Annotated in this window: 128 protein-coding genes and 1 other RNA gene (2 of these 129 running past the window's edge); 19 read left to right on the top strand and 110 right to left on the bottom strand. The window is 34.5% G+C overall.

Annotated elements, in window-relative coordinates:
- A protein-coding gene (locus tag ACXYMZ_RS04420) for a DUF3307 domain-containing protein (RefSeq protein ID WP_458947147.1) crosses the window boundary here: on the bottom strand, positions 1–290 show its start. It extends 559 nt beyond the left edge of the window; 290 of the gene's 849 nt are visible here — the first part of the coding sequence; the start codon lies at positions 288–290; the stop codon falls past the left edge of the window.
- Positions 287–1063, bottom strand: coding sequence for a hypothetical protein (locus tag ACXYMZ_RS04415; protein ID WP_458947146.1), 777 nt, complete (start codon positions 1061–1063; stop codon positions 287–289). The genes ACXYMZ_RS04420 and ACXYMZ_RS04415 overlap by 4 nt, the downstream gene beginning before the upstream one ends.
- Before the next feature lie 248 nt (positions 1064–1311).
- Here ACXYMZ_RS04415 and ACXYMZ_RS04410 point away from each other — a divergent pair, with 248 nt between their 5' ends.
- The 10 genes from ACXYMZ_RS04410 (at position 1312) to ACXYMZ_RS04365 (ending at position 12908) form a co-directional block, all read left to right on the top strand.
- The gene (locus ACXYMZ_RS04410; RefSeq protein ID WP_458947145.1) at positions 1312–1479 is read left to right on the top strand and encodes a hypothetical protein; all 168 of its coding nucleotides are present in this window, start codon (positions 1312–1314) and stop codon (positions 1477–1479) included.
- A 618-nt stretch (positions 1480–2097) separates the two neighbouring features.
- Complete coding sequence (locus ACXYMZ_RS04405) at positions 2098–2748, top strand: TnsA endonuclease N-terminal domain-containing protein (protein ID WP_458947144.1); 651 nt, start codon at positions 2098–2100, stop codon at positions 2746–2748.
- On the top strand, positions 2735–4639 hold the full coding sequence (locus ACXYMZ_RS04400) for a hypothetical protein (protein WP_458947142.1): 1905 nt from the start codon (positions 2735–2737) through the stop codon (positions 4637–4639). Before ACXYMZ_RS04405 ends, ACXYMZ_RS04400 begins: the two co-directional genes overlap by 14 nt.
- A gap of 16 nt (positions 4640–4655) precedes the next feature.
- Entirely contained in the window at positions 4656–5657 is a 1002-nt protein-coding gene (locus tag ACXYMZ_RS04395; RefSeq protein ID WP_458947141.1) for an AAA family ATPase, read from the top strand.
- 14 nt (positions 5658–5671) lie between these two features.
- Positions 5672–7117 (top strand): TniQ family protein, encoded by a 1446-nt coding sequence (locus tag ACXYMZ_RS04390; protein ID WP_458947140.1) that lies wholly within the window; start codon positions 5672–5674, stop codon positions 7115–7117.
- A gap of 212 nt (positions 7118–7329) precedes the next feature.
- On the top strand, positions 7330–7893 hold the full coding sequence (locus ACXYMZ_RS04385) for a recombinase family protein (protein ID WP_458947139.1): 564 nt from the start codon (positions 7330–7332) through the stop codon (positions 7891–7893).
- A gap of 655 nt (positions 7894–8548) precedes the next feature.
- Complete coding sequence (locus ACXYMZ_RS04380; protein WP_458947138.1) at positions 8549–10117, top strand: spore germination protein; 1569 nt, start codon at positions 8549–8551, stop codon at positions 10115–10117.
- Positions 10114–11298: a Ger(x)C family spore germination protein gene (locus tag ACXYMZ_RS04375; protein ID WP_458947137.1), complete on the top strand. Its 1185-nt coding sequence runs from the start codon at positions 10114–10116 to the stop codon at positions 11296–11298. The genes ACXYMZ_RS04380 and ACXYMZ_RS04375 overlap by 4 nt, the downstream gene beginning before the upstream one ends.
- 12 nt (positions 11299–11310) lie before the next feature.
- Positions 11311–12378, top strand: coding sequence for a GerAB/ArcD/ProY family transporter (locus tag ACXYMZ_RS04370; RefSeq protein WP_458947136.1), 1068 nt, complete (start codon positions 11311–11313; stop codon positions 12376–12378).
- Between the two features lie 305 nt (positions 12379–12683).
- Entirely contained in the window at positions 12684–12908 is a 225-nt protein-coding gene (locus ACXYMZ_RS04365) for a hypothetical protein (RefSeq protein ID WP_458947135.1), read from the top strand.
- 473 nt (positions 12909–13381) lie between these two features.
- On the opposite strand, the gene ACXYMZ_RS04360 is transcribed toward ACXYMZ_RS04365, so the two are convergent.
- Both ACXYMZ_RS04360 and ACXYMZ_RS04355 read right to left on the bottom strand, forming a co-directional pair.
- On the bottom strand, positions 13382–13852 hold the full coding sequence (locus ACXYMZ_RS04360) for an SRPBCC family protein (RefSeq protein WP_458947134.1): 471 nt from the start codon (positions 13850–13852) through the stop codon (positions 13382–13384).
- Positions 13853–13950: 98 nt separating this feature from the next.
- Positions 13951–14190 carry an indolepyruvate ferredoxin oxidoreductase subunit alpha gene (locus tag ACXYMZ_RS04355; protein WP_458947133.1) on the bottom strand — a complete coding sequence of 80 codons (240 nt, stop codon included), beginning with the start codon at positions 14188–14190 and terminating at the stop codon, positions 13951–13953.
- Positions 14191–14357: 167 nt separating this feature from the next.
- Between ACXYMZ_RS04355 and ACXYMZ_RS04350 the strand changes: the two genes are divergently transcribed.
- Positions 14358–15095, top strand: coding sequence for a YqcI/YcgG family protein (locus ACXYMZ_RS04350; protein ID WP_458947132.1), 738 nt, complete (start codon positions 14358–14360; stop codon positions 15093–15095).
- A gap of 64 nt (positions 15096–15159) precedes the next feature.
- Here the strand turns inward: ACXYMZ_RS04350 and ACXYMZ_RS04345 are convergent, their stop codons facing one another.
- The 9 genes from ACXYMZ_RS04345 to ACXYMZ_RS04305 form a co-directional block, all read right to left on the bottom strand.
- Positions 15160–15366: a DUF6501 family protein gene (locus ACXYMZ_RS04345; protein ID WP_458947131.1), complete on the bottom strand. Its 207-nt coding sequence runs from the start codon at positions 15364–15366 to the stop codon at positions 15160–15162.
- A gap of 41 nt (positions 15367–15407) precedes the next feature.
- Complete coding sequence (gene msrA / locus ACXYMZ_RS04340; RefSeq protein ID WP_458947130.1) at positions 15408–16370, bottom strand: peptide-methionine (S)-S-oxide reductase MsrA; 963 nt, start codon at positions 16368–16370, stop codon at positions 15408–15410.
- An 84-nt stretch (positions 16371–16454) separates the two neighbouring features.
- Positions 16455–16868 carry a VrrA/YqfQ family protein gene (gene vrrA / locus ACXYMZ_RS04335; protein WP_458947129.1) on the bottom strand — a complete coding sequence of 138 codons (414 nt, stop codon included), beginning with the start codon at positions 16866–16868 and terminating at the stop codon, positions 16455–16457.
- Between the two features lie 258 nt (positions 16869–17126).
- The gene (locus ACXYMZ_RS04330) at positions 17127–17339 is read right to left on the bottom strand and encodes a YozE family protein (RefSeq protein WP_458947128.1); all 213 of its coding nucleotides are present in this window, start codon (positions 17337–17339) and stop codon (positions 17127–17129) included.
- A gap of 36 nt (positions 17340–17375) precedes the next feature.
- Positions 17376–18134 carry a twin-arginine translocase subunit TatC gene (tatC, locus tag ACXYMZ_RS04325; RefSeq protein ID WP_458947127.1) on the bottom strand — a complete coding sequence of 253 codons (759 nt, stop codon included), beginning with the start codon at positions 18132–18134 and terminating at the stop codon, positions 17376–17378.
- Positions 18135–18316: 182 nt separating this feature from the next.
- Positions 18317–18487 (bottom strand): twin-arginine translocase TatA/TatE family subunit, encoded by a 171-nt coding sequence (gene tatA, locus ACXYMZ_RS04320; protein WP_458947126.1) that lies wholly within the window; start codon positions 18485–18487, stop codon positions 18317–18319.
- A 15-nt stretch (positions 18488–18502) separates the two neighbouring features.
- The gene (tatA, locus tag ACXYMZ_RS04315) at positions 18503–18706 is read right to left on the bottom strand and encodes a twin-arginine translocase TatA/TatE family subunit (RefSeq protein ID WP_458947125.1); all 204 of its coding nucleotides are present in this window, start codon (positions 18704–18706) and stop codon (positions 18503–18505) included.
- An 83-nt stretch (positions 18707–18789) separates the two neighbouring features.
- Complete coding sequence (locus ACXYMZ_RS04310) at positions 18790–19290, bottom strand: dihydrofolate reductase (RefSeq protein WP_458947124.1); 501 nt, start codon at positions 19288–19290, stop codon at positions 18790–18792.
- A gap of 12 nt (positions 19291–19302) precedes the next feature.
- Positions 19303–20259, bottom strand: a complete 957-nt coding sequence (locus ACXYMZ_RS04305) for a thymidylate synthase (protein ID WP_458947123.1) — start codon at positions 20257–20259, stop codon at positions 19303–19305.
- Positions 20260–20617: 358 nt separating this feature from the next.
- Here ACXYMZ_RS04305 and ACXYMZ_RS04300 point away from each other — a divergent pair, with 358 nt between their 5' ends.
- The 3 genes from ACXYMZ_RS04300 (at position 20618) to ACXYMZ_RS04290 (ending at position 22987) form a co-directional block, all read left to right on the top strand.
- Positions 20618–20761, top strand: a complete 144-nt coding sequence (locus ACXYMZ_RS04300; RefSeq protein ID WP_458947122.1) for a cytochrome c oxidase subunit 2A — start codon at positions 20618–20620, stop codon at positions 20759–20761.
- 22 nt (positions 20762–20783) lie between these two features.
- Positions 20784–21287 (top strand): cupredoxin domain-containing protein, encoded by a 504-nt coding sequence (locus tag ACXYMZ_RS04295; protein WP_458947121.1) that lies wholly within the window; start codon positions 20784–20786, stop codon positions 21285–21287.
- 89 nt (positions 21288–21376) lie between these two features.
- Positions 21377–22987, top strand: a complete 1611-nt coding sequence (locus tag ACXYMZ_RS04290; RefSeq protein WP_458947491.1) for a b(o/a)3-type cytochrome-c oxidase subunit 1 — start codon at positions 21377–21379, stop codon at positions 22985–22987.
- 175 nt (positions 22988–23162) lie between these two features.
- Here ACXYMZ_RS04290 and ACXYMZ_RS04285 read toward each other — a convergent pair whose 3' ends face one another.
- The 9 genes from ACXYMZ_RS04285 to ACXYMZ_RS04245 form a co-directional block, all read right to left on the bottom strand.
- Positions 23163–23906: a hypothetical protein gene (locus ACXYMZ_RS04285; RefSeq protein WP_458947120.1), complete on the bottom strand. Its 744-nt coding sequence runs from the start codon at positions 23904–23906 to the stop codon at positions 23163–23165.
- The gene (locus tag ACXYMZ_RS04280) at positions 23896–24396 is read right to left on the bottom strand and encodes an RNA polymerase sigma factor (protein WP_458947119.1); all 501 of its coding nucleotides are present in this window, start codon (positions 24394–24396) and stop codon (positions 23896–23898) included. The genes ACXYMZ_RS04285 and ACXYMZ_RS04280 overlap by 11 nt, the downstream gene beginning before the upstream one ends.
- A gap of 160 nt (positions 24397–24556) precedes the next feature.
- On the bottom strand, positions 24557–25009 hold the full coding sequence (locus ACXYMZ_RS04275; RefSeq protein ID WP_458947118.1) for a GNAT family N-acetyltransferase: 453 nt from the start codon (positions 25007–25009) through the stop codon (positions 24557–24559).
- A 34-nt stretch (positions 25010–25043) separates the two neighbouring features.
- A complete protein-coding gene (locus ACXYMZ_RS04270; RefSeq protein WP_458947117.1) occupies positions 25044–25787 on the bottom strand; it encodes an amidohydrolase family protein in 744 nt (247 codons plus the stop codon).
- A gap of 396 nt (positions 25788–26183) precedes the next feature.
- Positions 26184–27314 carry a THUMP domain-containing class I SAM-dependent RNA methyltransferase gene (locus ACXYMZ_RS04265; protein ID WP_458947116.1) on the bottom strand — a complete coding sequence of 377 codons (1131 nt, stop codon included), beginning with the start codon at positions 27312–27314 and terminating at the stop codon, positions 26184–26186.
- Positions 27315–27515: 201 nt separating this feature from the next.
- Positions 27516–27897, bottom strand: an RNA gene (gene rnpB, locus ACXYMZ_RS04260) — RNase P RNA component class B.
- A 58-nt stretch (positions 27898–27955) separates the two neighbouring features.
- Positions 27956–28270: a cell division regulator GpsB gene (gpsB, locus tag ACXYMZ_RS04255; RefSeq protein ID WP_458947115.1), complete on the bottom strand. Its 315-nt coding sequence runs from the start codon at positions 28268–28270 to the stop codon at positions 27956–27958.
- Positions 28271–28754: 484 nt separating this feature from the next.
- Entirely contained in the window at positions 28755–29111 is a 357-nt protein-coding gene (locus tag ACXYMZ_RS04250; protein WP_458947114.1) for a DUF1798 family protein, read from the bottom strand.
- 83 nt (positions 29112–29194) lie between these two features.
- Entirely contained in the window at positions 29195–29407 is a 213-nt protein-coding gene (locus ACXYMZ_RS04245) for a hypothetical protein (protein WP_458947113.1), read from the bottom strand.
- 331 nt (positions 29408–29738) lie between these two features.
- On the opposite strand from ACXYMZ_RS04245, the gene recU reads away from it, so the two are divergent.
- Positions 29739–30329 (top strand): Holliday junction resolvase RecU, encoded by a 591-nt coding sequence (recU, locus tag ACXYMZ_RS04240; protein WP_458947112.1) that lies wholly within the window; start codon positions 29739–29741, stop codon positions 30327–30329.
- Positions 30330–30360: 31 nt separating this feature from the next.
- On the top strand, positions 30361–33054 hold the full coding sequence (locus ACXYMZ_RS04235; RefSeq protein WP_458947111.1) for a transglycosylase domain-containing protein: 2694 nt from the start codon (positions 30361–30363) through the stop codon (positions 33052–33054).
- A gap of 112 nt (positions 33055–33166) precedes the next feature.
- Here the strand turns inward: ACXYMZ_RS04235 and nth are convergent, their stop codons facing one another.
- The 15 genes from nth to ACXYMZ_RS04160 all read right to left on the bottom strand — a co-directional run bounded on the left by nth (position 33167) and on the right by ACXYMZ_RS04160 (position 47844).
- Positions 33167–33826: an endonuclease III gene (gene nth / locus ACXYMZ_RS04230; protein ID WP_458947110.1), complete on the bottom strand. Its 660-nt coding sequence runs from the start codon at positions 33824–33826 to the stop codon at positions 33167–33169.
- 4 nt (positions 33827–33830) lie between these two features.
- Positions 33831–34514, bottom strand: coding sequence for a DnaD domain-containing protein (locus ACXYMZ_RS04225; protein ID WP_458947109.1), 684 nt, complete (start codon positions 34512–34514; stop codon positions 33831–33833).
- A gap of 101 nt (positions 34515–34615) precedes the next feature.
- The gene (asnS, locus tag ACXYMZ_RS04220; RefSeq protein WP_458947108.1) at positions 34616–35923 is read right to left on the bottom strand and encodes an asparagine--tRNA ligase; all 1308 of its coding nucleotides are present in this window, start codon (positions 35921–35923) and stop codon (positions 34616–34618) included.
- 12 nt (positions 35924–35935) lie between these two features.
- Positions 35936–37114 carry a pyridoxal phosphate-dependent aminotransferase gene (locus ACXYMZ_RS04215; RefSeq protein WP_458947107.1) on the bottom strand — a complete coding sequence of 393 codons (1179 nt, stop codon included), beginning with the start codon at positions 37112–37114 and terminating at the stop codon, positions 35936–35938.
- 12 nt (positions 37115–37126) lie between these two features.
- Positions 37127–37642, bottom strand: a complete 516-nt coding sequence (locus ACXYMZ_RS04210) for a cell wall elongation regulator TseB-like domain-containing protein (RefSeq protein ID WP_458947106.1) — start codon at positions 37640–37642, stop codon at positions 37127–37129.
- A gap of 224 nt (positions 37643–37866) precedes the next feature.
- Positions 37867–40677: an ATP-dependent DNA helicase DinG gene (gene dinG / locus ACXYMZ_RS04205; protein WP_458947105.1), complete on the bottom strand. Its 2811-nt coding sequence runs from the start codon at positions 40675–40677 to the stop codon at positions 37867–37869.
- Between the two features lie 167 nt (positions 40678–40844).
- Positions 40845–41228, bottom strand: a complete 384-nt coding sequence (panD, locus tag ACXYMZ_RS04200) for an aspartate 1-decarboxylase (RefSeq protein ID WP_458947104.1) — start codon at positions 41226–41228, stop codon at positions 40845–40847.
- Positions 41229–41239: 11 nt separating this feature from the next.
- Positions 41240–42112: a pantoate--beta-alanine ligase gene (panC, locus tag ACXYMZ_RS04195; protein ID WP_458947103.1), complete on the bottom strand. Its 873-nt coding sequence runs from the start codon at positions 42110–42112 to the stop codon at positions 41240–41242.
- Between the two features lie 12 nt (positions 42113–42124).
- A complete protein-coding gene (gene panB / locus ACXYMZ_RS04190; RefSeq protein WP_458947102.1) occupies positions 42125–42952 on the bottom strand; it encodes a 3-methyl-2-oxobutanoate hydroxymethyltransferase in 828 nt (275 codons plus the stop codon).
- Positions 42953–42964: 12 nt separating this feature from the next.
- Positions 42965–43945, bottom strand: a complete 981-nt coding sequence (locus tag ACXYMZ_RS04185; protein ID WP_458947101.1) for a biotin--[acetyl-CoA-carboxylase] ligase — start codon at positions 43943–43945, stop codon at positions 42965–42967.
- Positions 43918–45120, bottom strand: a complete 1203-nt coding sequence (locus ACXYMZ_RS04180; protein WP_458947100.1) for a CCA tRNA nucleotidyltransferase — start codon at positions 45118–45120, stop codon at positions 43918–43920. The genes ACXYMZ_RS04185 and ACXYMZ_RS04180 overlap by 28 nt, the downstream gene beginning before the upstream one ends.
- An 18-nt stretch (positions 45121–45138) precedes the next feature.
- Entirely contained in the window at positions 45139–46257 is a 1119-nt protein-coding gene (gene bshA / locus ACXYMZ_RS04175; protein ID WP_458947099.1) for an N-acetyl-alpha-D-glucosaminyl L-malate synthase BshA, read from the bottom strand.
- A complete protein-coding gene (gene mgsA, locus ACXYMZ_RS04170; RefSeq protein ID WP_458947490.1) occupies positions 46254–46670 on the bottom strand; it encodes a methylglyoxal synthase in 417 nt (138 codons plus the stop codon). The genes bshA and mgsA overlap by 4 nt, the downstream gene beginning before the upstream one ends.
- An 18-nt stretch (positions 46671–46688) precedes the next feature.
- The gene (gene dapB / locus ACXYMZ_RS04165; protein WP_458947098.1) at positions 46689–47483 is read right to left on the bottom strand and encodes a 4-hydroxy-tetrahydrodipicolinate reductase; all 795 of its coding nucleotides are present in this window, start codon (positions 47481–47483) and stop codon (positions 46689–46691) included.
- Between the two features lie 25 nt (positions 47484–47508).
- The gene (locus ACXYMZ_RS04160; RefSeq protein WP_458947097.1) at positions 47509–47844 is read right to left on the bottom strand and encodes a nucleotide pyrophosphohydrolase; all 336 of its coding nucleotides are present in this window, start codon (positions 47842–47844) and stop codon (positions 47509–47511) included.
- Between the two features lie 230 nt (positions 47845–48074).
- Here ACXYMZ_RS04160 and ACXYMZ_RS04155 point away from each other — a divergent pair, with 230 nt between their 5' ends.
- The gene (locus ACXYMZ_RS04155; RefSeq protein WP_458947096.1) at positions 48075–48941 is read left to right on the top strand and encodes a YitT family protein; all 867 of its coding nucleotides are present in this window, start codon (positions 48075–48077) and stop codon (positions 48939–48941) included.
- A 50-nt stretch (positions 48942–48991) separates the two neighbouring features.
- On the opposite strand, the gene ACXYMZ_RS04150 is transcribed toward ACXYMZ_RS04155, so the two are convergent.
- The 34 genes from ACXYMZ_RS04150 to prsW all read right to left on the bottom strand — a co-directional run bounded on the left by ACXYMZ_RS04150 (position 48992) and on the right by prsW (position 78552).
- Positions 48992–49663 (bottom strand): zinc metallopeptidase, encoded by a 672-nt coding sequence (locus ACXYMZ_RS04150; RefSeq protein WP_458947095.1) that lies wholly within the window; start codon positions 49661–49663, stop codon positions 48992–48994.
- A gap of 52 nt (positions 49664–49715) precedes the next feature.
- Positions 49716–49952: a sporulation protein YpjB gene (locus tag ACXYMZ_RS04145; RefSeq protein ID WP_458947094.1), complete on the bottom strand. Its 237-nt coding sequence runs from the start codon at positions 49950–49952 to the stop codon at positions 49716–49718.
- A 55-nt stretch (positions 49953–50007) separates the two neighbouring features.
- Positions 50008–50589, bottom strand: a complete 582-nt coding sequence (gene lhaT, locus ACXYMZ_RS04140) for a lipoprotein heptaprenylglyceryl N-acetyltransferase LhaT (protein ID WP_458947093.1) — start codon at positions 50587–50589, stop codon at positions 50008–50010.
- Between the two features lie 99 nt (positions 50590–50688).
- Positions 50689–51468: a menaquinol-cytochrome c reductase cytochrome b/c subunit gene (locus ACXYMZ_RS04135; RefSeq protein WP_458947092.1), complete on the bottom strand. Its 780-nt coding sequence runs from the start codon at positions 51466–51468 to the stop codon at positions 50689–50691.
- Positions 51469–51486: 18 nt separating this feature from the next.
- A complete protein-coding gene (qcrB, locus tag ACXYMZ_RS04130) occupies positions 51487–52161 on the bottom strand; it encodes a menaquinol-cytochrome c reductase cytochrome b subunit (protein ID WP_458947091.1) in 675 nt (224 codons plus the stop codon).
- A gap of 17 nt (positions 52162–52178) precedes the next feature.
- Positions 52179–52682 carry a QcrA and Rieske domain-containing protein gene (locus ACXYMZ_RS04125; RefSeq protein ID WP_458947090.1) on the bottom strand — a complete coding sequence of 168 codons (504 nt, stop codon included), beginning with the start codon at positions 52680–52682 and terminating at the stop codon, positions 52179–52181.
- Positions 52683–52901: 219 nt separating this feature from the next.
- The gene (locus ACXYMZ_RS04120; protein ID WP_458947089.1) at positions 52902–53354 is read right to left on the bottom strand and encodes a YpiF family protein; all 453 of its coding nucleotides are present in this window, start codon (positions 53352–53354) and stop codon (positions 52902–52904) included.
- Between the two features lie 93 nt (positions 53355–53447).
- Positions 53448–54014: a ReoY family proteolytic degradation factor gene (locus ACXYMZ_RS04115; RefSeq protein WP_458947088.1), complete on the bottom strand. Its 567-nt coding sequence runs from the start codon at positions 54012–54014 to the stop codon at positions 53448–53450.
- Complete coding sequence (locus ACXYMZ_RS04110) at positions 54014–55288, bottom strand: tetratricopeptide repeat protein (protein ID WP_458947087.1); 1275 nt, start codon at positions 55286–55288, stop codon at positions 54014–54016. The genes ACXYMZ_RS04115 and ACXYMZ_RS04110 overlap by 1 nt, the downstream gene beginning before the upstream one ends.
- Before the next feature lie 239 nt (positions 55289–55527).
- Positions 55528–56829 carry a 3-phosphoshikimate 1-carboxyvinyltransferase gene (aroA, locus tag ACXYMZ_RS04105; protein WP_458947086.1) on the bottom strand — a complete coding sequence of 434 codons (1302 nt, stop codon included), beginning with the start codon at positions 56827–56829 and terminating at the stop codon, positions 55528–55530.
- A gap of 14 nt (positions 56830–56843) precedes the next feature.
- Positions 56844–57947, bottom strand: a complete 1104-nt coding sequence (locus ACXYMZ_RS04100) for a prephenate dehydrogenase (protein ID WP_458947085.1) — start codon at positions 57945–57947, stop codon at positions 56844–56846.
- Positions 57948–57951: 4 nt separating this feature from the next.
- Positions 57952–59046 (bottom strand): histidinol-phosphate transaminase, encoded by a 1095-nt coding sequence (gene hisC / locus ACXYMZ_RS04095; RefSeq protein ID WP_458947084.1) that lies wholly within the window; start codon positions 59044–59046, stop codon positions 57952–57954.
- Positions 59047–59424: a chorismate mutase gene (gene aroH, locus ACXYMZ_RS04090; protein WP_458947489.1), complete on the bottom strand. Its 378-nt coding sequence runs from the start codon at positions 59422–59424 to the stop codon at positions 59047–59049.
- Complete coding sequence (aroB, locus tag ACXYMZ_RS04085; RefSeq protein WP_458947083.1) at positions 59424–60497, bottom strand: 3-dehydroquinate synthase; 1074 nt, start codon at positions 60495–60497, stop codon at positions 59424–59426. The genes aroH and aroB overlap by 1 nt, the downstream gene beginning before the upstream one ends.
- Positions 60497–61666 carry a chorismate synthase gene (aroC, locus tag ACXYMZ_RS04080; protein WP_458947082.1) on the bottom strand — a complete coding sequence of 390 codons (1170 nt, stop codon included), beginning with the start codon at positions 61664–61666 and terminating at the stop codon, positions 60497–60499. Before aroC ends, aroB begins: the two co-directional genes overlap by 1 nt.
- A 119-nt stretch (positions 61667–61785) precedes the next feature.
- Complete coding sequence (locus ACXYMZ_RS04075; RefSeq protein WP_458947081.1) at positions 61786–62559, bottom strand: CheR family methyltransferase; 774 nt, start codon at positions 62557–62559, stop codon at positions 61786–61788.
- 76 nt (positions 62560–62635) lie between these two features.
- Positions 62636–63082 (bottom strand): nucleoside-diphosphate kinase, encoded by a 447-nt coding sequence (gene ndk / locus ACXYMZ_RS04070; RefSeq protein WP_458947080.1) that lies wholly within the window; start codon positions 63080–63082, stop codon positions 62636–62638.
- Between the two features lie 86 nt (positions 63083–63168).
- Positions 63169–64140 (bottom strand): heptaprenyl diphosphate synthase component II, encoded by a 972-nt coding sequence (hepT, locus tag ACXYMZ_RS04065; RefSeq protein WP_458947079.1) that lies wholly within the window; start codon positions 64138–64140, stop codon positions 63169–63171.
- Positions 64141–64183: 43 nt separating this feature from the next.
- Positions 64184–64897, bottom strand: a complete 714-nt coding sequence (locus ACXYMZ_RS04060) for a demethylmenaquinone methyltransferase (RefSeq protein WP_458947078.1) — start codon at positions 64895–64897, stop codon at positions 64184–64186.
- A 3-nt stretch (positions 64898–64900) separates the two neighbouring features.
- Positions 64901–65671: a heptaprenyl diphosphate synthase component 1 gene (locus tag ACXYMZ_RS04055; protein WP_458947077.1), complete on the bottom strand. Its 771-nt coding sequence runs from the start codon at positions 65669–65671 to the stop codon at positions 64901–64903.
- A gap of 122 nt (positions 65672–65793) precedes the next feature.
- A complete protein-coding gene (mtrB, locus tag ACXYMZ_RS04050; protein WP_458947076.1) occupies positions 65794–66018 on the bottom strand; it encodes a trp RNA-binding attenuation protein MtrB in 225 nt (74 codons plus the stop codon).
- Positions 66019–66142: 124 nt separating this feature from the next.
- The gene (locus tag ACXYMZ_RS04045) at positions 66143–66415 is read right to left on the bottom strand and encodes an HU family DNA-binding protein (RefSeq protein ID WP_458947075.1); all 273 of its coding nucleotides are present in this window, start codon (positions 66413–66415) and stop codon (positions 66143–66145) included.
- A gap of 383 nt (positions 66416–66798) precedes the next feature.
- Positions 66799–68277 carry a stage IV sporulation protein A gene (spoIVA, locus tag ACXYMZ_RS04040; protein WP_458947074.1) on the bottom strand — a complete coding sequence of 493 codons (1479 nt, stop codon included), beginning with the start codon at positions 68275–68277 and terminating at the stop codon, positions 66799–66801.
- A 229-nt stretch (positions 68278–68506) separates the two neighbouring features.
- Positions 68507–69229 carry a hypothetical protein gene (locus tag ACXYMZ_RS04035; protein WP_458947073.1) on the bottom strand — a complete coding sequence of 241 codons (723 nt, stop codon included), beginning with the start codon at positions 69227–69229 and terminating at the stop codon, positions 68507–68509.
- 13 nt (positions 69230–69242) lie between these two features.
- Positions 69243–69443 (bottom strand): DUF2768 domain-containing protein, encoded by a 201-nt coding sequence (locus ACXYMZ_RS04030; protein ID WP_458947072.1) that lies wholly within the window; start codon positions 69441–69443, stop codon positions 69243–69245.
- 237 nt (positions 69444–69680) lie between these two features.
- Positions 69681–69938: a stage VI sporulation protein F gene (locus ACXYMZ_RS04025; protein ID WP_458947071.1), complete on the bottom strand. Its 258-nt coding sequence runs from the start codon at positions 69936–69938 to the stop codon at positions 69681–69683.
- A 348-nt stretch (positions 69939–70286) separates the two neighbouring features.
- Positions 70287–71321 (bottom strand): NAD(P)H-dependent glycerol-3-phosphate dehydrogenase, encoded by a 1035-nt coding sequence (locus tag ACXYMZ_RS04020; protein WP_458947070.1) that lies wholly within the window; start codon positions 71319–71321, stop codon positions 70287–70289.
- A gap of 18 nt (positions 71322–71339) precedes the next feature.
- Positions 71340–72650 (bottom strand): ribosome biogenesis GTPase Der, encoded by a 1311-nt coding sequence (der, locus tag ACXYMZ_RS04015; protein WP_458947069.1) that lies wholly within the window; start codon positions 72648–72650, stop codon positions 71340–71342.
- Positions 72651–72807: 157 nt separating this feature from the next.
- Positions 72808–73938 (bottom strand): 30S ribosomal protein S1, encoded by a 1131-nt coding sequence (rpsA, locus tag ACXYMZ_RS04010; protein ID WP_458947068.1) that lies wholly within the window; start codon positions 73936–73938, stop codon positions 72808–72810.
- Positions 73939–74038: 100 nt separating this feature from the next.
- The gene (cmk, locus tag ACXYMZ_RS04005) at positions 74039–74707 is read right to left on the bottom strand and encodes a (d)CMP kinase (protein WP_458947067.1); all 669 of its coding nucleotides are present in this window, start codon (positions 74705–74707) and stop codon (positions 74039–74041) included.
- Positions 74708–74827: 120 nt separating this feature from the next.
- Positions 74828–75481, bottom strand: a complete 654-nt coding sequence (locus ACXYMZ_RS04000) for a flagellar brake protein (RefSeq protein WP_458947066.1) — start codon at positions 75479–75481, stop codon at positions 74828–74830.
- Positions 75482–75622: 141 nt separating this feature from the next.
- Positions 75623–76954, bottom strand: coding sequence for a germination protein YpeB (ypeB, locus tag ACXYMZ_RS03995; RefSeq protein ID WP_458947065.1), 1332 nt, complete (start codon positions 76952–76954; stop codon positions 75623–75625).
- 17 nt (positions 76955–76971) lie between these two features.
- Positions 76972–77772 carry a spore cortex-lytic enzyme gene (gene sleB / locus ACXYMZ_RS03990; protein WP_458947488.1) on the bottom strand — a complete coding sequence of 267 codons (801 nt, stop codon included), beginning with the start codon at positions 77770–77772 and terminating at the stop codon, positions 76972–76974.
- A gap of 117 nt (positions 77773–77889) precedes the next feature.
- The gene (prsW, locus tag ACXYMZ_RS03985; protein ID WP_458947064.1) at positions 77890–78552 is read right to left on the bottom strand and encodes a glutamic-type intramembrane protease PrsW; all 663 of its coding nucleotides are present in this window, start codon (positions 78550–78552) and stop codon (positions 77890–77892) included.
- Positions 78553–78643: 91 nt separating this feature from the next.
- Between prsW and ACXYMZ_RS03980 the strand changes: the two genes are divergently transcribed.
- Positions 78644–79609, top strand: a complete 966-nt coding sequence (locus ACXYMZ_RS03980; RefSeq protein ID WP_458947063.1) for an asparaginase — start codon at positions 78644–78646, stop codon at positions 79607–79609.
- 74 nt (positions 79610–79683) lie between these two features.
- Here ACXYMZ_RS03980 and ACXYMZ_RS03975 read toward each other — a convergent pair whose 3' ends face one another.
- The 22 genes from ACXYMZ_RS03975 to ACXYMZ_RS03870 form a co-directional block, all read right to left on the bottom strand.
- The gene (locus ACXYMZ_RS03975) at positions 79684–80670 is read right to left on the bottom strand and encodes a YpdA family putative bacillithiol disulfide reductase (RefSeq protein WP_458947062.1); all 987 of its coding nucleotides are present in this window, start codon (positions 80668–80670) and stop codon (positions 79684–79686) included.
- A gap of 110 nt (positions 80671–80780) precedes the next feature.
- Complete coding sequence (locus tag ACXYMZ_RS03970) at positions 80781–82061, bottom strand: Glu/Leu/Phe/Val family dehydrogenase (RefSeq protein ID WP_458947061.1); 1281 nt, start codon at positions 82059–82061, stop codon at positions 80781–80783.
- A 112-nt stretch (positions 82062–82173) separates the two neighbouring features.
- Entirely contained in the window at positions 82174–83115 is a 942-nt protein-coding gene (locus ACXYMZ_RS03965; RefSeq protein ID WP_458947060.1) for a D-alanine--D-alanine ligase, read from the bottom strand.
- A 42-nt stretch (positions 83116–83157) separates the two neighbouring features.
- Positions 83158–83736, bottom strand: a complete 579-nt coding sequence (locus ACXYMZ_RS03960) for a genetic competence negative regulator (protein WP_458947059.1) — start codon at positions 83734–83736, stop codon at positions 83158–83160.
- 132 nt (positions 83737–83868) lie between these two features.
- Positions 83869–84177: a hypothetical protein gene (locus ACXYMZ_RS03955; protein WP_458947058.1), complete on the bottom strand. Its 309-nt coding sequence runs from the start codon at positions 84175–84177 to the stop codon at positions 83869–83871.
- 13 nt (positions 84178–84190) lie between these two features.
- Positions 84191–84694, bottom strand: a complete 504-nt coding sequence (locus ACXYMZ_RS03950; RefSeq protein ID WP_458947057.1) for a CPBP family intramembrane glutamic endopeptidase — start codon at positions 84692–84694, stop codon at positions 84191–84193.
- A gap of 63 nt (positions 84695–84757) precedes the next feature.
- Entirely contained in the window at positions 84758–86293 is a 1536-nt protein-coding gene (locus ACXYMZ_RS03945; protein ID WP_458947056.1) for a RecQ family ATP-dependent DNA helicase, read from the bottom strand.
- Entirely contained in the window at positions 86274–87356 is a 1083-nt protein-coding gene (locus ACXYMZ_RS03940; protein WP_458947055.1) for a YpbB family protein, read from the bottom strand. The genes ACXYMZ_RS03945 and ACXYMZ_RS03940 overlap by 20 nt, the downstream gene beginning before the upstream one ends.
- Before the next feature lie 70 nt (positions 87357–87426).
- On the bottom strand, positions 87427–88413 hold the full coding sequence (locus tag ACXYMZ_RS03935) for a hypothetical protein (protein ID WP_458947054.1): 987 nt from the start codon (positions 88411–88413) through the stop codon (positions 87427–87429).
- On the bottom strand, positions 88410–88949 hold the full coding sequence (locus ACXYMZ_RS03930; RefSeq protein ID WP_458947053.1) for a sigma-70 family RNA polymerase sigma factor: 540 nt from the start codon (positions 88947–88949) through the stop codon (positions 88410–88412). The genes ACXYMZ_RS03935 and ACXYMZ_RS03930 overlap by 4 nt, the downstream gene beginning before the upstream one ends.
- A gap of 189 nt (positions 88950–89138) precedes the next feature.
- Complete coding sequence (locus ACXYMZ_RS03925) at positions 89139–89549, bottom strand: DUF4430 domain-containing protein (RefSeq protein ID WP_458947052.1); 411 nt, start codon at positions 89547–89549, stop codon at positions 89139–89141.
- 31 nt (positions 89550–89580) lie between these two features.
- Positions 89581–91356, bottom strand: coding sequence for an ATP-binding protein (locus ACXYMZ_RS03920; RefSeq protein WP_458947051.1), 1776 nt, complete (start codon positions 91354–91356; stop codon positions 89581–89583).
- On the bottom strand, positions 91356–92075 hold the full coding sequence (locus tag ACXYMZ_RS03915) for a response regulator transcription factor (protein ID WP_458947050.1): 720 nt from the start codon (positions 92073–92075) through the stop codon (positions 91356–91358). Before ACXYMZ_RS03915 ends, ACXYMZ_RS03920 begins: the two co-directional genes overlap by 1 nt.
- A 153-nt stretch (positions 92076–92228) precedes the next feature.
- Entirely contained in the window at positions 92229–93425 is a 1197-nt protein-coding gene (ccsB, locus tag ACXYMZ_RS03910; RefSeq protein ID WP_458947049.1) for a c-type cytochrome biogenesis protein CcsB, read from the bottom strand.
- A 45-nt stretch (positions 93426–93470) separates the two neighbouring features.
- The gene (resB, locus tag ACXYMZ_RS03905) at positions 93471–95111 is read right to left on the bottom strand and encodes a cytochrome c biogenesis protein ResB (RefSeq protein ID WP_458947048.1); all 1641 of its coding nucleotides are present in this window, start codon (positions 95109–95111) and stop codon (positions 93471–93473) included.
- Between the two features lie 44 nt (positions 95112–95155).
- Positions 95156–95728, bottom strand: coding sequence for a thiol-disulfide oxidoreductase ResA (gene resA / locus ACXYMZ_RS03900; RefSeq protein ID WP_458947047.1), 573 nt, complete (start codon positions 95726–95728; stop codon positions 95156–95158).
- Between the two features lie 76 nt (positions 95729–95804).
- A complete protein-coding gene (locus ACXYMZ_RS03895; protein ID WP_458947046.1) occupies positions 95805–96533 on the bottom strand; it encodes a pseudouridine synthase in 729 nt (242 codons plus the stop codon).
- 75 nt (positions 96534–96608) lie between these two features.
- Positions 96609–97139 carry a spore maturation protein gene (locus ACXYMZ_RS03890; RefSeq protein ID WP_458947045.1) on the bottom strand — a complete coding sequence of 177 codons (531 nt, stop codon included), beginning with the start codon at positions 97137–97139 and terminating at the stop codon, positions 96609–96611.
- A gap of 1 nt (position 97140) precedes the next feature.
- The gene (locus ACXYMZ_RS03885; RefSeq protein ID WP_458947044.1) at positions 97141–97725 is read right to left on the bottom strand and encodes a nucleoside recognition domain-containing protein; all 585 of its coding nucleotides are present in this window, start codon (positions 97723–97725) and stop codon (positions 97141–97143) included.
- Complete coding sequence (locus ACXYMZ_RS03880; protein WP_458947043.1) at positions 97719–98627, bottom strand: D-alanyl-D-alanine carboxypeptidase family protein; 909 nt, start codon at positions 98625–98627, stop codon at positions 97719–97721. The genes ACXYMZ_RS03885 and ACXYMZ_RS03880 overlap by 7 nt, the downstream gene beginning before the upstream one ends.
- 368 nt (positions 98628–98995) lie before the next feature.
- Positions 98996–99583 (bottom strand): SMC-Scp complex subunit ScpB, encoded by a 588-nt coding sequence (gene scpB, locus ACXYMZ_RS03875; protein ID WP_458947042.1) that lies wholly within the window; start codon positions 99581–99583, stop codon positions 98996–98998.
- Positions 99584–99585: 2 nt separating this feature from the next.
- Positions 99586–100323 (bottom strand): segregation/condensation protein A, encoded by a 738-nt coding sequence (locus ACXYMZ_RS03870; protein WP_458947041.1) that lies wholly within the window; start codon positions 100321–100323, stop codon positions 99586–99588.
- Between the two features lie 225 nt (positions 100324–100548).
- On the opposite strand from ACXYMZ_RS03870, the gene ACXYMZ_RS03865 reads away from it, so the two are divergent.
- Positions 100549–100638, top strand: coding sequence for a YjcZ family sporulation protein (locus ACXYMZ_RS03865; protein ID WP_458947040.1), 90 nt, complete (start codon positions 100549–100551; stop codon positions 100636–100638).
- 69 nt (positions 100639–100707) lie between these two features.
- Here ACXYMZ_RS03865 and ACXYMZ_RS03860 read toward each other — a convergent pair whose 3' ends face one another.
- From ACXYMZ_RS03860 to ACXYMZ_RS03780, 17 genes are all read right to left on the bottom strand, one after another.
- The gene (locus tag ACXYMZ_RS03860) at positions 100708–101073 is read right to left on the bottom strand and encodes a GNAT family N-acetyltransferase (RefSeq protein ID WP_458947039.1); all 366 of its coding nucleotides are present in this window, start codon (positions 101071–101073) and stop codon (positions 100708–100710) included.
- A gap of 167 nt (positions 101074–101240) precedes the next feature.
- Complete coding sequence (locus ACXYMZ_RS03855; RefSeq protein ID WP_458947038.1) at positions 101241–101678, bottom strand: peptidylprolyl isomerase; 438 nt, start codon at positions 101676–101678, stop codon at positions 101241–101243.
- A gap of 81 nt (positions 101679–101759) precedes the next feature.
- Positions 101760–103067: a diaminopimelate decarboxylase gene (lysA, locus tag ACXYMZ_RS03850; protein WP_458947037.1), complete on the bottom strand. Its 1308-nt coding sequence runs from the start codon at positions 103065–103067 to the stop codon at positions 101760–101762.
- 78 nt (positions 103068–103145) lie between these two features.
- Positions 103146–104618, bottom strand: coding sequence for a spore germination protein (locus ACXYMZ_RS03845; RefSeq protein ID WP_458947036.1), 1473 nt, complete (start codon positions 104616–104618; stop codon positions 103146–103148).
- 315 nt (positions 104619–104933) lie between these two features.
- Positions 104934–105356, bottom strand: coding sequence for a stage V sporulation protein AB (locus ACXYMZ_RS03840; protein ID WP_458947487.1), 423 nt, complete (start codon positions 105354–105356; stop codon positions 104934–104936).
- Positions 105343–105960 (bottom strand): stage V sporulation protein AA, encoded by a 618-nt coding sequence (locus tag ACXYMZ_RS03835; protein WP_458947035.1) that lies wholly within the window; start codon positions 105958–105960, stop codon positions 105343–105345. Before ACXYMZ_RS03835 ends, ACXYMZ_RS03840 begins: the two co-directional genes overlap by 14 nt.
- 113 nt (positions 105961–106073) lie before the next feature.
- Positions 106074–106829, bottom strand: a complete 756-nt coding sequence (sigF, locus tag ACXYMZ_RS03830) for an RNA polymerase sporulation sigma factor SigF (protein WP_458947034.1) — start codon at positions 106827–106829, stop codon at positions 106074–106076.
- An 11-nt stretch (positions 106830–106840) separates the two neighbouring features.
- The gene (spoIIAB, locus tag ACXYMZ_RS03825) at positions 106841–107281 is read right to left on the bottom strand and encodes an anti-sigma F factor (RefSeq protein WP_458947033.1); all 441 of its coding nucleotides are present in this window, start codon (positions 107279–107281) and stop codon (positions 106841–106843) included.
- Entirely contained in the window at positions 107278–107631 is a 354-nt protein-coding gene (spoIIAA, locus tag ACXYMZ_RS03820) for an anti-sigma F factor antagonist (protein WP_458947032.1), read from the bottom strand. Before spoIIAA ends, spoIIAB begins: the two co-directional genes overlap by 4 nt.
- A 102-nt stretch (positions 107632–107733) precedes the next feature.
- Complete coding sequence (locus ACXYMZ_RS03815) at positions 107734–108918, bottom strand: D-alanyl-D-alanine carboxypeptidase family protein (RefSeq protein ID WP_458947031.1); 1185 nt, start codon at positions 108916–108918, stop codon at positions 107734–107736.
- A 147-nt stretch (positions 108919–109065) separates the two neighbouring features.
- The gene (locus ACXYMZ_RS03810; protein ID WP_458947030.1) at positions 109066–110370 is read right to left on the bottom strand and encodes a pyrimidine-nucleoside phosphorylase; all 1305 of its coding nucleotides are present in this window, start codon (positions 110368–110370) and stop codon (positions 109066–109068) included.
- Between the two features lie 16 nt (positions 110371–110386).
- Complete coding sequence (locus ACXYMZ_RS03805) at positions 110387–111205, bottom strand: purine-nucleoside phosphorylase (protein ID WP_458947029.1); 819 nt, start codon at positions 111203–111205, stop codon at positions 110387–110389.
- Between the two features lie 3 nt (positions 111206–111208).
- Positions 111209–112393 (bottom strand): phosphopentomutase, encoded by a 1185-nt coding sequence (gene deoB, locus ACXYMZ_RS03800; protein ID WP_458947028.1) that lies wholly within the window; start codon positions 112391–112393, stop codon positions 111209–111211.
- A 26-nt stretch (positions 112394–112419) separates the two neighbouring features.
- A complete protein-coding gene (gene xerD / locus ACXYMZ_RS03795; RefSeq protein ID WP_458947027.1) occupies positions 112420–113310 on the bottom strand; it encodes a site-specific tyrosine recombinase XerD in 891 nt (296 codons plus the stop codon).
- A 117-nt stretch (positions 113311–113427) separates the two neighbouring features.
- Positions 113428–113883: a ferric iron uptake transcriptional regulator gene (gene fur, locus ACXYMZ_RS03790; protein WP_458947026.1), complete on the bottom strand. Its 456-nt coding sequence runs from the start codon at positions 113881–113883 to the stop codon at positions 113428–113430.
- A gap of 207 nt (positions 113884–114090) precedes the next feature.
- Positions 114091–114729 carry a stage II sporulation protein M gene (gene spoIIM / locus ACXYMZ_RS03785; RefSeq protein ID WP_458947025.1) on the bottom strand — a complete coding sequence of 213 codons (639 nt, stop codon included), beginning with the start codon at positions 114727–114729 and terminating at the stop codon, positions 114091–114093.
- A gap of 83 nt (positions 114730–114812) precedes the next feature.
- Positions 114813–115343: the 3' portion of an endonuclease Q family protein gene (locus tag ACXYMZ_RS03780; protein WP_458947024.1), read on the bottom strand. It continues 624 nt past the right edge of the window; only the last 531 of its 1155 coding nucleotides appear in the window; the start codon falls outside the window, past its right edge — the gene reads right to left on this strand; its stop codon occupies positions 114813–114815.

Below are 115343 nucleotides of genomic sequence, written 5' to 3'. Positions count from 1 at the left end.
AAGAAGAAACCAAGCTTTTTCATACTATCTTTTGTTTCTCCAAGTTTTATTTTCAATAAATCAATTAATAGATGTGTCATACAAATAAAAATTAACGGGAGAAAGAGATATTTTAAAATATGTTGAAATTCGTAGATAACTCCCCATATAAATAGAAGTGTAACTCCAGTTGCTAAAAGATGATGAATGAGATGCTTTTTTAGAAATGTTAATTTTTCTCTAACCATTTGATCGGTTTGAAGCCAAAAGTCAGCAATTAAATGCGCTAAGAGTAGCGATAATAATATCATTTTATATTCCTCTCGATTGGCAAGTAATCTTGTAAGCGGTTTGTAATATTTTGTTTAATACTAGCTTGCAATTCTGTTACCTTGTTAGTCGTTGACTCTGTTTCTAGACCATTTAATACCTGCACTATATTTTCAAATGCTTCTATAATAATATCCGTTTTACCATTTTTCATATGCGTTGATATGGTTGATTTGGTTCTGCCTAGATATTTACTAACTTTATTTTGCTGCCCTAAGATAAGGTACAAAGAGAAGACAAGAGATTGCAGCTCTGTTTGTGCATTTGCATGTTCTTGAGTAAGCTTTAGGTTGGTATTTAAAAGTAGCTCTAACGGGTTGCTATCTATTTCATAGCTAGCTTCTTTGTTTACATCTGGTAGCTTGAAATAAAATTGCATTCTTTTTTCTTGGTTCTTCAAATAGTTATTTGCTAGACGAGCTTCTTTCATTAGAGGATTAATCCACGTTTCAATATTTAACGTATTTAGTTCTTCTTCTATGCGCCCAAACGAAAGACCGAAATAGGGTGGGTGTTCTCGAAATTTCCAAATCCGACTCAAATAGAAAGCCAGTGTATACGCTGAAGCAAATCCATTACATACAACAACTAATTCATCACCTGCACGATGGATAACTTTTGTAGTGACAATATTTTGTGACCAATATGCTAGACTAACTTGGAATTGCTGCAGATAATTACTTATTTCATCGCCGATATCTATTTTGGAAGAATTTCTAACATCCATAATAAATACTGAAACTTCATTTCCCATGAAAAACCAGCCCCTTTATTGGTATAAGTTCGACTATATAGTCTAATATAACATAAGTAAGATGAAATTATCAAACTCCTATAAAGTTAGATGATTTGTACGAACTTATGCAAACTTGATGGTTTAATCTGTCGTTAGGAAATATTAAAAACAAATATATTATACATTGTTACAACCATTATTTGGAAGTGATATTCACAATACCTTCACCATTCTTGGTACATACTAAAAATAAGGAGGTGTTAGTGATGAGTAAAGACAACAAAAGTAAAAACAAGAAAAATCAATTCCTTGAAGACGATAAGGGTGTTCAAGCAGTTAAAAACCAACTGAATGAAAGTTATCAAAGTGGAGTTGTTGAGGACCAACTAGATAATAATAAAGGGATCCATCATTATAATAATAAGAGTAGATAAAATCATGTAATCAAGGACAGAAAATTAATATTCAAATCAATCTAACGTGGTTCTGTTCATCATTTTTTGATGAACAGAACCCTGTTGCTTTTGTGATATGTGGGTAGTGAGTAAAGGAAAAGTTAGAAGTCGGTCATTTAGAAGATAGCAAACATTTAAATACGAAAGAAGCCGTAATAAAAATAAAGTTAAACTTCCTAGCGATCTTTGCGGTAGTTCAATCAATTGAGTTTACCTGTACATCAAAAGAAATACAAGAGACAACAGTAAAAAGATGGATTACTAAAGATGAAGTATTTAAGAAAAGCTTTGATCTGCTAACAGAATCGTAAAAAGAGTAGGTTGTAGGAGGTCATGAAAGCAAGTACTTTTCAATCAACAAATACGCATATTAAACAACTCTACGCAAAATAATGTACTCACTTTTAACTCCGTTCTGTTGGAACTGAAAGTGAGTACATTATTAATTTGGAAGATGAAAATTGATCATTCTAGGATAAGAAAAACTGAAATGTTTCTAGTTCTTAATAAAGAGGATTTTTAAAATAATTGTAGAATAACAATATATAGTGTCTTTTTATCCGATGATTTATAGACGTTTAAAAGGAGAGGAAACCTATGTATTCACCTATTCCAATAAAAAGAAGCAGTAAATTTGGGAACAATTACTGGGAAGCATACAGCCCTAAAGTTAAAAGGAACGTCCGGTTATTTAGTGATTTGGAATATGACTTTTGGGTATTAATCGAGACTAATCCACAAGTGCGCGCCTTCTGTGAAAGACCATTAAAAATTGAGCAAATGTATGAGGGTAAGTTAATGAAAGTGATGTTTGATATGTGGGTTGAGTGGGAAAATAAAAACGAACAGTTCGTTGAAATTCGGTACTCAAATAAATCTGATTATTCCGGTCAATCTGCGAGAAGTACGATTGCACAACAATGGTGTGAAATCCATGAAAAAGACTTTGTTATTAAAACTGAAAAAGAAATTCGAGGAAATAAAATTTTACTCTCCAATATGAAAACGCTTTTGCCTTACATTAACAATCGTCCTCAACCTGTCGAAACAGACATGTATAAAATCGAACGCCAACTATCTAAGGTGAAAAGATGTTCAATCGCTTCATTGAGTCAACAATTGAATATTAATCCTGCAAGAATAAGAGAGTCTATTTTTCTCCTAATATATAATGGGAGACTTAAAGCGAATATTGATTCGGAACTAATTGGATCAAGTTTAGAGGTGTGGTTAAATGACGAGAAATAGATTTTTTGAAAAGGATTATATAGATTCTAATTATTTAGACACTTCTTTATGGCCAAGTGTCTTATTGGACCAGATTGATGAGGAATACAGGAATGTGTTCTTAAAAAGAAAACAAGCTGTTGAATTGTATTTTAAAAACGAAAAATCATTACAGGAAATCACAAATATTACCGGTATTCGAAGGGATTATATTTATAAGTTTGCAAAACGGTATCTTGAACCTGACGAGAATGGAGATTTTTGGGGTTTCCGTGCATTAATTCCGTATAAGAGAATTAAGAGCTATAATCGTAAAAGTTTACCTAAAAATAATTCAACTAATTTAGCAGGCGCATTTACATTACTTCTTGATACTTATCCTTCCATTGAAGAGACCCTACATGATTATTATTTAAAAAACTACAGAAAAAATTCCCGCATTAATTTTAAAACGTTCCACAAAATATTTCTCGAAGCTTGTCGAGCAGCAGGTCGTACAATTTCAGAATATCCATTTAACACCGAAACAAAGGGAAGAAAGGCACTACAACGGTATACAATGAAACTTAAAAAATTGCACTATAACAATGATCAATTAAATAATTTGAGTGACAATACCTCAATAATTATTAGACCATACCAACGTGTACAATTTGATGGTCATCGAATCGATACAGCTATTGCAGTGGTCTATAAAACACCTGAAGGGGACGAAGTCGTTGAGGTTATGAATCGAATATGGTTATTAGTTATTATTGATGTCGCTACACGAGCGATTCTTGGTCATCATCTTTGTCTGAATAAAGAATATTCATCCAGTGACGTTCTTCAGTGTATTAGAAATGCAGTGGTTCCATGGAAACCCAAGACACTGTCCATTCCCGGATTAAATTATTCTTCTACTGGTAGTTTCCCGTCTTACTTGATAAAGGAAGCAAAATGGGGATTGTGGGATGAGTTTCTTTATGATAATGCTAAAGCCAATTTATCCAATATTGTGCGTGATCGTTTAACAAATATTGTTGGTTCTTCAGTAAATGCTGGTCCTGTTGGTGTCCCAGAACGAAGAGCCATTATTGAAAGGTTTTTTAGAACGCTAGAAGAAAGTAGTTATCATCAATTACCCAGTACAACAGGTAGTCATCCTAAAGACCCTTTGCGTAAAGACCCCGAAAAACAGGCGGTTAAATATAAAATCCAAGCGTCACACCTAGAAGAAATTACGGATGTACTTATAGCTAATTATAATGGAACTCCTCACGAGGGAATTAATAATTTAACTCCTTTAGAGGCTTTAGAGCAACGAATATTAAGAGGTATGCCCATTCGGGCAATGCCTGAAGAACAAAGAAATGAGGTGGCATTTTTCTCAATGAAAGTAGAAAGAGTCGTGAAAGGAAATAAGCAACAGGGGAAACGTCCTCATATTAACTATGAAGGGGTAACGTACCACAATGAAATATTATCTCGATCCTATGATTTAATTGGAGAAAAGCTAACCTTATTGGTTAATACAGTAGATTTAAGATCCATTCAAGCTTATTTGCAAGATGGAAGTGAATTCGGAACGCTCTCTGCTTCAGGTAAATGGGGGATTTCTCCCCACGATTTAAAAACAAGAAAATTGATTAATAAACTGCGTAATCGAAAAATAATTCATTTTCTAAATGAAGATGACCCAATCGAAATTCTTCAACGGCACTTAGAAGAAGAGTCAAAAAAGAAAAGAGATGCTCGAAACACATTAGCAACATTAAATCGTTATGCTGAAGAGCATTCTTCGGAAAAAACAGAGTTACAACAAAATACTCAAAAGGCAAAAAAAGATGAATTAGGACTTCACAAAAAACAACGGAAACACAAGAAAGATATACCTTCCGAGAGACGTATAACAAAAACAATTACTTTTTAAAGAGAGAGGTGGAAAAGTGTCAGTACCAGAAAGAAATATATCAAGTCCAGAACAAATAGGAAGACCCTATGTCACTGCAGGAAGTCACCCTATTGAGAACGGACGGTACCTTATTGCCACAAGTGAAATAGAACGATTATTTAATGCTATTTGTCAATGGATAGATAATCGTTCTCCTGGTGCAATTGTTTATGGACGACCACGATTAGGTAAAAGTAAAGCTATTGATTACATCATGAAAATCTTACCTGATGAATATAAAAAGAAACTTCCCGTTTATAAAATTATTTGTCGGCATTATAAATATGCAAATGAAGGAGTTTTCTTTGAAGACTTATTGAGAGATGTTGGTCATAATCTTGCTTATAGTGGAAAAGCAAATATTAAACGGGATCGTTTAACTAGATTTTTAATTGAACAGGGAGAAAGATCACAACAACACCGAATCATATTATTTGTAGATGAAGCTCACCGATTACATGAGCTACATTATGGTTGGTTAATGGATGTATACAACGAACTAGACCGGGTTGGTATTCAACTTACTGTCATACTTGTTGGTCAAAATGAATTGCTGTATCAACGATCAGCATTTATACAGGCAAAAAAAGCACAGATTATAGGCAGATTTATGGTACATGAATATGAGTTTACAGGAATTAATTATATTGAAGAGCTAAAATCATGTTTATCAGGATATGACCATGATTCCGAATACCCGATAGGAAGTGGCTGGTCGTATGCTCGATATTTCTTCCCTGAAGCTTTTAATAACGGTTATCGTTTAGAACACTGTACAGATGAGCTAATGGAAACGTTTTATAATTTACGACGGAAAGCCGGTCTTACGAAATCTATGGAAATTCCAATGCAATATTTTACTTTAACAATAGAGTATGCTCTTAAGAAATTTGGAGCAAATGGAGAGAATATTAGCTGGATTACAAAGAATTGCTGGGAAGAAGCCATATTAAAATCTGGTTATGTTGACGCAGAGATTCATCAGGATGTGCTTTAAGGGGGGAGGGTAAGTTGACTATAAGAAGACAATTTCTACTAATAGAAGACGAATCGATAACACCTAACAAAGTAACATGGCTACCAGAATGGATATCACCTTATGAATCACCCTGGAGCATATTTGAAAAATTTAAATATGCAAACCGAGCAACAGTAATCGATTTATTTGAACTATTTGGCACTCGGTATAGTAAGGGTCTAAGAGCTGCAAATCTTAGTCAAAAAGCGTGCAATTTACTAACTTTAGAGGGTATGGATGAATCATCCTTAATAAAGACTTTTGGCTTATCCATTAAAGAAGTAAACCGTCGTAACATTAATATGCTGACTAATATAATGGAGGAAGGTAGCTCAAATCTCTATTTTCACAGTCATCTTAAAATTTGTCCTGAATGCATAAAAATCGGTTATCATAGTATTTTTCATCAATTTAGCCTAGTGCACAGTTGTCCGTTTCATAACATCTCCCTTGTGGAAGGGTGTCCTGAATGCAGTAGAGTAATGTACTATAGGTTATCGGATAAGGATACAAAAGAACCTTTTCGATGTAAATGTGGCCATCTATTATTTTCACTGGAAAAAGGTCAACGTTATCCAAGTGCCTGGAAAAAATTAAATGTTGAAAATCAGTCTACACCTCTAAAATATTGGATTATGTTCAATTTGGAAGGTGTCCATGATAAAATAGCTCTATATTTTCATCAGAATATAGATTTGCAAAAAAATTCTGGATTGATGGAATTCATCTTAGAAGCGATATCTCCATCTTTCAAAACTAGTCAATCTGCACTTCACCGACACGTAAAATCATCACCATATATCCTAAGTCTTCAGAAGTTGACACAAAATAAATCCAATTATATTACAGAAAAACAAGACGAATTCCAATTAAAGAAGGAAATATATCAGTCATCAAAAGCTACGATGAAATCAATCGTATCAAATGTTCGCAAAGTATTTTATAAGCACGCCAGTTGTATTAAGGATTTTCAAAAAAATGTGTATAAAACAAATACAAATTGCCCTTATGCCTACGCTTTCTTATCCTGGAGAAAATTCAATGAGGGAGATAACAGTATTCATGACGTAAAGCGAAGAAAAGAAATTCCTTTTTTCAATTCACTCGAGTACCGTTTTGGTACGGAGCAAGATCATAATTATTTGAACGACTCCCTATTTAAAATGAGGACGCATTACAGCATAAAAAGCCTGGCTGCATTGAAATGGATTCTTAATCGTATTATGGGGCATTTAACCGTTAATCATCTAAAAAATTGGTTAAGAATGGCACCTATACATGCACAAGACAATACGATGTTTTCTGCTGTTCCATTTAAATTAGAATGTTTGCCATTTTACTTAATCATCATACCCAAAAGTAAAAATGAATGTTTAGAATTTCATTGGTGGCATGAAAAAGACACACTTCAATTAAGGGACATAGAAAAACATAATTAAGGAGTCCTCTCAACTAAAACGGTAACACAATTCCATAATTTCAATTCCCTTTAATACTAGAATAATGCTAATTGCGTTAAAGCATTTTTTAGTAAAAGTTTAGTGTGATAGTGTCATAACTTAAGAGTATTGACACTGTTACGCTAGACCAGTAGAATCAAGGTGTAGTCTGGTGTCATATCTTAGTGTCATAAATAAAGGAGTTTTTACATATGAAATATGGATATGCAAGGGTGTCAACATTACATCAAGATTTATCTGGACAATTACAACAATTAGAGCGTGAAGGCTGCGACAAAATATATAAAGATAAATTTACAGGAACAAAAAGAGATAGGCCAAATTTTAATAAATTACTGGAAGTGTTAAAAGAGGGCGATACATTAACCGTTACAAAGCTAGACCGTTTTGCCAGAACAACATCAGATGGAATAAGCGTTATAAAAGAACTATTTGAGAAAGGTGTTAAAGTACACGTATTAAATATGGGGTTAGTTGAAGATACTCCAACAGGACGACTAATATTAAGCGTTATGTTAGCTTTTGCGGAATTTGAAAGAGATATGATCGTGGAACGTACCCAGGAAGGTAAAGCAATAGCGAAACAGAATCCTAATTTTAGAGAAGGTCGACCAAATAAATATGGTAAAGAGCAAGTGGAGCACGCTCTAAAGCTCCTTGAAACCAATTCCTATAAACAAGTAGAAGCATTGACAGGGATATCCAAAAGTACGCTAATTCGAGCAAAAAAGAAACTACAGGCAGTAATAAAATAAAGGTGTTCTGTTGTTTTACCCTTTGGATTTTTTATCTGAAGGGGTGTTTCAGAGGATTGCTTGATTTTATAATTAATTTATATTAGATAGGAATGAATATTCATTCCTATGAGGTGAATCCATTGTACATATTAAGCTAATTATATGCTAGTCGAAGAAGTGGTGGCGCTGAATTGATGACTTTGAAAAAACCGATTCCTATAATCGGAAGTCGATTCTTGCTTAAAGATTTTCCTACTACTACTACTACTACATGCGTTCGTTTTTAACACCCAGCTATTACATAACCTTTCATGTAATGCGTCCCCTTTGCAAAAATTCTTATTTTACTTCTTCACACAATACGAACCCTATAATTGACCCTAACATTTGAAGCAAAAAATAAACCGACTCTCACAAAGGAAAGTCGGTTTTTTCTAAAGCCTAAGTTCTCCCATTCTGAGAAACTCTACTGATTATAAATAAGTGTTAGCAAGGTTCATAGAATATGGGAAGTACCTTATCAGCCTATTTTTGATTACCCCTATTAAGGCTTCGGGAGGTGCTTCTTTTTTCTGGAAAATCAAATCGAAATCTGTTGAGGGATTAGTATTGTATAGAAAACCAAATAGTACATATAATAAATTTAACTACATGGATTTGAGGTGGAAAGTAGTTGAATCCTTCAAATAAAATAAAAAAAATACTTGGTAAGGTTCTCCGCTCTGTAAATAACCAGCAGAAGCCTCAGAAAGAAATAATGAAATTTTCCACAGAACTGACGCAAAATGAACATATTATAAAGGAAAAACTTGGATCTAGTGATGATATTCTGATTACAAAATTTAATATTAAAATGAACGAAGATAAGGAATTAAATGCATTATTAGTAGCCGTAGATGGGATTATAGATGAAGATTTAAAGAGGAATAATATTTTAAAACCTCTGCAGACCATCCCGCTAGATGAAATGCCAAATGATAATCTCGATCAGGTACAGAATCATTTACAAGTGAAAAATATTGAACTGACAAGCGATGTGGATAGTACGCTTGATAAAGTGTTACAAGGAAACATTTTAATTTTAGTTGAAGGTTATAAAGTAGGTCTGTTAATTAAAGCAGATGGATTTGAAGTTCGTGGTATAGAAGAACCAAAAAATGAGAGTACAGTACGAGGAGCAAAAGAAGGATTTATAGAAAGTAATGGAGTGAACATAACGATAATAAGGCGAAGGGTTACCAATCAAAACTTACGATTCGAGAGTTATGAAATTGGTGAATTAACAAAAACGGATGTAAAAATTGGTTATATTAAAGACGTAGCAGATCCAAAAATTGTGCAAAGAGTTAGAGATAGACTAAAGGAAATTAAAATTGATGCTATTAATAACGATGGTGAAATAGAGCAATTAATTGAAGACCATCCTTATTCTATATTCCCTACTATCGGAAACACCCAAAGACCTGATAAAGTAGCTAGCTTGCTGACGGAAGGGAGGATTATTTTATTAACAAACGGAAGTCCTATTGTTCTTTTTGGTCCTAATATCTTCTTAGAAAACTTCATAAATATCGAAGATTACATTTCAAGACCATTTTATAGTTCAATTATAAGGCTCGTTCGATTTTTTGCGTTTATCGTAAGTATTTATGCCCCAGCACTTTATTTAACAGCTTTAAACTTTGAAAAAAACTTAATTCCTTCTGATTTGGTTGTCCCGATTATTCAAGCCCGGGAACTAGTACCATTTCCTTTGATAATGGAAGTGGTAATTGCCGTCGTGTTATATGAAATTGTTCGAGAGGCAGGAATTAGACTCCCCGAACAAGTTGGTGCCGCTTTAAGCATTGTAGGTGCCTTAATTCTTGGTGAAGTAGCTGTTACTGCTGGATTAATAGGTGCACCAACCATAGTAATTATATCTATTTCCTATATTGCGTCTTTCGTTATTACTCCAATTACAGATGTAGTAGCTGTATTAAGGATATATTTGATTATAGCGAGCGCATTATTTGGCTCCTTTGGTATTGTTATAGCTTCCTTAGGTTTATTAATGCACATGGTATCATTAACTTCTTTTGGTGTTCCTTATTTGGCTCCGTTTTCTCCATTTTACTATCATGACTGGAAGGATACCTTTATTCGTTTACCTTTAAGGTTAATGAGACGTCGACCTGAAAGTATTCCGAGTCAAAAACGGATGAAGGTAGAGTCAGTACCAAAAACGGGTGATGAAAATTGAAAATATATAAACGCTTTTTATTAATTTTGATAATACTCATATTAACTGGATGTTGGAACAGTTCTGAAGTGGATGATGAGGCAATTGTTCACGGAGTTGGTTTTGATTTCGACAAGGAGTCTAACATGTTGGAGGTATATGCTGAAGTAGTAAAGCCTACCCCGTCAGAAGATGCTAGCTTTCAATCTGCTGAAAATCTTGTTTTACAATTGGAAGCGGAGAGTCTTTTACATGGGGCTCGAGAATTTATCCGCAATGTAAAAAGACGTTTGCAATTTGGACATACTCGGCTATGGATTGTTGGAGAAGACTTAGCGAAGGAGCCCTTTGTACCAGTTTTCGATGTGATTCGTCGGGATCCCATGAACAGGTTAAATAGTTACATTTTTATTACGAAGGATGAAATAGATGAAATTTTCATGACTACAACTCTTTATGAAAACCTCTCTTCGGATGAAATTGTATCAGGATTGGAGCAGAGTAAATTTACTGCAGAGTTTATTCCTGTCCTCTTATATGAATTTATTGGATTAAATGAAGAAAGACTTCAAACAGCTTACTTGCCGATTATTAATGTAGTCGAAGATGTTTCTGGTACAATCACATCGATTGAAGGTACCGCTGTGATAAAGGAACAAAGAATGGTCGGAGAATTAAACATTGATGAAACGGTTGGATTAGCTGTGCTGACAGACAGGGCTCAGGGTGGAGTCATCACCGTTCCAACAATAGAAGAAGGAGAAATTATTTCGATGGAAGTAAAAGGGTCGAATACGACAGTCAGCCCAAAGCTTCATGGAAAAGAGCTTCATGTCAAAATAGATGTGTCAGTTTATGGGGAATTAGGAGATAACGTAATGGTCAACCCCGAAGAGATTAACGAAAACTTTATTCTAGAAGCTGAAAAATTGATTGAAAAGGACTTAGAAAGTACTTTACGTGCCACATTGGATAAGCTACAAGAACTTAAAGCAGACATAACTGATATCGGAGTAGAGACATATCGGAGCTTTCCTCAGAAATGGAAGAATATTGAATCAATTTACCATGATGAGATCTTTCCGGATGCAACAATTGACATTAATATAAGTGCTGATATATTTCATCAAGGGCTAACAAATCAAAGTGTGAATGAACCTCAGAAGAAGCCATATAATAATCCATTTCCATTTTTTAACTGAAGGAGAGTAAGGATGATTACAAAATGGGAAACGCTATTTTTATTAATATTGACGTTACCAGTCATGGGACATGTTGTCATCCTTCCTTTAATGATAGACGTGGTTGGAAGGGATGCCTGGATTTCTATATTGCTATCCCTTCCTTTTGCCTTTCTTTATGCATTGGCTATTTATTATATAAAAATCAAATATGGAGAAAAAAATATAAGAGAAGTACTTCATGATATTTTAGGGAAAAAGCTATCGGTTGTATTGCATGTCGTATTAATCATATATTTTCTTTTTATTATTATCATTTCCTTTTCAAGTTTTATTGATTTTGTTTATATTTTATTTCTTCCAGAAACTCCTCAAATCGCATTAATTATATGGTTTCTAATTTTTTTTATGTATGGAGCCTCGAAGGGAATTAAGCGAATTGCTTTAACAGCGGGTGCATTGGCATTTATTGCGATGATTACAGGGCATTTAATCACTATTTTGGATACAAGGTTTAAAGATTGGGGACAATTAAAGCCAATTTTAGAATTTGGTTGGAATCCAGTTTTTGCTGGCACATTAATTATTATGAGTATCTGGGTAGAATTAATCTTACTCTTATGTTTACCATTGAAAACCTCGAAGCAAAGGGGAATATTTTTATTATGGACAATAGGGATTCTCTTAAATGGATTGATGATGTTTTCAACTACGACTGGAGTTATTACAATTTTTGGGTTGGGGCAATCGGAAAATATGCTTTATCCAGCACAAGAAATTGTAAGAATTATTAATTTACAATTTCTTGATCGTTTTGATATTTATGGTATGATTTTAAATTCCTTTGGTACATATATTCGCTGTTGCCTTTACTTCCGATTAGCGTATGAACTGAGTACAACCGTCAAATCATCAAAGCTTTATAAGGGGACAGTTTATGTTGTTTTTGCTATTGTAGTGACTGCGTTCACTATATATTTAACTGGAAACCACATGCGAGTGGAACACTCGATTAACTTGTATGTATATATGGTTTTCTTGTATCCACTTCCGTTTATTTTACTATTTATTTCTAAGTTTAAAAAAAGGAGTAATTTGTAAATTAAATCTTCTTAGATCATCTCTTCACATCAAAAACTCCAATCTTGATGTGGATTTGAAATAAAGTTTGATGAAAAAAAATCCTATGCGATAAAACGTTCGTATAGGATTTTTTTCTTTTTCCACACTTCCATCGCCGCCTGATGTCCATTTTTTAGTTCTTCAATAAATTATTCATCAGCACTGGATGCTTTAGAAGATTTACTGAAAGAATATGAAGGTACAATTTTATTTGCTTCACATGAAAGAAGATTTATTTCTACGATTGCCAAAAGATTCTATCGTTTGAGAATCAGCAGCTTAGAATGTTTGAAGGCAATTATGAGGCTTATTTGGAGAAAGAAGAACAACCGGAACGAGATGAATGTGAGGTTCAACTTTTGAAAGTAGAGACAGCTACTGCCCATGTTTTAGGACGGTTAAGTCTTGATCCAAACAATGAGAGTTTGGAGGCGGAATTTCAAGAGTTGGTTAAGAAAAAGAAGGTCTTTGAAGGTCGGCAGAATTACAATAAATTAGAAAATAGTTAAACTTCTTTATAAAAACTTGGTGGCTTGATCATTTTTTCAAAGACAGACTTTAGCTGTGTTGGTGGGTCAGGGTTTATTAGTTCACTTTAATCTTTATTATAAACTAACATTATTGCTGAACAATGAGTAATCTCTTTCTTACTGAAACGAATTAAATAGCTCTATTGATTGAATTTAATAAAAAACCCAGCAATCCTCATGTGAAAGGGGGGAGCTGGGTTTTTAGTAGAATACACAAAAGTGATATTATGTACTCAACTTTATGTCCCTAATGTACTTACTTTCATAACCTCCTACATAGGTAGCTATTATTTATGGCTACTTATATTTTTAATTAGCGGATTGACATAATATCTATTATGGGCAGCTGTATAAATTCAAGAAAATATATCTCAATAACTAAGTATACTCTTGATAGTGAGATGAAACGAAAAAATCAGACGGTAATTTAAGATTACTGTCTGAAGAACTTTTTAATTATTATTATGGATATATACTTGATCATGTACATAGTCTACAAAGCTATCAAATTGATCATCATAAACATATTTAAAAGATCCTTTAAAGATATTCGTTAGCAACTTGTATATCCAGTTAGATGGAATCAAATAAACTTTCACAGTAAATCTTGTTTCGCCATAAATCTCTTCAAGATAATACTCAGTTCTACTAATGCCTTCTTTAGTAACTGTTTCAACGATTGCATGATTTGGCGGATTGTATTTTGAGTATTTAGCGCTAAATTCATATACCTTTTTTTCTAGCTTCTGTTTTGTGATAAATGTCGAACCCTCAGTGAGCTCATCTTCATTACCTTCATAAATATTTTCTATTATTTGTGTATTCCAGTTCAACACATGTTTATCCTTATTTAAACAGTCAAAAACTAAATCAATTTCAGCGTCTAATTCCACTTCATATGTATAGCAAAGAATTTCTTTCATGTTCATACTCCTGACAATAGTGATTGCTATTAATAAACAAAAATTATTACTATAGGAAGTAAAAATCCACTAACCAATTAGCAGCTAGTGGATTCCTCTTATCTACCTTCAAAGAATTTTCTGTTTAATTCGATATACGGATATTCTGATTCTGGAACTTCATCCTCAATAAAAATTGCTTCTACAGGACATACCGCTTCACATGCTCCGCAATCTATACAAATATCAGGGTCTATGAAAAACATGTCTTCCCCTTCTTCTATACAATCAACAGGGCACACTTCAACACATTCCCCAGCTTTTTCTGTCTTACAAGGTGATGTAATTACAAATGCCAAATTGAACGCCTCCCTCTTTTACTCTGAATTATTAACTGAACTATATTATAACTTATATTGGTATAAAGTAAAACTTCAAGCGGAACCTTCCCATTATTTTGTTTTGCTAATGATGGTAATGGGTATCTAGTATTTGTAACAACAAAGTAATATATGGAGGAGTTCATATGCACACAAAAGAACAAACACTACTAACAAAAGAAGACTTTACAGAAAGAACAGATCTACCAAGCTGGCTGTATAAAGAATATGAAACTTTTCATAATACAGTAACAGACAAAACTTTCCCTTGTATCTTTGGTATGAGTGGACAACAAAAAGGTGAACTTCGTTATGCATATATTGAGCAGAATGATTGGAGTAACCTCCCTTCTGCCCTGAAAAGCTTTTTAGAACTATTTCAGACAGAAGATTATAAGCGTCATGGTCTTTTTGTTTTTGTAGAACCTTTTGAAGTTGAAGGTTCAATTGAGGATTACCGAAAACAATTTTGGCAGATCCTTCAATATTTACATGAAGTTGATGAGGTCGAGTGGCCAAGAGATGCACCACGGGATCCAGAACATCATCTATGGGACTTTCATTTCCATAATGAGCCTATTTTTGTATTTGGTAATACACCTGCATACAAGAAAAGAAAGACTAGAGACCTAGGGAATGCTATGGTTTTAGGGTTCCAACCTCGTAAAATCTTTAAGGGATTAGAAGGAACAGAAAAAGGTGGCATTATGTCCCGTGAAAAAGTACGACAACGCGTAGAAGTGTGGGATCAACTACCAAAACATCCCGACATTGGTCATTTTGGAGACCCAACGCATAACGAATGGAAACAATTCTTCATAGGTGATGACATTGAACCTATACAAGGCAAATGCCCTTTCCATCATAAATCTAATAAAGAGTAAAATAAAAAAAGCGTCAGAGCTCATGTTACTAACATAAGCCTGACGCTTTTTATTATACTTTGATTTATCTAACTTCTTTAAAGTATTCTTTTAGAAAACCACCTACACGGTTGCTATTATCGACTATAAAATAAAACTCATCTGTTTCATTAATTACGTCATAAACCTTACCGCTAGTTAGCTTAGTATCAACTTGGAACTTTTTAGCGTTTGTGTGTATACATTCAATTTGTTTTAATGCTTTTTTATTTTCCCAATCTAAGTGAATCATCTTTTACTCCTTTAGTTTACATAATATAGTTATCGCAAACCCTATTCATTGAACAAATACAGATATCTGCCATAGCCTTCTTCTTCCATTTTATCTTTAGGAACAAATCGCATCGCTGCAGAGTTCATACAGTACCTTAGTCCGCCAGCTTCTACTGGACCATCTTCAAATACATGTCCTAAATGAGAGTTTGCTGTTTTACTTCTAATTTCTGTTCGAACCATTCCATGGGTTGTATCCGTTTTTGCGACCATTTCATAACTATCGATGGGTTTTGTAAAACTTGGCCATCCACAGCCAGCATCGTACTGATCAAGTGACGCGAATAGTGCTTTTCCAGAAATGATATCAACATAAATTCCATCATTGAAGTTATTCCAATATTCGTTGTCATATGGTCTTTCTGTACCGTTTTCTTGAGTTACATGAAATTGAATAGGTGTTAATTTTTGTTTTAGTTCATTTTTGTCAATTGGCATTTTCCATGTATCGTTAATGAAGTCTTCACGTCCAGACCCCTTCTTATATAAGCGATAATGGAAGGATTGCTTCTTATAATAGTCCTGATGTGGTTCTTCAGCATTATAAAAGGCTTTTGCTGGACGAATTTCCGTTACAACAGGTTTGTTAAACTTACCACTTTCATCGAGTTGCTTTCTAGATTTTTCTGCAATGTTTTTTTGTTCTTCGTTATGATAAAAGATTGCCGTTTTATATGATTCTCCTCGGTCATTGAATTGCCCACCTGGATCTGTAGGGTCAATTTGCTGCCAAAATGTATTTACTAGTTCCTCATAAGACATTTTGTTCGGATCAAATGTAATTTGCACGGCTTCTAAATGGCCAGTTGTGTTCGTGCTTACTTCTTCATAAGTTGGATTTGGAAGGTCTCCTCCTGTGTAACCAGAAACTACTTTCTCAATTCCTGGGCGAGTATCAAATGGTTCTACCATGCACCAGAAACAGCCACCTGCAAATGTTGCTAATTCAAATTCGTTTGACATGAATACATTCCTCCAGTGCTATCATTGATACTCTCTATTTTTCCGTTTTTTAAGTAAAAAAGCAAGTTTACAGCATTAAAAAGATTAAATATATAATTTAGGAAGTGATATTCCGTCTCTTTTAGGATTACTTAATGATACCGTATCAACTGTTGTTTCACTTTTTACATCTTCAACTTTCTCTACATCGGCTTCTGTTTCATCATTGATTTCCTTGAAAGCTTTAACCATTTTATACATGGCAGGTAAATTTTTAATCATTGGTCCATACTCTTGGATGATAGGAGATGTAGTTTCAACAACTCTAAGAAATTGCTGCGTGTATCCTAGAATATTATTTAATCCATTTATCCCTTTATTAATAGTTCCTTTATTAACCATGCTTAAACCAACAGTTTTAGGAAGCTGTTGTTGTTGCGGATGTATAAAGGGGCTTCGTTGATTAAACATTGGAAATGGTTCTCTTATCGGAGGAGTCGCTTGTCTTCTTCCAAACATTTTACACCCTACTTTCATAATAAATTACTTATGATATGTGTCCTGTATCATTGTACGGAAGTCGAGATGTTTTAGTGTAGGCAATTTCATTATTTCCCGGGCAAGCGCAGGAATCAACAGAATCCCCCTTCCTCATACAATTAGATGTAAATAAATCTATGAATATTGTCGAAATTCCCTCAAAATAATTCAAACAAACGTTTGATTGGATTATTCCGCATAAGAAAAGGACTGGATAAAGCTAGCCAGCCCCCTTACCTACTTACCTTCATAAAGATTCCAAATCTCATCGAAAACGACAAGAGCGTTGGTAAATGGACTATTCCACTCTAAGTAATCGCTTATCTCATTATAATCATTTGTATGCTTCGGGTATTCATGATCATAGAAGGCCCAGTCAGCAAGTTTGGATTTATCATCTGGTATTTTCTTACCTCTAAAGGTCATTAGATGTTGATAAAAAGTTTTCATTGCTACACCCCGAAAAAATGTCTTTTATAAAATTTATTAATCTGAACTACTCTCCATAAATTCTTCATGCTTTTTCAGTTTCTTTTTATATACGACTTTCGATAATTGAATACTAATTTCATAAAGTATTATGAGAGGAACTGCTACAACTAATTGTAATACAAAGTCAGGTGGTGTAATTAAAACACCTACAACAATTAATCCAAAATAAGCATATTTTCTATTTTTAATCATGAAGTCAGGTGTAAGCACTCCTAAGCTCGTCAAGAACATAGCGATAATTGGCAGTTCGAACAAGAGTGCAAACGGTATCGTAACTCTAAATAAGAACTTAAAATAACGATCTACCGTAAACATGATGTTGAACATGTCATCATTCAATGATAATAAAAATGGCATAATCAACTTAACGAATAAAATATAACCAAAAATCAGTCCAAAAATAAATAATATAAAAATAGCTGGGATGTATCCAATCGTTGCTTTTCTTTCATGGGGCATTAAACCTGGTTTAACAAAAGCCCACACTTGATAGGTTAGAACGGGTATTGTACCTACGATAGCAACCAATCCAGCCATTGAAAAGTATATCCAGATAATTTCAGTAGGACTAATAGCAGTTAATACCAAGTCAATATCATTAACAAAAAACCAATAAATATCTTTTATATATACGAATCCTACAATAAAAAATCCTATAAAGATAACTGCTGTGATGATTAACCTATTCCTTAATTCCGTCAGATGATCTCCAAGATTCATATCTTTTTCTTCTATTTGATTACTTTCTGCCATTTAGTGCACCTCTCTAGGTTTCAAATGCAATTGAAATGATAAATTAAAATATAGCGCCATTTATTCCATAGTAATGGGCAGTTAACCCCACTACGGTAAATATTGTTTAGTGGATTTTAACTGCCCGTAAGTTGTTCGTTTCGTTAATTAATAATATTGGTGTACATACTAGACGAAATGGATTACTTTTTCTCTGAGTCATCTTCATTCGATAAATTGCTTGTAGCTTTTTTGAATTCTCTTAAAGAATGCCCAACAGCTTTACCAATTTCAGGTAACTTATTTGGCCCGAAAACAATTAAAGCAACGATCAATATTAAAATTAACCCTGGAATACCAATATTGCTAAACATAATCAATCACTCCGTCTATTTCGTTTCGTCCTTAATAATCGACTTTACTTCGTCTACTTCATCCGTTACACTGCTCGTCAACGATTTTGTAGACTTTTTAAACTCACGAAGAGTGTCTCCTGCAGCTTTTCCAATCTCAGGAAGTTTATTTGGTCCAAAAACAATTAAAGCCACTATTAATATAAGTATTAAGCCTGGAAAACCAATGCTTGCAAGCATGTTAAATCATCTCCAAAGAAAAATTTTAAAACAAATTATACTACACTCTAGTATATAGTATCATGAATAACTCTACAAGTAAGTTAGGCTATCATTTTGCGGTCATAGACAAGATAATAATAATCATAAGGGTTCTCTTCATTTTTCAATCCTTTTGTTTTGGATGTTAATGTCCAATCCTCATCTATGGAAAAGTCAGGAAAATAAACATCTCCTGTAAAGTTAAAGTCAATCCAAGTAATATAGAGACGATCTGCAAAAGTGATTGCTTGATTAAATATGTCTCCCCCACCGATAATAAAATATTCCTTATCTGGATTAGAAGCTTTCCATTCTTGTACTACATTCAAATCCCTGATAACTTCAACTTCTTCAGGAAACTCTTGGTCACTTCTCGTTAAAACGACATGATGTCTTTTAGGTAAAACTCTACCAATAGATTCAAATGTTTTTCTACCCATTATAATAGTATTTCCAATTGTTTTCTCTTTGAAGTATTGTAAGTCCTCAGGTAAATGCCATGGTAAATCATTATTTGAACCAATGACTCGGTTGCGGTCCATTGCTACTAATAAAGAAATCATTTATATACCCTCCTATACAGCGATAGGTGCTTTAATCGCTGGGTGTGGATTATAGTCGACAATTTTGAAATCTGATAGTTCAAAATCAAATATGGATTGTTTCTCCATATTTAATTCTAGTTTTGGTAATTCACGTACATCTCTTTGAAGTTGGGTTTTAATTTGCTCCACATGGTTGGAATAAATATGAGCATCGCCAAAAGTATGAACGAATTCTCCAACCTCCAACCCACATTCATGTGCAATTAGATGTGTTAATAAAGCATAACTAGCTATATTAAATGGTACACCTAGAAATATATCTGCGCTGCGCTGATAAAGCTGACAAGAGAGTTTTCCATCTGCTACATAGAACTGGAAAAGTGTATGACAAGGCGGCAAAGCCATTGATGGAACGTCTTCTGGATTCCACGCTGAAACAATATGTCGACGTGAATCCGGATTATGTTTAATCGAATGAATCACATCTTTTATTTGGTCGATGGTTTCTCCATTTTTTGTTTCCCAATGTCTCCATTGTTTTCCGTAAACAAACCCTAAATCCCCAAATTTCTCTGCAAATTCATTATCCGATAAAATATTCTCTTTAAAAATATTCATTTGTTCTTGATATTCCTTTTTAAAGGATTCATCCTCTAAGCTGCGGATACCAAAGTTTGTCATATCTGGTCCTGTATAACTATCACTCTTAATCCATCGTTCGAAAGCCCATTCATTCCAAATATTATTATTATTTTCAAGAAGATACTTTATATTTGTATCCCCTTTTAAAAACCACAGTAATTCCGATGCAATTAATCGGAAGTTTACTTTTTTGGTAGTTAATAGAGGAAACCCTTCCTTTAAATCAAAACGCATTTGATGACCGAAAATAGAATAAGTCCCCGTCCCTGTTCGATCTCCCTTTTCAAACCCTATATCCAAGATTAGTTGGCATAAATCTAAATATGCTTGTTCATTTTTCGCCATATTATACACCTCATATATCCTTATCTATCTCATGTTACTAATTGTAGCATAAAATTGATTACTAGATTAAGTTCATCTAAAAATAGTTACTTTCTTTCGTCGTTTCAGAGGAAATATATGTATCTCACTTTAAAAATTAAAATTATACCATACTTTAATTAAGAAGTATTCCTAACTTGTTATTTTGTCACATAGTATTCAAATACTTTTCTAACTTAAAGGTTTGTAATGTTGATATACCAACGCTGAAAGCATATATGAACAGATTGTGAAAAATAAATGATTTCACTAATTTCTATTACCATATTGTGTATGATGAAAATATAAGTTTTATTAACTTTCTAGGAGGGATGAACACATGGTTTCCGAGAAGAAAAAAGAAGTACAACCAGATCACGATAACGAACCAAGCTTGAAAGGCACTTTGATTTCTGTCTCAATTTTAGGAGTTATTCTAGTAGTTTCATGGATTGGAGCTTTTATGCTATTCCTCTCTCGATAAAGAAAAATAGGAGTGATAAACGATGCATTTACACAAATATGAAAAGTATTGGCTTGGTGCTGGTATAGTCGGTCTAATCGCCTTCTTGCTAATCCTAGCATTCGGTGCCTTCTATCTTGGCACACACCCACAAAGCCATGGAGAATTAATTGATCCAGAAAACATCGAAGCAAATATGAACTTCCAACCAGAAAATCTTGGGCTTACTGAGGTTAGGGATGGAGAATATGTATTAAATATCGTAGCGTCTGCTTTTAACTACAATATGGGTACGGACGAAGAAGGCGCACCAGTGAAACACATCGAGATTCCAGCAGGATCTAAATTACTCGTTCAATCTACTAGTCCTGATGTGGTACACGGATTAAACTTTGCAGGTACAAATATTAACATGATGGTTGAACCTGGGTACGTTAGTAAAATGGAAGTTGAGTTAAATAATCCTGGCGAATACACGTTAGTATGTAACGAGTACTGTGGCGTCGGGCACCATTTAATGTTCGGAACTTTGGAGGTGGTTGAATAATGGCTACAGCAGCAACGAAATTATCCAAGGTATTTAAAAATACCCCAACAAAAGAACTTGTACTATCGAAGCAAGAACGTCGTCTTTATATGTCTTATATGTATGTTGCATTTATAGCTTTATTTATTGGTGGATTAATGGGATTACTTCAGACACTTGTTCGTTCTGGTGAATTCCAATTACCATGGGGAATTAATTATTATACGATTCTAACTGTACACGGTGTCATATTAGGTCTTGTGCTTACAATCTTCTTTATTATTGGTTTCCAATATGCATTGATGGGTAAAACAGTTGGAATTACGAAGAAACAATTGAAATGGGCTTGGGTAGGATTCTGGGTCATGACGATTGGTATGATTATGGCTAGTATTACTATCCTAGTTGGTAAAGCGAATGTACTATATACTTTCTATGCACCATTACAAGCGCACCCTGCTTTCTATATAGGGATTACACTCGTTGTAGTAGGTACTTGGATAGCAGCAATTGTTAATTTCCGTCAGTTCTATTTATGGAAAAAACAAAATCCAGATGAAAAGTCTCCACTGCTAGCATTTATGGTAATTGTAAATATGCTTATGTGGGTTATTGCTTCACTTGGTGTAGCTGCAGCAATGTTGGTTCAATTTATTCCTTGGTCTTTAGGATTCTCTAATACGATTAACGTTTTATTAAGTCGTACCTTATTCTGGTACTTCGGTCACCCACTTGTTTATTTCTGGTTATTACCGGCATATATGGCTTGGTACGCAATTATTCCAAAAATTATCGGTGGGAAAATCTTTAGTGATTCATTAGCAAGATTTTCATTTATCTTATTCTTATTCTTCTCAATCCCTGTTGGGTTACATCACCAGTTAACTGAACCTGGTCTTGATTCAACTTGGAAGTTTATTCAAGTAGTTTTAACATTCATGGTAGTTATTCCTAGTTTAATGACTGCATTCTCTATGTTTGCTACATTTGAAATTACTGGTCGTAAAAAAGGTTTCGGTGGATTATTTGGTTGGCTGAAGCACTTACCTTGGAAAGATGTTCGTTTCTTAGCACCATTCATAGGAATGCTTGCATTTATTCCAGGTGGAGCAGGTGGACTGATCAACGCTTCTTATCAAATCAACTCAATTGTTCATAATACAATCTGGGTAACAGGTCACTTCCACCTAACTGCTGCAACAACTGTAGTTCTTACGTTCTTTGGTATTGCGTACTGGTTAATTCCGCATTTAACTGGTCGTAAGCTAACAAAATCTATAAACCGTCTAGGTATTATTCAAACAATCACTTGGGCAGTTGGTATGATTATTATGTCTACTTCGATGCATATACAAGGCCTTACTGGTGGTCCAAGACGTTCTGATTACTCGGATTACGGCGGTACACAGCAAGCTGTAGAGTGGGGAGCATATCAAATGGCTCAAGCTGTAGGTGGGACTATCCTATTTATTGCGATTATATTAATGACATATATCTTCATTAAACTTACTTTCTTTGCACCTAAAGGTGAGGAAGAATTCCCTATTGCACAAGAGGAAGTTGATGCAGAACCAACTCCAAAATGGACAGAGAATTGGAAACTATGGATTGCAATTACAATCGTATTAATTTTATTTGCATACACTGTGCCAATCTTCGATGTTATTCAAAATGCACCTCCTGGATCAGCACCATTTAGTTGGCCAATAGGAAATACTTGATAAGAATAAATAAAGTCGGATAGTTAATTAACAATAAGAACGCTCAGAAAATCTGAGCGTTCTTTTCGTCATATCTTCTATCCTAGTTGAACGAAGCGTGTAATTTGAAGATTAGTTTATTAATCCACCATATAGCTTTTTCTACTGAGAACTTGCCTTTTATATCTTGATTAAGTTAATTAAGCTTTAAGGAAATAGAATCTGATTCTTGAGTTACAATAATATCTTGTTGTTCAGAACTTCCATCTGTATATTTTACATTTACTTTAATGGTAATGTCATCACCTATTTCTTCATGGCCATCATGAGGAATTGCAAGAGTATATTTATGTTTTTCCTGTTCATCATATTTAACTGTGTAGGTCTCCCCAATTTCTTTTATGCCTTGATATACATCCGAACCTGGCTCACGAGAAAACATGTAGATTTTTTCAGATAATAACCATTCTCTGTCTTCTTGATCTTTAGTAGTTAATATAACATCCTCTATAAACTTGCCATGGCTCATGGTATAAGTGATTGATTCGATCCCTTCCCCAGTTATATTGAACATAACATTTGTAAATATTAAGTTATATCCACTACCACTTACACCTGTCATAAGACCTATTCTATCTTCAATTGAATATTCAAAAGTAACTTTATCTGAAGAAAGTTTTGTAGTTTGTTGATTACCATCATCACTCGCCGCATAAGCTGTAATTGCAAAGTTTGCAACTTGGGGTTCTCCATTCTTATTCAGATATGGCACACTTATTATAAGAGATAAAAGGATTCCAAATGCACATGCTACCGAAATCCATCTTTTATAATTCCCTTGAACCGACTTTTTCTTTCCTATATTTTCTTTCAATCGATCTTCCATAGTCTTAGACATTTCAATAGAATTAACGGCATCTTTGATTTTCTTAAAGTCCATACTCTCTCTCCTTTCGATATCTTTCTCGAAGAAGCCCTCTTCCCCGTTGTAACCGCTTTTTCACTGCTGAAGTAGTGATGGTAAGAATTTTCGCTATTTCATCGACTTTATAACCCTCCACATAATGAAGTAACAATACAACTTTATATTTAGATGGCAATCTCATTAGATGGTCGAGTAATCCATGGTTTATATCATTTTTAGAATAAAGCTGTAAAGTATTGATATCTATATGTTTTCGAATAATATTGTACCTTCTCAAATTCTTGCAGCGATTCGTGGCAATCGTTATCAACCAAGCTTTCTCATGTTCCGAATCCTTAAAAGTTGGAGATTTTGTTAAATAAGTAATAAAAGTGTCTTGTACGACATCCTCTGCATCTTTCTCATTGCATAAAATAACAAGACAAATTCTAAATAGCATATTGCCATATGTATCAACAATTCGCTCTATGTTTAATTCATCCGACCACACTACTTGGTGCAACATTCCTCAACTCCTTTCACCATTAACACACTTGAGGATTCCAAATGGTGACTTTTTGTTGTAAAAAAATAAAGTAATAATTACTTTGACATAAAGAAATGCTTAGTTCATTAGAAAACTAAGCATTACTTTAATATTTCGGTATTCAAATATTCATTTTATTTTATAAATCTTGAGATAGGCGAATCATATCTCTACACTGGATGCCATTCTCAAAGATCTCCTCTTGGTAGTGCCTAATGAAAAAGTCTGTATCTATACCGGTTATTCTAAAACCACATTTTTGATAAAGTGCAAGCTGTCCTACGCTTGAATTTCCAGTACCGATCTCAATTGTTTTATAGCCTTTTTCTTTAGCTGTTTTAATTGCATCTATTACCAAGAGTTTCCCTATACCTTTACCGTGATGATTTTCTACAACTGCAACATTCACTATTTCTACAGTTTCAGGTCTTGTAGGAAGTAATACATAAACTCCAATCGCCTGATTATCATCTTCGGCGATATAGCAATCTCCTCTATTTAAATATTCTTCAACTATCTTTTGAGATGGATCCGCTAATAGTAACAAATCCATAGGTGGATTTTCATTTTCATTTAATAATCTAATATCCATTATGTTCTCCTCTCTAATTCTTAAAAGAGTTGAATTATTTAAAATACCATTCTAAAGCATTTTTATACAAAATTTTATCTGTAGCTTCTTCATCAAATAATTGCTGAATCAATTCAATATCTGTATATTCAAAAGGTCTTTTTGCTCTTGTAGATGGTAAATCTGTACCAAACATAAGTGCATCAGGATTTGTTTTATATATAGATTTGAGAGCATTTTCAACATTCAATTCCACACGTCCAAAACCTGTAGCTTTTACGTGGATACCTTTATCAACTAATTTCAATAAATGCGGTAATCCTTCTTCTGACAATCCTAAATGGTCAATTGAAACGGCAGGTAACTTTGTTATAATTGAGGTGATTTCAGGTAAATCTTTTGCATCAATATAAAGTTCGCTATGCCATCCTACTAAATCATAAACTCTTCTTGCAAAGTAATCGAGCTTTGATAAATCTTCTGAACCACCTCGTTTTATATTAAAACGTAATGCTTTTACTCCTTTTTCATTTAAGTTTATAATTTCTTCATCAGTCACAGTAAAAGGTAATTGCGTAACACCACAAAATGTAGAATCCATTAGGTTAAGTGCATTTAATAAATATTTTTGGTCAAATCCTTGGAATGAACCAGATACTATTGCCCCACCTAAAACATTTAAATCAGAAGTTTCATTTTTATAATCTTCTACAACATAGTTGGGAGGCAAATAACCATGGTTTTCAATGATTGGATAATTAAAATCAATAATATGAAAGTGTGCATCAAAAATTCTCATTTAGCTTCCCCTCTCTTTTCTTTAATTTATCAAACATAGTTAATAAAGAAAAACACGGTTTCTACACGTTCTGATAATTAAATCTTATAATAATAGCATTTGTTTTAAATCAAGCCTTCTACTCTGTTTAGGTTAAGAACTTTATTTCACATTCTTTGATTTACTTTAACATATAAAACCAGTTGGTCATCTAATTCGCGACCAATCCAGCATTTATCGAATAAAGCTGAAAATTAAAGTGGTGCCTCTAATTCGTATGAAAATTTATGTATTAAATAGTGGAATAAAAAATATAAAAGAAGAACACCATTCGTATGGGAATAGTGTTCCTCAATTAGTCTTTTATTCAGAATTACTCTCCGTCAACCGAACTCACTTAGTAGATATCCGACTTTTTTATTTAATTTTCTTACCAAAGTACTGATAATAATTCGTTTGGATAAAACCATTAAATAATTTACGCTTCTTCGTAGCATTCATACCATATTGTTTTTCGAACGCTTCAAATGCTGTAATAATATACACACTCCAAGAAGGATGTTCCTTCATGATCTTACCTAGGTCACGGTACATTTCTTTAACTTCTTCTAGTTCATTCATACGCTCCCCATATGGAGGGTTACTAATGATATAGCCATTATTATCTTTTAAAGTTAAATCACTCACCTGCATCTGTTTCCAGGTAATTAAATCTCCAAGACCTGCTTCAATCGCATTTTCATTTGCGATTGTTATAAGCTTATGTGAAATATCAGATCCAATAATGTTTAGTTTTTGATCGTAATTTGCAAGGTCTTCGGCTTCTGTGAGAGCTTCATCCCAATGTTTTGTTTTAATTAGCTCCCATTCTTCTGAAGCAAATTCACGATTAAAACCTGGTGCAATATTTTGGCCGATTAAAGCTGCTTCAATTAAAATTGTACCCGACCCACAAAATGGATCGATTAATGTCTCTTCTGGTTTCCAATTAGTAAGTAAAACGAGTGAAGCTGCTAATGTTTCTTTTAACGGTGCATCTCCCTGCCCTACTCGATAGCCGCGCTTATGGAGGCCAACTCCTGAAGTATCTAAAGTTAAAGTAACGATATCTTTAAGAATTGCTACTTCTACTTTGTATAGAGCGCCGGTTTCTGGCATGTTTGTAGCCATTCCATATTTTAATTTTAATCTTTCTGCGATTGATTTTTTTACGATTGCTTGGCAATCAGGTACGCTATATAATTTAGATTTTACCGATTTCCCGCTAACAGGAAATTGTCCTGTTTCAGCAATGTAATCTTCCCAATTTAATGCTTTTGTTCCTTCAAAAAGTTCATCGAAAGATTCAGCTTTAAATTGGCCTACAATTATTTTCACTCGATCTGCCGTCCGTAACCATAAATTACATCGAGGAATAGCTGATAATGGAGCATCGAAAATTACTTTTCCATTTTCGACTTGTGGATCATACCCTAGAGCCCTGACCTCGTTTGCAACAATAGATTCTATTCCCATTGCAGCAGTTGCAACAATTTTTACCTTTTGCATAACAAATAATTCCCTTCTCATCAGAATCAAAATATATCTAATTTTATCATAGCTCAACATAAAGAACAAAAGACTAGAAACTAAATGAAAATCAAGTGAAATATTAATCGTAATAAATTAAAAAACCAATGATTTCTGCTTTCTATGCAGTTTATCATAGGTTTATGTTAATGATCTAAATCAAGTAAGACCGGTTAAATACTCTATAAGCCATGTTCTGTCTTTTCGTACTGCAATCGACTGGTCTTATGTCTCGTACAAAAAGTGTAATCATCTATCTACAGACATACGTCTGTCTCTTTTTCGGTTGAATTCCCTAATCAAGAATGCCCCTACCAATATTTGGGTTGCTCACTCGTGGGGTTTACCTCGTTCCACTTGAAATGTTTCCATTCCAACTTCGTCACTGTGGCACTTTCAAGGAGTTTCTTCCATATTCAAATGAACTTAGGAATTCCTCCTGCCGTTAGCAATTATTGCTACCTTGACTTATGAATTCATCAAGCACGAACACTACAAGCATCTCAGCTTGTGTGAGCATGGACTTTCCTCTACATGAAACATGCAGCGATTACATGAGTATTTAATCATAACTTTACTATTTTAACACTTTTTTACGCTTTTAGCAATAACCCTTATATTTAGTCTTCATCAGCGCTAGCAAGCTTTTTACCAAATACTGCTTTTTCTAGATTTGATAATCTTTTTAATACATCATAGTTAACTTGTGTATTTTGCTGTGGTGCTCTTGAACGTGTAAATTGTTCTGAACTATTTTTTCTGAGTTTATCATTTTCTTGTTGTAATCGAATTATTTCTTGATTAAATGCATCGTAATCTTGAATAATTATGTCTAGAAATTCATCTACTTCTTTAGGATTATAACCACGCATGGTAGATTTAAAATCTTTATCAAAGATATCTTTACTAGTTAATTGAATTCGCTCTAAATTCATATTTTCACCTCATAATATTCAATTTCATCTTCAACTGTATAATCTTCATTCGTTTCATAGGAATCTATTGATTTAATATACATTATACCATAGACGTTTATTAAAGATTAGTATTTAATAGTTGTAAAGTCAAGTTGTATCAGTGTTTACTCGTTTGCTATGTAATAAACGGACTGGATAGTGATTAATGTAATATGAGCTGTTAGAGGGCTTATTATGTTTTTAATGAATGCCTACTGTTTTAAACTATAAAGAAATAATAGGAAAAAAAGCTGTGATTCCAGCTTTCTTTCCTATTACCGTTTTTCATATACAGACTCTTAAACGAGAATGGAACTTCATTTTCTATAGAGCTGCTCTTAACCTCTCACGGTGCCCGTAGCGCGGGTCTCTATCTGTAACAATAGCTCTTCTTACAGTAACGGTTCCCCTTTTATAGCTTTGAAAATAGTAACCTGTTCAGCACAGCAACTAACATCATTTACTATTTCTCTTCTTCTTTTATTAGTATTTGATCGAAAATATATAGTACGGACTGGTATAAATCCATGTATCTTTTTTTGCGAGCATCAAAGAAATAGCTATGCATCAGTAATAACTCCATATTTTCTCGAGTTGATGCTACTTGGTGTGGATGAACCTTAACTTGTTTTAATTTTACTTGTTCCAGTGTTATTTCTTCCCAAGTCTCAAGTAAATTAAAAACTGGAGTAGTTTCGCGTTTTACCAGTTGAAAAAATTCTGGATCCCTGCGATTCTCGGGAGGAGCACTATTTTCAAATCTATGCTTTAAGTCAATTAGATATTTTTTTAGTTGCTCTGTCTGTTTCTCTACATTCATTTGAAGCATCACCTTACATCCAATATAATTCATTTGCTAAAACTTCCTACCTAAATATTATCATCCTTTAGAAGAATTAGCATCTATTTATATTGAATAATAGAAGCGATATGTTTCTCGACATGTTTAATCTTTTCTTCCTCAAGTTGAACAAGTTTCCAGATTTCATTATCGAATCTGTTTTTAAGTGTCTCCTCTACTTGATTTATCTTTTTTGTGAGGCGTTGAAGTGAGACTTGTACATCTTCTCGAGCGATTCCATTGCTTGTGTATTCCTTTTTTAATGCCAAACCCATATGCTCTCCTCCTCCCTCTAACCTAATAGATTTATTATGCTAATTTACATATTCTCTATAGAAAGAAAAGCTCCTTCCCATTCGACAAAACTAGAAGTAATAAGCTAAAATCTTTTTTAATATGAAAATTGTCGAATGGTATTATTAATAAATGAATTATTTGATAATAGACATAAAAAAGTTATTTTTATTTGTATTCAGTTGAAAAATTTTCTATATTAGGCCTAAGTTATACTTTTGTTATATAATAAAGTTTAAGATTTATTTATTTCATGGTCATTTTATGAGAATTCATGGGGATGTTTCTATATTTTACAGGAGGAATTAGTATATGAATTATCCAAATGGACAGAAAAAACGTCCATTAAATAAAAGAAATTTAGAAAACAAGAGTAATATATACAGTAATCGGGGTATGACATTAGAAGAAGATATTAATGTTACCAATGAATTTTATCTTGAAACGAATCGAGCGGTTATCCATAAGAAACCCACGCCTATTCAGGTTGTAAATGTTCATTACCCTAAAAGAACTGCAGCAGTAATTACGGAAGCTTATTACAAGCAGGCCTCTACTACTGATTACAACGGACTCTACCGTGGGAAGTATATTGACTTCGAAGCAAAGGAAACAAAGAATAAAACAAGATTTCCACTTGCTAATATACACGAACATCAAATCATTCATATGGACCGTATCGTAAATCAAGGAGGTATAAGCTTCATGCTTATTCGCTTCTCAGCATTTGATGAAACATTCTTTTTTGAAGCGAAGAAACTTCTTCCATTGTGGCACGACCAATTAAAAGGTGGTAGAAAATCTATTCCATATGAAGAAATTAAAGCTGAAAGTTATTTATTACCAATTAAATATCAAGCAAGAGTAGACTATTTAGAAGTTATTGATAAGTTATATTTCTAATAAATAGTCTTAAATGATGGAGGTAAGTTTTATGGCAGAGAACAAAAAATCTCGTACTGCGAGGCGTAACCAAAAAGAAAAAGGTAAAAAACCAGTATGGAAATTAATATTAATCAGTCTTTTATCAGTAGGATTGTTATTAGGAATTATCGTTGGAGGGGTTGGGATTTACTGGATAGCTACAGCTCCTGATTTAGATCCTGAAAAGCTTTCAATTCCGTTAACCACACAGTTAATTGATAAAAATGGAGAAGTATTTGCTACTCCTGGTGTCGAAAATAGAGAAAAAGTTAATTTTGAGGATTTACCAGATGTGTTAATAGATGCTGTAACCGCAACAGAGGATGCGAGGTTTTTTGAACATCCAGGAATCGATTTAAGAAGGATTGGCGGTGCAGTTATTGCCAATATTACAGATGGATTTGGATCACAAGGAGCTAGTACAATAACTCAGCAAGTAGTAGAGAACTTCTTTCTTACAAATGATAAACATCTTAAATTAAAGGTTCAAGAACAATGGATGGCATTAATGCTTGAACGAGAATATACAAAACAAGAAATTATGGAAATGTACTTAAATAAAATATTCTATGGTAATAATTCTTTCGGTGTTGTTGCTGCAGCAAGAGATTATTTTGGCGTTACAAATCTCGAAGAATTAACATTGCCACAAGCAGCAATTTTAGCTGGTCTACCACAACGACCAACAGCATATAACCCTTTCCAAAATCCAGAGTATACTGCGGAAAGAATGGATACTGTGCTAACGCTTATGGTAAGACATGATAAAATTACGCAAGCACAGGCTGATGAAGCAAGAGAAGTTGACATCCCTTCTCTGTTAGTTGAAACAAAAAGAGATGCAACCCCTTACGAAGCATTTATTGAAAAAGTAAGAGATGAAATAGAAGAAAAATTAGAAGGTGTAGATATAGGTACAGCAGGATTAAAAGTGTACACAACATTGGATCCTGATGTGCAAGAACATGTAGAATTTTTACTAACAGATAGTGAATCAAACCCAATTCCTTATGGAGATGCAAATGTTCAAGGTTCTATCGTAGTTTTAGAAACGGAAACTGGCGCAATTGAAGCAATTGGTGGACGTCGTAACCATAGTGGATCTGGAGATTTCAACTATGCGCTTAGTAGTTCATACCAACCAGGATCAACTATTAAACCGATCTTTGATTACGGTCCAGCGATTGAATACAATCAGATGTCTACTTATCACCAGATAAATGATGATGAACCATATAAAGTACCTGGTGTGGAGAATCCTGTTAGAAACGTTACCCAACGATATAAAGGCTGGGTTACTGCTAGAACAGCATTAGCAGAATCTTTAAACGTTCCAGCTATGAAAGTATTTGAAGAAGTTGGAGCAGCAAATGCTAGAGAATTTGGCACGAAGTTAGGGTTAACTATTCCTGAAAACTTTGGTGGTACAGATGCAATCGGTGGTGCTTCAACGAACACCTCTCCCCTTGAACTTGCTGGTGCATACCGAGCATTTGCAAATGGCGGAAATTATAATGAACCATATGCTGTCATTAGCGTAGAGTTTCAAGATGGTAGTTCAGTTGATCTCCGTCCAGAACCAGAGCCTGTCATGAAAGATTACACGGCATACATGGTAACAGATATGCTTAAATCTGTAATGACTGATCCTAACGGAACTTGGAATATTGAAGGTTTTGGAAATCTTCCCGTTGCTGGTAAAACAGGAACAACAAACTTATCTGATGGAAGTGCAGGAGATCGTTGGTTTGCAGGCTATACAACCAAGCACACCATTACAACCTGGGTTGGAGAACATATGAATGAAGACAGAACACAAAGGCTCGGACTACCTAGTAGCCTGCCACATACTGTTACTCAACATATGTTCCGACAAACATTACTCGAAATTTCAGAAGGACTTGAAGTACCTGACTTTACAAAACCTGATTCTGTAGTTGAAGTAACGGTAGAGCGAGGAACTAACCCTCCTGAACTAGCAAGTGAGTATACACCATCTGAACAACGTGTTACAGAGTTATTCGTTAAAGGAACCGAACCGACTGCTGTTTCCGAAAGTTTTGATGAGTTAGAGTCCGTAACTGGGCTAACGGCTAACTACAATGAAAACTCTCAATCCATTGAAGTAGAATGGGACTATGGAGATCGTGAAGTTAATTTTGAAGTAAGTGCAAGTGTTGATGGTGGTTCGATGCAAGAGCTATCCACAACAGATGAAACATCGATTGAAATCTCAGAAGTTGAAATGGGAGCAGCATACACCATTCAAGTTATTGCTGTTGATGCAACGAATGATTCCTTAAGAAGTGATCCAGTAACTGTTTCAATTACAGTGCAAGAAGAAGAGGAAGAAGAAATAGAGGAAGAAGAAGTTGAAGAAGAAACCGAGGAGGAAATACCTGCAGTAAGTAATTTAACTGCTGAATTCCTTCCAGATGCAAATATTATTGACGTGAATTGGCAGTATGATGGTCCACCAGCAACATATGAAGTTCAAGTTAATAATGAAACCAATACCGTTCAATCTTTAGGCATTGAGATCAGTGGAAACTTTGTAGCTGGTAGAACATATACAATTACGGTTACCCCAATAGGACGTGCAGATGGTACTCGAGGATCAAGTCAGAATGCCACTGTCACCATCCCATTAGAAGAGGAACCTGATCCAGAGGAAGAAATGGATCCAGAAGAAGATGAAGAATAATGACTAAAAAAAGCTATAACAAGACAGAGTAAATTCCCAACGTTTTATAGAAAAAAGCAAAGCCTATCCATTTAGAAGTGGATAGGCTTTGCTTTTTATTCTAAAGTCTATATTAAATTTTCGCGTCTAATTTTTTCATTCTTTTTTTACCTTCGCGACAAAGTTCAAGCAATGGACATTCCGGACAATTTGGATTCCTTGCTTTACAATGATATCGTCCAAAGAATATTAAACGGTGATGTGTAACAGACCATTCATCCCGAGGAATCTTTCTCATTAATGTTTCTTCTACTTGCAAGACAGAATCTTTCCAACGAGAAATACCAAGTCGTTTAGAAACTCGCTCCACATGCGTATCTACTGCTATTGCAGGTTCGTTGAAAGCAATGGAAGCTACTACGTTCGCAGTTTTTCTACCAACACCTGCAAGTTGCATTAGTTCTTCTTTTGAAGATGGTACCTCTCCATTATGCTTTTCAAGTAATACCTCACAAAGCTTTTGAATATTTTTTGCCTTCGTACGATAAAGACCAATCGAGCGAATATCTTGTTGTAATTCCTCTAATGGAACTGCTAGATAATCTTCTGGCGTCTTATATTTCTCAAATAGCCCAGCAGTAACTTTATTGACAAGTTTATCCGTACATTGTGCAGATAAGACCACGGCAATTAAGAGTTCAAATGCATTGGAATGGTTTAACTCCCCTTCTGCATCTGGAAACATTTCTCCTATTACATCTAAACAATATCTAATTTCTTTCAAATTCAACATCTAACTAGTTCTCTCCTTCTAGCCAGTTATAGTAAACGGAAGTATCTCTCTTTTTATTTTCTTGAATAGGTACTGTTTTTTTATACTGGTGGAACTTTTTACTGGCATTTCTTGCTTCGTCCACCGATTTGATACCCTTCTTCTTCCACTCACGTAAAATGCGATCAATGTATTTAAAATTCAATTTACCCATCAATACGGATTCTCTTAGTGCAGCTTTAACTAAAGCAGGCACGAATTCATCCTCATCTAACCATGCATTAACCATTTCGATTTCAAATGGTGAAAGTGGTCGACCAAATTCTTGCTCAAATAAAAGAAACAGTGTCCCTGTATTTTCAGTTTTTTCCGTTTCATTATCTTCTAAGTATAATTTTTCCAATAAAGGATTAAGTGAATACGCTTCATTAATCTGATATAATTCACTTTCTTTTTGTTCAATTTTCAAGAGATCCTTTTGCATTAACTTCATCAGCATATCTGAACACTGCTTTTCGTTAATTGTTAAGTTACTAGCCAATTGTGTAGGCGTTGGGAAAAAGTTCCCTTCTTGAAAATAGCGTATTAGTTGAAGGATTAGAATCACTTCATGTTCATTAAGCCCTATACGTCTATAGTCCATCAATAATTTACCAGGAATTTGCACTTGGTCTTGTAATATCATTTCTACAGAAACTTTTTCAAACATATATATTCCACCTCGATAATAGTATATCATGTAATTTCAAATTCAGAGCATGTTAAAATCCCTTGCTAAAATTGCAAGGGATTTTTAATATTTACTTTAATTTATGGATATAAACGATTTAAAAGTCTTGGGAATGGAATGGTTTCTCTGATGTGTTCAACACCTGTTAACCAAGCGACCGTTCTTTCTAATCCTAAGCCAAACCCTGAATGTGGTACACTTCCATACTTAGATAACTCTAAGTACCATTCATAAGCTTCACCAGTAAGTCCATGCTCTTCGTATCTTTGCTTCATTAGCTCGAGGTCATCAATACGTTGTGAACCACCAATAATTTCACCATATCCTTCAGGTGCGATTAAATCGGCACATAAAACGACATCGTCACGTTCTGGATGAGGTTTCATATAGAATGCTTTAATATCTTTTGGATAATTTGTGATAAACACTGGCTTATCAAATTTTTCCGCGATTGCCGTTTCATGTGGTGCTCCAAAGTCATCTCCCCATTTAATATCATCAAATCCTAGCTCTTCTAACATCTCAATTGCTTCGTCATAACTAATTCTAGGGAAAGGAGCTTTAATATTTTCAAGCTTCGAAACATCTCTCTCTAGTGTGTCTAGTTCTAATTTACAATTCTCTAGGACAGATTGTACAACAAATGCAACGTAATTTTCTTGAACTTCTAAGCTTTCTTCATGTTCAACAAAAGCCATTTCAGGTTCAATCATCCAGAATTCGATTAAATGACGACGTGTTTTAGATTTTTCAGCACGGAAAGTCGGGCCGAATGAGAATACTTTTCCTAATGCCATTGCAGCAGCTTCTAAATATAGCTGTCCACTTTGAGATAAGTAAGCTTCTTCATCAAAATACTGCGTATGGAATAACTCTGTTGTTCCCTCTGCTGAGGATCCAGTAAGGATTGGTGGATCAACTTTTACAAAGCCATTGTCATTAAAGAATTGATATGTTGAACGGATAATTTCATTACGTACTTTCATAATGGCATGTTGTCTACGCGAACGTAACCATAAATGACGATGGTCCATTAAAAACTCTGTACCATGTTCTTTAGGTGTAATTGGGTATCCTTCAGCTACATGAATAATTTCTATTCCGGATACTTGCATTTCATAGCCAAATTTAGAGCGGGTATCTTCCACAATTTTCCCTGTAACATAAAATGACGTTTCCTGTGATAAGTTCTTTGCAGTTGTGAAAATTTCTTCAGATACATCACTTTTCACCACAACACCTTGCATAAAACCTGTACCATCTCTTAGTTGTAAGAAAGCAATTTTCCCGCTTGATCTTTTATTCGCTAACCATACACCAATCTTAACTTCTTGATCTAAATATTTTGCTGCTTCTGTTATTGTAATCTTCAATTTCTGTACCTCCATATAAATCAATAATTAATGAGTTTCAACAAAACGTTTAATTCTTTTAGCTGCTTCTTGTAAATCTTCTGTTGATAATGCATATGACAACCTAACATTATCAGGTTTTCCAAATCCAGAACCCGGTACGAGCGCAACCTTTTCTTCTTCAAGAATTGCAGTTACCCATTCGTCTACTGTTTGGAAACCATTATTTTTAGCTGCCTCTTTTGCATTTACAAATAAGTAAAATGCACCTTGAGGTTTTACACATGTAATACCTGGGATATCACTCATAAGGTTATAAAACATTTCTAATCTTTCAGCGAATATATCCCTCATGTCATCCACTACTTTTTCATCTGCTTGATAAGCTGCTACAGCTGCATATTGGGCAATTGAAGTTGGATTTGATGTGGAATGTGATGCAATATCCGTCATCGCTTTTATAATGTTTTTATCACCAGCAACATAACCAATTCTCCAACCAGTCATCGAATGTGACTTTGAGACACCATTGACTACAAGTGTTTGTTTCTTTAAATCATCACTTAGTTCAGCTATTGATACATGCTTTTCATCCGTATAGTTCAACTTCTCATAAATCTCATCTGAAATAATAAGGATATCATGTTTAAGACAAAACTCTCCTATTGCCTTTAGTTCAGACTTCGAATAGATGACGCCCGTAGGATTGCTAGGTGAATTAATAATAATTGCTTTCGTTTTCGGTGTAATAGCTGCTTCTATATCATCAATCGATAGCTTGAATTCATTTTCTTCCTTCGTATCAATTATTACGGGAACGCCTTCCGCAAGCTTTACTTGCTCTGGATAACTTACCCAATATGGAGCGGGAATAAGCACTTCATCCCCTTTATTGAGAATTACTTGAAAGATTGAATATAATCCGTGTTTAGCACCCATCGTAACGATAATTTCATTTAAATTGTAGCTTAAACCATTATCTTTTAGAAACTTTTCCTGAATGGCTACTTTTAATTCAGTAATCCCACCAGTTGGTGTATATTTTGTTTTTCCTTGTTCCATCGCTTTAATTGCTGCATCTCTAATAAACTTAGGAGTATTAAAATCAGGCTCTCCTGCTCCTAGTCCAATGATATCATGGCCTTGTGCTTTTAATTCATTAGCTTTTGCTGTGATTTCCAAGGTTGGTGAAGCGGTAACGGACTTTACTCTTTCAGCCAAATTCATAAGTTTCTCCTCCTAATTAAACATTCTACGGTAAGAAAATTCTTCATACGTTGATCCATCATACACAGAAATATATTTGAAAACATATCGTTTGTTTTCATTATAATATGTAAGCTCCCATAAGGGTTCTTCATCAATTAAAGCTGGAATCACTCGAATTAAATGACAAGAAGTACATTCCTTTTCCCATGAATTGATAATAGAAGACTTTGGAATGATTTCCTCTGCATCAATGATCGTGAGCGTTTTTTCATTACCTTCGAGAGGATAATAAATTAACTTCTCTTCCCCTTCAGCGTTTTCACCAAAAATCACATGGAAAGATTTTTCGCCGTTAAACTTTTCAATACTTGAAATATCGGTTATAGAAGTTTGATCTAATATTTGTGTTTTCGTTGTGTCAAATCCTGCTGTTCTTTTCTCATTTAAATCCATGTATAAAAAGATAGCATAAATAAGCAGAGAAATAAACAATATACTTAAGATAATCGAACTCCATACGAACCATGTCTTTCTATTTGCTGTCATTTAAATCACACCTTTAAAAGGACCTCAATAAAATACATCTCAATTTTTACTAGCAATAATTTTGGGTTAGTAACAAACAATATAAGCAACAGTAAATGTTAAGAATCCACTTCTCTTAGTATACCAGTGAACGGATAAGATTGGTGTAAATTCTTAATATGCTACTGATTTTTCTTTCCCATACCCTTTTTCCTTGCTACTGTATGTTTTATACAGTAGCCTTTTTAAAACCAATCTTCTGCTTTGTCGATTAGTTGATGTGTCGAATCATAAAGTATTGGCACATCTGGAATTGATTCTGTGAAATACTTCCCATATCTTGCATTAATAATTCGTGCATCACATACGAAGACAATCCCACGATCATTTACCGTCCGGATCAGTCTTCCAAATCCTTGTTTAAATTTTATCACTGCATTAGGAAGAGAAAGCTCCATGAATGGATTTTTTCCTTGTTCTTTCAATTCATTTGATTTTGCTTCAAAAACTGGATGATTTGGCGGTTGAAATGGTAATCGAACAATCATTAAGCAGGACAGATCTTTTCCAGGGATATCTACACCTTCCCAGAAAGAACTTGTTCCTAATAAAATAGAACGCTCGAAACTTTGAAAGTTCTTCTTCAAACGTGATCTACTTCCACTTGTAATTCCTTGCCCAATAAGCATGTATTTATTATCATCCATAATTTCTTTTAATAATTTATATGTTTTGCGAAGCATATCATAGGATGTGAACAGGACAAGCATTCTACCCTCGGTTATTTCGGCAAGTGATAAGATTGCTTCACTTGTGGCATATATAAATTCATCATTATCTTTATGTGTTAGTGCTGGGAAATCATTTGGTACGAGCAATTGCACTTGTTCCTTAAATGAAAATGGGGAAACAATTCGTTCAGCTATTATTTCCTCTTTATCTAAACCAAGTCTCTTTCGAATAAAATCAAACGTGTTTTTCATTGTTAATGTAGCACTTGTTAGAATAACACTATCTTTTTTAGAAAAAAGCTCGTCCATAAGAAGAGTGGAGACATCTGTAGGTTCACTGTAAAGATAGATTGTACTGTTGATTCCTTTTGAATCAATCTCGATCCATTGCACATGATTCACACTTGATTGAACGAGGAAAAGTAATTCTAATCTATCTATAAACAATTGGAGATTTTCAATAATATGTAGAATCTCTTGTTTATCATGTTTATCGTAATCCTTCTTCTCTTCTAATTGGTCATCAATGAGGGCCAATATATGAATTAGATCCCTTAGATATAAGGTAACTCTCGAAACAACTTCTTTTAAGTGTTCCCATGATTCAGCTATTTCTTCTTGTTCATTAAATCGGTATTGAATTCTACCTATATCACTCAAAGCTTTATCATTTTTCCTTCTTTGGAAAACATAATTATAAATAAATTGAAATAAATCATCAATTTCTCTTTTCGCCTGATCGAATATGACATCCCATTTATCTAAAGGGATTTCTTGTAAGGATTCAATATATTTACTAATGATTTGATCAAATGCTTTATTATCTTCTGTACGACCAATCTGATTTAACGTGTAGTGTAAAGTAACATTATCTAGTTTTAAACCATAATGGTGTGCTGCAGTATTCTCAAGATGATGTGCTTCATCAATGATGAGCTTATTGTACGAAGGTAAAAATTGATAATCATTGAACATATCTGTACATAACAACGCATGATTGGTAATAACTATATTGGCTTTTTGAGCTTTTCTCTTTGCCTTTAAATAGTATGAATACCTTACCCACGGTGATTGCCCATCAGTTTTCCCTTCAGCATCTGAAGAAACGCGGTTATAGAAAGAATAGCCACTTGTTGGAAGCTGTATTTCATCAATATCCCCTGTCAGGGTTTCTGTCAGCCAAACCAAAAGAATTGCTTTTGTAAGGGTTATATCATAGTTATCTGAGTCACTATTTGCTAATTCATATGAAAATCTTTCAAGACTTAGGTAATGATTTCTTCCTTTAAGCAAAACAACGTGAAAGTCAAAAGGAACTAGCTGCTGAAGTAAAGGAATTTCTTCTTCTAATAATTGTGATTGAAGCTGGGTAGTATATGTACTAATTACAATCCGACTTTTTGTATGAACTGCTTCATATACCGCTGGAAGTAAATAAGCTAAAGATTTACCAGTACCAGTCTCTGCTTCGATTAATCCATGTTTATTTACTTGAAAAGCATCAAAAATAATCTCAGACATATCTCGTTGTCCAGGGCGCTTTTCATAATTCTTTAAATGTTTGCTAAGACTCCCACCTGCTTCATAGACCTCATCAAGAAAATCACCATACGATAACTTATCCTCGTTATAGATTTCCTCTATATCATCTTCCATTTTGAATGCTAAACCATTGTAAGTAACTAGATTTGGCTCATCAAAGATATCCATCATTGCTTTTTCTTTAAATTCTTCTAATAAAAAGTATAGGTCTGATTTAAGTAACTTCTCAATTTTTGATAAATGATCTAGTGTTTCGAACGGGAGTTTACTCAATTTCTCTTTTAGTTTGAGAAAAAGCTTTGCAGTAACAATTGCATCTGAAAGCGCACGGTGTGGATCGTTATGATTTATATCTAGATATTCTGCAAGTTGTCCTAATTTATATCCAGGTGCTTTAGGAAAAAGTATTCTGGAAAGCTCTACAGTATCGATTACACGATTATTTAATGTCGTTCTCCCACTATTTTTTAATTCGGTATTTAAAAATCCCATATCAAATGGTACATTATGAGCGATTAAGTAACTATCTTTAAAAAGCTCAACAACTGTATCCGCCTTCTCTTCAAATATTGGTGCATCTTCTACATCTTCATTTTTTATATTTGTTAAGTTACTTATAAAAGGAGGAATTGATTTATTGGGATTTAATAAAGTATTTCTTTTCTCAACTATTTTGTCATTCTCTATGATAACGATGCCTATCTCGATAATTTTATCTTTGTTTTCAGGAGAATGGCCAGTTGTTTCTAAATCAACCACTACAAATCTTTCCAAGTATTGCACCCCCATATCTACAGAGATATTATATACCTAAATCAAGCCGAAGTGAAATATATTCTAGTAACGTATGGCATTTTGGGGTTTCTGCTTTTAATAACATTGAGCTTTATTAACACAACCAAAATTTAAAAGAACTCTTATCATTATTCCGATAAGAGTTCTTATTTTAATTACATTATCGTTCTTGCGGGTTCTTCTATCAGAAGCTGTTGAACATCATTGTTCTCATCCATGATTGCAACAATAGGTTTATGTGATGAGATGTCTGATTCTGGTACTAGTGCATACGAAACGATGATTACAATATCATCTGGTTGAACAAGCCTTGCAGCTGCTCCATTTAGACAAATAACTTTCGAGCCTCGTTCTCCAGGAATGACGTAAGTTTCAAATCTTTCACCATTATTATTATTTACAATTTGTACTTTTTCATGAGGTAAAATATTAACTTGTTCGAGTATATCCTCGTCAATTGTAATACTGCCGACGTAATTTAAATTTGCTTCTGTTACTCGAGCCCGATGGATTTTACTCTTCATCATAGTGCGGAACATAATACTTCCTCCTATTTATATTGCTGAACGATACGACCATTAGAATCTATTATTAAATTATCGATTAGTCTTGCATTACTATACTGAACTGCTACTGCAATAATAAATTGCTCATTTATCCGCTCAAAGGCTTTTAAACTTGGAAAGCTTAGTAATTCAACATAGTCGATTCTACCAGTGGTATGTTTCTCAATCGTTGATTTAACTTCTCTTATAATAATAGCAGGATTATCTTCCCCGTCAATAAATAATTGTTGGGCTCTTAATAATGCTTGATATAAGTATTTTGCTTCTTTTCTCTCTATAGCGGTTAGTCGCACATTTCTGCTGCTTTTTGCCAAGCCATCCGTCTCTCTAACAGTTGGTATCCCAATTAATTCTGTTGGGAAATTAAGATTGGTTATCAGTGCATCGACAACAGAAACTTGTTGTGCATCTTTAAGACCGAAATATGTACGATCTGGTTGAATGATATGAAATAATTTAGTTAAAACCGTAATTACTCCATCGAAATGTCCTGGTCTTGAGCTGCCACAGAGAACGTCAACTCTGTCTGTAATATGCATTTTAATTTTATTTTCTTCTGGGTACATCTCTTCTACATCTGGTATGAATAAAAAGTCTACTCCTGCATCCCTTGCGATTGAAATATCGCGCTCTTCATCTCGTGGATATTCAGAAAAATCTTCTGTCGGACCGAACTGTAAGGGGTTAACGAAAATGCTTGAAATTAACACATCATTTTCACGCTTCGCATTCTCCATTAATGTTGTGTGGCCTTCATGAAGAAAACCCATTGTAGCTACAAATCCTATTGTCTTTTTTTCAGTTTTTAGTTTAGTTGTTACTGCCTGCATTTCTTTAATTTTACGGATAACTTTCATGATAAACCTACCTTAGAGTTCTTTTAGAATTGAAGTGTCTTGTAATAAAAATGAATATTCTTCTGTCGGGAAATTACCAGCCTTTACATCTTTTACATATCTTTTGACTGCTTCTCCACCGTCAGTATTATAGTCCCCATATGATTTAACAAACTTAGGGAGACGATCTACCCCATATTTTAATACGTCATGATAAACCAATACTTGACCATCACAATGGATTCCTGCACCAATACCAATTGTCGGAATATCGATTTCTGCAGTAATTAATTCAGCAATTTCCATTGGAACACATTCTAAAACTAATGCAACTGCACCAGCTTCAGCAACTTTTTTTGATTCCTCTATTAATTTACGAGCTGAGGTTTTGTCCTTCCCTTGGACCTTATAGCCGCCAAGTACATTAAAAGTTTGCGGAGTAAGACCAAGGTGTGCGACAACTGGAATACCTGCATCGCTAAGTCGTTCAATAAGTTGTAAATTCTCTTTGGAACCGCCTTCAATTTTTAAAGCTTGAGCATTTGTTTCCTGAAAAAGTTTCCCTGCATTAGCCATCGATAACTCTAAAGATACGTGATAAGACATAAAAGGCATATCAACTACTAGAAAAGTATTTTTTGCCCCACGTCTTGCTGCTTTTCCGTGATGAATCATATCATCCAATGTAACTTGAATAGTTGAATCATAGCCTAAAACTACGTTACCTAGAGAATCACCCACTAGAATCATATCGACGCCAGCTTCTTCAGCTTGTTTGGCGGATGGATAGTCATAGGAAGTAAGCATCGTGATTTTCTCTTTTTCTTGCTTCATGTTTACTAGATCATGTCTTGTTTTCATTTTATTTCCCCCTTATTTGAACCATTCAATTTCTCCAGAGTACACTTTTGAAACTTGGTTCGCATTATCTTTGATAAGCAATGCCCCATCTTCTGCAATTCCGTTAAAAATTGCTTTTCTCTCTTCGTTTTGATTAATTATTTTTATCTCTTCGCCTAGCTTAAATCCATACCCTTCCCATTTCTTCTTTACTTCACTAAATCCATTTTCAATAAATGAATCGTATGCAGTCTCGAATGTTTGAAGAAACGCTTGAACAAATGTTTGAATCGACCACTCTTTGTTAGATTCAACCTTTAATGATGTTGCAAGAGACCTCAAGTCTTCTGGAATATCAGATGCTGTATGATTAATGTTTAAACCAATTCCAATAACGATGTATTGAATTTGATCCTGCTCTGCCTGCATTTCTGTTAAAATACCTGCAGCTTTTTTTGTATGGATTAAAATATCATTTGGCCATTTGATTAAAGGATTAATATTTGTTTCATTTTTAATTACATCAGCGAGCACCGTTGCTGTTAATAAGGTCAATTGAGGTGCTTGCTGAGGTAATATAGCTGGACGCAGCAAAATACTTAACCACATCCCCTTTTGCTTACCAGAGTGCCATTCACGGTTTAACCTGCCACGGCCTTTTGTTTGTTCATCAGCAATAGCTACCGTTCCGTGGGGCGCTCCTTCTTGTGCAGCTTGATGAATTATGAGTTGAGTAGATTGAGTAGTCTCTTTGTGGATAACCGTTTGGCCAAGCCACTTTGTATTTAGCCCCCATTTTATCGTATTGTCACTAACCTTATTTGGATGCTGAATAATTCTGTACCCTTTTCGTGGTACCCCTTCGATTTCAAAACCATCCTTCTCTAGTGCTTTCATATGCTTCCAAACACTATTTCGAGAGATATTTAATGCTTCAGATATTTCTTGTCCAGAGATATATTTCTCTTCATTCTCTGACAATATCGTTAATAGTTTACTTCTGGTTGATTCCATTTCAGCCATTCCTTTATCTCGTGATAATTATTCGTTAATTCCCCAGTAACAACTTTCTTTTCGATGGTTTCTAACAGTGTTTTTATCCACGGTCCTTTATCTATCTCTGGGAATAGTTGAAGGAGATCATTTCCGTTAATCAACAGTTCAGCCCTTGAACGGATGGGAAGTTTCATCTTTGAAGTGACAATATCTTCATGAATTATTTCTTTGTCAAATAACAATTTAACAAGCAAAATAAATGCTTGAATCAATTCATCTCTTAACTGATAGATTAAAAAAGTGTCTAAACTATATTTTTCATAGTATACCAAATTATCAATTAGTTCGAAAGCTTCACGTTTGACTTGGTTTGAGCACTTCCATTCTTTTACCCATTGATGAATCGATATGCTCGGTTCTTTATAATGAAAAAGTGCGAATACCACTGCTATAGACGGGAGCGGTATCATACGTTTGGGGAGCTTCTCTATTAAGTATGGATGCTGCTTTAATATCGGTAACTCTTGATAAATATTCGTTTGTTTTAAGTAATCTATGCCTTTTTCTACGTAACTTCCGGCAAAGAATTTCTCTATTTCATTGGTAATTCTTTCTGTTGATAAATGATTAATATCTTGTTTACAAGCTATCATCGAAGTTAGTGTGTCTTTTTCAATTTCAAATCCTATTTGACTGGAGAAACGTAAAGCACGAATTATTCTTAATGCATCTTCTTTAAAGCGTTTAGTACCATCGCCAACTGTTTGAATAATTTTTTGATTGATGTCTCTTTGACCCTCGAACATGTCAATAATTGCACCACTTTTATCCATTGCTAGTGCATTTATTGTAAAGTCACGACGTTTCAGATCTTCGGCAATATTTCTTATGAAAGATACCTGATCAGGGTGCCTATTATCTGTATACGAGCCATCTTCTCTAAAGGTGGTTACTTCATAACTCTCCCCTTGATGACGGACAATAACCGTCCCGTGTTCAATCCCCACTGGAATAACTTTGGGAAAAATCTCTTGAACTTCATCAGGAGTTGCTGATGTAGTAATATCAATATCTTTAATCGGACGGCCTAATAACAAGTCACGTACACAACCACCAACAAAATAGGCCTCGAAATTATTCTTTTCGAGATTCTCTAATATTGGCAATGCATTTTTAAATATGTCGGTTAACATTTCTACCACCGTTTTCGTTTAAACTAAAATCTGTTTATATAAATCAATATATTCTTGGACAATCTTATCAGAATGAAAGTGGTGCTCTACTCTTTTTAATGCATTATTTGAAAACTGATTTAGTTTTTCTGGATTATTAAAAAGTTCTAGGATGTATGTAGCAGCTTGCTCTGTATCCCCCATATCAACCATATATCCTGTTTCCCCATGGTCGATTACTTCAGGAATCCCACCAATATTGGTAGCTACACTTGGTACACCACAAGCCATACCTTCAAGTAGCACAAGTCCAAAACTTTCTTTTTCTGAAAGCAGTAACATAATATCAGCCATAGAGATAATTTCACTGATATTATTTTGTTTGCCTAAGAATAGTACATCTTTTACAATATCTAATTTTTGTACTAATTTTTTCATTGTTGAGTATTCTGGTCCATCACCAATTAATAAAAGCTTTGAATTCGTTGATTGATTCACTTTTTTAAATGTATGAATGACATCTTGTACTCTTTTTACTTTACGGAAATTAGAAATATGGATGACTACTTTTTCATCGTCTGTAATATTATATTGTTTTCTCAGATTATCATTAGATTTCGGATAATATTCTTTTTCATCAACGAAGTTGTAGATGACAGATATCTCTTTTTCTGTTTGCATCATTTCTTTCGTTTGCATTGCTAAGCTTTGTGAAACACTTGTAACAGCATCTGATTTTTCAATGCCATAATTTATCATTTTTTTAAACGTATCATCGATCCCTAATACAGTAATATCAGTTCCATGTAATGTGGTAACTACCTTTACTTTGTGATCTGCAATATCTCTTGCTAGAATGGCACAGATTGCATGTGGAATAGCATAATGAACATGTAAAATATCTAATTTCTCCTGATCAATAATTTCAGCCATTTTAGACGCTAGGGATAAATCATATGGTGGATACTGAAACACAGGATAATGGTTAACTTCTACTTGATGAAAGAATATTTTTGGGTGAATTTTATCCAATCGAAATGGTAGGCTAGAAGTAATAAAATGGATTTCATGACCACTATCTGCTAACAACTTACCAAGCTCTGTAGCTATTACTCCAGATCCTCCAACTGATGGATAACATGTAATTCCTATCTTCATTCTTCATTCTCTTCTTTTTCTTTAATAAGTTCACGCCAATTGAAATCTCCACGCTCTAGTCCATGCAAGAATATTTCCCCTGCTGCAAGGTTAGTTGCTAGTGGGACATGATAAACATCACAAAGTCGCATTAAAGCTGTGACATCAGGTTCATGTGGTTGAGCTGTTAAAGGGTCGCGGAAGAAAATAACCATATCCATTTTATTATCTGCAATCATAGCACCTATTTGTTGGTCTCCACCTAACGGACCTGATTTAAAACGATGTATATCTAAACCAGTTTGTTTGGTAATAAGTTTACCAGTCGTTCCGGTCGCGTATAAAGTATGCTTACTTAATAAATTTTCATAAGCAATTGAAAAACGTATCATATCTTCTTTCTTTTTATCATGTGCGATCAAAGCTATTTTCATCATGCTCATCCTCCTAAATTATAATATATTCTCTAATCCGTAGACGAGCTTATCCATTTCCATCACTTTATTAACGGACACTTTTATTCCATCCATAAATGAGTCGCGATTTATAGAATCATGTTTTATTGTTAGTAACTGACCCGGTCCACCAAAGATAACTTCTTGATGGGCAACAAATCCAGGAAGACGGACACTATGAATGTGCATGCCATCAAACGTCGCCCCTCTTGCCCCTTCCATTTCACTATGTTCTTCAGGATGTCCTTGTATTTTGGACTCTCTTGATTTTCTAATCATTTCTGCTGTTTTTACGGCTGTTCCTGACGGTGCATCAACTTTTTTATCATGATGCTTCTCGATAATCTCAACGTCTGGGAAATATGTAGCAGCCATTTGGGAAAACTTCATCATAAGTACTGCTCCAATAGCAAAGTTAGGAGCAATGATGCAGCCTAGTTGTTTCGCGTCAGCTATTTCTTTTAATTCATTGACACTTTGCTCTGTAAACCCAGAGGTACCAATGACACAACGAAGGTTATTCTCCAAAGCTAATTTTGTATGTATATAGCCAGTTTTAGGGCTAGTTAGATCAATAAATACATCTGCTTCTACTTCCTGAAAACACATTTCAGGATTTTCAAATACTGGTGTGTTACTAGCCTGAAATGGAACGATATCATTAAGCACTTTACCGTCATTTTTATGATCAATAACTGCAACCAATTGAAAATTAGACATTTTTTCTATCATTTGAATTGCTTCTTGTCCCATTTGACCTCGTGGGCCAGCAAGAATTATTTTTATTGCCATCTTCATTTCACCTCTATATAAATGATTACTTTCTATCTTTTCTAGTCCAACGATCCTTGTCTCTTGTTTCAAATTTCGACATCGATTGTTCGAAGCTATCCGCTAGGTCAATATTAAGCGAATTTGCAAAACTTGCTAGGACAAAAATAATATCTCCTAGTTCCTCTTCAATAGTATTTTCTTTTTCCGTGGGTTTCTTAGGCTTCTCACCGTAATAATGATTAACCTCACGAGCTAGTTCGCCCACTTCCTCTGTTAGTCTTGCTGTCATTGCAAGTGGAGAAAAATAGCCTTCTTCAAATTGGCTAATATAATTATCGACCCTCTGCTGTATTTCTTTTGTCGTATACGCTTTAGACATCTGCTTTACACCTCATCAATAGAAATTCACTTATCCTTCATGTTAGCGAATCAAAGGTAATTTGACAAATTTTATGGAAGCTTGCTTAATTGTTTTTCCAAGTTAATCCATTTAATTTTTCGATTAGATAAATCAATTATAAACTACTCCTATTATATATTAAATTGTTCTTTATGGATAAAATGATTATAATGGGTAATGTCTAATTTAAAGATGCGGAGGTAACGACAGTGATATTTGGATTAAGATATAAAAATATCTTTTTTATTTTATTAGGGGCAGCAATTTATTCATTTGGTATCGTACATTTTAATATGCAAAATAATTTAGGTGAAGGTGGATTCACAGGAATAACACTTCTTTTATATTTTCTATGGGAGTTAGACCCAGCCGTAACTTACATCGTATTAAACATCCCGATTTTCTTTATAGGGTGGAAGTTATTAGGAAGAAATACATTCTTTTATACGATTATTGGAACGACGGCCGTATCTGCGTTTTTGGCAGTCTTCCAAATATATGAATTTAATATTGAACTACAAAATGATATGATGCTTGTCACACTATTTGCAGGAGTGTTTATCGGAGTAGGGCTAGGTATTATCTTCCGATTTGGCGGCACAACTGGTGGTGTAGATATCATTGCTAGACTAGCAAACAAGTACATTGGATGGAGCATGGGAAACACAATGTTTCTTTTTGACTTAATTGTCATTTCCTCTTCTGTTTTCTTGATTCTAGATTTAGCTCAAGGAATGTACACATTAGTTGCAGTTTATGTTGGTGCTCGAGTGCTAGATGTTATCCAAGAAGGTGCATACTTAGCAAAAGGAGCAACAATTATATCCAATCATAGTGAAGCTATTGCAAAGAAAATACTTTCCATGGATCGTGGTGTTACGATTCTAAATGGTCGCGGGAGTTTTTCTGGTGAAACGAGAGATGTTCTGTATTGTGTTGTTGCACGAAATGAGATCGTTCGCCTGAAAAACATTATCCAAGATGTAGATCCTCATGCATTTGTCTCAATAAGTACTGTGCAAGATGTTCAAGGAGAAGGTTTTACTCTTGATGAAAACAAGAAACCTATAGAATAGAAAAAGAATCGCTGAGAACGTAATTGTTCTGGCGATTCTTTTTGTTATAATTAATCTCTATTAGCAAACATCAAGATAAATCTCACTAACTCAAGTAAAGCAACTAGTGCTGCGGCTACGTATGTTAATGCAGCGGCGTTCAAGACTTTCTTCGTATCCCGTTCTTCATCATTTCTGATTATTCCACCGGAAACGAGTTGTGTCATTGCACGGTTAGAAGCATCAAACTCAACTGGTAAAGTTACTAACTGAAACAGTACTGCAGCTGAGAAAAAGATGATTCCTAGAAGAAACAGTTCACTCATATCGAGGAAAATACCACCTAGAATGAAAAAGAAGGCAATATTTGAACCGAAGTTTGCAACAGGTACTAATGCACTTCTAAGTTTTAAAAACGCATATTCTTCCTGATCTTGCATAGCATGTCCAACTTCATGAGCTGCTACAGCTGCCGCTGCCATCGAACGCCCATGATAGTTGTCTTTTGAAAGTCTAACTATTTTGGATCTAGGATCATAATGGTCGGATAACGTACCTTTAGATTGTCCTATATCAACATTATATAAGCCATTATCGTCTAATATTTTTCTCGCAACTTCTGCTCCAGTTAACTGAGAAGAAGTAGGCTTTTTAGAATACTTTGCATAAGCAGATTTTACTTTTGATTGTGCTAAAATCGGTATGATGATTAGTATCGCTAAATAGATAAAATATCCTGGCATTTGTACACCCCCAACATATGTTTATAAGTTAATTTTAGTCAGAAAAGGGATGTCAGTCAATCATTTTGTCCTTCTTCCGGTGATTCTTCTCTTGTTCTGCTCTATATTTTCTCCAACTTACGTAGGTTAATGTAAAAATTATAATCCCACCAACAATTATAATTGCTGGAATTAATGGTAAAATTGTCACATTCGTATAAATCCATTGCTGTAACATTTCAAACCCGTTAAAAGTAAATATATGATGCATGACGGAATAGATGACTGAAGTTAATTGTGTTAATACCATCACTTCACCCCATTTTTTAGGCTACTTTATATATATGATGGGTTGAGAGTGTTTATCACAGAGAGTTTATTTTCTTTCTGCCGATTGTTAAATAATAGGCAAGTATAATAGATGCGATACTTAACCAAAACGTGAAATAACCAATTTCATTCATATAAACGGTTAGCTTCGAATAAATAGGCATCATTCCATATACATAATCAATAATATCGTTATGTAATGTCCATATTCCAGCCACTACTAAATGGCGCAATTTAATTTTGTAAAAAGAAGAGTAAAGAACTCCTTGAATAGCCATACCTGCATGACTTGCCATTAACATATAGCCTGCGGGGTTTAGAGAGCCTTCGACTATCAACGTAAGTAAGTTCATAACGACTGCCCATGTACCGTATTTGACCAACGTCATAAGTGCCAACGCTTCAATATAAGGAGTATTTTTATTGAATAGGAAAAAGAATAAAAAGATAGTAAAGAATAAACTTGCTGTAGGGCTATCTGGTACAAAAATCAGAAAGATATCTGGTGTGATTGCTAGTTGTGGCATATACCAATAATAACCATAGATAGTACCAAACAAGTTAATGAGAAATAAAAGCAATATAAATTTCTTATCAAGTAATATGTATTTTAGCATGGCCAACCCTCTTTACTAAAGAATCTGATACCCATAGTGTAAAAAAAGACACCCTTACCGACAAAGGCAAAGGTGTCTTATATAATATCCCAAAAATTACTAGTTCTCTTCATTAACAGTTAAGATAAAGTCAATTAACTGTTCGCGTTCCTCGTCATTTCCTTGGAATGTACCTGCAGGCATCTCTCCAATACCATTCTGAATGATATCATCAAGTTCTTCAGCAGAATATTCAATTCCTACTAAAGTTGGTCCTGCTGTACCTTCTAATTCAGCTCCATGACACATCATACAGCTAGTTTCATAAGCTGAAAAACCTGCATGTTCTGTATCGATGACAGCTGCTGAATCCTCTGGTAGAACTGGTCTATCAGTTGCTGCACGTTGTTCCCAATCAACTGGTGCTGCAGAAGTGTATGTTAACCAGATAGCAGAAGCTAACCCTAGTAACATCATTCCAACTGCAACTGGTCGCTGACTTGGTCTGCGTCCAGGTCCATTATCTAGGAATGGTGCAAGTAATAATGCTCCAAATGCTAAACCAGGTAGGCCAAGCATTCCGAGAAGAATATATTGGTTACTAGCAAATTCATATTTCAGAAGTTCGTATAAGAACAAGAAGTACCAGTCTGGCAATGGAATAAATGAAGCGTTTGTCGGATCAGCAATTCCGCCTAACGGTGGCGGGTGAGCTATCGTTAACGTAAGAAATCCAACAAGGAAAACCGCTCCAACTAACCACTCTTTTAATAAAAAGTTGGGCCAAAAAGCTTCTGTTCTGCCAGGATACTCTGAATAATCTTTTGGTATACGTGAGACTGTTGGTCCTTGCTTAATCCGAGAGTCACCAACGAATTTCATACCTTTCCCTTTTTGCATTGCGCTTTCCCCTCCTTTTTATAGTGGTCCAGAAATACCTTGTCTTCTAATCAAGATAAAGTGTACTGCTAATAGTGCAAATAACGCAGCTGGTAAGAAGAAAACATGAATCGCAAAGAATCGAGTTAATGTTTGTGCTCCAACAATGGAGGAATCACCAGCAAGTAATACTTTCAAGTATTCACCGATAAACGGAACGGTCTCGGCCATTTCAAGTCCAACTTGTGTTGCGAAATAAGCTTTGTTGTCCCACGGTAGTAAATAACCTGTAAAACCTAATCCAAGCATGATAAAGAAGATTAGAACCCCAACCATCCAGTTGAGTTCACGTGGTTTCTTGTATGCTCCTTGGAAAAATACGCGTAATGTATGTAATAAAAGCATTACGATTACAACACTGGCACCCCAGTGATGCATTCCTCGAACGATTTGTGCATGTGCTACTTCAGATTGTAAGTAATACACTGATCTAAATGCATTTTCGATATCTGGTACATAGTACATTGTTAAGAACATACCAGAAAGAATCTGAATGACTACTACAAAGAACGTTAAGCCACCAAAACAATATACAAAGGCTGAAAATTGATAAGCCGGGTTAACATGCTCTGGTACTTCATGGTCAGCGATATCTCGCCAGATTGGGTGAAGGTCAATTCGCTCATCAATCCAATCGTATAATTTCTGTAGCATCTGTTTTTAACCTCCCCTTATTTAATTACATCTCCTAGGAATAACATTCCATCTTTAATTTCCTGCTCATAACGATTTAACGGAGTTAAAGGTGGTGTACCTGGAACGTTTGTCCCATCTTTAAGGAATCTTCCTCCATGACACGGACAGAAGTATTCGTTTGGATGAGCATCATTACCTTCCCACGAAACAAAACAGCCTAAATGCGTACAAACTGGGGAAAAGGCTACAACTTCATCATTATCATTTTTATAAACCCACGCAGTACGGTTTACCTCAGAATCATACCAGCCATCTATTTGTTCAACATTCCAGTCAACACGTTGTGGATCTGTTGTTATATCATCAACTGAAAGTCCAACGTTTGCTAAATCGCTTGTACCTGCTGATTTTAATACAGGATCAATAGCCATTCTTACTGGAGAAATTAACACACCAGCTGCCATAAATCCACCTACTCCTAAAAGAGTATAGTTTAAAAACTGTCTACGGGATACTTGTTGCTTTTTTTCTTCACTCATGATTTTCCCCCCCTCTTTTACATTAATCACGGGTATTATGAATAAAATAAATAACTAGGACAATACCATGATAGCGTAATCTTGAACATCGGTCAATATAAAACCGAACGTTAAAATAAAATCTTTTTATATTACTACAATATAACTGAATTTTCGATAATTACCTCATCAGTTTATTATATACTGAAACTATTATTCCCTGTTCTTGCGATTTTACACTCACCAAAAAGAACGAATCATGTCAGAAACTTGGCTAATTTGATCTCGAAGCATCGACTGCATTTCTTTCGAGTTTATATCTCCAGATTGTACAGCTGGTAACCATAGTACGGTCCCTTGTAAATCTTTCTCGACTTTTTTCCAATTTGCATCGAAGGTTAGTAAAATGATATGTTCAAAAGGTTGCTTCTGCATATCCTCGATCCAAGCATTGATTCTATCTTTTTCATCCGTAGCATCTTTTAAATAATAATAATTAGGTGCTACCATTATACGGCCGCTTAATTCTCTTTCAATTTCATTTGAGAAAATATTAATAACTTCGTTTTGGAAAGCTGTTTTTGAAGATACCTCATCATCCCCAAACTGAAAAGGAATGAGTGGTAATAGAATGGTATCGACATATTCTTTTGCTTGTACATACTTATCAAGTGCTTCACTATTCCACTTCATTAATAAATAACAACCTTTCTGCTAAAAAATAATAAATAGAAAGCCAACCCTATAAATAGTAACTCATTTAAATGAGAATAATCAACTTTGAAATTAGTGAGTTGGTTGGTTAAGGAGTGTCATTTCTATATCATTTAACTCGTTTGTTAGAGTTAAAAATTGCTCTTTATCTTTACTATCTAGGGCTTGGTCAATTTTTTTCAATAACGCTTCTCTTTTATGCAATTGAAGAGAATAGTTAATAATAGATTTTGTTTGTTTTTTGTCCTCTGAAGTAATATAAAACTTATCTGGTAAAAAAGGGTTTTCTTCAAGGACGAAAGCATACTGTGGTGATTGATTTGACTGATGGAAATGAAGTTCTATATATAATGGTTCAAATGGATTCAATCGAATGTCATGAAACGCTTTTTCAGCATCAGTAGTCATCAATTCCCCTTTATGAAATTGAAAGGCTGGTTTGTCCGAACATTTCGTTGCAATAATAATACTTCGCTCTGTACGATCAGCATCGCGAACGAAATGGACATTCTCTAACGTATGTTTATTATTAGCTATAAAAGTCAAAATCCAGTTTGCTTCTCGCAATTTAATGTCATATTGATTTAAAAACCAAAATATAAACGCCTTTTTTTCGTAAGACTTTATCGAAGTATTCATTATAATTCTCCTTCATTCTCCTCATTGAGTTTTAGTCGGGAGTAAAATTCTTCTATTTCATAGTCCTCTGGTTCATGTTTTAAGTAATTCTCAAAAACGTTGATTGCTTCTTTTATTTGCCCGTCTTCTGTTAGGAAATAACCATATTCTTTTAAGAAATCAGTATCATCATTCAATATTTCATAAGTTTCTCGATATGCTTTCAGTGCCTCATCAAAGTTTTCTTCTTCATTATAAGCTCTTGCTAGCTCCCAGTCGTATAAAGGATCACCTGAACCAATCGATTTAACTTCCGTTATCAGTTCGATAACTTCTTCATATCGATTTGCTTCTTTTAGATGTTCCACTAAAAATAAAATTGCTTCCATATAATCTGGATCTAAAGCAATTGCTTCACGGAGATATTCTTCGCTCTCTTTTAAGGCATTTAATTGATTAGTTACTTTTCCTGCAATGAAATAAAGTTGTTTATTAAACTCATCAACTTGCAAGCCTTTCTTTACAGTTTCATATGCTTCTTCATACATTGCTTCGTCAAGAAGAGCCTCCGCTAGATTGAGGTAAACGGTATGATAATACTCATCTAACTCTAGTACACGTTTCCAAGCATAAATTGCTATATCGTTTCTATCGGCTTGTTTAGCGGTAACACCGTATTTGAAATATTTATCAGGGGTTTCCGTTTCACCTGTTTTAAAGTAGTCGAGTGATTTTTCATATTCACCAATTGCTGCATAAGATTCTGCTAAACGATCATGAACAGAAATATCTGCAATGGTATCTGATTCGTTACTAACCTTTTCATAATAGGTTGTCGCTTTTAAGAATTCACCAATTGAAAAGAAAAGCTCTCCTAACGCGAAGTCAATGATAACTTCATTAGGCATTAAATTCTTAGCCTCCAACAATTTTTGTTCAGCAACTTCAAATAATCCTTGTGATTGATATAAATCAGCTAATTGTAGTAATACTTGAACATATTCTGGTTGGTCTTCACCTATTTCTGCTAGCAATTCCATTGCTTCTTCATCGTTTTCTTGTTCAATATAAATATCTGATAGACTTAATATAAGATCGCTCTCATCGGGATACTTATGGATTAATTCCTTTAGGATTTCTTTTGCTTCGTCTAGAAAGCCCCATTGCAAATATAATTCAGCAATAGTATATTTCTCATCATCGTTTGCTCCATTAGAAAATTCTTGCAGCAAACGAAGTGCTTCATCTATTTGATTGTTTTCTACTAATTGAACAGCTTGTAGTATCGTATCCATACGCCCAACCTTTCTCTTACTTACTCTATATTGTTATCATATCGAAAACAAATCTTTCAATCAATGAATAGAGTTGAGTTACCTATATTTTTTCTAAGCTTTAAGATAATTATAAGTATAACAATAAAAAACAGAGGCTGCTAATCTCCTCTGTTTTTTATTGTGGGTATTTGAGTTTGAAATAGGTATGTGAATAAAATCGTTTCGGAAGTATATTGTTTTAGAAACGGAATGAACTTCTAATTTTTATTATCAACAGTTACCTTTTTTAAATCTGCGAAAAAGTTCGGATAGGAAATGGCTATGGAAGAAATGTCGTCAATAATAATTTCTTCGTCTGTAAAGAATGAAGCAATTGCACCCATCATTGCAATTCGGTGATCATTGTAAGATTTGATTTCCCCACCATCAAGTTGACCTGTTCCTTCAATAATCATTCCGTCGTCTGTAGCTGTGATTTTTGCTCCAAGTGTGGAAAGAACATCTACAACGGCTGCGATTCGATCTGTTTCTTTCACACGTAACTCTTCAGCATCGCGTATAATTGTTTTCCCTTTTGCTTGTGTAGCAATTAAAGCAATGATAGGAATTTCATCAATAAGACGAGGTATGATTTCACCTGAGATTTCAATTCCTTCTAACGCTTTACTGTGAATAACCAAATCACCAAGTAATTCACCAGCTACTTTTTCTTGATTCATTATTTCTATAGATGCTCCCATTTCAAGTAATACGTCTATAATGCCAGTCCTCGTATGGTTTAAGCCAACTTTTTTCAAAATTAACTTACTGCCAGGTTTAGCAGCAGAAGCAGCTAGAAAGAACGCTGCTGATGAAATATCACCAGGAACATGTATATCTGTTGCGGTTAAGGTTTGGTTTCCATGAAGGCGTGTTGTCTTACCATCTGTTTGGATATTAGCACCAAAAGCTTCCATCATCGTTTCTGTATGGTTTCTAGTTTGTGTCATTTCTGTCACTACGGTTTCGCCTTCTGCAAATAAGCCCGCTAATAATACAGCTGACTTTACTTGTGCACTTTTAATAGGTAAGTCGTATGTAATACCGGTTAATTTTTGGCCGTTAATTGCTATTGGAAGAAATTTTGCTGCTTGTCTCCCTGAGAAAACACCGTTCATTTTAGATACAGGGTTTATTACCCGATCCATCGGGCGTTTACTTAATGACTCGTCACCATAAACGGTTGTAAACATTGGTAAACCGGCGAGAAGACCAAGCATTAATCTTGCGGTAGTTCCAGAGTTTCCAAAATAAAGTGGAGCAAGTGGCTCACTAAGGTTTTTAGCACCTTTACTTTCAATGACTAAGGAATCTTGATCTTGGATGATATTAACGCCCATTAAACGGAATGCTTCAACAGTGCGTAAACAATCTTCACCATCTAAAAAATTACTTACTTTTGTAACACCTTCTGCTAAAGAACCAAAAATAACCGCGCGATGTGAAATTGACTTATCTCCTGGAATTTCAATCTCACCGTTTAATCCTTTTTTTATCGGTGATAAACTGTAATTTTTCATGATATTCCGCCCCCTTATTCTTGTATTGTCGTGTCGTAACCACTTTTTTCTAAGTGATTTTTACTGCACTCTTGGTCTTTTCGAGAATTAAAACTTAATCGCAGTGCACCATCAATACCTTCACGTACTTCAAGAATTTGAATATTTTTAATGCTAATATTTATGTCAGCTAGTAATTGCACAACCTTGGCAATTGCTCCCTTTTGATCTCGAATATCAACATATAAATCGTAAAATGCTGGGATAGCACCACGAGTTTTTTCTGGAATACCATCACGGTATAATTTTGCTGCATCAAGGTATTCAACCATTCGATTCTTTTCATTCTTGTCAACTAATTCTTTTAGATACGACATTTCAGTTATCCACTCTTCTAAAAGAACAGATAACTTTCCACTATTATGATAGAAAATATCTTGCCACATCAATGGGTTACTAGATGCAATTCTAGTGATATCACGAAAACCTCCCGCTGCAAGCTTCGGTAAGTATGCATGTGTTTCTTCCCATTTCTTCGCTTGATGCACGAGAGAAGATGCAATGAGATGTGGAAAATGAGAGACTACGCCTGTCATTTCATCATGTTCTTCTGATTTAAGTACAACAAATTTACTTTTTAAAGGTGTTAAAATATTTTTTAATAGATCTACCATTTCTGGTGTGCTTCGAATCGACGGAGATAATATGTATATAGCATTTTCAAATAAATGTACTTTCGCTGCCTCAACACCACGTTTATGTGATCCGGCCATCGGATGTCCACCAATAAATGAAATGCGTTCATTTATTAATTCTTCTGCGGTTTCTATAATTGACCCTTTTACTGAAGCCGTATCAGTAACGATTACTTGATGGTTAAAAGTAATTTCATTTAAAGCTTTCATTAATTTAATTGTTTCTGTTATCGGTGCGGACAAGATAATAATGTCAGCATCTTTTGCCGCTGCGGTGAAGTCGGTATATGCTTTATCTATAATTTCATTCATGACACTAAACTCAAGGCTAGAACCATTTACATCATAGCCAATAATAGTATGTTTTCCTTCTGATTTGATTGCTTTTGCAATAGACCCACCAATTAATCCTAATCCTGCAACTAATATTCTCTTTTTAACCATTATCTCACCTAATCTGTTCTGTAAATTTCTTTAAAACTTGTTGGAGTTCTTTCATATCATCATCATTACCGATTGTAATTCTGATGGTGTTAGGATAACCCAATAACTCACCTGGTCGTACAATAAATCCATATTTTATTAAAAAATCAAAAGCATCTAAACCGCTAACTGAAGTTGAAACTAAAATAAAGTTCCCTTGTGTTGGGTAATAGCTCAATTCAATAGAATCTAAAAAGGTATAGAAATCATTTCTTACCTGGCGATTATTTTCACTTATTTCATTAATGAAATTTTGATCTTTGAGTGCATGAACAGCAGCCATTTGAGCGATTGAAGTCGTGTTAAAAGGTCCTCTAACTACATTTAAATGATGAATTAAGTCAGGATGACCGATTCCATATCCAATTCTCAATCCAGCTAAACCATACGCCTTTGAAAAAGTACGTAAAGAAATTAAGTTTGGATAGTCTTTTAAGTATGCAAATGTATCAAGTTTAACCTCTTCATCAACAAATTCAAGATAAGCTTCATCCAGTACAACTAAAACATCTTTTGGACAATTTTTTAGAAAGTATTCGATTTCCTTTTGAGAAGATAAAGTACCTGTTGGATTATCAGGAGCACAAATCCATACGACAGATGTATTTTCGTCAATTGCTTCAAGCATTTTTTCTAAATCATGTTTACCATTTGGTTTTACAGGAATTTCTTTAGCAATCCCACCTTCAACTAAGGTGTTATGCTTATATTGGGGAAAAGAATTTGCTGCCATTACAGTATTTCTGCCATTAAAGACAAATGCACGGCAAATAATCGTTATGATTTCTTCTGAACCAGCACCAAAAAGCAAGCGATTTTCTTCAAGGTTATAAAACGAAGCTAGTGCTGTTCGAAGTTCACCTGTATGACCATCGGGATAAATATTAAAATCAGGCAAATTCTCTTGTAATACCTTTTTTACTTTCGGAGAATATCCATAGACATTTTCATTTGAGGATAATTTCACAATTTTATCTAATTGTAATTCTTCTTTTATTTCATTCAGTTGCTTTCCTTGTTGGTAAGCATTTAAATGACTTAATATTTCTTTCTGTTTCAATTATTGCTCTCCTCTCTTCTCAACTAAATCTGGTCTCAACTTAATTGCATCATTACGAAAAACATGATGAATCTCTTCTTGGTTTACTGCGGTATTTACAACCATCATAATTCGAATGCATGATTTTAGACTGTTTTCCACATTTATCTCTGCCATACACATGACAGGTACATATGTCCAACCACTAAATTCGCGAAGTGCTTTAGCTGGAAACGTGGCATTTAAATCATCCGTAACAGAAATAAACACATGAGAAACGTCAATTGGTTTTACATTATTTTTCTCAATCATTTCTTCTAAAGTAAGTTTTGTTTGTTGGATCATATCTTCTGCTGTATTCGTGTTAACTGTTGTTGCGCCACGTATTCCTCGTGATATCATTTTAACACCAACCTCTCTTTAAAAATTTCTAGATGATCTATTAGTTCTGCATCCGATAATTCGTAATTTATTAGCTTTTCTGGTGCTTTTAATAATACCATTTTAATTTGCTGATTGATTGTTTTTTTATCAGCTTTCATTTTATTTAGAATTCTTTTGCTATCATAATCAAAAGCATGAATAGGATAGTTATTATTGTTCAGCCAATCCTTAAGATTAACAAATGGTAAATCAACAGAAAACACTGATTCACTTACATGTATCGCGAATAAAAGTCCAATAGCTACAGCTTCACCATGGGTTATTTTCCCGTAGCCGAGTTCAGCTTCTAGTGCATGAGCAAATGTATGTCCTAGATTCAAATAACTGCGGATTCCCTGCTCTTTTTCGTCTGCTTCCACGATATCTGCTTTTACTTTTATTGCTTGTAAAAGATCATTTGCAAGTTCTTCTTGTGTTCGAAAAGATAAATCCTTTTTTAAAATATCTTCAAATAATCGCTCGTTAGCTATCAAGCCTTCTTTAATGATCTCTGCATAACCTGAACGAATTTCAGATATAGGTAGCGTTGTAAGTGTTGCTACATCATAAATGACACTAGCAGGTGGATAAAAAGCACCAATTAAATTCTTTCCGAGTGGATGGTTAATTGCTACCTTTCCACCAACACTACTATCATGGGCTAAAATAGTTGTAGGCATCTGAATATAATCGATCCCACGCATAAAGGTTGCTGCCACCAAACCAGCCAGATCTCCTACTACTCCGCCACCTAGAGCTATTATTAAAGAGTTTCTATCTAAACCATTTTTGATTGCCTCGGTTTGTATCTCTGTATACCATTCTATGCTTTTAGTATTCTCACCTGCTGGCAAGATTTTTTCGTGAAATTGCTTGCCATCTAATGCTGAGCGAATATCGCTTAAATAATGCTCCGCGACATTTTCATCTGTAATTATAAAAATGGAGGAGTAATCTTTAGAGATATACTCCTTCAAATGTTTGCGAACATCTTTACCAATTATAATTGGATATGTATTCGTACTGGTTTTAATGGTTAGCTTCTCCATTAAAACCACCTAATTTCTTCACGGTATTGATCCAGTGCATCCTTTAATTGTGAAAATTGGTCGCTTGTGAATTGTTCAGTAATAGCTTTTGCAATTTCAATAGCTACAACATGTTCCATAACGACTGAAGCTGCAGGTACAGCACAAGGATCAGAGCGCTCCACAGTTGCTTTGATTTGTTCTTTTGTATTAATATCTACACTTTGAAGAGGTTTTTTCATCATTGTAGGAATTGGCTTCATCACACCACGTACAACTATTGGCATCCCTGTAGTCATTCCACCTTCAAATCCACCTAATCGATTAGATGTACGGTAATAACCTTGTTCTTCGTTGTAAGCTATTTCATCATGGTTTTCACTACCGAAGATTTTAGCAGCTTGAAAACCAATTCCGAATTCTACGCCTTTAAAAGCATTTATACTAACAACACTTCCAGCTATTCTTGAATCTAGTTTACGATCAAAATGTACATACGAACCAATACCAGCTGGTACACCTTCAACTCTTACTTCACATACACCGCCAACAGTGTCACCTTCAAGTTTTGCTTGGTCAATTGCTTTCATCATTTCTGCTTCAGCAGACGAATCTAGCACCATTACTGGTGATTTTTGTGAGATTTCTTGTCTTTCTGTCATTGAAAGGCTGTCATTATCTTCAGCTACAATTCCAGCAATCTCCTTCACATATCCAGCAACTTCAATTCCAAGTTCTTTTAATAACTTTTTGGCTACAGCACCTGCAGCAACACGTGCAGCGGTTTCTCTGGCTGAAGATCTTTCTAAAATATTTCGAATATCTCTATGGCCATATTTTATCGCGCCATTTAGATCAGCATGTCCTGGTCTTGGACGAGTAACAACACGACGAATTTTAGTATCTTCAGGAATTGGGTCTTCCCCCATTACATCTGTCCAATGAATGAAGTCATCATTGGTAAGCGTTAATGAAATTGGTGAACCTAGTGTTTTTCCATGTCTGATTCCACCCGTAATTTCAATGAGATCTGTTTCAATTTGCATTCTTTTCCCGCGGCCATATCCTTGTTGTCGACGTAAAAGAGAATGATTAATATCTTCTTTAGTAATTGGCAAATTAGAAGGTATACCTTCTATTATTGTAGTTAATTGTTTCCCATGTGACTCACCTGCAGTTAGATACCTCACTGTCGCATTCTCCTCTATATATTTTTTTATGTACCCAATAAAATAGATTTCTAATTACTATAACATATCTAAACTTTAATTTGGAAAAAACATATTATAAAATAATCTAATTTTTAAAATTAGTTCTTTTGATAGAAAAATGTATCTAATAATTTAAAGTTATATTTATCTGGTGCAAAGATCTGTTCGGTACTTCCAACAAATAATACACCATTGTCTTTTAATGACTTACTAAAGCCACGATAGATTGATTCTTTTGCTTCGTCTGTAAAATAGATGAGTACATTACGACATACAATAAGATCGTGGTTAATTGGATATTTATCAGCTAAAAGATTATGTTTTTTAAATGTGATATTTTTTCGTAAAGAAGCGTCTACTTTAAATACATCATTTTCTTTTGTGAAATATTTTTCTTTTAATCCAGCAGGTAGTTCTTTTAAAGACTGTTCCGCGTATAATCCCTCTTCTGCTTTTTGAAGCGCTCCTTCATCTAAATCGGTTGCTACTATCTCTACGTTAATTTTCGGGAAATACTCTTTAAACATAATCGCGAGGCTGTATGGTTCTTCTCCTGTTGAACAAGCAGCACTCCAAATGGTCAAACGTGAGGTGTTAGCTGTTAGTTTTGGTATTACAAGTGTGCGAAGTACTTCCCAACGTTTTGCATTACGATAGAACTCCGAAACATTGATTGTTAAGCGATCAATGAATTCTTTTAAAAGCTCATCGTCTTTGTGCATCTCGTGAAAATAATCAAGGTAGTTGGAAAAACCGCGTTTGTTTCGAAGGGTAGTGATTCTTCTTTTCATTTGTGTTTCTTTATATAGACTTAAATCTATATCGTGTTTATCGTTTACTTTTTGTATGAATTTCTCGTAATCATCTAACATTATGTTCTCCTGCCTCTAGATATAATTTTTTTTAAAAAACCTCCGTTCGAAAACGGAGGTTTTGGGGTTTAAAATTTTAGTAAATCCAAGAGTTGTCTACTTTGTCGTAGTTTACTAATTCTTTTTCGTCAAAGAATAATGCGATTTCTCTTTCAGCGCTCTCTGGAGAGTCTGAACCATGAATAATGTTTTTGCCAACAGTGATTCCAAAGTCTCCACGGATTGTGCTTGGAGCAGCTTCAGATGGATTCGTTTTGCCCATCATGTTACGTGCTGTAGCAATTACATCTTCACCTTCCCAAACCATTGCAAAAACTGGTCCAGAAGTGATGAAATCTACTAGTTCGCCAAAGAAAGGTCTTTCTTTGTGCTCGCCGTAATGTTGCTCAGCTAATTCATTACTGATTGACATAAGTTTAGCACCAGCTAATTTATAGCCTTTCTTTTCGAAACGTTGTACAATTTCTCCAATTAAATTACGTTGTACTCCGTCAGGTTTTACCATTAAAAATGTTTTTTCCATTATGACACCTCATTTATTTTCTTTTGATGATTTTCTACTAACTTCTAAAATTATACAAAACATTGCTTTAAATAACAAATATTACCCTATAATTTACGTTTTCCTATAAATTTAGCAATCGTTTCAAGCGTTTGTTTGGCTCGACTCTCTGGGAAAATGTTTAATGAATCGATAGCTTTTTTTAGATATAAATCACTTAATTTATAAGATTCTTTAATAGCATCTGTCATTTTTAGAGCTTCGATTACATGATCCATTTCACTTTCAGTTACCGCTTCAGGTTCATGGAAGACTTCCATCAATAACTTATTAAATGTCTCGTTTTTCATACCATATAGCACGGGTAGTGTGATATTCCCTTGTAGCAAATCATTACCCGCAGGCTTTCCTAATTGTCTTGAAGTAGCTGTGAAGTCTAAAATATCATCTATAATTTGATAAGACATCCCGATATAGTAGCCATACTGGTGCATAGCTTTTACCTCTTTATCCGGAAGACCAGATAAAATAGAGCCTAATTGACAACTTGTAGCAATTAATAATGCTGTTTTGCGTTTAATACGTCTGAGGTAATCTCTTAAGTTCTGATCCCAGTTGAATTTATCCTCAATTTGCTCAATTTCTCCAAAGACTACTTCTACTAATGATTTAGAAAGGGCACGATGCACTTTAGGGTTCTCTATAGTAGAAATCTCTTCTAAAGCACGTGCAAGTATATAGTCCCCAGTGTACATTGCAACACGATTCCCATAAGTATGTTTAATTGTGGGTTTACCCCTACGCAGTTCTGCTTCATCAATCACATCATCGTGAACTAATGTAGCCATATGTATTAATTCGAGCGATACGGCAGCCTTACTTATTTGTTCTGCTTGAAAGTCTCCAAGTTGTCCTGCCAACAATACAAAGACTGGGCGAATTCTTTTCCCCCCAGCTTGTAGTAGCTCTGTTGAAGCATTTCGAAGGATAGGATGGTCAGCTTGAATCACTTGATTAAGTGAAGTCTCAATTTTGTCCAAATCCTTTTTTAAATATCCATAAGTTTTAGGTAGTTTCATATATGTCACCTTTATTTGTAAAGTACACGAACTTAAGCTTTATTTAACGAATTTGTTTCGTACCAGCATGCATAGCAGCCACACCAAGTGTATAGCTTTTCACTTCAACAAAAGAAAATCCAGCAGTTTCAAACATATTTTTTAGTTCTGATTTACTTGGAAAGCTTTTCGTTGATTCATTTAACCATGCGTACTCATCATAGCTCTTTGCAAATACCTTTCCGAATAATGGCATAATAAAACGAAAGTAGAAAAAATATCCTTGCTTAAAGCCAATAAGTTCTGGCTGAGAAGTTTCTAAACAAATTACTTTTCCATTTGGTTTTACAACGCGATACATTTCTTTTAATACTGTCATATAGTCTGGTACATTTCGTAACCCAAATCCAATTGTAACATAATCGAATGAATTATCTTCAAAAGGAAGCTCCATTGCATTCCCATGGACCAGTTCTAGCTGTTCGATGCCTAATCTATGTTTCTTCTCTTCAGCAACTGAAAGCATGTTCTTACTAAAGTCGAGACCGATAACTTTTCCGCTCTCACCAACAGCTTCAGCTAAAGCAATCGACCAATCCCCTGTCCCACAGCATACATCTAGTGCAGTAGCTCCTTCTGGAACTTGCATTCTATCCATAACATCTTTTCGCCAAACTTTATGCTGTTGAAAAGAAATAATTGAATTCATTTCATCGTATTCATTATATATTTTTTCAAAAACATGATGTACACGTTTTTCTTTTGATTGGTTTGTCATCGTTTACCCTTCTTCCACTGACGAAGTGATTAAATGATTATATTGCTCTAATTTATTTGTAAAATATAATTTAAGCTCAAGATCTTCTTGAGATACATTTTCTAATCTATTTTCAAATGCTTGTATTTTAGTATTTAGTAACTGATTCGATTTCGCTGTATTAATATCTAACCCTGTTAGGAACGATTGCTCCCTTTGGTCTAAGTCATCTCTTAACTCGAAAAGATATTTAATATATAACCATTCTTTTAAAACTTCTTTAAATTTATTTACCTCTGTACCTTCAGCAGCACTAAAAATAAGGATGGATGCTACATGTACTTTTAAATCGAGGTATTCTTGAATATCTTCATATTCTTGATAATATAATTTCATTTTGTATTCATTAATTTGCTTAATTGCTACCGCTAGTGTGTTAATAAATTTATAGTCGCCTGTCTGGGCAAGTAAATAATAATATAAACCACTATAATAGTCGCCTGCTAAAACATGGAGTTGCTTCTTTAATAAATGATCTCTTGTCTCATCAGGATTGTTCTCGGATGGAACAAGGTCATGCGTATCAAGTGCAACTTGAACAAGCATCGTTGTAATAATATGATTATCACGATCTATTTCAGGTAATGAACCGTGAAGTGGAATTAACTTCGTAAGAATAAATATTTTATCTTCATCTATTACGGGCTTTTGGATATATTTCGATAAAAAAGTATGGTTTATTTTATTTTTTATTTGGTTTTTATAATGTAGTATTTCGCTAGTTGAATTATTCAAAGCAATCACCTAAGCCCTTTCATCTATTAAAGTGCCCTAGTTATTATAGCATATTTAACCCCTGAACTACATGAAAGCTTTCAAATAGAAAATAAAATAAAGCATTATGCTATAAATATATATTATTCGTTCGTCATTTCACCATTTCTAGATTGAATTACTGCTTTTCCTCTAATTTTTACTGCTGATGTATGTTCTGTAAATTGAGCAATCATAATTTCGTTTTTGTCTAACTTTTCAGTGTGGTGGAACTTTGTGTTTGTACCTCTCGTTAACCCAATAACATTCACACCATCTTCTAACGCTTTAATAACTATATAATCTGATTTCATCCCAGCATCGCTCATTTGTAGTATCTCCCTTAAATGAATAGTTAATATAATATTATACGCTATTGTCCCGTTTTACTTCAATTAATACATCAAAAAAAGGGTACGCGTGAACGCACCCTTTATGGCCCTATGTAGCAAATTACTTAACAGCCTCTTTAAGGGCTTTTCCTGGTTTAAACGCAGGAACTTTGCTTGCAGGGATTTCGATTTCTTCTCCAGTTTGTGGGTTACGTCCTTTACGAGCAGCACGATCGCGCACCTCGAAGTTACCGAAACCGATTAACTGTACTTTTTCACCTTTTTTGAGTGAATCCATGACAGCACCAAACACAGCTTCTACTGCTTTCGTTGCGTCCTTCTTAGAAAGTTCACTCGTCTCAGCTACTGCATTGATTAAATCTGTTTTGTTCATGACATTCACCTCCTCCCAAAATGTTAAACTTGAATTTAGAACAAATATCTTCATGATACATTTGTTCACAAGTTTCTCTCTTTTTATACTGCGTTACCTAAATCAATTGGTAACAACGCTAATATTAAACGACTTTCCATTAAAATTCAACAATATATGTTGATTTTCCTATAATTATTTTTAAAAGTAGAGCTTTTTTAATTTAAATTTAAAAATATAGGGCAAATAGTAGGTAAATCAATGAAAAGTCATCACTATATCTATTCGACACGAACTTTCATTTACCTTCCGTCCTTTAGAAAACAATTTTAATTTAATATTCGTTTTTCCTTGAGAGCGTCACTGTACTTTGAGCAAAAAAATAATAGCAGCAATATATGCTGCTATAGAATGATAGCTAATAGTCCTCCTGAACCCTCGTTGATAATTCTCTCCAATGTATCTTTTAGTTTATATCGGGCATTTTCAGGCATTAAGGATATTTTGCCCTGAATTCCTTCGCGAACAATAGAACTTAAGGATCTTCCGAATATGTCTGATTCCCAAATCGATAGTGGGTCATCTTCAAAATCTTGCATAAGATACCTAACAAGTTCCTCACTCTGCTTTTCTGTTCCAATAATCGGTGCGAACTCTGACTCCACTTCAACCTTTATCATATGAATGGATGGTGCTACCGCTTTTAATCTCACACCAAACCTTGTTCCTTGTCTAATGATCTCTGGTTCATCCAGAATCATGTCTTGGACACTAGGGGCTGCTATTCCATACCCAGTTTGCTTTACCATTTGTAGAGCACTCGCGACCTGATCGTATTCACGTTTGGCATGTGTGAAATCTTGCATGAGTTCTAATAGATGGTCTTTTCCTCGAATTTCTTCTCCAACGATTTCTTTTAGTATTTCGTCATAGAGATGTGGTGGTGCGTGAAGATCTATTTCTGCAATCCCTTCGCCCATTTCCATACCAGCCAGGTTTGCTTTTTCAATATAATCAAATTCGGAGAAACTATTTACGATTTCATCGACATCCCGTAGCCTTTTAATGTTTTGTACAGTCGATTGAATGGCATCTTGATAGTTATTTCGTAACCAATGCGATTCATTCAGTACCATGACCCAACTAGGTAGATTCACATTAACTTCTAATACAGGAAACTCAAATAGTGCTTCTCTTAAAACGTTATGAATATCATGTTCAGTCATCGTTTCTACGCTAATTGCTAATACTGGAATGTCGTGTTTTTCCATTAATTCTTGACGTAAAAACTCTGTTTCTTGGCTAGAAGGTTTCACCGAATTTAATATCATTATAAATGGCTTGCCAACCTCTTTTAACTCTTCAACGACTTTGGTCTCAGCATCTTCATAGTTAGAACGTGGAATTTCACCAATTGTTCCATCCGTTGTTACAACAATCCCAATTGTAGAGTGTTCTTGGATTACTTTTCTTGTACCTATTTCAGCTGCATCATTAAAAGGTATTGCTTCCTCATACCAAGGCGTATGAATCATTCGTGGGCCATTTTCATCTTCAAAACCTTTAGCTCCATCTACAGCATAACCGACACAATCAACCAACCGAATGTTTACGTCTAGCCCTTGATCAACATTAACAGTAATTGCTTGATTAGGTACGAACTTTGGCTCTGTTGTCATGATGGTTTTTCCTGCTGCACTTTGGGGGAGTTCATCTAACGCTCGAGATCTTTCGCTTTCATCTTCAATGTTAGGCAACACAACGAGTTCCATAAATCTTTTGATAAATGTAGATTTCCCTGTACGAACTGCACCTACTATTCCAATGTAAATGTCTCCATTGGTCCGTTTAGAAATATCTTTAAAAATATCAATTTTCTCCAATAATATCCCTCCCGATCCTTGAATAATCTAAAATAAAATAGATTATAGTAATTGACATTACAAGTCTATGATGTTGTCCTAATGAAATATGCATAATAATATAGGCAAAGTTTCTCTATAAACGTATATTCTTCGTATCGAAGGAACATGGCTCTATATTAAAGAGAACTAATAAAAAAACACCCTCGCAACAATATATGTCGCAAGGGTGTGGATTTATGCATTATGCCTATTCAACTAAAAATACAGGTTCTCCATCTTTAACTGTGTAAGGTAAAGAGTATGCAGGAGCAAATGGGTAATGATCGGTTAATAGATAACGAATGTCATCACCATCTACATAATCATGGTCAAAAGTATCAAGCGCAAGCTTTAAATCGATTCTGTAATCGATATATAGATTTCCGAAGACATCCATAATAATTGGAAGCTTTTCTTGACTGTAAGGACTTATCACAGTTGGATGTTCATCATAATTCAACCTTTCATAATCAAGCGTGTATAACTCTCCTTCTACCTGATTACCATAAGGTGGATACGTGTTCTGTCTTTTGAATGTGTCCATTCGGATATTAACACTACGTAGAGCTTCTGTAATTCTTAAATCAATAACTTTAACCAGAGGATTGTCTTCTGGAGTAATTAAGATATATTGATAATACCCACCACTTTCAAAGGCATTACCAGGTATTTCATGAATAGCATTTTCGTTTTTTAACATGGAAAAATCAATTAGATATTTCTCGAAGATTGGTGTATCATCTGGCTTTGTTCGTATTGGAACTAAACCACCCGACTCTTCTCGATATTGATCCACAGCAGCTTGTACATTAGCTAACTGTGTGTCATTTGGGACTTGATTCTCTACTCTTTCACTATTTGGATACATACATCCTGTAAGAATTAAAATAGATAGTATCAGAGTAAATACTTTTATGTATGAGACCTTCAAATCTTATCCTCCTCTAAACTCTTGTCGGTCCAGTAAATACGACATATAAAATTATAATTGCTCCTCCAACTAGACATAAGAAGGCAAGTAAAGAAACGAGACCAGCAGCCCATCCAGTTAACTTTCTTCTACTTAACCATCTTAATCCTAAAGCTATGAATAATAAAATCATTCCTACGAATGAAACATACATTTTAAGTATCGAAAGGGACATTGTTTTCACCTCAACTAAGTAGACTAGAATAATCAAGTCATATTATAACATATCTATACCTTTTGACAGTACGATTTTAGCGCAGTTCGTTTCTCAAAAAAGAACCCAAGATGGGAGGGGCTCTCTCCATCTTGGTTGACTAGATAATACCCATGCAGTCTCTATCCATGAATGCTTGTGCGATTTCATTGTATGCTAGCTTACGGGTTTTCGTATACTCATCAGCCTAAACCGGCCTTATTTAAATAAATTATTTATTTGTTTAGAATCCATAGGAAGTTTCTTTTTCACTATAGCCTCTACAATTTTATCTTCTTTTTCTTTAGAAACAGGCTTATTCGCCATCTTACTTAATTGACGTATCAAGTTGCGTACTGTTTTTTCATCAGTAAAATCTGCATGTTTCACAGAATCAGCAACTTGATATATATCGTCTGGGTTTATATTTGCTTTGTCTTGGATCTTGTCAAACATATTCTTTTGAAAGTGATTCATTCAATACCCTCCTTGCAATTTAACTTCTAAGTAGTATATGCAAGTGAATATATTGTGTTTGTATAATTAAGCAACTTTCAAAAGGTTTACGCTTCTATAGATACAAATTAGCGCTGTAATTAATATTGACGTTGTTAACGTTCAATATTTTTATGAGGAAAAACCCGCTTCGGAAATATACTCCGCTTTCCGCGGGCGGCTGGTGAGCCTCCTCAGTCGCAAGCGACTTGCGGGGTCTCACCGTTGCCTTCCATCCCGCTGGAGTCTTCGTATATTTCCGAAGCTCATTTTAGTGTTTTTATTTCTTATTGGATGAAATCAACAATTAGTTTTAACCTAGACTTAATTTTAGGAATAACGATCTGCTAGAAGTTGTTGTAAATCATCCATTTCTTCTCTTTTATCGCGACTCATCAATTGATTTACAACTTCTTTTGGTGACTTGTCTTCAAATATTAGTTGATAAATACCAGTTGTTATTGGCATCTCTACATTTTGTTCCTTAGCAAACTGATAGGCAGCCTTTACGGTACGGACGCCTTCGACAACCATACCCATTTGTTCTAAAACATCATCTAATTCATGGCCTTTTCCTAATAGATTTCCAGCACGCCAATTACGACTATGAACACTTGTACAAGTTACAATTAAGTCACCCACACCTGATAATCCTAAAAAGCTCAATGGATTCGCACCAAGAGAAGCTCCAAGTCTTGCGATTTCGGCTAGACCTCTTGTCATTAAGGCAGCTTTTGCATTATCACCAAAACCAAGGCCATCTGAAATACCAGCACCTAGTGCAATGATGTTTTTCAAAGCTCCACCAAGTTCAATTCCTAGAACGTCATTACTTGTATAAACTCTGAAACAATCACTGTTAAATAGGCTTTGTGCTAATAATGCAGCTTCTTGGTTGTTGGAAGCTACTGTTACAGTAGTTGGATGTCTTAAAGCAACTTCTTCAGCATGACTTGGGCCTGAAAGAACGACGATGTCATCATAGCTATATTTCGGTATTTCCTCTGCAATCATTTCTGATACTCTTTTTAATGTGTTCGGTTCAATACCTTTTGTTGCATGAATAATAGTAGTACCCTCACCAATAATATCTTTTAAGATATTCGTTACTTCGCGAATTGCTTTTGTTGGTACTACAATTACAATAGCTTCAACTTCTTGAATTGCTGCTTTTAAATCAGCATAAGCAACAATTTTTTCTGGTAAGTCAGCTGCTAAATAAGCATCATTTCGATGCGTTTCATTAATTAGGTCTACTTGCTCCTGCTTATGACTCCAAAGGCGTACATCATGGCCATTATCAGCTAAAACGATGCTAAGAGCAGTCCCCCAACTACCAGCACCTAATACTGCAATGCTTTTCAATTTACTAACCTCCATTTACTATTGACGCTTTCTTACAAATATCTTAATTGGTGTTCCAACAAAACCAAAGGCGTCACGAATTTTATTTTCTAAAAATCTTTTATAAGAGAAATGCATTAATTCTGGATCATTAACAAAGACAGCAAACGATGGTGGTTTGACTGATACCTGTGTCGAATATAGAACTTTTAATCGCTGTCCTTTCAGTGTTGGTGTCGGGTTCATTGCGATCGCATCCATAATTACATCATTAAGTACGTTTGTAGGGATTCGTTTCGCATGATTTTCACTAACTACCTTGATGACAGGAATTAATGTATGCAAGCGTTTCTTTGTTTTTGCCGAAAGAAAGACAATTGGTGCATAATCTAGGAATAAGAAATGCGCTCGGATTTTTTCTTCAAATTCCTTCATTGCTTTCTCATTTGATTCAATGGTATCCCATTTATTAACAACAATTACAATTGCTCTTCCAGCCTCGTGTGCATAACCAGCAATTCGTTTATCTTGTTCAATAATTCCCGTTTCTGCATCAATTAATACGAGAACAACATCAGATCTTTCAATTGCTTTAAGCGCACGAAGGACACTATATTTCTCGGTTGTTTCATATACTTTACCTTTTTTACGCATCCCTGCTGTATCGATAATCACAAAGTCTTGATCCTCTTTGTGAAGATGTGTATCTACTGCATCTCTTGTTGTCCCAGCAATATCACTAACGATAACTCGTTCTTCATTAAGTAATGCGTTAACAAGAGATGATTTTCCAACGTTTGGTCTTCCAATCAGACTAAAATAAATGGTTTCATCATCTTCATCTACTTGCTCTTGTTCAGGGAAATGACTAACTACTTCGTCTAATAAATTTCCGATACCTAATCCATGTGAACCAGAGATTGGGTAAGGTTCGCCAAAACCAAGAGAATAATATTCATAAATTGTCTCTTTCATTTCAGGATTATCCATTTTATTTACAGCTAATATGACGGGTTTATTGGATTTAAATAAGAGTTTTCCAACTTCTTCGTCTGCTGAAGTAATGCCTTCTCTTGCATTAACAACAAAGATAATGACATCTGCTTCATCGATTGCGATTTCCGCTTGCTGACGCATTTGCTTTAAAAGTGGTTCATCCCCGATTTCAATACCACCTGTATCGATAAGATTAAACTCTTCGTTCAACCATTTTGCGCTTGAATAGATTCGATCTCTTGTTACTCCAGGTATGTCTTCTACTATTGAAACTCTTTCACCTACTAGGCGATTAAATATTGTTGACTTTCCTACGTTGGGTCTACCAACGATAGCTACTACTGATTTTTTCATTGAAAGGAACTTCCCTTCTTCAAATTTCTAATTCTTACTTCATTCATTCTAGCAAAATCAACAAGCATAAACAATTTTTAAAGGAATTTAATTCTAGCTCTACTACATGGAAAAAGCCTTTCCACTAAAAGGAAAGGCTTAATAGGAAGAAAGCATATTATTTATACTTATCTAATTTATCGCCAATTACGTCACCAAGCTGGAAGCCTGATTGTTCTTCATCTTTCTCGTAGTTCTTCATATCAGCTTGTTCCTGATCTTGTTCAATTTCTTTGATGCTTAATGAAATACGTTCATCATCCTCATTTACATCAAGCACTTTCACGTTAATTTTTTGATTTATTTCTAGTACTTCTTCTGGAGTACCAATATGTCTATTAGCAATTTGTGAAATGTGAACGAGACCTTCGACTCCAGGGAAAAGCTCAATAAACGCACCGAAGTTTACTAATCGCTTAACTGTTCCTTCAACTACATCACCTTGAGAAACTTTCTCATTGATGTTCGCCCATGGCCCAGGTAAAACAGCTTTATGCGAAAGTGAAATTCTTTCGTTATCTAGATCAACTGAAAGTACTTCAACCTCGATTTTATCACCTTCAGAAACGATGTCAGATGCTTTTTCTACATGCTCGTGTGCCAATTGTGATATATGGACAAGTCCATCGACACCACCAATATCAACAAAAGCTCCGAAACTTGTTAATCGTTGAACGGTACCTTCAATTACTTGACCTTCTTTAAGTGAGCTTAACAATTCACTCTTCTGTTTGTTTGCTTCTTTTTCAACTACTGCACGGTGTGAAAGAATTATTCTATTTTGACTACGATCTAATTCTTCAATAACCACTTCTAACGTTTTTCCTTTGTAATCAGAGAAGTCTTCTACAAAGTGTGTCTCGACTAAAGAAGCGGGAATAAACCCACGAATACCTACGTCGACAACAAGACCACCTTTAACTACTTCTTTAACTTCTGTTTCAAAAACTTCTTCATTATTAAATTTCTCTTCTAATTCGTCCCATGCTTGAACTGCATCTACCGCTTTTTTAGAAAGTACAATTTCATCATCGGTAACTTTCTTTACTTGCAGTGTTAATGAATCCCCTTCATTAACAACATCACTAGGGAGTTCTACATGTAAGCTAGAAAGCTCGCTTATCGGTACAATACCTTCCGTTTTATACCCAATATCAACAAGAACTTGTTTGTCTTCCACTTTAACAACAGTTCCTGTTACTGTATCCCCTACGTTCATTTGTGGAAATTCATTCAACTCGTTACTCATATCCTTAGCCTCCTAAATTACAGTACGTATCAATAAATATATCATTCTTTTAATAACTTCTAATAATTACAATTATTTGTCAAGTAAAGTATTCTATTTTTTAGATTTTATTAACTTCTTCTAGAATTCTGTTAACTACTCCATCAATTGATAAGGAAGTTGTATTAATTTCAATCGCATCTTCTGCTTTTACTAGTGGTGCCGTTTTTCGATTTGAGTCTATTTCATCTCTTTGTTGGATCTCTACTTTCAATTCTTCTAAATTTGAATCCATTCCATTAGCTAAATTTTCTTCATGTCTTCTTTTTGCGCGCTCATCTACGGAAGCGACTAAAAAGAATTTGAGTTTTGCATTTGGAAGTACATGTGTGCCAATATCTCGTCCATCCATTACTACTGGTTGATTTTCAGCTAATGCCTGTTGGCGTTTAACCATTTCAAGTCTAATAGATGTTAGCTTTGCTATATGTGACACGTTTCGAGACACATTATGATACCTAATCTCATCTGTCACATCTTGGCCATCAAGGATGACTCGTTGCTTGTCATTTACATTCTCAAGGGTAATAGTGGTGTCTTGTAATAATTCCATAATTGAAGTTTCATCTTTTAAATCTAATGCTTGGTTTAAGGCTTTTAAAGTTAAAGCACGATACATTGCACCTGTATCTATATAAATGAAATTTAACTTTTTAGCCACGATTTTAGCAACTGTACTTTTACCAGCAGCTGCTGGGCCGTCAATTGCGATTGCATTCAGTTCTTGCATATGCGCTTTCTTCTTCCTTTCGAGATGCGAGACACACTCACACAAAACATTTTTTATATTGTCTAACACTCATCATATCATATATATTATTCAAACTTCAATTACTGGAAGGAATACAGTTTAGCTAAGTTCTTTTTTTCTTGATTCGCGTTGCTTTTCAAAACAAAAGCGAATTATTTTTTGCTGCTGATCTGATTTTATGTTTAAAAACTTTACAGCTACTGTATGTATGTTGTCTCTTACTTGAATAAATACTATTTCCGCATCTGAATAAACGTAGTGTATTTCATCTGAGTTCATTTTTAAGACTATCCATACGTCTATTCCTTGTCCTAAACTATATTTTGTTGAATCAGGAACGATTAAAGATATGCCTCCACCACTTACATCAGACGTAATTGTTGTAAAAGGTTCAAAATCAGCATGTTTACTGTGAACTGCTACATCTATAGATGCATCAACACGAACAAATTCTCTGCGCTGAATTCTTTTGATTTTATCTTTTTCTGGGATAGTCAGAGCAAGTGCAGGTATATTTAACTTTACCCTTTTAGCAATACTTGAATTAAATTCATATACGGCATTATCATCTGCTCTATACTCCACTTTATAAGTTGTTCCTATTGGATGGAATGCTTGTTTTAATGTCATTGTATTTACTGGGTAGTCAATAATTATTTCATTTTCTGTTTTATCAATAATTTTACATTTAAATTTTTCTGGTTTTTTCCCTATTTCTTTTAATTCTAATGATAAATTTCTCCCGATCTTCATTTCTTTACTCCCCCATATCTTTTTAGAAGGACACGCTGCAAATTATATATGTATATGTAATTAACTTTTCTTTCATTCTATTCTATTATTACAGATAAAATAAAAAAGGGAAAGGCTTTTTACCTATCCCTCCTGAAATTATTAGGAATATCTCAATTCTTTTCCATCTAGTTTTTCAACTTTCTCTTCATTACCATTCATAGCATTGATATAAATTCGGTACGTATCGTTTCCAAGCGTTCCTAAAAACTCGTAGGTAAATACTTCTTCATTTAAATCATTTTCAATAATCGCCAAACCTTTTTCCTGAATTTCGACGCTAGGATTCACGAAGGATAACGCTTCTTCTTCTGAAATTTCAGGTTCATTTATTTCTCTTTCGTGATGATTGCTATAGTATCTATTGGCTGTAAATCCAATCAAATCTCCATTGTCTAAAGCAATTTTCATTTCCACAGCATCAGAGAATACTCTTATTCCATCTTGATTATATAAAAATGAATATAATCCATTGCTATCATACTCCGTACTTTGGTAAAGCACCATATCTTCAAAACCAAACTTTTTAAGATATTCTTCAGCTCTTTCCGCACCGTCGTGAAGACTCATTTCCTTCGCTTCAATTGGTCGCTCAACTAAAATAGAGAGTGGATGTCCACCTTTTTCGGTTATATCCATATAGCCATATTTTTCATTATTATTGTAGGTTAAACTGTAAACAGGTATTTCTGCCCCATCACTTGAACGGGTAATTGAAATATCTTCTTCATTTTCAATCTCAAATATATCCTTACCAATTTCTATTGCATCTTCTTCAGAAAAACTATCTCCATCTAACTGGTCAAAGTAGTTTGTTTTATTAGCTAATCCGACTAATCCTGATTTACTATTCGTTTCAGAATATCCTTGCGCAGAACTATCAACTGTGCGTAGTCCATCTATTACTGGATTCGCGTCTTCATCATTATTAATAAGCGCTAGTTGTACATCCATCCAACGTATATTATTATCTAACGCCTGATGCTGGATATGTCTTAACTCATCTTTTATCTCGTTAGCCTGTGTATATAATTGTTCTAATACTTTTGTTTCTTCATTTGTCAGTGGTTCATCATCTAAATTTCTTACAGCTGTTCGATAAGTAAACTCACCAATCTCAGACAAAAATGCTTCCGTATTATAAAAAGGTAATAAACCTAATGGTAATTGCGAAACATTTGAATGTGCTTCAGAAGTAACTCTCCAAATATCGACAAATTTCGGTGATAACTTTTGATGGGAGTTCATTGCTAAAACAGTACCGATTTCATCATGTAATAAATCCATGTAATAGGTTAATTCATGGAAAGATCTCTGATAACTATTTTCTGCTTGTATTAATACTTGATTTTTCTCTTGATGTTCTTGATACCCCCAAACACCCGTTCCAATTAAAGCGACAGAAAGAATTCCAATTGTCAGCCAGCGAATCATCTTTATTACCTCCTATTCTAATGACAAAATACGTGTTTTCCAATTCGTTTTATCTGTGGTCTTGTCCAGATCCATGGCGAAGTCGCCGTATCGGGATTAAAATAATACGTAGCATTCATCGATGGATCCCAACCATTAATTGCATCCATTACAGCCTCTCTTGCCTTCTCATTTGGTGTTAGCCAGATTTGCCCATCAGCAACAGCGGTAAAGGCTCTGGGCTCGAAGATGACACCTGAAACTGTGTTCGGAAAGTTTGAATCAGAGACTCTATTAAGAATAACTGCCGCAACTGCTACTTGCCCTTCATATGGCTCTCCCCTTGCTTCTCCGTATACAGCATTAGCCATCAGTTGGATATCATTTTGAGAGAATCCTTGAGGTACATTTACTGCTGTGGTTTCCACAGTTTCTGATTGTTGATTATTTCCACCTGCTTGTTGTTCGTTACTAGTGCCGCCATAATGAGTAAATTTATTACCTTGATTTACTTGTTGTTGGACATAAGCTTTATCATACTCACTTGCTTGAACTAATTTATTCTTCGTTTCTTCCCCTGCTAATCCATCAATCTCCATTCCAAATTCATATTGAAAGTTTCTCAATGCCCAATATGTACCCCAACCGAATACACCGTCAATATTTCCATTATAAAAACCTAGATACTGTAATCTTGCTTGTAATTCGATAACATCTTCGCCAATTGCACCGTGTTGAATCACTTGTGGGCTAAATGCATTTACTGGTTTTTCAATGTTAGTAAACAAGAAGACTGTAGCTATTAAAACCATTGAAAATATTAAATAGAATTTTTTCATCATCTTCTTTTTTCCTCCTCAATTCACATTACTTAATAATAGCTTTTGCTAGAAGGCCATTTTTATTCAAAAAAATAGCATGTACCTCTGAGAAAGGTACATGCATGAAGATTTCAATTAAATGTTTAATTCACGATTGATAGTTGCTTGGTTTGCAATTTTCATTCGATGAAGTCCGAAAATCCATAAAACAATCATAAAGGGAACAAGTACATATAACCAGTTAGATGTTACTGCCTGGATTAGTGTATTATAAATACCATGCAAGACAAATGGTATAAAGAAAGCTATAGCACGGTTAAAATTAGTATGACTTTCACTCAATTTAGCTTTACCAAAATAATAACCCATAATAACTCCAAATAAAGCATGGGAAGATACCGGGAAGATTGCTCTAGCAAATCCGTATTCAATTCCATTTGTTAAGAGGTAGAGTATGTTTTCAACAGAAGCAAAGCCTAAGCTGATTGCAACTGCATAAACAATTCCATCATAATGATCATCAAATTCATCATGATGGTACATCGCAAACATAAAGACAAACCATTTTAGAAATTCTTCTAAAAAAGCCACTTGTACGAAGGATTCTAGAAATAAATTCATAAAGATTCCTTCCTTTTCCATCGCATACTGAATAAACATGATGGGAAATACAAGAAGCGCCCCTAGAATAAAAGAACGAATGATGACAGGTATTGGCTCTTGGTATTGATCTTTTAAATAAAAAAATGACATTAATGCCACTACAGGAGCAATCCCCACAGATATAATTGCTAACATGGTGTCAAACCTCTTTCCAAATACAATAGTTTTATCGTATCATTAACTATGAATATTTAAAATAGGAAAAATATAAAAGCAGGTGCATAGATTGAAGAAGATACTAATCATTCATACTGGCGGAACGATATCAATGTTAGAAAATAAGGAAACAGGTGCTGTACTTAGTAGTACGGATAAACATCCATTAAGTGAACTATCATCCGAATATCAATCGATTGCTAATGTTGATGAAGATGTAATTTTTGATTTACCATCTCCTCATATTACACCAGAGCATATGTTAATATTATCTCAAAAAATAAATGAAGTTCATAAGGACTATGATGGAATTGTAGTTACACATGGCACAGATACTTTAGAAGAAACTGCGTATTTTCTTGATTTAGTATTAAATCTAGAAATTCCCGTCATTATAACTGGAGCAATGCGCTCTAGTAATGAAATCGGGTCAGATGCTCTATACAATTTGATCAGTTCTTTAAGAGTTGCTTCTAGCACCGATGCTAGAGGTAAAGGTGTGCTTGTCGTGATGAACGATGAAATACATACTGCTACAAACGTAACAAAGACTTCGACAAGTAATGTAGCAACTTTTCAAAGTCCGCAATATGGCCCTATTGGAATCATTACAAAAGAAATAATTATCTTCCATCATAAATCATTAATAAGACACCATTATCCAGTCACTAAAATCTCATCAGAAGTATTTTTATTAAAAGCTTTCGCAGGCATGGATGAAAAAATCATTGAAGCAATTATCGCTTCGAACCCGGGTGGATTAGTGATTGAGGCTTTTGGTCAGGGGAATTTACCGGAAAGAGTTGTTAACTCTTTAAATTCACTTATTCAAAAAAACATCCCAGTCGTTTTAGTATCAAGATGCTATCAAGGAATTGTCCAGCCAACTTATGGCTATCAAGGCGGTGGAAGACACCTAAAAGACATCGGCATAATTTTTGCTAACGGCTTAACAGGGCCAAAAGCAAGAATTAAATTACTAATCGCTCTGGAAAAAACAAAAGCCTTAAAAGAAATATCGGATGTTTTTCAGTAAAGTACAGTATATTTCCAAAGCGGATCCATCTCTATACTAAAAATGAAATTTAACCATCAGAAAAAGCTAGAAGTTTACTTCACTTCTAGCTTTTTCTTAATATCTTCAGCAATAATATCTCCATGAAAACGACCATTTTCGATAAAAATCGCATTATTATTATATCCTGCAGTTACAACTCCAGCTAAATAAACACCTGGAACATTTGATTCATATGTAGATTCATTATAAGTCGGAATTCCCGTGTCTTTATTCGTTTCAATACCTATACCATGTAAAAATTGAATATTTGGCTGGTATCCAATCATTGCAAAAACAAAATCATTTTCTATTTCTATTTCTTCCTCAAAAACCTTATAACGTACAGCCTCTTCTGTAATTGATGTCACATTCGCATTAAAGACAACCTGTATATCTTCTTTTTTAGCTAGCGAATCAAAACCAGGTAATATCCATGGTTTAATACTCTTGGAATAATCTGACCCCCGATATAATACGGTGACTTCAGCTCCTGCTTTATGCAGTTCAAGTGCTGCATCAACAGCCGAATTTTTGCCCCCAATAATAACTACTTTCTTATTAAAATATGGATGAGCTTCTTTAAAGTAATGGGATACTTTTGCTAAATGATCCCCTGGAATATTTAATCGATTTGGCTGGTCATAATAACCAGTAGCGACGATAACATTTTTAGCTATGTAAGTCTTTTGATTCATCTGATTATCATTTGTAACTACTTCAAATATTTTTCCGGTTTTCTCGACTTTTTCAACTTTTTCAAACGCATGAATTCTCAATGATTTTCTTTTTGCTACTTCCCTATAATAGGTCAGTGCTTCATTTCTTACTGGTCGCTGTTTCTCTGTAATAAAGGCAACATCTCCAATTTCAAGTTTTTCACTTGAACTAAAGAATGTTTGATGTGTAGGAAAGCGATATAAGGAATTCACAATGTTTTCTTTTTCTATGATTAATGGGTTGATGCCATATTTTTGTAGAGAAATTGCAGCTGCCATTCCACAAGGGCCAGCCCCAATAATAATCACTTCTTCTTGCTTCACAAATTTCACTTCCTTATGACTTATTATCATAAAAAAACTCTTACCTAGTATTGATAAGAGTTTTTTATTTTTAAGTTTTTATGAAACTAAATTGGATAAAAGTAAATTGTTTATACCCATCCTCTGAATCTAGAAGCTTCGGCTGTTTTTCTAACTCCAACCATGTATGCAGCTAAGCGCATATCAATTTTTCTAGTTTCAGCTGTGTTATATATTGTGTTAAATGAGTTAATCATTATTTCATGAAGCTTTTGATCAATTTCTTCCTCTGACCAGTAATAACCTTGGTTATTTTGAACCCACTCAAAGTAAGAAACAGTTACTCCACCTGCAGATGCTAGAACATCAGGAACTAAAAGAATACCACGTTCTGTAAGTATTTTTGTTGCTTCAGCAGTTGTTGGACCATTAGCAGCTTCAACAATAATGCTTGCTTTAATATTTGGAGCATTTTCTCTTGTGATTTGATTTTCAACCGCAGCTGGTACAATAATGTCACAATCTAGTTCAAACAATTCTTTATTCGTAATCGTGTTTTCAAATAGATTTGTAACTGTTCCGAAACTATCTCTGCGATCTAACAGATAATCTATGTCTAAACCGTCCGGATCATGAAGTGCACCGTATGCATCTGAGATACCAACGATTTTTGCACCTTGATCATATAAGAATTTAGATAGATAGCTACCTGCATTCCCGAAACCTTGAATAACTATACGAGCGCCCTTAACATCTAAGCCACGTTTTTTCGCTGCTTCGTTAAGTACAATTGTAACCCCTTTTGCTGTTGCAGAATCTCTACCATGTGAACCACCAAGTACAATAGGTTTACCAGTAATAAAACCAGGACTATTAAATTCATCAATCTTACTATACTCATCCATCATCCAAGCCATAATCTGAGAGTTTGTAAATACATCAGGTGCTGGAATATCTTTTGTCGGACCCACAAATTGACTTACCGCGCGAACATATCCACGGCTAAGCGCTTCTAGTTCACGGAAAGACATCTCACGAGGATCACAAATGATTCCACCCTTTGCTCCACCGTATGGTAAATCAACGATACCAGCTTTAAGCGTCATCCAAATCGCTAAGGCTTTTACTTCTGTTTCAGTTACACTTGGATGGAAACGAATTCCACCTTTTGTTGGCCCAACAGCATCATTATGCTGTGCGCGGTATCCTGTAAATACTTTGACTTGACCATCATCCATTCGCACCGGAATACGAACAGTTAGCATTCTTAATGGATCTTTCATTAACTGATAAACTTCATCAGAATAACCTAGTTTGTCCAATGCTTCTTTTATTACTACCCTTGTAGAACTTAGTACGTCTAAGCTTTCATGATTTTCTGTGGTAGAATTTCCTGCTTTATCGGCTACCATGAACTTACCTCCTAGAATATCTATCAATATAAATATAATAAAAAATAAACCTCTTCAAAAAGTTAGTATACACTTTCATAAGAAATATGCAATAAATATACTACTATCATAGTCATTTTTCATTATTTTTTTCCATTGTTAAATTTAAGAACTGTTCTATCATATCATTATATTCTAAACCTATTGTTTTTGCCGTGTCAGGGAAGAGGCTTGTTGGCGTCATTCCAGGTAATGTGTTCACTTCTAAAATATATGGAATGTTTTTTTCATCCAAAATAAAGTCAACACGAGAATATACATCACAATTCAACGCTTGATGTGCAAGAATCGAATATTCTTTTATCTGTTCTGTCAATTCCTCACTAATTCTAGCTGGAATGATGTGCTCGCTTCCTCCCTCAGCATATTTTGATTCATAATCATAGTATTCATTTTTAGGGACTATTTCAATTATCGGAAGTGCTGACTCTTTTCCTTTTAGACCGAGCACAGCAACTGTTAGTTCTTTTCCTTTAATAAAATCTTCAACTAAAATATGATCATCACTTTCAGCTGCCAGTTTTATAGCCTCTTGCACTTCTGTAGGCTTTGACACTATTGTCAGACCTAGAGTAGAACCTTCGCGATTAGGCTTTATGACAAATGGTGGCTGAAAATTATTATTTATTTTATCCGCAAGCTGCGCTAAGTCTGTTCGCTTATTTACAGCGTATGACTCTCCTTTAGCAACTGGTATTCCGTTCAGAGCAAAGATTTGTTTAGCTTTTGTTTTGTCCATTGCAAGTGAAGATGCAAGTACACCTGAACCTACATAAGGAATCTCAAGCATGTCTAACAATCCTTGAATTCTTCCATCTTCACCGTATTTTCCATGAAGCCCAATGAAAACACAATCGACGTCTAAATTTATAATTTCATCTAAACGTTCAGGATGAAAGTCGATACCAACCACATCGTGTCCTTTTTGTTTTAAAGCTTGAATAATTCCATTTCCAGAAGATAAAGACACATCTCTTTCTTTAGAAATTCCACCGTATAAAACAGCAACTTTCACCTTACAACACTCCTCATAACATTCCGATTAGGGTTATTTCCATTAATAAAAATGCTTTATAATTTGACCGATAGCATTATCTTTGTAAATTACCTTGCCATATTCCTCTAATCGGTGGGAAGTAATAATACTCGAATAAGCGTATTCTGATAATAAAGCAATGATCATTTCTTTTTGCGATTGATCAAATTCAGTTTCTTCTAGTAAGTAGTAATACTGGCCATTGTAAAAATACACGGTTCCTCCAGTAATTCCAAATGGAGCTAAATAAGATGAAACTTGAATAACATCTTCAAAGCTTGCAAATGAAAACATTAGCTCATCACTTTCATCTAATGTTACTTTCATTTCAATATAATCATCATCTTCATTTGTTGTGTCATTTATTTGTGTGACGGTTACATGCATTCCTTGTGCTTGCATTAAATACACTTGGACATGTAAAGAACCATCTAATTCAATCTCAAGCTCATCACTTGCATCATACATAACTTCACTAAATAATTCTTGAACGCTTGAAAAATCATCCCACAAATCATCATTTGTAAATCCGCGTTCAACTAAATCATCGAAGGTTAAGAAAACAGTGAATTGGTCACCAGATAATCTCTCGACTCGCATGTAACATCCCCCCAATAATAGTTGCTTTCATTCTAATTAGATAACGAAGTCATCCATAAAATAATTCTTGATTACAATATATGCTGAGAATATGAAATTAGCTAGTGTGACGAACTATAAATATAAATTATTTTAAAGTTTATTAATTAGATTAGTTATTTCGCCATCAAAGAAATACAGAGCCACAATTATTATTGTTATAACAAGCAAACTAATAAAAATAAATCTCATTAGCGGTTTACTCATTTTCATCTTCATCGGCCCTGAGCTTGTATGAACTTCTTTTCTAGGAGGCAAATTTAAAACATCAATTACCCTATGGTTTACATCAGACACTTCTTCAACTTCTTGAGGAAGTGTTTCCTCACTTGTTACTTCTTTAAAAAGCTCTCTTAATTCATTTGCTTGATCTTTATCAATATCATTTGCTGAATTTGTCAATGTGGTTAGCACCTCACTTTTTAAAGCGAATATATAATCCTAATAAAAAGTCTACAATAAAATGAATGACAATTGTAACGACAAGATTCTCTATCAAGATAAATATATATCCAATAAATAGGCTAATAAAAACAACGGAAAGAAATAATACTATCTTTTTTAAATATCTAAAATGGATAACTGCAAATAAAATACTTGCAAATACATATCCAAAAGTCGTTTGAATCACACCACGAAATAATAATTCCTCTGAAATTGCAACCAAAAGTGCAATTAAGAAGATATTGGCAACCGACTGGTTTCTAAATATCCTTTCGTTTATTCCCCCATCATCGAAAGCAGATGCAGGTAAAATGAACATAAGAATAAAGTCTATAGCTACTATTAATAATCCTGCTAAAATGCCATAATAAAATATTTCACCTAAATCCCAATGGAAATAATTTTTCCAATCAGAAAAGTTATCAAATAAAAATACACTTAGAATAATTGCAATTAATAAAAAAAGTAGCTGCAAAAAAACAGGTTTTTTTGTAGTTCTTCATCAGAAAGCTGATTAATTATCTCGTTCTGTTTCATATCAATCTCCGATTAATAATGTACGAAGTTTCAGTGTCCAATCATTTATCTCTTGGCTTACTAAATCATCATTGTCTATTTCATTTTCCCAATCCGATAGCTCTACACCACAATTCGAACAACATTGAAACACAGCTGGTTTGTAGTTAGCTTGAAAGCTAGCATACAATTTCTTACGTAAACAATCTTCGGTTTCTATCCATTCGATCATACCATTTAGCCCACGTAGTTTATGTAATAAACGAGCATCTATCCACTCTAACAAATAACTATAAAACTGATCCCAGTTGTTTTGATTGTAGATGATTTTCTCATTATTTATCATACCATGTTTTTCAAAGTGAAACCGTAAAAATCGCCATTTTGTTTCACTAATTTGGAAATATTCTATTGCGTCTACATCAGTTTTAGGAATATTTAATTGTTGTACTGACAAGCTTTTCATTTTATATAATACAAATTCTAGTTCCTGTTTGGAAGGTAATTCATTCTCAATCAATCGTTTTGGGATGAATTTGTCGTTAGGCGTATTCAACAAAACACAAAGACTTGGTTGATCATCTCTTCCTGCTCTACCCACCTCTTGGATATAAGCTTCCATTTGTGAAGGCAAGTGATAGTGGATAACCAGACGAATATTTTGTTTATTAATTCCCATTCCAAAGGCACTCGTACAACAAATAACATCAAGCTGGTTATTTAAAAATTGTTGTTGAATCATCACTCTATCTTCCGCGAGCATTCCGCCATGATAGAATGCAATTCTTAAGTGAGGTAATTGTTTAGATAGAATTTGTGATACTTCCTCCGTAAGAATCCGACTCGAAAAATAAATCAATGTTGGCCCAAACCCTTGCTTCAAATAAGAAATCATTGTATCCATCTTTTCTGAATTGGACGCTAATTTATCAACTACAAAAGTAAGATTATCACGGTCCATCGGATACACTCGCTTTTCTACCGATTCTAATTTCAAAGTTTGGATGATATCTGTTTGTACTTTTGGAGTTGCAGTCGCACTTAAGGCAAGAACTCGAGGATGCTGAAGATAACTAATAACAGGAGCAATCTTTAGATAGTCTGGTCTAAACTCATGTCCCCATTGTGAAATACAATGAGCTTCATCGATGACAAACAAACTAACTTTTACTCTTGATAGACGTTCTAATAAATATTCCTGTTGTAAGATTTCTGGAGAAACATACAACAATTTATACTGATCCAAGTTATCAATTATTCTTTGCCTTTCTCTAAAATCGACGAAGCTATTTATGCTTGCTACCTTTTTTAAACCTTTAGCTTTTAATTCTCTCTCCTGATCTAGCATAAGGGAAATGAGTGGTGAAACAACGATAGTTAAACCTTCGAGTAAAAATGCTGGAAGTTGGTAACATATTGACTTCCCAGAACCTGTTGGTAAAACTCCTATCACGTTTTTTCCTTGCATTACATCACTAATTATCTCAGCTTGCCCCGTACGAAAGCTATCATATTGGAAATAACGCTGTAATTCAGCTTCAAGTAATGTTTCTTGCATCTTTTTGCTCCAATCTTTTATGTAAAATTAACATCAATCTTATTTGAAAGTAACTAATTGATGGTTTTACAAGTTCCTTAATATCTTTTAATTTAAAGGAGTTGGTCTTCTCAATCGCCTTTATTATCTCTTCTTGTTCACTTACTGGTACAAATTGGTGAAAGGGAAATTCTATATCCAGCAAAGCAATTTCTGCAAGATGATCATAGATTGTGTTTATCTTTAGCTGACGAATATGAGCAATTTCATCTGGCTGAAAATTCTTTTTATACAAAAAGTAAGTCTTTTTCGTTGACTCAAGTAATTTCAAATCCTCTTGAGTGTCTTGTAATATAAATCGAAACGCAGGAAATGAGTCTTTATTAGCTTCCGTATGCTTAATAATTTCATGGACAATTCCTATAATAATTAACTCAATGTCATATGTTTTTTGATCGTAGTCTTTAGCTAATTGACCGATACTTTTTCCGTAATGTTTATACCCAGTTAAACGATCAAGAAAGATGTGAATATAATCTGTAGGAAATTCATTAAAAATAGTAAGGAATTCTTTATTTAACTCTTTTAAATAATTAAGCTCTGCACCCTTTAACCTTGTAAAAGCCCTCTTCACCCACTGTTCGACATTAATATCAGATATTACAGGAATAAAAGAAAAGTTATTTTCCCTTACATTTGTTAAAGTTTGAATGAGTAATAATAAACGCGCATAAAATAGACTCGCTCTTTTATTAAATCGAATACCATTGAAATAGTGAATTGGAAGATTTCTCTCGTTTTCATCCAACCAACTAGTTGCTAAAGCTGTAGGTTGTAAAAATAGTTGGTTATTTTCATTTCTATTTTCTATAAAAAATTCATTTTGAATAAGTTTAGCTATTATTTCATCAAAGTCAGAACGATTTAAGTCTTTATAAATTCCAAGAAAGTTCTCAATTCCATAGATATTCGCGTCTTGAATGGTCGTTATGGAATGTTTTCCTGTTAACAAATAAAAAATATTTGCTACAGACCTTTCTGCATTTAATTGAATAGCAGACTTTATAATTATTCCTTCTAACAACATGACTCTCACCCCATTTGTTTCGAGACATTGATACTTACTCTGTATAACATCTATACACAACAGTTGATTAGTAGAAAATTGGATTAGCTGCTAGTGGGACTTCTAGACTTTCTTCTAAGTTATAGTCTCCTATAAATGAAAACGGCATATTTTCAAACATCACATGTGTAAAGCCATAGCTCTTCGCTGTTAGTAAGATAGATTCTATCATCGTTACGCTTATATCATTACTAGAAGCGGATGAAGTATTATCTAAAATAACATGGAGCGTATCTTCATTTTCTTTTATGCTGAAATTAATATTTTCAGGAATTGTATGGCTAATATTCATTTCTGGATCTTCGAGCTTCAAGCTATTTATAGCTGTGCTTATCGAGGAGCTTTCCGCTTGAGGGATTGCAATGAAAAAGCGATTATCAAATAACAAGTAGCTTGCTTCTTCGATTGTCGTCTCTTCAAATTCAGTCAAATCCTCTAAATCGCTAGCAATATTATTTGGATAAATAGAAACTTGATCTAGTCCATAATGGCGAAATTCAGTAAGGTATTGTTCGACTGTATCGTAAAAGTATATCATTTCTTCATCATCTGAAACAATTAAAGCTAAAGGTAGAATGTATTCTAACTCCTCATCATAAATAGTTAGATGTAAGATATCTTCATCATCGCTTATATTATTTAAAACAAAGTTTGGTTCAAGAAATAATTCTTCTTCCTCGGAATAATCATAGGATTCATACTGCGAATCTTCATCTGATTCTGAAATAGAAACACTATTTTCCGTAGCCATATCAGAACCTTCATTCATCCCAGTCATACGGTCAGCAAACTGGTTCACGTTATTATTTAATATAATGGGTCCTAGAACAATGAGTATCAGAGCTGAGAGTGCGGCAATAAGCGGGGAAACTCTAAAACGTTTCTGTTTTACTTTTTTATCTACATTCACTTGACTTGAAATATTGTTAAATAATTCATCTTTACTTTTATCATCTTGAATATCTGGCATTTCTTTTAGCATTTTCAAAAGTTCTTTTTCTTTCTCCTCACTCATTCTTCCGCCACTCCTTTCTCTTCTGCATTTTCTTCCATAAGCTGTCGTAATAATTTAATTCCTCGATGTTGTGTTGTTTTTACCTTGCTAACTGTTATATTTAATATTTCAGCAGTTTCGATTAACGAAAAACCTTGAATAAATCGCAAAATAATAACGTTTTTCTGATCAATTGTACATTGATCTAAATACTTAAAAAGAGATTGTATCTGTTCATTTTTTAAAGCGACCTCTTCAGGCATTGTTTCTGTACTTTCTAAGTAATTCGCAGCAATATCCCAATCGAAAGCATCATTTTGGTATTTTCTTTGTCTGTATTGTTTCCGGAAGAAATCATACGTAATATGACGTGCTATAGAAAATAGCCACGTCTTTTCACTACTCTCCCCGCGAAAATTATCATATGATTTGATTACTCGGATGTATATTTCTTGAATTAAGTCTTCTGTTTGAGTTTTATTTTTCACCATATAGTAAACATAATTATATAAATCTTGGTGGTATTTATTATAGAAACTATCAAAAAGAGCTTTCATGTAGTTCCCCCGTTCAATAAATAGTCGATATCCGCAATCGAAATGTTTCATCCAAATCATACTTTATTCACATTCATATAACAATACACTCTAAATTAAATTTCAAGTAAAGCATTTATAATGAGAGTCATTCTGTAAAGTTAGCAAAAAATCGAGAGGAATTTTTCCTGCTCGATTTTTGAGTTAAAATTATTGTAGGTCAAATATTATTCTTTCGCCGCCTGTTAGGCTATAGTCTTTAGCTGGAGTATCAGAAGGTTCGTCATTAACAAATAACACCCATTCGGTATTCGCTTCTTCATCCACTTTCATTCTTTCGATTGATGTAATGACATTTTCTTCGTTCGTTTCAACATAAAAGGTTTCTTCGAGTACTTCTAGAAGATTTGTACTTTCCTCGATTTTAACTTCTTGTTCATTTAAAAACTGTTCACCATCGTTGATAGAAATTGTGATTCTGACCATATCATCCCCAAGGCTCGCGTCAGTTCCTGAATCATTTGTGCTAACTCTTGTATTACTAGGATCTTCGCTGTTACAAGCAGCTAGTAATCCAACTATCATTATCATAAATAGAATTAATAATCTTTTTGTATTCATATGTTTTTTCCTCACTTAAATATAGCTTGTTCTAAATTATATCCTGGTTGTTTTGCGGGATTGTAAAGGTAAATGTTGTTCCTTGATCTAATTTACTTTTCACATAGATTTCCCCTTGATGTGCATCTACAATATTTTTTGCAATTGCTAATCCTAGACCTGTTCCTTTTTTCTCTTTATTTCGCGTTCGGGACTTGTCCGCTTTATAAAATCGTTCAAAAACGAAAGGTAAATCTTCTTCTGGGATACCACTTCCACTATCAGAAATGATTGCAATAAATTCGGATTCGTTGGTTTCTACTGTTACATGGACGAACCCTTCGTTACTAGTATGTCTTATTGCGTTATCAATCAGGTTTGTAAATACCTGCTCTATTCGATCTGCATCAAACACAGTTTCTTGTGTGGTTAGATTAGTTGTTAAGCCCAGTTCAATATCGTTTTCTTCAGCAATTCCATTAAATTTCTTCATGATTCTCTCGATATAATTATCAACCTTAACAGTTGTCTGATTCAATTGGATATGTCCTGCTTCCATACGTGCTAAATCTAATAACTCATTGACTAATCTACTCAACCTCAAGGATTCATCATGAATGATAGCTGCTAACTCATTCTTTTCTTCTTTGGTTTCTGCAATATCATCAACTATCGCTTCACTATATCCTTGTAGCATTGCTATAGGTGTTCTTAATTCATGGGATACATTGGCGATGAAATCTTTACGCATTTTTTCCAATGTACGTTCTTCCGTCATGTCTCTTAAAACAGCGACAGCTCCACGTACATAGGATGTATCATATAAAGGTGTCATTAACATTACATATGATCTGCCTTGCAGATGTAATTCTCTAATGGCTTCTGTTTCGCTTTCAATTACCTCAATGAGAACTTCACTAATTTCATTAGGTAATTTTTGTTTTTTTGCATCTCTATCAATATTATTTTCATAATACCAATTCTCAATATATTTTTCAGCTGGTGGGTTAATTAAGATAATATCTTCATTTCGATTCAAAGTAATCACACCATCAGCCATGGAGGAAACAATACTAGATAATTGTTCCTTCTCTTGTTGTACGGCATTGATATGAAACTTCAGCTGTCTTGCCATCCGGTTAAATTCTCTAGCTAAGTCACCTAGTTCGTCATGTGTCAGCACGGGGACCTTTGTATTAAACTCTCCCCTTGTTAAATCCGCGGCAGCTTCACGCATCTTGATTAATGGTGAAGTAATTCTAGTAGATAGGAACACAGCAAAGAATACGGTTAAAATAACCGCGAATCCTGCAGCAACTAATATTATTCTTCTCGTTTCAACTCTTGTCTGATTAATGGCATCTAAAGATTGGTAAACAAAAACACCACCATCATTATACAAGGGATTTCCTACAAAAATAGCTTCACTAGAACCATCTGGTAAAAGAATTAACTTCTGCGCATTCTCTTGGTGTGATATGACACGCGAAAGTTCTGTTTCTGAAAGTAACCACGACTCAGTAACTTCAGGTAAATCATTATCTGTACTTGTAGATACCCAAAATTCACCGTCAGGGTATAGTATTGCTACTCGACTAGCTGGATCTTTAATTAATTCAGCAGTGTCGTGTGCATAGGACTCGTTACCTTGCTGAGAAACGATACTTGAAACTCGAGAAGCTGTTTGTAGCATATTCTCCTCAACTTCATTTGTATAAAAAGTTTCGAAAAACTGCATTAAAAAGATAGATAAGACAAACAAAACGAATAATACGAGTAAAATAATCGTAAGTGCTAGCTTAACAACTATATTATTTCGCCATACCATTATTGGTAATCCTCAACCTCGAATTTATAACCGACACCCCAAACAGTAACAATCATTTTCGCCGCTGCTTCTGAGACAGAGCTTAATTTTTCTCTAAGACGTTTGACATGTGTATCTACGGTTCTTAAATCGCCAAAGAACTCATATTGCCAAACTTCTTTAAGTAAAACCTCTCTGTTAAAGACCTTGTCAGGTGATTTAGCTAAAAAGCAGAGTAATTCGTACTCTTTAGGAGTCAGACTCACCTCTTGGTTATCAGCAGTCACTCTATGTGCATCATGATCAATTGTTAGGTGAGGGAATACTAAAACATCCCTTGTAGTGCCGTCACTATTTGTAAATGTGGAAGAGCCTACTCTTCTAAGCAATGCTTTTACACGTAAAACAACTTCTCTGGGACTAAATGGTTTTACAATATAATCATCTGCGCCAACTTCAAAACCTTGTACTCGGTTAGATTCTTCGCCTTTAGCTGTCAACATGATGATTGGAGTAGTTTTAACTTTGCGTAGCTCCTCTGTAACTTCTATTCCGTCCATTTCAGGCATCATTAAATCTAAGATAATACAGTTATAATCTTCATTAAGAGCCATTTCTAATGCCTCGGCTCCATTTTCAGCCTCTTCTACTACATAGTCTTCTCTTTCAAGGTACATTTTAACAAGTCTTCGAATACGATCTTCATCATCAACAACTAAGATTTTAATACTAGAATCCATCTATAAACTCCCCCTAAAATCTGTTTGAGTGTTTAACGTTATCTTAATACAAGCTCATATCTGTCATTATAAACGAATAAGCTAAAAAAGTATAAGAAAATAGACAAAGTCTCCATTTGTTAGGAAACTTTGTCTATAAAGAATTGTTATGATTTAAGCATAAGAATGAAGTCCTGCAAGTACTAAGTTAACTACAATTAAGTTGAACATAATAATTGCAAATCCACCTACTGCTAACCAACCTGATTTTTCTCCTTGCCATCCTCGCGATAACCTTAAGTGAAGGAAAGCTGCATAGAAAAGCCATGTAACTAATGCCCATACTTCTTTAGGGTCCCAACCCCAGAATCTTCCCCATGCGATTTGGGCCCAAATCGCTGCGAAAATCAATCCGCCTAAAGTAAATACCGGGAAACCTATTGCTACTGCACGATACATAATTTCATCAAGCAGGTCAGATTTAACTCCTTTAAACAGTGGTTGAATAGCTGCTCCAATTCGTTTTCGAAGCGCTAAGCGTGTGATTCCATATAAAAGGGATCCTACGATTACCGACCAGACAACTGAGTTGAATTTTCTACCAGCATCTGCGCCTTGCATCCAACCTGGAGCTTCAAATACAGGACTCATAACGTCTTCTGTAAGTAAGACACCATTATTTGGACCAGCAATTGCAGGTAGTGTGTAATTTGTTGTCAATACGGTGTTACCATCTTGATACTCAAAAGTTGCATTGTAGTCGGCTAAATTAAATGTAGTAGATGCTACAATGAAACCAAGGAATAGAAATGCCGTGTATAACACAATCTCTAACCAAATATTTCTTTTGTTTCGCTTGGTTTGGTCAATGTTCTTGATAAGATACATCAGACCAGCAGCGAAACTAATAAATAATATCCCTTGTGCAATTGCTACTGTTGTAACATGAATCCATAGCCAGTTACTGTTTAGAGATGGTACAAGCGGTGCTACTTCTGAAGGGAACATACTTGCATATGCAATGATTAGCATTGCGATAGGTAGTGCAAATAGCCCTAAGAAACCTAGTTGATACATGAAATAAATAATAATAAATGCTAAAACCATAGACATTCCAAGGAAAGTAACGAACTCAAACATATTTCCTAAAGGAGCATGTCCACTAGCCATCCATCTTGTAATAAAATACGATAATTGTGCTAAGAAACCAAGTATTGTAATGGTTATTGCAATTTTACCAGCCATTCCTTGTTTCTTAGATTTGTCTCTATCTTTCTTCTCTCTAATTGTCGCACCGAAGAATAAAGTTGCAACTAAATAAAGGATAAAGGCAATAAAAAGCATTGTGCCACTTAAGCTAACTAAATCCATTAAAACACCCTCCTAGAGCATAGCATCTGAGATGAATAGTATAAGCTATTCATCCAGTTCCTGTCGATCTTCAACCATTGTAATGTTTGTATCTTCAATAATTTTTTCTATATCTTTTGATAAACTATACCAATTCTTATTTGTATGTCCAGCTAAGAGAAGGCCGCCTTCTTTCGGGTGAATCCATATTCTTCTATGCTGCCAGTACATGCCTTGAATTACCCCAAACATGAAGATAAATGCACCTAATCCAAAGAAAATTAAAGTGTGGTCTACACGTAAAGTAAGTCCACTCACCATTAAAGTTTCAAAGTCTTGAATAGCTACCTTATAATCATTTTCCCCTGTCGCATCAATATTTCGTCCGATACCTAAGAAGCTCACTTCAGGAGTCTCTTCTTCCGGTGGATAGACTAGCAATACAAATGCTGGATTCCTAGGATAATTTGTTTCTGATGTTGGAATACCATTACTATCTAAATAATAATCCGGGTAGTATTGATCAAGCGTAACTCGAAAGCCGTTATCTAGAATATATTCTGAACTTGGTGAAGTTAAGTCAATAGTAAAGCTTTCTAACGCCTCAGCATCAGGATCATCCGTCTCATGTATTTTAAAAGTCATACTTGAAAATTCGTTTTCTTGATAACCAGATTGATATAATGTGTAGCCATCAAATTTTGCAGGCTTATTCATTTGAATCGAGTCTGTCAAGATTGTTTCTAGCTCAGGCTCTGCACCTGGAACATCAAAGTTAGAGGCTTTATAAATAACTACATCCGTTTGGAAGTTACTCATAACAGAACCTCCCTTGGCAATCGCATCCGCAAAACGTTCATCATTTGGATCATGCTCTTCAGCAAGGAATTTTTTGTTTTCAATATAATATTCACTATCTGTTCCAGGGATAACAATTCTTTCCCCTTCACGTACCCATATATATTCATCTGTGAACATAATAGGTGTCGTTCTAAGTATAGCGGCAAGAAGGATAATGATTAAGCCAATATGGTTTACATATGGACCCCATCTTGAGAATCTTCCTTTTTCAGCCAGAATATGACCATCTTGTTCTGTAATCTTATAGCGCTGTTTTTTTAATTTTGTTTTCACAGCTTCTAATTCAGCTTCTGAAACTGCTTCTGTTTGACTATAAAGTCTTTGTCTATTTAAGAATGTTTCATGTCTTTTTGGTTTTTGAACTTTTAGTGCTTTATATAATGGTACAAATCTATCTAAACTACAAATTACCAATGAAACTCCAATTAAGCCAAGTAATATTAAATACCACCAGGAACTGTACATCTCATGTAATCCCAATTGATAATAAATTTTACCGAATAATCCAAATTGACTCTCATAATAAACTGCTGGATCTCGAGTTAAAGCATTAGCTGGTATAAATTGTCTCTGAGGGAAAATGGTTCCCAACATCGACGCTAAAAGTGCAATAACAATTAGCCAAACTCCAACTTTTACAGAGGAGAAAAATCCCCAAATCTTATCAATAATAGATTTTCTATATGTTAATGAGCGTCGTGCCGATCCTTCATAACGCATGTTTAATAATTTTTTCTTATCGTTTCCATCCAGATGCTGGTTTCCTTCGATTGGCTTACCACAAGCCTCACAAAGAACCGTTCCTTCAGGGTTAATATGGCCGCACTCACATTTAATTTTAGTCATTTAAATCCCTCACAATATTATCAGGTCTACCTAAAGTAAAATGCTTAGTTAGGTGTGATTTGGTTTAAGTAACCTTCTAACGTTTCCAAAGTTAGAGCACCGTGAACCACGTCTTGTATTTCACCCTCAGGTGTAATGAAAAATGTACTTGGTATCGGTCCTACTTTATATAAATCTCTTATCTCACCTTTTTGATCATGTGGTATTGGGAAAGTTAAATCATATTTATCAACAAATTGATCAACAACCAATTCTGTACCATCTAAACTAACTGCAACAATTTCTACACCTTTATCGAAAAATTCAGGGTATAGTTCCTGCATATAAGGCATTTCAGCCTCACAAGGTTTACACCAGGTAGCCCAGAAGTTTAACATAATCCCTTTACCTTTTAACTCGCTCAACCGCACCGTTTCCATCTCATTGTTATCACTAATTTGTTTCAATTGAAAATCTGGAGCTTGATCACCAGCTCGATAAACAGTATTATCACTTTGTAAATTAGAGACAACTGCAAATATTATTGCGCCAACTAACACGGCCAAGATTGCACCACGTAAGATGAGGCGTTTCTGCATTTTTTTCTTTTTTGTTTGTTTTGCTTTTTCAATACTCATATCAATCACTCCCCGTGTATTATAACATCTAATCAATAATGATTGATAGCCTGTACTATGTCAAAAAAAGTACAATTTACTCTGCTAAATTTATCATCTGCTTAACTTCTTTTGGGTTTAATGGTCGAACCTCACCAGGTCTCAGGTTACCCAAAGTTAATAACCCGTATCTTTCTCGCTTTAATTTTTGTACTGGATATCCTAAGTGCTCCATCATTCTTCTAACATGACGATTCTTTCCTTCTATTAGTGTTAATTCTAAAAGCATCGAATCCTTCTTTGGTTCAGTAGATAAAATATTATAACGGACTGCTTTTAATAAATCTTTATCTACCCGCACACCTTTAAGAAGCTGACTTAGTTCTTGCTTTGATGGAATGCCTTCTAGTTTTGCTACATATACCTTTTCGACTTCATATTTAGGGTGCATCAATATGTTTGCAAATTCACCATCGTTTGTTAGCAGGATAAGTCCAGAGCTATTATAATCTAATCGTCCAATCGGGAAGATTCGTTCTCTAACATGTGGGAAGAAGTCTAATACAGTTTTTCTTCCTTTGTCATCATCCACTGTGGAAACAATACCCCTTGGTTTATATAACATATAATAAACTTTCTCTTCTTTTTCCAGCGGAATATTATTCACTTCAATAAGGTCCGTGGAACTGACTTTCGTACCTAAAGTAGTCACTACTTGGTGATTAACTTTAACTTTACCATCTAGTATTAATTGTTCGGCTTTTCTTCTAGAAGTAACACCACTTTGTGCAATAACTTTTTGTAATCGTTCTAACTCATTAGACATATATTCACCATCAATCTCTCAGTTTTTTGTTACACAATAAAAGCGTTTAATGTTTATTAAACGCTAGTAATTTGTTTATCCAAATAAAATTGTAACTACAACAATTGATACTATTATACCAACCAAGTCTGCTAACAGTCCAACCTTAAGTGCGTACCGCATTCGTTTGATTCCAACCGCACCGAAATATATCGTTAAAATATAGAGTGTTGTGTCTGTACTTCCTTGCATTGTCGATGCTAGCCTCCCAATAAAAGAGTCAGGTCCATACGTTTGGATTAACTCTGTAGTCATCCCTAACGCTGCCGTTCCGGATATTGGACGAATAATTGCTAGCGGTAATATCTCAGGTGGTACTCCGAAAAAAGTTAGGATTGGTGTGAAAAGTAATATTAATGCATCTAATGCTCCAGACGCACGAAGTATCGAGATTGCAACAATCATACCAACCAAAAAAGGAAGTAAAGAAAATGCCAATTTGACACCCTCTTTTCCTCCTTCAACAAATAGTTCGTAACTAGGCACTTTCTTCCAGGATGCAATCGTTAAAACTAGTAAAAGGAAGCACGGGATAAACCAAATACTAATTGTAGTCATCCAGGACATATTATTTCCTCCAAGCTTCTTTTTTATAATAAAATCGATCAATTAAAATTGCACTTGTCATTCCAGCAAGAGAAGCAATTAAAGTAGTACTAACAATTTCAGTCGGTGAAACAGAGTTGTATTGCATGCGAATGGCAATTACTGTTGTCGGAACCAATGTTAGACTGGAAGTATTTATTGCTAAAAAAGTTATCATTGATCTTGAAGCTGTGTCGGAATTGCTTAAATTCTTCATCTCTTGCATCGCTTTAATCCCTAAGGGGGTTGCAGCATTTCCTAAGCCAAAAAAGTTAGCAGTTAAATTTGATAAAATATATCCAATTGCTGGATGATCCTTAGGTATTTCGGGAAATAATTTAATAATTATTGGTCGCATTAGTTTTGACATTGCATTTAAAATTCCCGCTTCTTCGGCAATTTTCATAATACCTAACCAAAATACGAGAATACTAATGAGTCCAATTGAAAGTGTTACAGCATCACTCGCACTTTGGATGATTGCCTCGTTTACCTCAGCCATTTTTCCATTTATCATCGCAAAGATAATTCCTACAATCGCCATCATTGCCCAAATTATATTTACCATTGCTGAATACCTGCCATTCTAGATAAAATGTTTAAAAAATATGATTTGGCATTTGGACGAACAGTATTTAAAACATCTTCTTCAAGCTCTCCATGAGGAACTTGTCCACTTTCTTCTAATTGTTGAAAACCCCATTCTAGTAAATTTATATGATCATTCCAATCATCTGGAGCGTTTAATGTAACAGAAACTAAACGATTGCCATTCTTCTCAGCTGTCGTTATTAAGGTACGCCCTGTTCGCTTTGTATAACCAGTTTTACCGCCAGTAGCATATTGATAATAACCAGTGACTAGCTTATGCTTATTTTGCCAACTGTATGTTCTGTTGTTTGATTTATAAATTTTTGTTCTACTAACCTCTTGAAACTCATCGTTTAACATTGCCTCTCTAGTCAAGATTGCCATGTCCATTGCACTAGAGTAATGAGATTCCGCATCTAACCCGTGGGGGTTTTCAAAATAAGTATTATTCATTCCAAGCCAATTCGCTTTTTCATTCATTAAAAATATAAATCCTTCTTCACTACCACCAATATGTTCTGCAATCGCTACTGCAGCATCATTTCCTGAACGTAGCATTGTCCCATATACTAAATCTTTAATTAAGACTTTTTCACCTTGCTCTAAATAAATGGATGACCCTTCTGTATAAATAGCATTTCTAGAGATAGTTGTTTCTTCATCCATTTTTCCAGACTCGATTGCGAGTAGGGCAGTCATGATTTTTGTGATACTAGCAATCATACTTTTTTCATTTGCCGCTTTTTCGAATAAAATTTCACCAGTATCTAAATCCATTAATACGGCATGTTCAGCAGAGACATTCACTTGAGCATGTCCAGTTTTAATAACAAAAAATGATGCAAAAATAACTAGCACAATAGTTAACAAATATTTCATTGCATAGATCCCCCTGAATAATCTTCTCAATAATTCATCATATGCATGATTGAAAACTATATATGTATGTTAAATAAGATTTTTAAATAATATTTTGTTGATTTTAATAAACAGATCATATTAGATCTTATTATTGGGCCAACATCGATTACAAAATTAGGGGAGCATAACGAGCTTCGGAAATATACGAAGACTCCTGCGGGATGGAAGGCAACGGTGAGACCCCGCAAGTCGCTTGCGACTGAGGAGGCTCACCAGCCGCCCGCGGAAAGCGTAGTATATTTCCGAAGCGGGTCTATGCTCACAATAACATTGAATTTTTACCGACAAAAAATAAAAAACCACACAAATGAATGTGTGATTCATTTCTAACTTTTATTTAATTCTTCATTAAATCTCTCGAAAAACAAGTCTACTGTTTGACCAGAGTCATCTTCGTCACTATTTTCCGGTAGAGGAGGTAATTCTTCTAAAGAAGTAAGTCCAAAAAATGTTAGAAAGTCTTTAGATGTACGAAATAAAGTTGGACGGCCAACCGTTTCTTTTCTTCCTGCTTCTTCAATTAGCATTCGATTGATCAACGTTTGAACAGGTCCATCACTTTTCACACCGCGAATATCCTCAATCTCCGTTCTTGTTATTGGTTGTAGGTATGCAATGATAGCAAGAACTTCAAGTGCTGCTTGTGACAACTTTGTTGACTGAGGTGTTTCCAAAAGTTTCTTATAGTACTCACTATGCTCAGGTTTTGTTGTTAAATGAATCACTTCATGTGACTCCATTACCATTAGCCCTCTATCCGTATGTTCGAAGTCATATTTTAACTCATCAATGATATGGCTAGCAGCAGACTCTGTTATATCCAAGATTTTACTTAATTGTTTAACAGTCACTCCTTCATCACCTGAAGCGAAGAGTAGTCCTTCTGTAACTGCTTTTAAATGTCCAATTTCCAAAGTTAATCCTCCATATAATACAGATATAATGTTTCGAAATGATCTTCTTGTTTGCAATACACTTGCTTATCTTTCATCAGCTCTAGTAAAGCCAAAAATGTTACTACAATATGAGAACGCGTTGGTGTCGGAAATAGATTGTCAAAGGCGATTCCTGTTTTTGATTCTCTAACTAATTGTAAAACATCATACATTCTTTCTTCAATTGAAATTTCTGTTCTTTCAATTTTAGTGTCTAATGGCTCTCTCCATTTTTTTCTCTCAAACATTTTACCCAATGCAACAAGCATATCATAAACCGATATATCGCCTTGTACAGTAGGTGCCTTATCAATTATTAGATCTTCAAAAACTACAGGAGGTCTTGTATATGTATGATTTGCTTCCTCTTCTTTTTCTTTAAATTGTACTGCAGCTTCTTTGAATTTACGATATTCAATAAGCCTTTGCATTAATTCTTCTCTGGGATCTTCTTCATATTCACCAGTATCATCTGTTACTTCCGGTTTTGGTAACAACATCTGACTTTTTATAGATACAAGTGTCGCAGCCATTACCAAATATTCACTGGCTATATTCAACTCGATTTCTTTCATATCCTGAATGTAATGCATATACTGTTTGGTGATCTCAGCCATTGGAATATCGTAGACGTCAATCTCAAACTGCTTGATTAAGTGTAATAATAAATCTAATGGACCTTCAAATTGTTCTAGTTTAACTTCGTAACCTTCATTCACCACATTCTTCCTTTCTAGTAGAAAGATAAGGATTTATATTCCATTATAACAAAAAATTCATGCGAAATACGCTTCAGATATTAAATTTCTATTCAAGATGCCCATACATTCTTTAGCAAATAGCCATAAGCTATATCGTGAGTACATGAAATGTTCAATAACCGAACAGAGGGAATCAACTGGCTTGATTTTTACATGTACTACAATCAAAAGGAGGTATATATTATGAGTGGTAGCTACGGTTACGGTGGGGGCTTTGCTCTAATTGTTGTGCTGTTTATTCTTTTAATTATCGTCGGTGCAGCTTGGATGTAAAGCAAAACTAAAATCCGTTTGTTTTAAACAAATGGGTATAAAAGCCAGCCCTAAATAATGGGCTGGCTTTTAATCTTCATCAATTACATCGCATTTATTATAAAACTCACTAATTTCTTCTGTTGCTGAGACCGTATATTTTTTAGAATATAACTGATGAATCTGATTAACCATTTCTTTACCTATACCTAAATTACGGTGGGATGGGTTAACAGATAAATCTTGGATAATGACATTTATATCATTGTCAATTTTAACTCCAATAGCTCCTAAGATATCGTCTTCGTCTTTCCAAAGGTAAAGATGCCAATCAGTATTTGTCTCATACTCTTTAATTTGTTGCAATAGTTTCTTTACATCTTTTTTTTCATCGGGCATAAAAGATAATAATCCCATCGCAATCTTTTCCATATTCTTTTTATAACGAATTAACATAGTAACCCCTCATCAATAAACTAAATTCATTTGTGTTTGGTTTATTTGTACAAATAAATCATTACTTCGAAAAGCATATATATATTTATTGCACTATAAACGGAGTTTGTCAAATAAATATAGAAACGGCGATTAAAGTATGACTAAGAAACAAATGCATAAAAGAATTATTCTGATTGTACCCTTACTTCCTTCATAATATCACCATTCTGCATGTTACGAGCTGTTTCTAACCCAGATGTAATTTTACCAAATACGGTGTGTACACCATTTAGATGTGGCTGAGGTTCATGAACAAGGAAAAACTGACTTGATCCCGTATCTTTTCCTGCGTGAGCCATTGATAATGAACCAGCTTCGTGCGTATGTGGATTACCTTCTGTTTCACACTTAATTGTTTTACCACTTCCACCTGCTCCTGTACCTGTAGGGTCTCCACCCTGACTTACAAACCCAGGGATAACTCGGTGGAACGTAACTCCATCGTAAAATCCTTCATTCGCTAAATCCTCAAAGTTTTTAACTGTATTTGGTGCAGCTTCTGGATAAAATTCGATTTCAATTCTTTCGCCGCTTTCCATTAAAATATAGCCTGTTTTCGCCATAAATCATTCGCTCCTTCAATTTTAAATTTTATATCTCGTACAGTTTACCATTTTCATTCATAGTTTAAAAGAATTGTCGTCTTATTCATAGGATAAGTCATTTTTAATTATATCTTCCATTGTTTCGCGCTTCACAACTAATTTATCGATACCGTTTTCCACAAACACTACTGCAGGCTTCGCTAATCGATTATAGTTACTTGCCATTGAATACCCATACGCTCCAGTAGAAAATACAGCTAAAATGTCATTTGCTTCAATTTTTGGAAGTGGTAAGTCCCAAATTAGCATATCACCTGACTCACAGCACTTTCCAGCGATGGAAACTTCATCTTCAGCTTTTTCGATTGCTTTATTAGCAATAATTGCGTCATACTTTGCCTCGTATAATGCTGGTCGAATATTATCTGCCATCCCACCATCTACAGACGCGTAATTTCTAATACCTTCAATATTTTTTGTTGAACCTAATGTATAAAGTGAAATCCCTGCATCTCCAACAATAGAACGACCAGGTTCGATCCAAATTTCTGGTATTGGAATATTTAAATGCTCACTTTTTTCTTTTACTGCTTCAACAATTTCTTCGATATAAACAGCTTTTTCTAAAGGTTGGTCTTCTTTTGTATATCTAATCCCATACCCGCCGCCTAGATTTAAAACTTTAGGTACGAAATTATAAGTGTCATACCAAGACTCGATTTTATTGAATAATAACTCTACAGCTACTTTGAAGCCTTTTGTTTCAAAAATCTGTGACCCTATATGGCAATGAAGACCTAATAAATTTAACGAATGATGATTATGTAAAAGCTTTAGTGCTTCTTCTGCTTGTCCATTCTCTAAATTGAATCCAAACTTCGAGTCTTCATTTCCAGTCATAATATACTGGTGGGTATTTAATTCAACCCCAGGTGTCACACGTAATAAGATATCTATTTTTTTAGTTTCGTTTTGGAGTAATTCCTCAAGTAACTCTATTTCATAAAAGTTATCAACAACAATACAGCCAATCTCATGTTCTATTGCAAGTTCAAGTTCTTTTTTGCTTTTATTATTTCCATGTAGATGAATTCTATTTGTTGGAAACCCTGCCTGTAAAGCTGTATATAATTCCCCTTCTGATACAACATCTAAATGAAGGTTCTCTTGCTTCGCAACTTGAAGCATCGCTATACTTGAGAATGCTTTACTGGCATAAGCAACTTTATAATTAACATTTAGTTTTTCAAAAGCACGAATAAAATTACGAGTATTTTCTCTTATTAAAGAGACGTCATAGACATATAATGGTGTATCATATTTTTTTGCAAGTTCTATTGTATCTATACCACCAATTTCTAAATGTCCCTTATCGTTAGCATTAAAAGGATGATGATCTATTTTCAAAAAAATCTCCCCCAATTTCAATTAGTAAAATAATATATTACTTTACCATGTTAAAGACCAAAACAAAAGAAATTCATCTTACGTTTTCTTCCTCGGCATACGATACGTATTTTTTGGATGAACAATACTTGGTCTTTTATTAGAAAATGGGACTGGGATTCTAAATACAATATGCATGAACGCATAAGGTTCAAATGGGATAAACGGCCAGAAATATGGCGTTTTCAGTGATTTTAACTGTACTAAATAAAGAAAATGAAGCAAACTTGATACCACAAAGCCCATCACGCCAAAGAGCGCTGTGGATATAACAATGAAATACTTAGCTAATTTATTCGCGGCTCCTAATTCATAGCTAGGAGTAACATAAGATCCAATCGCAGTAACAGCTACATACAAAATAACTTCAGGTGTAAACATCCCTACGTCAATGGCAATTTGACCGATTAAAACGGCGGCAATTAACCCCATTGCTGTCGATAAAGGTGTTGGAGTATGCACTGCAGCCATCCTTAGAAACTCTATCCCTATATCTGCAAGAAGGATTTGAATAACGATGGGAATATTACCTTCTTCATTTGGCCCAATAAATGATAATGCTTTAGGTAATAATTCAGGTTGTAAAACAAAAAGCAACCAAAGAGGTAAAAGGTAAATAGATACTAAAATACCTAAAAACCTTGTCCAACGTACAAATGTCCCAAAAGCTGGTGATTGTCGATACTCTTCGGCATGTTGTAGGTGCTGGAAAAATGTTGTTGGCAAAATGATTACACTTGGAGATGCGTCGACAGTTACCAGTATATGACCTTCTAATAAATGACTGGCTGCAACGTCAGGCCTTTCCGTATAACGAACAAGCGGATACGGATTCCATTTTCTATCAATAATAAATTCTTCCAATGATTTATCGGCCATCACTAAGCCATCAATTTCAACTTCTCTAACTTTTTTTCTAACTAGTTCTACCAATTCATCACTAGCAATATCAGCAATATAACTAATACAAACGTCTGTTTTTGACCTTTCTCCAATTTTCACCATTTCATTTCGGAGTCTTGCATCCCGGATTCTTCTTCTTGTTAAAGCTGTATTCTCAATAATATTTTCCGTGTAACCGTCTCTTGAACCTCGGATTACTTGTTCTGTGTCGGGTTCTTCCGGACTTCTGCCAGGGTAATTACGCATATCGACAGCTATTGCATCTTCAGAGCCATCGATAAATATAACAATTAAGCCTGACAAAACCTGATCAACCACTTCATCAAGCGCGTGTAACTTCTCAACTTGTTGGTGAACCAAACGATTTAAAACAATTTCTTCAACTTTATCACTTTCACTCTCGTGATCATTTATCCCAACAATCTCCCTCATTAACTGTTGAATAATACTTGTGTCACAGAGCCCAGAAACAAAGTAAATTTGTAATTTGGTTTCTAATATGTAAATCTGACGATAATCAACATCATATGAAATATCAATACCAAGCTTATCATTCAAGTAAATGTAATTATCGACAATATTCGCAGATACTTTTGTTTTCGTTTTCATCATTATACGACCTTTATAGTTTTTATTTTGTGGCTATGTTAAAGCTTACTATTGATATTTCAAACAATTTGAAATAGGAAAAAGGTAAATTGAGCTTCGGAAATATACGGAGACTCCTGCGGGATGCAAGGCAACGGTGAGATCCCGCAGTACGCGAAGCGTGCGAGGAAGCTCACCAGCCGCCTAAGGATGCGCGAAGTATATTTCCGAAGCGGGTTTATCCTCTATAAAACATTGAACTTTAACAGCGCTTATTTTGTGATAATGGCACAGTAATATTTACTGATAAATATTAAAAAACTTTCAATGTAATGATTAATAGTTAACAAAGTACAACCATTGAAATAAGGAGCCAAAGATTTTACCAAAGACGATTGCCATTAGTAACCAGAGAATGAAGTGGTCTAATCCTACTCTTTTATACAAAATAGGAAAGACATTTAACACTTCTGTAAGTGCTGCTGCAAGCATGCCGTTAAAAATACCGTGAATTGTTCCCCACAGTAAAAGGACAAAAATACTTTGATTGAATGTAACAGGAAAGAATGAAAGAATTGTCCCGAATAGCAGACCTAATACGATAGAGGCAGAATACAGATTTATTAAATGATACGTTTTTGTTAATTGGGTTAAACGTGGGATAATATTTAATACCGTTATAAAAGCTACAAAACCTCCACCTACAACAATACCGCCACTAAATCCTATAAAGATTTGGAAAAGATTATTTAGTATCATCGGTATCTTCAAGCGTATTTTCTTGTATGATTAAATATTCATCGAGATTTTGCTGGTAATTAAATATTTCAACTTCTAATGGACTTGGTTCTTCATTAAAACGACGCTTAAACCAATGATTAAAGAATAGGATCGTTCCAACTCCAAGCCCCAATGAATATGGCACTTGGATCCATAACGGGTGTTCATTTGTTTCACCTGTTAAAATGACATGTAGCTTCTGTTGAACTTCTTGCATACTGACATCGTAATGGAAGTTCATTATTGTCATCGAAGTTCCGATAAATAGAATCATCCATACGACAAAAGCTAGTGGGATTTTCTTAAAATTTCTATTTGTTTTTACGCGAATAACACTTTGCGCTGGTCCAATCGAGTCAATTTCTAAGCCTGGCAATTCATCTTGTATACTTTTTATTATTAGAAAAACATCGATAATAATGACATTTTGGTCTTTTTTTGTAATTTGGTAGATAACTTTATTCTCAATTACTTTTTTATATTCTTCAGGCGCAATAATATAGGAAATGTCTTTTAATTGGATCTTTTTATATTTATCAAAAGTTACATTTCTTTTTAATCTTAAATAGACTATTTCCTTCATCGTTTTCACCTCGTCTAAATCATTATTTTTAGTATGGCAAAAAAATGTGTCTTTATCCGTAAAAATAAAATTGCTAGGAAAGATATACTTCCCTAGCTCCTCTAGATATAAAATCATACACCAAGAAAAACTTTTATTTCTTGTAAAAGCTTTTTCTCAATTCTTGACACTTGTACTTGAGATATTCCCAATCTATTAGCGACTTCTGTCTGCGTTTGGTCTTTGTAGTAACGCAAATAAATAATAAGCCTTTCCCTTTTATCCAAATGTTGAATCGCTTCCTCTAAGGATAGCTTTTCAAACCACTTTGTATCTTCTAAGGCAATTTGATCAAGTAATGTTATAGGATCCCCATCATTTTCAAAGACTGTTTCATGAATGGAATGCGGTGATTTAGCTGCATCTTCTGCATGTATTACCTCTTCCACAGTCAGCTCTGTTTCTTCTGCAACTTCTTGAATAGTAGGTGAACGTCCAAGATTTTTCGTTAAATGTTCTTTTGCTCTTCGTATTTTATTTCCCGCTTCTTTTAAGGTTCTACTTACCTTTACACTTCCATCATCGCGAAGAAACCTTTGTATTTCACCAATTATCATTGGTACAGCATAGGTAGAAAATCTTACATCATAACTTAGATCAAATTTATCAATTGACTTAATAAGACCTATGCTCCCTATCTGGAATAAATCATCAGGATCATAGCCTCTATTGATAAATCGCTGAACAACGGACCACACAAGTCTCACATTTCTTTCAACTAATAGGTCTCTTGCGGCTTTATCTCCATTCTGACTTTGAAGAATAAGTGCTCTCACTTCTTCGTTTGATAAAGTTTCCTTCCTGCTCCTTGTTTGTTTATTAAGATTCATTTTCATGCACCTTAATTATAAACCGTTTTATTTTTTACAATCTGTTTCGTCATGGCAATACTTGTACCTTGTCCTAAAGATGAATCTATATGGATACTATCCATAAAGTTCTCCATAATTGTAAAGCCCATTCCAGATCTCTCTAAGTCAGGTTTCGATGTATAAAGTGGTTCTCTTGCCGTGAGAATATCATCTATCCCCACCCCATCATCTTCTATTACTATACTGACCTCATTACCATCTATCTCACAAAAAATTTTAACCATACAATCCGGATTATTTTTGTAACCATGAATAATCGCATTTGTTACAGCTTCAGAAACTACTGTTTTAATTTCAGTCAATTCATCCATTGTAGGATCAAGTTGTGAAATAAAAGCAGCAACCGCAACTCTAGCAAATCCTTCATTTTCACTTACACTTGCAAATTCTAATTTCATCGTATTTTTCATGAAGGCACCCCCAAGGCTTCTAAAGCTATAGTCTCATTCTCTTCCAAACGAATGATTTTAAATAACCCAGATATTTCAAACAAACGTTTGATTGAAGGCGCTATAGAACAAACAACTAATTCACCACCAAGTTGCATAATTTCCTTATAGCGGCCTAGAATCACGCCTAGGCCAGAACTATCCATAAAAGTTATATCCTCTAAATTTAGGATGACGTGCTCCACTCCATGTTCATAAATCATTCTTTTCCATTCATTTCGAAGTACCTCTGCTGCATGATGGTCTAACTCGCCAGTTAGCCTGACAATTAGAACATTATCTTTCACAGCAAACATTGATTGTAGCCCCATTGATTCTCCTCCTTCTTTGCTTATATCTCTTACTTCTTTTTTTATCTAGTGAATTCCTGCTACATGACAAAACTAGTGGTTTATCCCCAAAGTTTTTAATTATTATTCAAAAACAGTTACTTTTTGAAGCGAACGTTTTAATAATGTTAAAAATGAAGCATGTTCAATATCTTTTTCTACTGTTAAGTTTGTTTCATGAATGATTTCATCACCATTTTTAATACTTAGACGACCAATCACATCTCCAGTTTTTATAGGTAAAGAGGTCACTTCGAAAATTTCATAATCTGTTGTGAGATTTTCTAGCTCTTCGCCTTTTGCATGAAGTGTACTTACATCTTCTGTAGTAACTATATTTGTTACTTTATTCTTTGCTTTTAAATTATCAATTTCACTGATCTTGTCACCTTTTTTATAAATGCTTTTCGTTTCAAAATGGTTAAAAGCATAATCAATCATAGATGAGACAGCAGCATTTCTTTCCTTTGAGGTATCATAGCCCATAACTACTGCAACAACTCGCATATCATCTTGTTTTGCAGTGGCAGTTAGACAGTATTTTGCTTCTGAGGTATATCCTGTTTTTAACCCATCTACATCTGGATGGAATCGGACCAACTTATTTGTGTTTACGAGCCAAAATTCATTTTCTTCGCCTTTTCTCAGATAGTCTTCATAAATAGAAGTGTAGTTTGTTATTGTATCGTATTTTAGTAACTCTCTTGCCATCACAGCCATGTCATATGCTGTACTATAGTGATCTTTTGCTGGTAACCCCGAAGAGTTTTGAAACTGAGTATTTTCTAGACCTAATGATTTTGCTTTTTCATTCATTGCTTTTACAAATTCTTGTTCGCTTCCAGCAATTCTTTCTGCTAATGCGACACTTGCATCATTTGCAGATGCTATTGCTATACCCTTTATTAGATCTTCCACTAACATTTCTTCGCCGGCTCCCAAGAATATTTGTGTTCCACCCATGGAAGACGCGTTTTCACTAATCCGAATAGCTTCACTCGTAGATAATTTGTCGTTATCAATTGCTTCCATAATCAGTAATAATGTCATGATCTTTGTCATACTTGCTGGTGGGAGTTTTTCATGTGGGTTTTTATTAAATAATATCGTACCTGTATCTTGTTCTATTAATATTGCTGATTTTGATCCTTCAGCTAGATTTACTGATTCCTTAGATTCCGCAGCAGATACATTATGTACTTGTATCGTTACAAGACTACCAATTAAGATTATTACAGCGAAAAATATAGGAAAATAATACTTTCTCATAGAATTACCTCCAATAGTATTCAATATACAGTTAGCATGCCCAATAATTAGTGATTTTATACAGGCAATCGCCAATAATCACCGTATAAAAGACAAAAAAACATACTTAATCAAAATGTATGATTAAGTATGTTTCTATAAAATAAATTATATCTCCACAGTTCCGTAAATTAACTGTGGTTTGTTTGGTTGGTCTTTAGATATTTGAATGTTTTTGTATAGCAGGTTTTTAACTTCACTAACTTCTTCAGAATTGGCATGAATGGTTAAGAGAGACTCTCCCTTATCCACTTTGTCGCCCACTTTCTTATGAAGGACAAGTCCTACTGCTAAATCTATTTCGGAATCTTTTGTCGTTCTGCCTGCACCCAATAGCATAGCTGCTTTACCAACTTCATTTGCAACTATATTGGAAACATACCCATCTGTTTCAGCAGGTAGTTCTATTTTAAACCTTGCTTGGGGTAGTAAGTCCGTATTGCTTACAACACTGCCATCTCCACCTTGAGACTCCAGAAACAGTCTGAACAATTCTAATGCTTCCCCATTATGGAGCTTTTCTTCAAGTTGCTCTCTTGCTTCTTCTAAAGAATTAGCCAATCCACCTACGACAACCATTTGACTTCCGAGTGTCAAACATAATTCAGTTAAGTCAGCTGGGCCATTTCCTTTAAGTGTTTCAATTGCTTCTTTGACTTCTAAAGCATTTCCGATAGCAAAACCTAATGGTTGACTCATATCAGAAATAACGGCCATTGTATTTCTATTTAACTGTTGACCTATACCGACCATCGCATGTGCTAATTCTTTTGCTTGATCAATTTCTTTCATAAAAGCACCAGAACCAGTTTTAACATCTAGAACAATTGCATCTGCTCCAGCTGCAATTTTTTTACTCATGATAGAACTAGCAATTAGCGGAATTGAATTTACAGTTGCTGTCACATCACGTAAGCTATATATTTTCTTGTCTGCTGGTGTAATGTTACCACTTTGCCCAATAACAGCAACTTTATTTTTATTCACTAAGTGAGTAAATTCATCAATAGATAATTCCACATGGAAACCTGGAACACTTTCTAATTTATCAAGCGTACCACCTGTATGTCCAAGACCTCTTCCACTCATTTTTGCGATAGGAACACCAACCGATGCAACCAATGGCGCAAGAATAAGAGTAGTAGTGTCGCCAACTCCTCCAGTAGAATGTTTATCAACTTTAATTCCTTCAATACTGGAAAGGTTTATTGTATCACCTGAGTTTACCATTGCCATTGTTAAATCAGCACGCTCTTCCTCACTCATATCTTGAAAATAAATCGCCATTAATAGCGCACTCATCTGATAATCAGGTATTTGATCTTTTGTGTATCCATCAATTAGAAAATTAATTTCTTCTTTTGATAAATTTTCACCATTTCTTTTTTTCTCAATAAGATAATTCATATTCATCGTAACAACTCATTTCTTATGGCATTATTGATATAATTTCTTTAACTAGGCGTAAGAAGTTTTCTCTTACACTCGTTGTTGTTTCTATTACTTCTTCATGGTTTAATGGTTGATCGAGAATACCAGCAGCCATATTAGAAATACAAGAAATTCCTAATACACGTATCTCTGCATGTCTCGCAACGATAACTTCCGGTACAGTAGACATACCAACAGCATCGCCACCCCAGCTTCTAATCATTTTTACTTCAGCCGGTGTTTCATAAGTTGGTCCACTATTTCCTACATAGACACCTTTTTGGATATTTATATTTAGTTTTTTTGCACTTTCTTCAGCAAGTGCAATATATTCCTTATCGTAACTTTGTGACATATCTGGAAAACGTACACCAAGTGAATCATTATTACTGCCGATAAGTGGATTAGTGCCCGTATTATTAATATGGTCGGTAATTAACATTAAATCACCTGGTTTATAGTTTGTATTCACTCCACCTGCTGCGTTGGTAACAACTATTGATTCAATTCCTAATTCTTTCATAACACGAACTGGGAAGGTAACTTTATCGATGGAATAGCCTTCATAATAATGAAATCTTCCTTGCATCGCAATTACATGCTTGCCTTCTAATTCACCAATAACTAATTTGCCTTCATGGCCTGATACAGTTGATACTGGAAATCCAGGTATTTCTTCGTATGGAATAGCAACTGGATTTTTAATTTCATCAGCTAAAACTCCAAGACCTGATCCCAAGATTAATCCAATAGTTGGTGAATGATTTAGTTTTTCTTTAATAAAACTACTCGCGTTTTTAATCGCATTTAAGTCCATTTATTATCTCTCCTCAATATCCTTTAAAAAACTCGTCCCATGCGTAGGCATTGGAACAGAAAAGTTATCTGCAATTGTTGCCCCAATGTCTGCAAATGTTTGACGTATCGGTAACTCTTTACCTTCTGCAATATTCGAATGATATGCAAGTAATGGAACATATTCTCTTGTATGGTCAGTTCCCGGAAATGTTGGATCGTTTCCGTGATCTGCAGTAATTAGTAATAAATCGTCAGGCTTTAGTTTTGATAGAACTTCTGGAAGTCTTTTATCAAAAGCTTCCAAAGCTTTTCCATAACCTACAGGATCTCTGCGATGGCCATAAACTGCATCAAAGTCAACTAAATTTAAAAAGCTTAAACCAGTAAAGTCTTTGTCCATTGAGTCTACAAGTTTTGTCATCCCGTCTTCATTATCGACTGTTCGAATAGATTCTGTAATCCCTTCTCCATCATAAATGTCTGAGATTTTTCCTAGTGCTATTACATCAAATGCACTATCTTTTAATTCATTCATTACTGTTCTACCAAAGGGCTTCAATGCGTAATCATGACGATTAGCTGTTCTAACAAATTGACCTGGCATACCGATGAATGGTCTGGCAATCACTCTGCCCACCATAAACTCTTCTTTTCGTGTTAACTCTCTTGCAATTTCACAGATCTGGTATAGTTCTTCAATTGGAATAACCTTCTCATGTGCTGCAATTTGTAAAACAGAGTCAGCAGACGTATAAACAATTAAGTCACCACTAGCTAAATGCTCAGGACCTAATTCATTCATTATTTCAGTGCCTGAAGCTGGTTTATTACCTACAACTTTTCTGCCAGTTCTCTTCTCAAGTTCATCTATTAACTCTTTCGGAAATCCATTTGGGAAGGTTTGGAATGGTTGTGAAATATGTAGGCCCATAATTTCCCAATGGCCAGTCATTGTGTCTTTTCCAGTAGAAGCTTCCATCATTTTTGTAAAATGTGCTTTAGGTACTTCTGCCTTCTGAATACCGTTAATCTCTTTTATATTCGATAGACCAAGTTCTCCTATAACTGGCATATTAAGTCCATCTACATGATTTGCAATATTGCCTAGTGTATTCGAGCCAACATCCCCGTATGCTGCCGCATCAGGTGCTTCTCCGATACCTACTGAGTCCATTACAATTAAAAAAACACGCTTAAAAGATCTCATGTTTTTTCCTCCTTTTATAAGGCTTATTAAGCTCTTGGATGATATGTATTATACATATCTTTTAGTCTAGATTTTGTAACATGTGTATAAATCTGTGTCGTCGAGATATCTTCATGTCCGAGCATTTCTTGTACAATTCTTAAGTCTGCACCATTCTCTAATAAATGTGTAGCAAAAGAATGACGTAATGTATGTGGAGTGATGTTCTTAGTTATTCCTGCTTCTAAAGTAGCTTTTTTTAAGATTTTCCAAAAGCCTTGTCTGGTTAAAGTTCTGCCATGTTGATTAACAAAAAGGGTATCTGTTTGTTGTTGCTTAACAAGCTGTGGTCTCCCATAATTCAAATAATCTTCTAAAGCAGTTTTTGCTGTTTCACCTAAAGGTACAATTCTTTCTTTTGAACCTTTACCAAAGCATTGAACAAACCCCATCATTAAATGTAAATCGGCAGTTTTAAGTGTTGTCATTTCTGTGACTCGTAAACCAGTAGCATATAAAAGTTCCAACATCGCTTTTGTACGATAATCTAGCGGTGTAATTGTTTGGATATTCAATAATTTATCGACTTCTTGCATGGAAAGAATATCAGGTAATGTTCTATCCTTTTTTGGTTTTTCAATATGCATACTCGCATCTTGAGTGACAATTTGGTCCCGAATTAAAAATTGATGAAAAGACCGAATGGATGAGATATGTCTAGATATAGTAGCAGTAGATTTCCCATTATCTTTTAAAGTGTACAAGAAGTTTAGAATATCTTGTCTTTTTACTGCATTCCAGTTTGTGATTTGTTTTGTCTTCGCCATATATTCAATATAATGAACTAAATCTCTCTTATAAGACTGAAGTGTGTTCTCTGAAAGTCCTCTTTCAATTTTTAGGAAATGAAGATAATCCTCAAACTCATTTAATAGCATCAATTATCCCCCACAGCATATTTTTGGGTACAGTATTAATGTACCTTCTTTATGTATATTTGTAAATTCTCGAGTCAAAAAAAGAACCTCTTTTCAATTGAAAAAGGTTCTTATGTATTAATTAGCTTTAGCTGGTACCACTTGGCATTGTTTACAAATTCCATGAAAGGTTAACCGGTGATCCTTCACCTGAAAGCCCCAATCTGCTTCTATAATTTTTTCTACATCTTCTAAGAGATCATTTACAACTTCTTCAACAGATCCACATTCTATACAAACGAGATGATGGTGAAAATGCTCAGCACCCTCTTTACGAAGGTCGTAACGCGAAACGCCATCTCCAAAATTAATTTTATCAACAATTTTTAACTCTGATAATAATTCTAGTGTTCGATATACAGTTGCTAACCCGATTTCAGGAGATTTTTCCTTCACCAATAAATAAATATCCTCCGCACTCAAATGGTCTTGCTCTCTTTCTAGTAAGACTCTAACTGTTGCTTCTCTTTGTGGAGTTAACTTATAACTTTGTGCGTGAAGTTGTTTTTTTATTTGTTCAATCCTGTGTTCCATTGGCAATTCGCCTCCCTCATATCCCAACTTAATTATAGGCATCAAACATGCTAGTGTCAAAATTTTATCGTAGACTAACTACCAGTAATACCCACTCACTTCTTGCCTTTAAAAAACTAGAAGTCGGGGATAAAGAAAAACCCTAAAAAACAGAAGTTTAACTTCATAGAACGAACTATATTTATAATCATTATAAAGTAAGGTTAATTATAAGTAAAATGATTTGATTAATATTTCCATGGCTCCCATTGAAACATAGGATTCAATCAAAGCTGCAATGGATGAAACAATAAATAACATTGAGAAAACAATTATATAATTGAAAAAAGGTTTTCTTAAATAGTTTACGCTGCCGTTAGAGAAGATTTTTTTAAATAGAAGCAATGAAAAAATCATTGTCAGTGAACCTGCGATTAGATAAACAGGAACAATGATTAAATTATGAGGAATAATAGATAGCGCGACAAATAAGAATCCCTCTCCACCTAATTGACTTACAATAAAGCCAACGGAAAAGCCAATTACTAGCCCTTTTATAAAAATAAGAATCCAGACAATCGGTAATCCAATAATAGATAAGCCAAGAACTCCCAATATTCCTAGAAATCTAAGATGATAGAAAAAACTTTCTTGCCATAATAACCCTTGGTCTATACCTTGCTCATTTATCGTGAACGTAAAGAAACGCTCTAAGTAAAAAAATAAATCTTGTTTTTGTGTAAAATTCATTCCATTTACGATTACTGATCCAAATATTACTCCAGTAATAAATAAAATGATAATAAATACAAAGATAATAGAATGCTCTCTTATATGTTGTGATAAAAAGTTCCTATAGTTTTGCATTATTTCTCCCCCATTCAAACATCGAATCCTATCTTATGCTATGAGATAGGGGGAATTTATAGAACAAATACTAGACTTAATATTTATTTAAGAGAGCCATATCTGCCTCCACCACCAGGGATAATCTCTAATCTACCTTTTCGATTATCTATGATAGCTTGTGCAAGTTTTTCGGGAATGACCTTTTCTAATTCTGCTTTCTCAATATTGTGGAGTATGTTCATTTCTGTTCCGAAGTTATCAATTAATTTCTCAAAAGTTTTGGGCCCAAGTTTTGGCAAGTATTCTAATGGTACTTGGTGGGTATATGCAGGTCGTATTTGTTCCACATTCGCACTGGAAAGAGCTTCTATTCGCTCCTTCACTCCATTAATTATTTTATTTGACCCACAATTTATACAAATTTGTTTTTCTGGATTAGGAAATAGGCAATTCTTACAAACTGTATGATAATACTTCCCTAACTTTGGATTCATACCGAAGTTATTAACGATTTTACGATTATTTATCCCGTGAAGAGCCCATTCGAACTCTTTAAAAGATGGGCAAGTCATCTGTACTTTTTGATACTCTCTTGCAATTTTTGCTAAAGAATGTGCATCTGAATTTGTCAG

Source organism: Oceanobacillus sp. CAU 1775 (assembly GCF_054482815.1).
This window is presented reverse-complemented; position numbering and strand designations above follow the sequence as displayed.

Coding starts and splice junctions, on each gene's coding strand:
- ACXYMZ_RS04120 (WP_458947089.1), bottom strand. CDS start 53,354: ATGAAGTGGAATAGTGAAGCACTTGATAAGTATGTACAAGCAAAAGAA.
- ACXYMZ_RS04365 (WP_458947135.1), top strand. CDS start 12,684: ATGTTTGAAGGCAATTATGAGGCTTATTTGGAGAAAGAAGAACAACCG.
- aroA (WP_458947086.1), bottom strand. CDS start 56,829: ATGAAAAATTACAGTTTATCACCGATAAAAAAAGGATTAAACGGTGAG.
- asnS (WP_458947108.1), bottom strand. CDS start 35,923: ATGGAGGTACAGAAATTGAAGATTACAATAACAGAAGCAGCAAAATAT.
- recU (WP_458947112.1), top strand. CDS start 29,739: ATGAATTATCCAAATGGACAGAAAAAACGTCCATTAAATAAAAGAAAT.
- fur (WP_458947026.1), bottom strand. CDS start 113,883: ATGGAACACAGGATTGAACAAATAAAAAAACAACTTCACGCACAAAGT.
- bshA (WP_458947099.1), bottom strand. CDS start 46,257: ATGAAGATAGGAATTACATGTTATCCATCAGTTGGAGGATCTGGAGTA.
- ACXYMZ_RS04180 (WP_458947100.1), bottom strand. CDS start 45,120: ATGTTAACCGACATATTTAAAAATGCATTGCCAATATTAGAGAATCTC.
- ACXYMZ_RS03920 (WP_458947051.1), bottom strand. CDS start 91,356: ATGGTATGGCGAAATAATATAGTTGTTAAGCTAGCACTTACGATTATT.
- ACXYMZ_RS03885 (WP_458947044.1), bottom strand. CDS start 97,725: ATGGTAAATATAATTTGGGCAATGATGGCGATTGTAGGAATTATCTTT.
- prsW (WP_458947064.1), bottom strand. CDS start 78,552: ATGTTAGCAATTATATCTGTGGGGATTGCTCCTGTAGTGGCATTAATG.
- mgsA (WP_458947490.1), bottom strand. CDS start 46,670: ATGAAAATAGCTTTGATCGCACATGATAAAAAGAAAGAAGATATGATA.
- ACXYMZ_RS03935 (WP_458947054.1), bottom strand. CDS start 88,413: ATGAGTGAGGAGAAAGAAAAAGAACTTTTGAAAATGCTAAAAGAAATG.
- ACXYMZ_RS04350 (WP_458947132.1), top strand. CDS start 14,358: ATGCACACAAAAGAACAAACACTACTAACAAAAGAAGACTTTACAGAA.
- gpsB (WP_458947115.1), bottom strand. CDS start 28,270: ATGAATTTAGAGCGAATTCAATTAACTAGTAAAGATATCTTTGATAAA.
- hepT (WP_458947079.1), bottom strand. CDS start 64,140: ATGAAACTACCTAAAACTTATGGATATTTAAAAAAGGATTTGGACAAA.
- ACXYMZ_RS04160 (WP_458947097.1), bottom strand. CDS start 47,844: ATGTCTAAAGCGTATACGACAAAAGAAATACAGCAGAGGGTCGATAAT.
- ACXYMZ_RS03840 (WP_458947487.1), bottom strand. CDS start 105,356: ATGATACTAAATAATCTTTTCCAAATCTTTATAGGATTTAGTGGCGGT.
- ACXYMZ_RS04250 (WP_458947114.1), bottom strand. CDS start 29,111: ATGAATGTAGAGAAACAGACAGAGCAACTAAAAAAATATCTAATTGAC.
- ACXYMZ_RS04385 (WP_458947139.1), top strand. CDS start 7,330: ATGAAATATGGATATGCAAGGGTGTCAACATTACATCAAGATTTATCT.
- ACXYMZ_RS04310 (WP_458947124.1), bottom strand. CDS start 19,290: ATGATTTCTTTATTAGTAGCAATGGACCGCAACCGAGTCATTGGTTCA.
- ACXYMZ_RS04245 (WP_458947113.1), bottom strand. CDS start 29,407: ATGGGTTTGGCATTAAAAAAGGAATACACAAGCAATGGAATCGCTCGA.
- cmk (WP_458947067.1), bottom strand. CDS start 74,707: ATGCAAGAACTGAATGCAATCGCAATTGACGGCCCAGCAGCTGCTGGT.
- mtrB (WP_458947076.1), bottom strand. CDS start 66,018: ATGAGCGATGCTGGGATGAAATCAGATTATATAGTTATTAAAGCGTTA.
- msrA (WP_458947130.1), bottom strand. CDS start 16,370: ATGTCAAACGAATTTGAATTAGCAACATTTGCAGGTGGCTGTTTCTGG.
- ACXYMZ_RS03835 (WP_458947035.1), bottom strand. CDS start 105,960: ATGAAGGAAATAGTCTATTTAAGATTAAAAAGAAATGTAACTTTTGAT.
- ACXYMZ_RS04345 (WP_458947131.1), bottom strand. CDS start 15,366: ATGATTCACTTAGATTGGGAAAATAAAAAAGCATTAAAACAAATTGAA.
- spoIIAA (WP_458947032.1), bottom strand. CDS start 107,631: ATGGGGCTACAATCAATGTTTGCTGTGAAAGATAATGTTCTAATTGTC.
- dapB (WP_458947098.1), bottom strand. CDS start 47,483: ATGGCAATAAAAATAATTCTTGCTGGCCCACGAGGTCAAATGGGACAA.
- ACXYMZ_RS03915 (WP_458947050.1), bottom strand. CDS start 92,075: ATGGATTCTAGTATTAAAATCTTAGTTGTTGATGATGAAGATCGTATT.
- ypeB (WP_458947065.1), bottom strand. CDS start 76,954: ATGATTCGCTGGCTGACAATTGGAATTCTTTCTGTCGCTTTAATTGGA.
- ACXYMZ_RS04405 (WP_458947144.1), top strand. CDS start 2,098: ATGTATTCACCTATTCCAATAAAAAGAAGCAGTAAATTTGGGAACAAT.
- ACXYMZ_RS03960 (WP_458947059.1), bottom strand. CDS start 83,736: ATGCGAGTCGAGAGATTATCTGGTGACCAATTCACTGTTTTCTTAACC.
- ACXYMZ_RS04110 (WP_458947087.1), bottom strand. CDS start 55,288: ATGGATACGATACTACAAGCTGTTCAATTAGTAGAAAACAATCAAATA.
- ACXYMZ_RS04125 (WP_458947090.1), bottom strand. CDS start 52,682: ATGAGTGAAGAAAAAAAGCAACAAGTATCCCGTAGACAGTTTTTAAAC.
- ACXYMZ_RS04210 (WP_458947106.1), bottom strand. CDS start 37,642: ATGACAGCAAATAGAAAGACATGGTTCGTATGGAGTTCGATTATCTTA.
- tatC (WP_458947127.1), bottom strand. CDS start 18,134: ATGGCAGAAAGTAATCAAATAGAAGAAAAAGATATGAATCTTGGAGAT.
- tatA (WP_458947125.1), bottom strand. CDS start 18,706: ATGCTTGCAAGCATTGGTTTTCCAGGCTTAATACTTATATTAATAGTG.
- panD (WP_458947104.1), bottom strand. CDS start 41,228: ATGTTCCGCACTATGATGAAGAGTAAAATCCATCGGGCTCGAGTAACA.
- ACXYMZ_RS04025 (WP_458947071.1), bottom strand. CDS start 69,938: ATGAATCACTTTCAAAAGAATATGTTTGACAAGATCCAAGACAAAGCA.
- sleB (WP_458947488.1), bottom strand. CDS start 77,772: ATGAAAAAATTCTATTTAATATTTTCAATGGTTTTAATAGCTACAGTC.
- ACXYMZ_RS03860 (WP_458947039.1), bottom strand. CDS start 101,073: ATGTTAATTCGTTATAAAAAGAATATGGAAAAGATTGCGATGGGATTA.
- ACXYMZ_RS04410 (WP_458947145.1), top strand. CDS start 1,312: ATGAGTAAAGACAACAAAAGTAAAAACAAGAAAAATCAATTCCTTGAA.
- ACXYMZ_RS04135 (WP_458947092.1), bottom strand. CDS start 51,468: ATGCAAAAAGGGAAAGGTATGAAATTCGTTGGTGACTCTCGGATTAAG.
- ACXYMZ_RS03845 (WP_458947036.1), bottom strand. CDS start 104,618: ATGAAAACGAAAACAAAAGTATCTGCGAATATTGTCGATAATTACATT.
- ACXYMZ_RS03815 (WP_458947031.1), bottom strand. CDS start 108,918: ATGAGAAAGTATTATTTTCCTATATTTTTCGCTGTAATAATCTTAATT.
- ndk (WP_458947080.1), bottom strand. CDS start 63,082: ATGGAAAAAACATTTTTAATGGTAAAACCTGACGGAGTACAACGTAAT.
- resA (WP_458947047.1), bottom strand. CDS start 95,728: ATGAGTATTGAAAAAGCAAAACAAACAAAAAAGAAAAAAATGCAGAAA.
- ACXYMZ_RS04300 (WP_458947122.1), top strand. CDS start 20,618: ATGGTTTCCGAGAAGAAAAAAGAAGTACAACCAGATCACGATAACGAA.
- deoB (WP_458947028.1), bottom strand. CDS start 112,393: ATGAGATCTTTTAAGCGTGTTTTTTTAATTGTAATGGACTCAGTAGGT.
- ACXYMZ_RS04100 (WP_458947085.1), bottom strand. CDS start 57,947: ATGGTTAAAAAGAGAATATTAGTTGCAGGATTAGGATTAATTGGTGGG.
- panC (WP_458947103.1), bottom strand. CDS start 42,112: ATGAAAGTTATCCGTAAAATTAAAGAAATGCAGGCAGTAACAACTAAA.
- ACXYMZ_RS04060 (WP_458947078.1), bottom strand. CDS start 64,897: ATGACAAACCAATCAAAAGAAAAACGTGTACATCATGTTTTTGAAAAA.
- sigF (WP_458947034.1), bottom strand. CDS start 106,829: ATGAATCTTAATAAACAAACAAGGAGCAGGAAGGAAACTTTATCAAAC.
- ACXYMZ_RS04370 (WP_458947136.1), top strand. CDS start 11,311: ATGATTACAAAATGGGAAACGCTATTTTTATTAATATTGACGTTACCA.
- ACXYMZ_RS04115 (WP_458947088.1), bottom strand. CDS start 54,014: ATGAATACTTCGATAAAGTCTTACGAAAAAAAGGCGTTTATATTTTGG.
- ACXYMZ_RS04290 (WP_458947491.1), top strand. CDS start 21,377: ATGTCTTATATGTATGTTGCATTTATAGCTTTATTTATTGGTGGATTA.
- ACXYMZ_RS03890 (WP_458947045.1), bottom strand. CDS start 97,139: ATGTCCTGGATGACTACAATTAGTATTTGGTTTATCCCGTGCTTCCTT.
- ACXYMZ_RS03925 (WP_458947052.1), bottom strand. CDS start 89,549: ATGAATACAAAAAGATTATTAATTCTATTTATGATAATGATAGTTGGA.
- ACXYMZ_RS03970 (WP_458947061.1), bottom strand. CDS start 82,061: ATGGTAGCCGATAAAGCAGGAAATTCTACCACAGAAAATCATGAAAGC.
- ACXYMZ_RS04075 (WP_458947081.1), bottom strand. CDS start 62,559: ATGTTAGATGATTACGAGAAATTCATACAAAAAGTAAACGATAAACAC.
- ACXYMZ_RS04295 (WP_458947121.1), top strand. CDS start 20,784: ATGCATTTACACAAATATGAAAAGTATTGGCTTGGTGCTGGTATAGTC.
- ACXYMZ_RS04265 (WP_458947116.1), bottom strand. CDS start 27,314: ATGCAAAAGGTAAAAATTGTTGCAACTGCTGCAATGGGAATAGAATCT.
- rpsA (WP_458947068.1), bottom strand. CDS start 73,938: ATGAGTAACGAGTTGAATGAATTTCCACAAATGAACGTAGGGGATACA.
- resB (WP_458947048.1), bottom strand. CDS start 95,111: ATGACTAAAATTAAATGTGAGTGCGGCCATATTAACCCTGAAGGAACG.
- ACXYMZ_RS04045 (WP_458947075.1), bottom strand. CDS start 66,415: ATGAACAAAACAGATTTAATCAATGCAGTAGCTGAGACGAGTGAACTT.
- ACXYMZ_RS03805 (WP_458947029.1), bottom strand. CDS start 111,205: ATGGACTTAAATGCGATTAAAAACGCGAGTAGTTTTATTAAAGAAAAA.
- ACXYMZ_RS03810 (WP_458947030.1), bottom strand. CDS start 110,370: ATGAATATGAATTATCTTATTGAGAAAAAAAGAAATGGTGAAAATTTA.
- ACXYMZ_RS03895 (WP_458947046.1), bottom strand. CDS start 96,533: ATGTCTAATGAGTTAGAACGATTACAAAAAGTTATTGCACAAAGTGGT.
- ACXYMZ_RS03865 (WP_458947040.1), top strand. CDS start 100,549: ATGAGTGGTAGCTACGGTTACGGTGGGGGCTTTGCTCTAATTGTTGTG.
- ACXYMZ_RS04415 (WP_458947146.1), bottom strand. CDS start 1,063: ATGGGAAATGAAGTTTCAGTATTTATTATGGATGTTAGAAATTCTTCC.
- ACXYMZ_RS04215 (WP_458947107.1), bottom strand. CDS start 37,114: ATGAATTTGGCTGAAAGAGTAAAGTCCGTTACCGCTTCACCAACCTTG.
- ACXYMZ_RS04270 (WP_458947117.1), bottom strand. CDS start 25,787: ATGAGAATTTTTGATGCACACTTTCATATTATTGATTTTAATTATCCA.
- ACXYMZ_RS04305 (WP_458947123.1), bottom strand. CDS start 20,259: ATGGCGAAAAATGAACAAGCATATTTAGATTTATGCCAACTAATCTTG.
- ACXYMZ_RS03945 (WP_458947056.1), bottom strand. CDS start 86,293: ATGCAAGAAACATTACTTGAAGCTGAATTACAGCGTTATTTCCAATAT.
- aroB (WP_458947083.1), bottom strand. CDS start 60,497: ATGGAGAAGCTAACCATTAAAACCAGTACGAATACATATCCAATTATA.
- ACXYMZ_RS04400 (WP_458947142.1), top strand. CDS start 2,735: ATGACGAGAAATAGATTTTTTGAAAAGGATTATATAGATTCTAATTAT.
- xerD (WP_458947027.1), bottom strand. CDS start 113,310: ATGCTATTAAATGAGTTTGAGGATTATCTTCATTTCCTAAAAATTGAA.
- panB (WP_458947102.1), bottom strand. CDS start 42,952: ATGAAAACAAGACATGATCTAGTAAACATGAAGCAAGAAAAAGAGAAA.
- ACXYMZ_RS03855 (WP_458947038.1), bottom strand. CDS start 101,678: ATGGCGAAAACAGGCTATATTTTAATGGAAAGCGGCGAAAGAATTGAA.
- ACXYMZ_RS03930 (WP_458947053.1), bottom strand. CDS start 88,949: ATGAAAGCTCTTTTTGATAGTTTCTATAATAAATACCACCAAGATTTA.
- ACXYMZ_RS04235 (WP_458947111.1), top strand. CDS start 30,361: ATGGCAGAGAACAAAAAATCTCGTACTGCGAGGCGTAACCAAAAAGAA.
- ACXYMZ_RS04000 (WP_458947066.1), bottom strand. CDS start 75,481: ATGAAGATCGGGAGAAATTTATCATTAGAATTAAAAGAAATAGGGAAA.
- ACXYMZ_RS04225 (WP_458947109.1), bottom strand. CDS start 34,514: ATGTTTGAAAAAGTTTCTGTAGAAATGATATTACAAGACCAAGTGCAA.
- ACXYMZ_RS04280 (WP_458947119.1), bottom strand. CDS start 24,396: ATGTTGCACCAAGTAGTGTGGTCGGATGAATTAAACATAGAGCGAATT.
- nth (WP_458947110.1), bottom strand. CDS start 33,826: ATGTTGAATTTGAAAGAAATTAGATATTGTTTAGATGTAATAGGAGAA.
- ACXYMZ_RS04030 (WP_458947072.1), bottom strand. CDS start 69,443: ATGTCCCTTTCGATACTTAAAATGTATGTTTCATTCGTAGGAATGATT.
- ACXYMZ_RS04285 (WP_458947120.1), bottom strand. CDS start 23,906: ATGGACTTTAAGAAAATCAAAGATGCCGTTAATTCTATTGAAATGTCT.
- der (WP_458947069.1), bottom strand. CDS start 72,650: ATGAAAAAATCAGTAGTAGCTATCGTTGGTAGACCCAACGTAGGAAAG.
- ACXYMZ_RS04275 (WP_458947118.1), bottom strand. CDS start 25,009: ATGGATATTAGATTATTAAATGAAAATGAAAATCCACCTATGGATTTG.
- ACXYMZ_RS04360 (WP_458947134.1), bottom strand. CDS start 13,852: ATGAAAGAAATTCTTTGCTATACATATGAAGTGGAATTAGACGCTGAA.
- ACXYMZ_RS04145 (WP_458947094.1), bottom strand. CDS start 49,952: ATGGTATTAACACAATTAACTTCAGTCATCTATTCCGTCATGCATCAT.
- ACXYMZ_RS04150 (WP_458947095.1), bottom strand. CDS start 49,663: ATGCCAGGATATTTTATCTATTTAGCGATACTAATCATCATACCGATT.
- tatA (WP_458947126.1), bottom strand. CDS start 18,487: ATGTTTAGCAATATTGGTATTCCAGGGTTAATTTTAATATTGATCGTT.
- spoIIAB (WP_458947033.1), bottom strand. CDS start 107,281: ATGAAAAATACGATGAAATTAGAATTTGCAAGTGTAAGTGAAAATGAA.
- spoIIM (WP_458947025.1), bottom strand. CDS start 114,729: ATGCAAAACTATAGGAACTTTTTATCACAACATATAAGAGAGCATTCT.
- lhaT (WP_458947093.1), bottom strand. CDS start 50,589: ATGCTAAAATACATATTACTTGATAAGAAATTTATATTGCTTTTATTT.
- qcrB (WP_458947091.1), bottom strand. CDS start 52,161: ATGCTACAGAAATTATACGATTGGATTGATGAGCGAATTGACCTTCAC.
- ACXYMZ_RS04185 (WP_458947101.1), bottom strand. CDS start 43,945: ATGGAATCAACCAGAAGTAAACTATTAACGATATTGTCAGAGAATGAA.
- vrrA (WP_458947129.1), bottom strand. CDS start 16,868: ATGTTTGGAAGAAGACAAGCGACTCCTCCGATAAGAGAACCATTTCCA.
- ACXYMZ_RS04330 (WP_458947128.1), bottom strand. CDS start 17,339: ATGAAAACTTTTTATCAACATCTAATGACCTTTAGAGGTAAGAAAATA.
- ccsB (WP_458947049.1), bottom strand. CDS start 93,425: ATGGATTTAGTTAGCTTAAGTGGCACAATGCTTTTTATTGCCTTTATC.
- ACXYMZ_RS03880 (WP_458947043.1), bottom strand. CDS start 98,627: ATGAAATATTTGTTAACTATTGTGCTAGTTATTTTTGCATCATTTTTT.